Source organism: Enterococcus sp. B2E4 (assembly GCF_030499455.1).
Taxonomy (GTDB): Bacteria; Bacillota; Bacilli; order Lactobacillales; family Enterococcaceae; genus Enterococcus_D; species Enterococcus_D casseliflavus.
This window is the reverse complement of record NZ_JAUKPK010000001.1, coordinates 576,714-692,056: the sequence shown is the minus strand read 5'-3', so window position 1 is coordinate 692,056 and position 115,343 is coordinate 576,714. Positions and strand designations below refer to the sequence as shown.

Below are 115,343 nucleotides of genomic sequence, written 5' to 3'. Positions count from 1 at the left end.
TATTAGCTAAATTTGATGACCAAAACAGATCTTATTATGAAAGAAAAATCGAAATATTGAGAGAAGGTTACGAGTATCATTACGATGATGAAATTTGGAATGAACTCTCTGATCCATTGCCTGAAGAGGATTCTCGATTTGTACTTGATGTATTGAGCATGTATAGAGATATCAATTTTAGCAAGCAAAACCTGAACTGGTCTGACAAACAGAACATTAGACTACATGCTACTTATTTCCGAGGGTTTGATTATAATGATCCCAAAGAAATAAAATTAGCATTTTATGCTAAGTTTTTTATTGAGAAGTTAGATCGATTCCCTGAGTTAGTAGAGGATAAAGAATTTGAAGGTTTCAATAGTCATCAACTAATGGCAAACACTTATAATAAATATTTATCTAATTACAAAGTAGTAAAAACCTTATCAGATTATCAGTTCGGCAATCTTTCTGTAGATCTTATAAATAGAATCTTAGGTGAGTAAATGGATAAAGTAGATACTTTGTTGAATCTTATTGCCGTCATTGCCAGTATCTTTTTTTCTATTGTCAACTATAGATTTAAAGTTGCAAGCAAAAAAAGTGAAGTAAGAGCTGAAAAGAGTAAAGAAGATACTAAAGAAATTGTAGAGAATGCAAAGAAAGAGTTGATAAGATTAAGTCGTGAAAAAGGCTGGATCCAAGAATACTCCTCTATCGAAACTGAATTAAAGAGTATGAGATCTAAACTTGAAGATTTGTTAAAGAACGATGATGAAATTAATTTTAATGGTATCGCTCCAAGAAAAATTATTCCAGAAATTAGAAAAAGCCTACTCAATATTCGTGATAGATCACATTTGCCAGGACTAAAAGGGTTTAATTTTAGCTTATTTGAAAAAGAATTAACGGAAATTGAAACTGCTGACCAAGATAAGAGAATAAATACTGTAAAGAATCTTCAGATTTTGATTTCACAACAGATTTCAACTATAAAAGAGACAACTGATTCTATTAAGTAGAATACATTGTTTTTATTACAATGCCAATGAGACACAAGCAGGTTGTGTCTCATTGGTGAAACGGGCGCTATCCATTGTGGCTCTAAGAGAAATGCACGTTTCTTTTTGAGCCTTTTTCTTTCACTCGTTTTAAATAAGACATATTACATGTTATAATGGGATTAAGTCTTATTAGAAGGAAGAGAGAAAATGAAGACAGTTGAACCTATTCGAGACAAAAAAAAGATCGATGCCATGAAAGCAATTTTGGCTTCAGGAAAATATGGCCAACGAAATTTGGTTCTTTTTTCAATCGGGATCAATACGGCGTATCGAATTTCTGATTTGCGTCAATTAAAACTGGCCGATGTGTTAGAAATTACTCGTGGCCGAGTAGTGGTAAAAGATCGACTATCAATGAAGGAACAAAAAACGGCGAAACACAATTCGGTGTACATTTCCAATAAATTGCGAAAAACGATTTTAGAATATGTGCAGCAAGAATTTCCGGAGCAGCTCCTTCAGCAGGAATTTGATCACTACTTGTTTCCAAGTCGCAAAGGAACAAACGAACCGCTCAATCGCCAAAGTCTTTGGCGAATCATTCATGATGCTGGAACTGCAATCGGGTTAAAAGATATTGGGCCGCATTCGATGCGGAAAACGTTTGGCTACTTTCTCTACAAGCAAGGAACCAAAACAGAAATCATTCAATCGCTGCTTAACCATTCCTCCCAGCGTGAAACGTTACGTTATATAGGGATCACGCAAGAAGATAAAGATACCGCAGTGAAAAGTTTAGATCTATAATTCGAGTTAACAATGGAAAGTGGAGAAATGTAATGGAATTTTTGAAAAAAAATAAAAAATTTGTAGCGTGGGCTTTGTTGGTTACACTTGTCCTAATCCCTTTATTTATTCAAGTACTTATTAATTGGGACACCATGAATAATGGATCAGATGATGGATGGTTAGGTTTTTGGGGTGGATATCTTGGATCTATTATTGGAGTCGTAGGAGCCTTAATCGTGATCCAAATCCAGTTGTCCAATGATAAGGAGCGTTTTGACAAGGAGACAAAAGCTAAAAATAAAGAGTTAGCAGAAGATAAGAAGCGCTTTGAATTACAAATTTTAGCTAGAGATAAAGAGCTAGAAGAAGAGAGAAAGGCTAGAAAATCAGAGCAAGTAGATAATACCTTCTTTAACTTGTTATTGCTTTTTAATGATCAAAAGAACACACTCTTGAAAGATAATAACCATTTTGAAGAATTAAGAGAAAGTATTTTTGATAATAGTGTTTTGGAATTAAGAAGAATGGGAATCGATAAATTATATGAGTCTAGTGATGAATTAATTTCAATTTTGGAGAACATGATTAAAGAATTCGATATTGATTTTAATTCCAGAAAAACACAATATTCTCAGAATGTTCTAGATTGTTTAAGTGCTATCAGGAAAGATTACATAAACCAGACAGCATATCTTCATAAATTTCATGTAGGTGAGGAAGACTATGAAAGTATCAAACCAGAAATCGATATGCTACAAGTAGTTTTTATGATTGAGGATGATTTAATTCAAAATATTAAAAATAAAAGGTTTGCAGAAAGACCACAAACGCTTAATTACAATTTAAATAAGCTAATTAATGAATTACAAGCTGTTTCCAGAGTCGATTTCCTTGATTCAAAATCAAAAAAGAATTTGGAAAAATTTATAGGAAAACTATGAAGGCAGTGCTGTTTTTAAAAATAGCTACAATCCCGCAAAAGGAAGTGCGGTTCTAGAAGCAAGTAAAGAATTGACTGGCAAAGCACTAAGTGCAGATGAATTTCAATTCCAGCTGTTGGACGAACAAGGGGAAGTGATTCAAACCAAGAGCAATGATGCCAACGGAAAAATTTACTTCGATGCAATCGACTATGACCAAGCAGGCACATACAAGTATACGATCCGAGAAGTCGCAGGGACAGATAGCACGATCACTTATGACCAAACAGAATACCATGTAACCGTAAATGTGGAAGACCAATCTGGACAATTAGTGGCAAGTCCAGCGTACCAAGAATCGATTATTTTCAAGAATACTTATGTATCACCAAAACTTGGGAAAGTAACTCTGAAAAAAGTAGACAGCGAAACAGGAAAACTACTGGCAAATGCAGAGTTTGAGCTGCAAGATTCGAAAGGAAATATTGTACAAAAAAACATAGTTACGAGCAAAGATGGAAAGGTTGAGATAAGTAATTTAGAAGTAGGAGAGTATCAGTTGATTGAAACCAAAGCACCGAGTGGTTATCAAATTGATAAAACACCGATCAAATTTTCAATAAATGATCGCTCCACTAATATATCGAAGCCAAAAGTGTTAGAAAAAGAAAATAAAAGGATAAAAAAATCAGACAGTGCTGCTCTGCCTAAGACAGGAGAAACTGCAGATCAACGATATGTTCTCGTTGGATTGTTTTGTATTATTGGTTTCATCTTGTTAATGATATTTAAAATTTTAAAGGTCAAGAAACAATCTTAATCTTGCATACTATGAATGAGAAAAAGAGCTATCAAATAAGATTAGTCATATCAACAAAAAGAGCTGGATTCCCCAGCTCCTTTTATAATTGCTTTATACAGCTCAAAAAGTGGTGATAGTCACTATTTTGCAGGATTGCTTGTTGAATATCTTCACGATCCATCAACTCTAATAAAAGACTATAGATTTCTTCGGTATCTTCATATTCGTCTTTTTGAATCGCAAAGAGAAAGACGAATTTAACCAAATCACCATTTCCCCAATCAACGCCGTCAGGAATGATCGCCACTGAAACGGCTGAGCGTTTTGCCATCAAGGTCATGGGATGGGGGATAGCAAGCCACTCGTTAATATTGGTCTGATTGATTGCTTCTCGTTTTTTCACACTGTCATAAAAATCTTGAGGCACAAAATCTTTTTGGTACAGTTGCTGCGCCATTTTCTTTAGTAAGGTTTCTTTATCTGCATGATTTTCATGAAGAAAAAATGCTTTTTGAAACAATGAATAGATACCATCTTTTGATTCACTGAGCGTTTCAATGAACGGTTCGATTTTGCCAATTTCTTTATCTAGCTTGGCCATGTTGATGTAAATAGAAGGAACCGAGAACTGTTCTAATGGAACGGTTGTGATCACAAAATCAATGGCAGAAAGATCACATTGTTGTAGCTCGACGTAAGAAAAGCGATCAACGACTTCGATCGTTTCTTGATAGTGCTTGATAATTTTTGCTTCAATAATACGACTCATGGCTCGACCGGTTCCGCAAACAAGGATGACGCGATGTTTATGATGATTTCTGATGGAACTCCTTTCCATAGCACCTGCGATGTGCAAAGCGATATAGCCGATCTCATCAGGAGAAAAATAAAAACCGTGTTTCAGGCTTACCGTTTCTAAATGAGTCAAACATAAATCATAAGCCTGTGGAAAAGATTTTCTGATCGTTGCCAGCAATGGATTGCTACGGCGTGCATCCATTAGATTCATGTTGATAAAGCCCTCAATATGAGATGTCAAATCGTCTATTAGCATCTTGTCTGTCTCTAACGCATAGTTTGACGTCTGTTTGATCGCAGTTAATAATTCTTCCACAATGGCTTTCGCAGTTTTCGTGGAAGAATCGCTTGCATCGCCTGTTTCAACTAAACGTGGTGCATTCATCGCAAGATAGTAAATGAAGTATTGTTTTTCTCCAGCAGTCAATTGTATATCAAATGCATGATCGATTTCTTCTAAGAAGTGACCAACAACTTTCTGGGCGTCTTCTTTGAGCGCGGGCACGTGCAAGGGAAATTCGTTGATCTGATGGCCAGCTATAAAGCGACTGATTGCTAAAGCAAAATGAGAAAGAATGTTTTTATGATAGTAGTCAGAGTCTAACAAGTCTAAGGGCGCCAGATGATTTAATGACAATTCTTGCAAGCGGGTCAGATCAATCGTATCAAACAACTCAAGTTCCATTTCCGTAAAACCCACCAAATACTCTTGGAGATCTTTTTCAATCAAAAGATCACTGATTGCTTGTCGCTTGGCGAATTCGTTACCCAAGACTTCAAAGCCAATATTTGGACGATTTACTATTTTTAATTGATAGGTCGCTAAATTGTCTCGAGCCGTTTTTAAGTATGAGTAAAAGGTGTTTTTACTAATAAATAATCGATCAAGAAAATCATCTAAGGATAAAGGGTTTTCATTCTTAAATAAAAGGAAAAGTAGATAGGCTTGTCGTTCTTCACTCGTAGTTAGAAAGGACTCGGTAGTCGACATACTTTCAGTCCACCAGTCATGAAATCGTTCTTTTGAACCAATAGACAACAAATAGCCTTGCCCTCGAATCAACTTGATGGAGGCACCCACATTTGTTAACAAATCATTCAAATTTGCAATGTCGGTCCGAACCGTTCGCTCAGAAATCGAGAAGCTTTTTGTTAACTCCTTCATTGGTAGCGGCGCCGTTTGTCTAGTTAATACTTCCATTAGATCATCTAATCGTTGATAAGCAAGTTTTGACACTTGTTTCACCTCCGTGCTCTTTCTCATCATACAATAGAAAGAATAAGAATGAAATGCTTCACCAGTACCGAAAATTTCCAGAAGAGTTGGCAATCATTTTGGAAAACGCTTTACTAATGATTGCCACTTGAATTGGAAATTTGTTGTGTTTACATCGTGAATTAGAAACCGTAAATTAAACGTGTACAGAAAATAAACCACACGAATTACGCTAATGGTTTCATAATAAAGGAAAGGAGCAGATGAGATGGATTTTCAGAAAAAAAATATTCTCTTGAATGTGGCTGTTACATCAAAAGAAGAACTGTTTCACGTAATTGCGCATCATGCCTATGAATCAGGGATCGTTACCAATGCAGCAGATACATGTGCGGCATTCATTGAACGGGAAGCACAATATTCAACCGGCTTACAAGAAGGCTTTGCTATTCCACATGCAAAAGCTGAACCCGTTTTGGAACCGACCGTTTTGTTTATTCGTTTAGAGCAAGCCATCGAATGGGAAACCTTCGATGATTCAGCAGTCAAAAATGTGTTTGCTTTGATGGTTCCTAAAAAAGATGAAGGAACGGTGCATCTGCAAATGTTGAGTCGCCTAGCAACCGCATTGCTTGAAGAGACATTCATCCAGCAGATTCAACAATCAGAAGACAAAGCTTATTTAGCAGAATTGATCAAAAAGGAAATGATGGGAGAGAAAATTGTATGAAAATAGTAGGAATTTCCGCCTGTCCAGCTGGATTGGCACATACACCGATGGCGGCAAAAGCTTTAGAAAAAGCTGGTGTGAAACTTGGCTATGAGGTCAAGATCGAACAGCAAGGCTCATTAGGGCAAGTCAATGAGATCACTGCAGCCGAAGCAAAAGAAGCGGATTTCTTGCTTTTAGCGACTGACCAAAAAGTTGTTGGGATGGAACGGTTTGAAGGAAAACCGCAAATTCGAGTAAATATCAATACGTGTATCAAGGCACCGGAAGCGGTGCTGAAGAAATGTGTAGCTGCTGTTGAACAAAGAAACGCAAACTAAAGGAAAGAGGCAAGGATGATGAAAAGAGTTCTAGCAGATTTAAAAGGCCACTTGATGAGTGGAATTAGTTTTGTACTGCCATTGATTATTGGTGCTTCACTGGTTGTTGCCATTCCGAAAATGATTGCTCTTGGTATGGGGATCACAAGCTTAGATCCTTATGCTGACACGGAAGGCTTTAAACATGCGCTTTATTTGATTGAACAAGTAGGGTGGGCAGGAATCGGCTTGATCAATACTGTCTTGGCTGGTTTTATCGCGTATTCTGTTGGAGATAAGGCTGCGCTAGGTGCCGGCTTTATCGGTGGTGCAGTCGCTTCTAGCACCAATGCTGGGTTTTTAGGGGCAGTTATTGCTGGGTTCTTAGCAGGATACTTAGTGAAGTGGGCGAAAGAACATATCAAATTACCGGAGTCGTTTGCTGGGGTGATGCCGTTGGTAATTTTACCTTTGATTGCTACATTGTCCGTAGCAATCGTCATGGGCGCCTTACTCTCTGAGCCCTTGGCGTGGATCAATACTAGTTTGGTTGAATGGATCCGAACCATGATTGAAAATGACGTTAACAAAATTTTACTGGCATTCATCATGGGGGCAATGATTGGCTCTGACTTAGGGGGACCTGTAAACAAAGCTGCTTGGATGGCAGGAAATGTGTTACTAGCGGAAGGAGTCTATTTACCAGCCATCATCGTGAACGTTGCGATTTGTGCGGTACCATTTGGATATGCCTTAGCAACTTTGTTCCACAAAAATCGATTCAACAAAGAGCTACTGGATGCTGGGCGTAATAACTTTATTATGGGGTTCATCGGAATCACAGAAGGAGCAATTCCTTTTACATTAGTCAATCCATTACGGCTTGTGCCGATCAACATGTTGGGAGGTGCAATTGCTTCTGGTTTGGGGATCGCATTAGGAATGTATGACAAAATGCCACCAGTTGGGGGAATCTACGGCTTCTTCACTGTTGGAAACGGTTGGGCGTATTTGATTGGACTATTTGCAGGAGCAGCCTTCATCGGTTTTGTCGCGCCTTTATTCGTGAATTTCAATAAGCAAGAAGAACAAACAGAAGATATTGCCCTCGATGATATTGAAGTGAGCTTTGAAAACTAAGTAACAAGGCTGATTAGCTAAATAGTAGCAAAAGAAAAGGCACGAGCAGGTGATTTTTCAAGAACGCTTTAAGGTATCTGACAAGGACAAGACTTGGGGAAGAAAACAAGAGTATTTGAAGAGAAACGATTTTCAAAATTCGAAGCATTTATGTAAGGATCAAATGATGCGTACCAGATGGTAAAAAAATTGAGAAAAATTAATAGGCACGAACGACACCCATCGTTACGTGCCTTTTTTAATCACGGGAGAGGAATGATTGAATGAAAAAAACAGTACATGTCGTACCCCACAGTCATTGGGATCGCGAATGGTATTTTACGACGAGTCGCTCGAAAATCTATTTGATGCACGATCTAAAAAACGTCATTGAACAACTAGAAAAGGATGATCCTTATGAAAGTTTCATTTTAGATGGACAGGCTTCTCTGTTAGATGATTACTTGAAATGGCGCCCACAGGACAAAGAAAGGATTCAACAACTTGTTCAACAAGGAAAATTGATCATTGGCCCATGGTACACACAAACCGATCAATTAGTGATCTCGGGAGAAAGCATTGTTCGTAATATGTTATATGGCATGAAAATTTGTGAAGCATTCGGAACCTACATGAATGTCGGCTATGTGCCAGATTCTTTCGGACAAGCAGCTAGTATGCCACAAATCTATCGTGAGTTTGGTATCACAGACACAATGTTTTGGCGCGGTGTCAGTGATGACGATGTTAAACACACAGAGTACAAATGGCGTGGAGAAGATGGTTCTGTGGTCAATGTTTACCAGATCCCAAGTGGGTACTACATTGGCGGTGCCATTCCTGAACGAGAAGCAGAATTAGCAGAGTTCTTACATCAAGAACCGTTTAAAACGACTTGGGGGCGCAGTGCAACGGATCAAGTGTATTTTCCAAATGGTTTCGACCAAGCACCAGTTAGAGAAAATCTTCCAGAATTGGTTGATCGAATGAATCAACTGTATCAGGATGAGTATGAGTTACAATTTTCAACGATCGAAAAATACATTGCTGCGGTCAAAGTACGCCATCCTGAGTTGGAAGAAATCGCTGGTGAACTGATCAACGGCAAATTGATGCGAATTCACAAAACGATTTTTTCTTCACGTCCTGATTTGAAGGCGATGAACACACAGATCCAACATTACTTAGTCAATGTCATGGAGCCTATCTTAACCATGGCTATGCAATTAGGATTTGAGTACCCCGTAGAAACAGTCATAGAGATTTGGAAGTTAATGTTTGAAAATGCGGCGCATGATTCGATCGGTTCTTGTGTTTCTGATACGACCAACGAAGATATCTATATGCGCTATAAGCAAGCGCGAGATATTTCTATGAATCTTGTCGAATTGATGTTACGACAGATTTCTACTGCAATCAACAACCCACAAGCAAAAGAAATTACTTTTACGCTTTTCAATACCTATGACACAAAACGTAATGGGGTGATCGAAGCAGAGGTTTATTTGCCGCAAAAAGATTTTGCGATCCTTGACCAGTCAGGTCAGGCGTTACCTTATACGATTTTAGAGCTTACCGACCAAACGGAGTATGTGTTGAATCAGGGGAACATATTAGATCCAGTCAAGGAGATCTATTTGCCGGAGAAAGTCTATAAAGCAAAGATTGCCATAGAAACGACTGATGTGCCGAGTATGGGGTATACCCAGCTGACAATTGATTTAAAAGGTGATACAAGCGCACCATTGCAGGAGATTACAACCAATACGATCGAAAATGAATACTATCAGATCACTGTCAATAGCAATGGCTCGTTAGATATTCTAGATAAAACCAATCAGGTGCTTTATCAAAATCAAGGGATCATTGAAGAAAATGGCGACGATGGTGATTCATTCAATTATTCACCACCTGTGAAAGATTTTGTGATTTCATCAATTGATGCGCAACCAACGATCTCGATTCAGCAATCAGCAATCTACCAAAAGATTGATGTGGTATTCACGCTGAGGGTTCCGAAGGATTTAGCTGAACGTGCAGAAAAGAAGGTCTCGGCTTCACTACCGATCCAATTGACGATCGTGTTGAAAAAACAATCGCAACAAATTGATTTCAACTTAACGGTTGAAAACCAACAAGTGGATAGTCATCGGGTATGTGTGCTATTTGATACCGGAATTGCCTCGAAATTTTCGCTGGCTGACCAACAGTTTGGCACGTTGCAGCGCCCTGTTGTGTTTGAAAAAGAAATGGCTCTTTGGGAAGCTAATAAAGAGCAATGGAATGAGCAGCCGATCGCCATAGAAACTTGTCAATCGTTTGTCGGTTTATTCGATGCATCCCATGGCGTAGCAGTCATGCCCAAGGGTGTACGTGAATATGAGATCGTGGGGAAAGCGTTTGATACGATTCGCTTAACGATTTTCCGAACCTATGGCTTCATGGGGAAAGAGAATCTACTGTATCGACCAGGGCGTGCTTCAGGAGAATCAGTGATTGCGACACCAGCTGCGCAGTGCCACAAAACGATGCATTTTGATTTCTCTGTTGCTTACTTTGCTAAAGGATTTGATCAAGCAAATGTTGCACAGAGTGCCAAACAAGCAGTAACACCGATCACTCTTTATCAATCCGCAGAATTCCTGAATTCCCGCTTGATATTTACTTTAGGACCGGTTGAACCAACCTTACCGGCAAACTTTAGTCTTTTTGAGATCAATGGCAATTTGACCCTGAGTGTATTGAAAAAAGCCGAAGATCGTCTAGGTTATATTTTGCGTCTATACAATGGGCTTTTAGATGAAGGTGGACAAGCAACGATCACATTCAACCATCCAGTGAAGTTAGTAGAAACAGTCGATTTAAAAGAAGCTACAAAAGAAGCACTGGTTGTGGAAAAGAATGTAGTCACTCTTGAAAAGATAGGCCACGCAAAATTTGTGACATTGTATGTAGAGTAATTGCTACTGAGAAAAAGTCACGCGAAGCGGCGAGTCCGCTTGTGCCATAGAAAAGTGAAAAAGGTTCGTAAGTCTTATCAAAGTATTTACGAGCCTTTTTTAATACTAATGCGAAACAGACGAGAATCTTTGTAGGTTGAATGCCAATAGCGAATGTATACCTAAGCCATCCTTTCCAAGGTATGCAAAAATCTCTCCTCTGTACGAGTTGCACGAAAGGAGGAAAGTCAGAAGGCAGCTTGTCGGTTTTCTTTTAATTCTTATTTCAATCTCAGTTTATGTAGTTTTTGGTATTTCACATCAGCGGCGCAGAACGGGCTTTCTTGACAAATAAGCATTCTAAAAATATAGTTGAGTCAAAAGCTGCAAGACAGGAGAATATCATGAAAATTAGAGCCGCAGCATTGTCTGATCATAAAGAACTAACTCATTTGTCGAAAGTACTAGGCTATCCAATCGAAGAAGAAGTATTGATCGAAGGCCTAAAGAGAATTTTAGCTGAGGAGGATCATCTCTTGCTTGTTGCCGAAATAAAGGGTAAAGCAGTTGGGATGATTGAAGCACAGCCGTATTCAACAGTTTATTCTGCTGGGCAATTTTTTAATGTCCTAGGTTTGGTAGTGGATGATCAAGTGCAAAAGCAAGGCGTTGGCGGGAAACTACTGTCGGCAATTGAAGAAGAAGCCCGACAGCGAGGAATGCAAGGCATTCGATTAAATTCGAATGTTAAACGCCATGCTGCTCACAGGTTTTATGAAAATCATGGCTACCACAGCAGTCATGAACAGAAACGGTTTATCAAGGAATTATAAAAATACAAAGACGCTGGAGGAGTGACAAACGACACTCCAGCGTCTTTTTTTGTATTCACTTTAATTGGTTCAAAAGACTAATATTTATGGAATCAATGCTAACAACAGCCGTTTAATCTCCTCATAAACCTCTCCGGTTTCCGGCGTCACACGTTGACGATTCTGAATGATAAAAAGATCACGATAGCGGTACTCTGGATCAAGTTCCTGCCAAGGCAACTCTTCTGGTAATGAAAGTTTCGAAATGATCGATTTGCCGATGTTTTGTTTTAGTAGGGACAAAATCACTTCGCTATTATTGGCTTTGATGATTTGCGGATTTAGGTGCTGTGCGTAAAGATAGGTTTCGTTAATGTAATACATCCCCGAGTCGTTTTCTCGCAAGACCCAAAAATCAGAAGCGAGGTTGCCTGCTAACACCAATTCATCGCGATAAACGAATTCTTTTTGGATCAATGGCGAAACGATTGATTTTTCGATCAGGCCGATATGGGCTTTGTTTGATTCGACGGCATCGATCACTTCTTGCGAATTCATGATTTTGATTTCAAAGGCAAATGTTGGAAATTCTGCAATCAGCTGTGCCATGATGCTAGGCAGTAAGTAAACGGCGGTGGTATTCGAACAAGCGAGCACACACGCTGTTTTAAAATTTTTGGTGTCTTTGGCTTGCGAAAAAATAGTGGACAATGAGCGGAGGGACTCGACCACACGAGGATACAAAAACTCCGCTTGGCTAGTGGGTAAAATCAATTGTTTTCCTTTACGTTCAAAAAGTTTGAAGCCAAGTTCCGCCTCTAATCGTTGGATTTGCAAGGAGATCGTTGGCTGAGTTTTATAGAGCTGTTTTGCGGCAAGACTAAAGTTTCTCGTTTCATAAACAACAATGAAGGTTTTGAGCAATTCAATCATTTTGCGGACTCCTTTATTATTAATAATATTTATAATTAGTATTTAAAAGTACAATTTTACAAATAGTTATCAGGTGATTATAGTATAAGTGTAGAGAAAAAAGAAAGCAAATTTAATTGAAATTTTCATACGTTAAGAAAGGATGAGTTGATGAAAACATCGATCCAGCATTTTTTACATTCATTGCCAATCCCGATTTGCGGCTTGATTTTAGGCACTGTGTCTTTGGGGAATTTATTGTATTCAGAAGGAATGGAGACGGTTGGAAATGCGTTTTGCACCCTTGGTATTTTCATCATGGGGCTCTTCCTTCTGAAAGTATGCTTTACATTTAAGCACACGATGTCAGAGTTGCAAAACCCAATCGTTGCTTCGGTGGCGCCGACCTTTACGATGGCGCTGATGGTGATCTCCACTGTTTTTGAACGGGTCATTCCCAATGCAGTGGTGAATGATCTGCTCTGGTGGGGGGCTATCGGCTTACATTTTGCTCTAATGATCTATTTTGTTGTCGTGCATATTTTGCCTGTCGACCTTTCGCTGGAATACATTTATCCAAGCTGGTTTATTACCTTCGTCGGGATTGGCGTAATTCCCAATACTTCTGCTGTCTTTTTTAAAGAGCTAGGGGAAGTGATCGTCTGGATCGCATTGGTATTGTATTTTGCGCTTTTGCCGATTATTTTAAAGCGAGTCGTCCATCAAAAGCTGACGGAACGTGCGGCAGTTCCTTTGATCACGATTTTAACAGCACCAGGTTCTCTTTGCTTAGCAGGTTACCTTTCCGTATTTGAACAAGGCTCTGCTTGGTTTGTCGCCTTTATGCTGTTATTGTCACAAACGATTTATTTCTGTGTTGTCGCTTATATGAAAAACATGCTGGCAGTCGGGTTTTACCCAAGCTATGCGGCATTTACGTTTCCTCTTGTGATCTCGGCGACTGCAATGTTCAAATCAGCACTGTTTTTTGCGAATCACCCACTGATATTTGGGTTTCTACAAGCCTTAACGATTATTGAAACCAGCTTTGCCGTGATTGTCGTCTGCTATGTGTTAGGAAAATATGCTGTTCATTTGTATCAGCAAACCAAAGCCCTGATTGCCGATCATAGTTACTAAGAAAGTACAAAAAATCATCCATTTTTTAAGAAAATGCGTACTCTACGCAAAACAATAGTACAAGTATTTGAAAAGAAAGGGAAGGGATCGCACATGAAAAGTACAAGCAGAAAAGTTGTCGTTGTCGGAACAGGTTTCGTTGGAACGAGCATTGCGTATTCCATGATCAATCAAGGACTGATCAATGAATTGGTCTTGATCGATGTCAATAGAGACAAAGCAGAAGGAGAAGCCCTCGATTTGTTAGACGGAATGTCATGGGGGCAAGAAAACATCAAAGTTTGGGCGGGAGAGTACTCGGAATGTAAAGATGCTGATATCGTCGTTATTACTGCAGGGGTCAACCAAAAGCCAGGACAAACACGGCTTGAATTGATCGATGTCAACGCCGAAATTATGGCAAGCGTCACAAAACAAGTGATGACTTCAGGCTTTGATGGCGTGCTTGTCATCGCTTCAAACCCAGTCGATGTCTTAACTTATCAAGCATGGCGTGTGTCCGGGTTGCCCGCCAATCGTGTCGTTGGTACGGGAACGACCCTCGATACCACAAGACTTCGAAAAGAAGTGGCGGCAAAATTAGCCATCGATCCACGAAATATTCATGGGTATATCATTGGGGAACACGGTGATTCGGAAGTCGCTGTCTGGTCCCATACAACGATCGGTGGGCAACCGATCGTAGAATTGATCAAGCAAAAGGATCGTTTGACCGTTGCCGATCTAGCGGTTCTTTCTGAACGAGTAAAAAATGCCGCCTATGAAATCATTGATCGAAAACAAGCAACTTTTTACGGAATAGGGATGAGTGTCGCAAGAATCGTTCGAGCGATCTTAAATGATGAGCAAGCGATTCTGCCGGTGTCTTCCTACCTTGATGGGGAATATGGCATCAACGATTTATTCACAGGTGTTCCTGCAGTCGTGGACCAAAACGGCGTCCGCGAAATTATTGAATTGACGCTTACCCCTGAGGAAAAACGGCAGTTTGATACTTCGTGTCATCAGTTACGAGCAGTAATTTCCACAATTGGACAAAGCAAGGTCAGCTGATCTTTAGAATACGATTAATGAATCCTCGTGTTCGTTTTTGCCAAAGCATGGTTCGACTATTTACGGTCGGCCATGCTTTTTTTCCATCTAGCCAAGAATGTTAAAAGGAAATGGCGTATTTTACTCGAAACGGCCACTATTCAACTCTCTTTTTTCTCACTCCTTTAAAAAAAACATCCTCAGTGAATGACAGAAAAAGAATGATCGATCAACCTTGCAAACATTTCGAGTTGTAAAAAGTGACAAAGTGTCACTTTGTGTGGTATTCTTCAAAAAGTGACACTTTGTCAACATTTGGAAAACAGGAGGAAAGAGCAATGTTTCTGGCTATAAAAGAAATGCGTTATTCAAAATTAAGATATGGGCTGATCGTAGGAATCATGTTTTTGATCGCCTATGTTGTTTTTATATTGTCTGGCTTAGCTACCGGACTTAACTGGGATTTTAAAAAGGCCATCGTCGATTGGGATTCATCCGCGATCGTTTTATCAGAAGATGCGAATGACACATTTGCGGCTTCGCAATTGACGAGAGGGGATCTAGACCGTGTAGAAGGAACCCAAAAAGCCCCGATTGGTTTATATAGCAGTGTCATCACGGTCAACGATGAACAAGTCAATGTGACTGTTTTTGGTACACAAGACGATGCGTTCTTGTTACCAGAAGTCTTAGAGGGCAAGCTGTTTTCAAAAGAAAATGAGATCACGATTTCAGAAAACTTAGCAGAAGAAGGTATCAAGGTCGGAGACCAAGTGAAAATCGGGCGTTCAGATGAAACCTTCAAAGTCGTTGGGATCACCCCAGAAACGTCTTATACGGTCTCACCAGTGATTTATACTTCCCTGGATACTTGGACGAAAATGAAGTTTGCTAATCAACCATTCGCATCTGATAAGGAGCAGCCAATCAATATCATTGTGACCAAATCAAGTGATCCGAAAGTCGATAACCAAGAAGGAACCCAGCTCAAAGTGTTGGCAACGGAAGACTTTATTGAAAAGCTTCCTGGATTTTCTGCCCAAAACTTGACCTTAAATGCCATGATCTACTTCTTATTTGTCGTTGCAACGGCAATCGTGGGGATTTTCATGTATGTGATCACCCTACAAAAAACGGCGATTTTTGGTGTGATGAAAGCCCAAGGCATTCGGACCAGCTTTATTGCCAAATCAATTATTGCGCAAGCATTTATGGTCGGTGTGATCGGGGTAGCCCTAGCCTTTGCGGCGGCATACGGCACCAGCTTGTTTTTACCAGATGCCATGCCATTTTTCTTTGAATTCAAGCAATGGCTGCTTTATAGCGGCATCTTGATTCTCGTGGCAGTTCTAGGCGGTTTATTCTCCATTCGGACGGTCACAAAAGTCGATCCAATCACGGCAATAGGAGGGTAACAAAGATGAAAGACATTTTAGTAATGAAGGATATTGTAAAAAAATTTGGCAAGCAGCATACCGAAGTAACGGCATTAAAAGGACTGAATTTTCACGTTCAAGAAGGGGAGTTTGTCAGTATCATCGGCCCTTCTGGTTCAGGAAAAAGTACCTTTTTGACCATCGCTGGCGGCTTACAAAGTCCAACATCGGGAGAGATCATCATCAACCAGGTGAACTTTTCCCAATTAAATGAAAAGCAACGAGGGAAGTTGCGTTTTAAAGAGATTGGGTTTATCTTGCAAAGCTCGAATTTGATTCCTTTTCTAACGGTAAAGGAACAATTTTATTTGGTCGACAAAGTTACAGGAAAAGCCAAGGAAAAGGAACGGATTGATGAATTGCTTGCTTCATTAGATATTCTCGACCTTCAAGACAAGTTTCCCCGCGATTTATCTGGTGGGGAACGTCAACGAGTGGCGATCGGCAGGGCGTTGTTTAATGACCCAAGCTTGATTTTGGCGGATGAACCAACTGCCAGCTTAGACACCGATCATGCGTATGAAGTGGTGAAGTTATTGGTGAAAGAAGCGCATGAGAAAAAGAAAGCGACAGTCATGGTCACTCACGACGAGCGAATGATCCAATGGAGTGATCGCATTTTCCGAATGGAAGATGGCAATCTGATCGAACAAAACGCCCCGTCAAGAGAAACTGCACAAGTCTGAGTGGAAAAGTAGAGGGATTTGTTTATAATAGAGGGAGTAGATTGCGAATGATGGAGGAGAATCCCTTGCCAAGTACAACATTTTTTCATTTAAAACAAGCGAAAAAAGAAAAAATCGATGCCGTGCTTTTAGAAGAATTCTTCAGCAAGCACATCAGTCAAGTCAAGGTCTCTGCCATCGTCGAAAAGTCGCACATTTCTAGAGGGGCGTTTTACAAGTACTTTCAAAACTTAGAAGATGCCTATGACTATGCGATCGCCGACTATTCAAACCAAATCCATTCCGCGATTTTTACGTTTATCAATCGCAACAAAAATGATTTTTTCAAAGGGATCGAAGAATACTTGGCTTGGTGCAGTCAATGGTCACCTGAAGATGATCATTGGAAAATGATCCATTTATGTACCCAAAGCAATGCCTGGACGAAGCGCGATGCGATCCCTGACGATTCGCCCATGATTCGTCAGTGGTTGGAGCTGTTGGAAGAAAATCGCTTCACGATCCATGATACGCAAGAAGCTGTCAGTTTCCTTTATTTTATTATGGCGGTTGTGATGGATAGTCTGACAGATTTTATTTCGAATGAATGGACCGCAAAAGAGCTGATCAAAGATTTTCGCTATAAGGTGCAATGGATCAAGTATGGAATCAAAGAGGATAACAAAGAGGACAATGAAGAAGAATGAACGCTTCGGCAAGAGGATGGACCAAATGCCTCGCACGGCGGAAAAGTCATATATAAGGAAAGAGGTGCCCGACAACCGAAATAGTTGTCGGACACCTCTTTTTTGAGGGAATGATTATTTTTTATTTACACGTTTCGCAATGATCGGCAAGATCAAGCCAATCAAAAGAAAGGCGATTGGCGTAATGATATTTAAGGCCAATTGGAAGAACCAAGCTTGCGGATCTGCCCCATAATCAAGTTTAGGAACCATCCCTAAAATGCAGGCAAAGGCCGTGAACAAGAAGCACCATAAGCCGATCCCAAAGCCAACCTTGTTGTTTTTCACGAATTTATAATCGGAAGTAAAGCGATTGGCGTGTTTGTTGACTAGCATAAAGGCTAAGAAGACCCATAAGTAACGCAATGGCATGACAACTGAATTCAAGTTCAGCAACCAACGATACAGTTCGGTCATATTGCCGATTCCTAGTGCTGGAATAATGATCAAAATGCTGACTAGGATACCAGTCATAATATACCCATTTACTGGTGTTCCTTTTTTGTTTAGTTTTGCTAAGCCATTTGGTACAAATTCTGAATCAGCATCAGACAATAATATTTTCAATGGGGCATCAATTGAAAATGCCAAAGCAGAGATTTGCGCTAACGCATTGGCGATGGAATAAAGAATGACAAAGAAATTGCCGATTCCGTAGAAGTTTCCTAGTCGTTGAAAGGCTTCATAAGCGCCGTTGACCATCAAATCTTCTGGAATATGGTTGGCATCAAAAAGCATCCCCATAGCAATCGAGCCGAGCAAGGCACATAACGCCACCATACCGGCTAAAAAGATCATGCCTTTTGGAAATTCTTTGGCAGGATTTTTTGTGTTATTTACGTAAGGCGAGATTTTTTCACAGCCACCTACCGCAAATACCAGCATCGAGATCGTGGTTAAATAGGTAAAGTCAAATTTAGGGATATAGGTTGAAACAGATGACATGTTTGGTGTAGCAATTTCAGCACCAGTCATTGCTGGAGCAGTGACTGCTAAAAGAATAAAAAGAATCGACATCACGAACATGGCTGTTCCGGCGATGTTCCCAATCATTTTTAAGGTCGTCAATCCTTTAGAGGCAATCCATAAAAAGAATAGAAAAATAGCTAAACAAATCAATGAGACTTCCATGGAGCCCATCGTTGATACAAATGTACCATTTCCTTTAAATAACCAACTCAATGACACTAAGATTCCTTGGGGTTTTTGTGCCAAATAAGGCACGTGAACGACCCAATAAGTCCAAGCAGCAAAAAAAGCCAACCGCTTTGTTGAGGTTTCTTTGATCCATGAGGAAACCCCACCACTTGACTCTTTGAAGGTCGATCCTAACTGACCAACACTTAATGCATAGGGTACAAAATAAAGAGCCATAATTAATAGCCACGAAACAACAACAGTCAATCCTTGTTGAGCGTAGTTGTTTACAACATTTCCCAGTCCCCAAACAGAGACGAACGCCATCAGCGCAATATTATACCAGCGTAATTGTTTCTCATTCATCGCTTTCTCCTTCTTAAAATGATTTTTCTGACTGGTTAAAATAGAGCGTTTTTTGAAATTTAGTGAGAAAAAAATTTCTTTCCATAAGCGCTTGATCACTATCAAGTTTCTTATGCATTTTTTCACAAATGTCAAAGGTCAAATTGAATAAAAAAATTTCATTTGCTTCTTTTTATCCAGTCGTTGATTTTCCATAGTTAGGATAAACCTCTGAATTCTTTTGGTCAAGAAAAATTAAATTGTTATTTAAAAAAAATAATAAATTTCTTATGATAGCAAAAGCAAACATCATCATTCATTAATAATCTGAAAGAAATCCAACTACATTCGGTCAAGGGCATGGATGAAAGAGGGATCATTTCATTTAAATGAATGGACGTATAAAGATGGAAGAAACCCTTTCGAAAGGCTTTCACTGGTGCTTTTTGGATAGATTTTTAAGCAAAGGAAACAGGAGAGTAGTCGTAGTTTTTTTGTTTTTTTTTAAAAATTTTATGCGAACATTCTTTCAAAGAAACACGAAAACAAAGTTAGCCGAATGCTTCGTTCCATCGAAATCACTCGTTTTTTTTCGCCAATTTATAGGAGGTGGGTGTTATTCGCTCAAATACTGGCCATAAAAGCAGATAAAAGACGAAGTTTCCGCTGGCATGGAAGAAATCGAACAGTAGTCCTTGAAGGTAATAGGCAAGAAACGAAGGAAACTGATAAAGCCAAACTTCCATCAACGAAACGATCAAGCCATAAAGAAGTCCGCAAAGAAAGGCAAAGAAAGCTTGCAAGAAGCGGTTTTTCTTGATGATCGGTATTTTTCCAATCTGATGAAAAAGAACGATGGTGACAGTAAGTGCAGCAAATTGACTGATCGTCCAGGGACCCATGCCTAGATAGATATTTGTTCCGAGCAAACTTAATAAGGCAATCATCAACGCATCAGATAAACGATAAGAAAAAGCCACTAAAAATAAAAGGGCACTCATAGGCTGAATGTTAGGGATAAAGACAAAAACTAACCGTCCAACGATACAAGCCGCAGTGATCAGTGCTAAATGAGAAATTCTTTGGATGGAAAATATCTTGGTTTGGGGAGGAAGCATGAGAATCGCCGTCTTTCTAATTGATAATCATTCTCATTATACATGGAAAATAATAAAATTCAAGATTGAAATACACATTATATAGTACAATAATAAAAAACGAGCACAATATGTTGTGTTTTAGAAGGCGAGGGAAAGAAATGGAATACAAAAAACAAACGATTGAGAAATTGAACGAGGATATCAAGTTGTTCCAAGAAGTTTCGGCGATCACACCAGAAATGACCCAAACATTTGAGGGAATCGCTCGTTTGATTATGCTGGATCGTTATTCATACAAAGATCAAACCCATCAAACATTGCGTAAGGATGATTTGGTGATTTTGACAACGAAAGCTGATCCTAAATATCCTGCGCGAGGAATCGGTGTTGTGAAAGCAATCGATGGGGAACTAGTCTCTATCGAAGTGGAAGAGGCCTATCGCTCAGCGTTAGAAGATATTGATGAACAAGCGAGTGGACTTGTTAAAAGAAGAAAAAGTGACATTGAAAAACCGTTAGAACTCTTTTTTGAGCAAGTGGCGCATCGTGTAGCCAAAGGGATTTCTGCCAACGAGTCCCATGACCAGGAGCGCTTCTTTGAGGCGTTTTACCAACAAATCGTGGCGCAAAACCTAATTCCCGCAGGCAGAGTACTTTATGGAGCAGGAACAAATTCTCAAGTTACCTACTTCAATTGCTTTGTGATGCCTTTCATCCATGATTCCCGAAAAGGGATTGCTGTTCATCGACAAGAAGTTATGGAGATCATGAGTCGAGGTGGCGGGGTTGGAACCAATGGGTCGACCTTGCGACCAAAATCAAGTGTGGTCCACGGTGTCAGTGGTCGGTCTTCTGGGGCAGTTTCTTGGTTGAATGATTTGGCAAACTTGACGAACCTTGTCGAACAAGGAGGTAGCCGCCGTGGAGCGCAGATGATTATGATGGCAGATTGGCATCCAGATATTTTTGCGTTTATTCTTTCTAAAATTCAAAATCCTGCTGTATTGCTTCACCTAAAAAAAACAATCACAAATGCGACGATCAAACAACTGATCAATGAAAAACTGCAATTTGACCCTCTGACAAAAATGGAAGAAAGAATGTTCACTTATCTAGCACAACTGCCTGAATCGTCAGATAAGGAACATAATGACATGATCCAAAAGGTAAAAGAAAAATTGCGCATAGGTGGCAGCTATACGGTGAAAGAAAGTGATTTCTTAACTGGCGCGAATATCTCAGTCTGCTTGACAGAAGAATTCATGGAAGCAGTGAAGACAGATGGGTGGTATGAGCTACGCTTTCCAGATATCGACAATTATTCAGAAGCAGAGATGGCACAATATGATGCAAAATGGGCTGAAGTCGGGGATGTGCGAGAATGGGCAGCTGATGGCCATAAAGTCAAAACCTATCAAAGGATCAAAGCTCGTGAGTTATGGGAGTTGATTACTTTTTGTGCAACATATTCTGCTGAGCCTGGTATTTTCTTTATCGATAATGCCAACAAGATGACGAATGCTACAGCATACGGACAAAAAGTCGTGGCAACCAATCCGTGCGGTGAACAGCCCCTAACCCCTTATGCGGTCTGTAACTTGGCAGCCATCAATCTCGCAAACATGGCGGATCGCCAAAAGGGCACCGTTGATTTTGCCAAACTAAAAGAAACCGTGAAAACAGCGGTTCGTTTCCAAGACAATGTTATTGACGTAACGCCTTACTTTTTTGACAAAAATGAGCAGCAGGCGAAAGGGGAAAGACGTGTTGGATTAGGGATCATGGGCTTGGCAGATTTATTGATCTACGGCGGGAAAAAATACGGATCGGCAGAAGGAAATCAATTCGTTGATCAAATTTTCGAGGCAATGGCAGTCACTGCCTATGAGGCATCCATTGAATTGGCGAAAGAAAAAGGCAGTTTTCCCTTCCTGATTGGAAAAAATGACCAAGAGACGCAAGCGTTGCGGAAGAAATTTATAGATACAGGATACATGAAAAAAATGCCAGCGCACATCCGCGAAGGCGTGCTGCGATTCGGTATTCGCAACTCTCATCTTTTGACTGTTGCGCCAACAGGATCGACAGGCACGATGACGGGAGTTTCAACTGGTTTAGAACCTTACTACTCCTTTTCTTATTTTAGAAGCGGTCGACTAGGTAAGTTTATTGAAATCAATGCGGAAATCGTTGACGAATACCTGATGGATCATCCTGAAAGAACCAAAGCGCAGTTGCCGGCATGGTTCATTTCCGCTATGGAGTTGACGCCCGAAGAACATGTCGGTGTGCAATGCACCATTCAACGTTGGGTGGATAGCTCCATTTCAAAAACGGTCAATGCACCAAAAGGATATACAGTAAGCCAAGTAGCCAAGGTTTATCGAGATCTTTATGAAGGAGGAGCCAAAGGAGGGACCGTCTATGTAGATGGCAGCCGAGATTCACAAGTACTTACCTTAGAAGCGGTAGAAAATGAGCTGACCGCACAAGTTGAACCGCTGCCTGTCGTTCAAGTAGATGAACCCGTCGTCTCTGGTGAAATCTGCCCCATCTGCCATGAAGGAACCATTGAGGAAATCGGCGGCTGTAGTACCTGCACAAACTGTAAAATCCAATTAAAATGCGGGCTCTAAGAAAAAACGGGATTGATAAAATAACTCTTATCCGCATATTGGATAGAAAAACGATTAGTATTTTGACTATTGGAGAGGAAGAAATAGATGAAAAAAGTATTTGTCGTATTTATGCTAGTGAGCACATTACTCGTCGCTACAGGATGTCAACAGGCAAGTGTAACGCGAGAAAGCACGCAGCAAAGTTCCTTGAAGCAAGAACAAGGAACAGCTACGATCGTCATCCAAAATCAAGAAGCTGTGACCTCAAAAGAAGTAACGTTCCGAGAAAATGAGTCGCTGCTGGAAGTAATGAAAGAAAACTTTGCGATCAAAGAAAAAGATGGCTTTATCACCTCTATCGACGGCATCAGTCAAGATCAAAAAGCCAATCTATTTTGGGTCTATACCGTCAATGACGAAATGACCGATAAAGGGGCACAAGCGTTGTTTTTAAAGAACAATGACACTATCACATTTGATTTGAAAGCATTCTGATTTGTTTGATTCTAAGGATCTTTATTGGTGCAAAAGAACTTGCCATAAAGATCTTTATCTATACAGATAGACTCTTGCGTTGATTTTGGAGGTAGTTTTGCATTCAAGTTCTATTCAAGAGTCTATTCTTGTTTTTCTATCATAGTTTGGAGTGGTGGCTTATTTTATTTTAAAATTGGACTAATAGAAATAAAGATACCATTACATACATAAGTTTTAGCCATGATGTTTCTTTCGTATTTTGGCTTTCGTTCCTATTTTTGTAGAAAATAATTTTTTTATAGTAGAGTGGAAATGGACAAAAATTTGATTTATCCGTTAGCTTAAGTGGCTAACGCTTCTATTCTCTAATATATGGTTTTACTTCCTATTTTTCTTGCGATTGTTTCCCAATCTGCTTGTTGTTCATAAAAACAATGTTATCATTGTATCATCAGATGTGGGTGGCGAACAGTGGTCTAAAACACGAGCGTTGATTACAAATAAGGTTTTTTCGTTCTCTTTGTTTATTGATCGGAAAAGGTAGGAGGAGAATAATGGTTGAGGTACTTTTGATGTGTGGCGTTAGTGGTGCAGGCAAAACCACTTACTCAAAACAAAAAGAGCAAGAAGGCTATGTAAGATTAGCAATAGATGAATTGATTTGGGAAGACTATGGCGTTTATGGTGTTGATTACCCTTCGGAGAAATATGCAAAAGTTTCTTCATTATCTTCAGTTAAATTGAAAGAGCTTACAGTGAAGGCTGTTCAAGAAGGAAAAAACGTAGTTGTCGATTCTAGTTTTTGGGCTAAAAGTCACCGAGACGCTTATAGAGAACTACTGGCAGCATATGATGTGACGATTAAAGTAATCTATCTAAAAGCTGATTATGATACTTTACGAAAACGATTAGCGATCAGAAATAAAGTCCAGACAGCAAATTCCGCTTTTCCTATTACAGAAGAAATCCTTCAACGGTTTTTTTCAGGATTCGAAGAACCGGTAAATGAAGATGTGGTAGTGATCGAGCAAAAGAATATATGAAGTAGCATCAAAACGTTTTTTACTCTTTTTCAATACAGTTAGTCTTATTCCTGTGCAGGACACGAAGGACAGTCATGCTAGAAGCAAAATAGTGATTGGCAATTTCTTTTCTTGTTGCATTCTTCGATTAATAAACGAATCAAAAAGCAAGCCGCTGAAGACAAAATGACTATGACAGCTGTTAAAGACCAAGAATCAATACAAGAAACCGCCCATTGGATAAATAGGACGGCAAACAGTAAGCACCTTGAGCAATCGAAACCACAAGTTAAGTCTCAAAAAACGATTACTACAAGATATGAAGAATTGTAAGAAAAATTAAGTATATTCACTCTCTTTGTTAACGTACGTTATAATATGCTTAAGATATTTAAAGAAAAGGAGGAGAAAACATGGAAGTAATTACACCAACAAATGCAAGAAAAAACCTTTATGGAATCATTAAGCATGTTGTGGCTGACAGTCAACCTGTAGAAATTGCGAATACAAAAGAGCAAGAAAGCGTCATTATGATTAGTAAGAGCGATTGGAACTCCTTACAAGAAACACTCAACTTACAAAATGTGGGTGTACTTGATCGGATCAAACACTTTGAGAATGAAGAGAGTGAAGATTTAGGTGAAATAGATTGGGATACAAAGTAAAGATCAAAAAGAATGCTCGCAAAGATTTGTCTAAATTGAAGAGTATCAATCTAACTAGTAAGTTTGATGAACTGATCAAAGTTAAGGAAAATCCTTTTCAAACACCGCCACCTTACGAAAAATTAACAGGATTACCTTACTGTTCAAGGTGTCTCAATATCAACCACAGGTTGGTATACAGCGTGGAGGAAGAGAGTAAAACGATCACGATTCTCTCTGTTTGGTCACATTATGAACGTGGACTATGATATGATAAACTATTTCGACTCTTTGTCAATAAGTCTAATGGTAATAAGTCAAGTTGAAGATTGAGAATATTTTTATTGTGTAACCTGTTTTGAAGCGCACTTAACTAGCCCCGGCCAAAATCAATTTTTTTCAGGGGATTTCAAAGGTTTGCGTCAATAACAGAATGTTATTTATCTATCACGCTCCTTGGTGGCGTGTATAGTTGATGGTTACGTAGTAGCGTATCCACCAGACGCAAAAATATTTGAGAAACTCTGGCAGTTAGCTTCAAGTGAACAAAGAGTAAGATCTGACAATCTGTTGTCCTCCTCCCATACTGGTGACTGGACCTATAAGGAAAAGAAATGCCTGCTTTGGCTGTGCTAATTAGATATGGATACTTTTGAAACGTTTGAAGTGATCCTTCACTCGGTTCGCTTGTTTTGCTATATATTGGTTGTCTCAGAGCCATTCTAAGATCATTTGAAAAAATACCACTGGATAAATCCCCTTAGGTACTGCTTCAGAATGCTTTGGTGTACATATTGCCAATGTTTGAGGTACGGAATCAACGGTGCGAGAAGTTCCCCTTTTCCTAAAGCGGAACAAACAGGTTAGTAATTTTCGTTATAACCTGTTATAATGAAATGGGTGCAACAGTAGAAAAGGAGCGTGAAATGTATGCGATCAATTAAAGTCCGTAAGATTGGAAACAGCGTAGGAATTATTTTGCCTAAGGAACTTGGTTTGAAAAATGGAGATACTCTTCAAGCAGAAAAGGAAGGGAACTTATTTATTTTGGATACAACTCAAACAGCTAAGAATCATGATAAAAAGCTGATCGAGGAAAGTTTTAAAGACTTTGAAGAAGGTTTGATCGTAACTGAAACCGAAATGAGAGAGAGTTTCGGAAAGTATGGTTGGAGTTAAATGAAAGAATACACACTAGTTTATTCCCAGAGTTTTCAGCAAAGTTTATCAAATTTAATAACTGAATGGGAAAATGAGTTGCTGCTTTCACAAACTAGCATCAAAAGATTTGTAGGTGCGATCCAGAAGGCGCTAGAACTCACTAAGACGTTCCCGAAAATGTATGAGGAAGTTTCAAAAATATACGGTATGAAGACTACAACTTATCGAATTGTTATCGGCAAAAGTTATGCTCTTTTTTATCGGATTGATGACGAGAAAAAAGAGATTCTTGTAGGCCGTATTTTCCAGTTTAAACAGATGAGACTAGACTTTTGAGCGTCTTAGTCGTTTTGAATATATTCGATTATTTCAATTACCTTCTGACTCGATTGTCCAAAGTAGATAGAATTGTTTCTTAATGTTTGGATCAATTTCTCCACCGGAGTTTTGGAGTACGGCAGTGATTTAAATCTTCAAAGAGTTTTTAGCTTGGGGTATTTGGGGAGTATGTCCAGATAAAAAGGTGTCAGAAACTTAATAGTTTTTGACCCTGTTTTTTTTCCCCGTTTTATGGCTCCTTCAGTAGCTCAGTTAGTTAGGATCAGTTAGATATAAAAATAGGGGATATCAGAGAGTAACATAATACCCCCTTTTTTTATGCTTGACTATAGTAAAATAAGGAGTAACTTTATATGACTAGAAATCCATATTTACCTTTAACTGAAACAACTTTTTATATTCTTTTAGTTTTAGCTACGCCCGCTCATGGATATGCTATTATTCAAGAAATTGATAAGCTAAGTGAAGGGTCAGTTAATGTAGCGGCAGGAACTATACCCAGAAATAACACCAAAAGCAGTTGAGAACTTTTTGCAGCTAGCCGAAAACCATTATTATGATAATTCAGATTTTCATCGTGTGATTGAAGATTTTGTTATACAGGGAGGGGATCCTACTTCAACTGGCATGGGTGGCGAAAGCATATGGAATGAAGAATTTGCACCAGAAATTAGTGATCGACTATATCATATTAATGGAGCCCTTTATATGGCAAGATTTGAAGGAGATGTAAGTGAGAAAACTCAAGGAAGTCAATTTTACATTGTGTCTAATGATATTGATCAAACTGATACCATAAAGGAACATGAACAATTGAAGAAAATGATTCCCTATCTGTTAACTGAAGAAGACCATCCTCCTGAAATTTTAGAAGACTATAAAAATGGAGGGGCACCATTTTTAGATACTCAATATACAGTATTCGGGCAAATGATTGATGGGATCGATATCGTAAAAGAAATTTCAAAGGTAGAAGCTGATCATGATGGATTGCCCAAAGAAAAAGTCACAATATATTCAATTAAAACCCAGTAAAAAACTGAGAGGGGAAAAGGTATGCTTAAGAAAAAATATCTAGTTTTGTATATACATTAATTATTTTGCTAACCGGTTGCAACAATAGTAGTACTGTCGAAAAGCTTCAATCTTCAATAAATCCTAAAAATGTGGTTACAGTAGAACATAAGGATAATATGATAAAAAATATCACTATTGACGTAGAGATACCTAATTCGATTTTATCTGATAATAAAGATGAGACTCCTGAACTATTTATGGAGCCAATTACCTCAGATTATAATGCTGCAGAAGGCGTAACAGTCATTACGAAATATAATGATGATAGTGTCAGTCAAAATATCACTATTGATGCTTCTCAAATAGATGGTACTAGCGATCCGAATAAGTTGCTAGAAAGCATTGATTTTGACGATTTTGAACAATTTAAAAAATCGCTTACCGCTGATGATAGATATCTAGAGATTGAGCAAAACAAGGTTTTAGAGTACATCGTATACGAAGTATATACAATAAAAAAGGCTATGTAGGACAGCCATAATTCGGCTCTTTGTCAATAAGAACTGATGAGTCGTACAAACTAAAATCTGGGTCAGAATGAATAGCATTCTGGCTCAGATTTTTTGTTATCTTACTTTGATTAATTGATTGATCAAAAAGATTTTAATTCTCGTATTCTCAAATGATTTAAATCCGTAGAATGCTCGTTTCGTGATCGGTAAATGAGTCATCGTTTGAGTAAGGAAGACCGTCGTATTGAGATGCCTTCTTCATCGCTCAAAAGTTTTTGAAGTTTTACACAGACCTCTTCGAATAATAAATCCTCTTATCAAAAAAAATTCCTTTATTCGCATAATGATAATTATAAACAAAAAAATGGAACAGCATAAATGTTTTCGAAATGCTTTCGCACCAACATTTACCTGTTCCGTGGGTTTGGCACCCAATGGGCCGTGAGGGGCTCGAACCCGCGACCCGCTGATTAAGAGTCAGCTGCTCTACCAACTGAGCTAACGGCCCGTACCAAAAGTACTTCATTATCTTAGCACTCCATTGTTGAAAAATCAATCATTCTTTTGAAAAAAATGTGTGCTTTTTCAGTTGGAAAACAGAGGTTATCTTAAAAAAATACCATTCATTCCCCAATTTCAAATGATAGGAAATTCTTAAAAGATTGATCAGATTGCTTTAAAAACTAAGAAAACCGTGATAAAATGTATCTAGTTATCGAAACTAGATGATTAGTTTGTGATAATCTAACCTTCTGTTCGTCAAAATGGAGGATGACATGGAAAAATTACAAGCAGACATGAAAAATTGGGGCAATTCATTGCTGAACTTCCACCTGCCGAGATGGGAAGAATTGCCAACGCTGGAACTGTATATGGATCAGGTGATCACATTGATCGATCAATATTTATCGCCGGTGATCCAAACGGAAAAGCATCCGCTATTGACCTCTTCCATGGTCAATAATTATGTCAAAAAAGGGATGATTCCATCACCAGAGAAGAAACGTTACAATCAAAAGCATCTCGCATTTTTGATTGCGATCACGATGCTCAAGCAAGTGCTGACGATTCCTGAAATAAAGACGGGGATCCTTTTTCAAGGGAAAGCTGTCGGAATCAGAAATGCCTATAATGTATTTTGTGAAGAACAAGAAAAAGTGATCCACCTTGTCGGCAAAGAAGCAATGGGAGAACCCGAACAAATGACGTCGGAACCGATCCCAATTGAATTAGTAGCCATGAAAGGTGCGACGCGTTCCTTTGCCAATAAACTATTGGCAGAAAAAACGATTGAATTAGAAGTCATTTATTTAGAAACACATAAAGGAGAAGCCCATGAATAAAGAGAAAATTGCCCTATTAGTTGATTCAGGTACCGATGTTCCCGCACAGATCATGGAGCAATACGGCATGTATATGCTGCCATTGCAAATTATCTACAAGGATCGGACCTATACCGATAAAGTTGATATTACTGCCGAAGAAATTTACGAGCGCTTGCCACAAGAGATCCCTAGTACCTCGTTACCTGACGGTGCTGCGATCGGAGAAATCTTTGATCGGATCAAAGCCGATGGGTATGAGAAAGTCTTTGCCGTAACCATCTCCAGCGGATTGAGCGGAACGTTTAACGTCGTTCGCCTGTTAGGTGAACAACGGACGGATCTTGAGGTTTTCGTGCTTGATACGAAAAATATCGGAATCGGTGCAGGGCTGCAAGCGATTCGTGCAGCAGAACTGTTAGAAAAAGGCGTGACTTGGGAAGAACTGCGGGCACAATTAACGAATGAAGTGCCGAAAAACAAAGTCTTTTTCAACGTAGCTACCTTAGAGTATTTACAAAAAGGCGGCCGCATCGGTCTGGTTGCATCCATCTTAGGCAATGCCTTGAAATTGAACCCAATTATCTCTTGTAATGAAGAAGGGATCTACTATACGGTCGCAAAATCTCGTGGACGGAAAAAAAGCTTGGACAAAACCGTTGACTTGATCAAGCAATTCATCGGTGATCATCGCCATGTGCGTTTAGCCGTGGCGCAAGGTGATGCCCTGCAAGAAGCCAAAGAGATGAAAGCACGATTAGAAGCCGAATTTCCTAAGGTCAAAGAAATCTTATTTGGACAAATTTCTCCCGCATTAGTCGTCCACACGGGTCCTGGGTTGTTAGGGATCGGTATCCAGCTTTTAGAAGAGTAAAAAAGAAAGGCCCCGTGCCTTTCTTTTTTTGTGCTTTCCTTAAGAATGAGGCTGCGGTTTTTGGGAAAGATGAAAAGCCAGTTTAAATAATGTATAATAAGTAAGAAACCAAAAAAAATTGAGGTGACATTTTTGAAAAAGATCCTAGTCGTGGACGATGAGAAACCAATTTCTGATATCGTCAAATTTAATTTAACCAAAGAAGGATATGAAGTATATACCGCCTATGATGGAGAAGAGGCATTAGAAAAAGTAGCCGAGGTCGATCCTGATCTGATTTTGCTTGATTTGATGCTGCCAAAAATGGATGGGTTGGAAGTTGCACGGGAAGTGCGTAAAACCCATGACATGCCGATCATCATGGTCACAGCCAAAGATTCTGAAATCGATAAAGTACTAGGCCTCGAGCTTGGTGCGGACGATTATGTAACCAAACCATTTTCAAACCGGGAATTGGTGGCCCGCGTCAAAGCCAACCTGCGTCGCGGCTCGGCAGCTGCGAAGGAAGCAGACGATAACGCCAACAGCGAATTAACGATTGGTGATTTAACCATTCATCCTGATGCGTACATGGTCACTAAAAATGGTGCAGCCATCGAATTAACGCACCGAGAGTTTGAATTGATGCACTACTTGGCAAAACATCTTGGTCAAGTGATGACCCGGGAGCATTTATTGCAAACGGTTTGGGGTTATGACTACTTTGGTGATGTTCGGACCGTTGACGTGACGGTGCGTCGTTTACGTGAAAAAATCGAAGACAGCCCGAGCCATCCAAATTATTTGGTTACTCGTCGCGGAGTGGGCTATTACTTGCGGAACCCAGAACAGGAATAAGCTATGAAAAATAAAGTTCGCTTTTTTCAATCGGTGAACTTCAAAATCGCCCTGACTTTTATCTTGATCTTATTGATTGCGATCCAGATTATCGGGGCGTATTTTATTCGCGAATTGGAAAGAACAACGGTTGATGCCTTCAAACGCGACATGGAGGCACGTGCCAGCACGTTAGTGGTAACATTAGGCTCTGAATTGAGTCGAATGGATAATGATGACGGTTTAGATTGGGATTCCATGAATGCTTCCTTGAATCGAATCTTAACGAGTACCAACTCATCGGAAATTTTGGAGATGCGGGTGGTGGATGAGCAAGGGATCATTCGTGCAACCACCAATATCAATGATCGTGGCTCGGTGGGAGAAAAAAATGATTACCGTGATTACGATACGAACCGCAGTGAAGTCCTCTATGATGAATCCAGCGGCCAGCGGGTGTTCAATATCGTGCAGTCGATCCAATCACCGACAGGGGATACCGTTTTAGGAACCCTTTATTTACGGAGCAATCTTGAGTCAAAATACAATGAAGTCAGTACGACTGCGGTCATTTTTGTGACAGCCTCACTGATTGCGGCAGTGATTTCGATCATTGTGGCACTATTGGTCTCTCGTTCCATCACCCAACCGATCGGAGAGATGCGCGAACAAGCGATTCGCATCGCCAAAGGAGATTATAGCCGCAAGGTCGCGATTCATGGAAAAGATGAATTGGGGCAACTGGCGGAGACCTTTAATCAACTAGGAGAACGAATCGAAGAGACTCAAGAGGCGATGGAATCTGAGCGAAACCGCTTGGACAGCGTCTTGTCTCACATGACAGACGGCGTTGTTGCCACCGACCGACGAGGCAAAGTCATTACCATCAATGAGATGGCGATGTCCTTGTTAAATGTCAGCAACGAAGAAGCGATCGGGCAGTCGATTTTGACGTTATTGGAAATCGATGAAGAATACACGTTACGAAAGCTTTTGGAAAATCCTGAAGACATGCTGTTGGAGCGTCCTAGCAATGATTTGACGGGAACAAATCTGATTTTGCGCATCGATTTCTCCATGATTCGTCGGGAGTCTGGCTTTATTTCTGGGTTAGTTGCGGTGATGCACGATGTTACAGAGCAAGAAAAAAATGAACAGGAACGGCGAGAGTTCGTTTCCAACGTTTCTCATGAGTTACGGACACCATTAACGAGTATGCGCAGCTACATCGAAGCGTTGAGTGAGGGTGCTTGGAAAGACCCAGAAATTGCGCCGAACTTTTTGAAAGTGACGTTGGATGAAACGGATCGAATGATTCGGATGATCAATGACTTGCTGAGTCTGTCGCGGATGGATAGTGGCAATTCGCAACTGCAGTTGGAATACATCAACTTCAATGAAATGGTCAATTTCGTGTTGGATCGTTTTGACATGATGGTGACGAATGAAAGCAAAAAATACTTGATTCGTCGGGAGTTCACTAAACGAGAATTGTGGGTGGAAGTCGACACCGATAAAATGATCCAAGTGATCGATAACATCATGAATAATGCCATCAAATATTCGCCAGATGGCGGGATCATTACGGTGAAATTGATGGAGACCCATAACAACATCGTACTTAGCATCAATGACCAAGGACTAGGGATTCCGAAAAAAGATCTCACGAAGATCTTTGATCGTTTTTACCGAGTCGACAAAGCTCGTGCCCGTCAGCAAGGAGGTACTGGCTTAGGATTGGCGATCTCACGAGAAGTCATCAAAGCTCATGGCGGTGCGATTTGGGCGGAAAGTCGAGAAAATCGCGGGTCAACATTTTACATCATGTTGCCGTATGAACCGTATGAGGAGGATTGGTGGGTATGAGAATCTCAGAAAAAATCATTCGTGTAGGCTTGATCGTAATGATCGCCTTGAGTTTTTATTTCTCCTATATGATTTGGCTGAATCCGACTGGGTTCAACAATGCCAGCACGGAAACAGATACCGGCGTCAATCCTTCGGTTCAAACCTACAAACAAAAAAGCGATTTGTTTTTGCCCCTGTATTTGACTTGGAATGACGAGGACGCGATCAAAGAAACTAACTCTGAAGCGGTGATTCGAGAGATCCAAGAGGCGATCAATGAGGCAACGATCAGTGATTTGACACTGCGAACCTATGGCGAGGAACAAGCTTTTTCAAAAGCCCAAGAAGTCAATCAAGGGGTGTCCTTAAACTACTATACAACGTTTTACTTGAAAGATTATGAGAAAACCTTTGAAAAAGAGCTGTCCTTAGAGGACGAAAGTGAAACAGAGGATTTTCCGTTTTCCCGCATCCAGTTTGACCTTGAAGAAAACACGATCCAATTTGTTGATTTTACCCATCAACGAGTGGTGCGAGGCAAAATCGACTGGGACAAAAGCCAAGTAAAACACTTACTAGCAGACAACCCTCGGGAATGGACGACAATGGCGGCAGATGAAGAACGATCCAGCAAGCAATATTATACGCAGGATTCGATCAAGCTGAAAAAATACAGCTACTATTCTTCGACCCAATCTCAGAGCTTGTTTCGAGAAGCCTTTTTCAGCAATCCTAAAAACGTCAAGATCAATGATGAAAGTGTCGATACCTACTATTATGAAGGTGGGCAAAACATGACGGTCTTGCAAGATCAGCAGCAAGTCAAGTTTGAAACTACCACAGATGGTTCCGATGAAACGGATCTGGCGATGTTGAGTGCGGATTATATTATTCGTTTAGGCAACAATTTTGGGACGATCCGCTATTTTGATCAACAAGACAAGCACTTGGATTATCGGGTCTTCGTTGAAGGCTATCCAGTCTTTAGTACTGGTGGTCAAGGGGTGATCAGTGTGGCTTTTTCAGAAAGTGGTCAGACCGGCAGTCGGGAAATGACGATTTCTGCCAGTTTGAACGCGATTCAAGTGCCGATTCCTTCTGAAACCGAGATTGAATTGCCCTCTAGTTTGTCGGTCAAAAATGAGCTGATTGCGGCAGGGGCTGATCCTGAATTATTGCAACAGATCATCGTTGGCTATCAATGGGGGGAGATCAAAGATGCACCACTCGTTGATTTGACGCCTGCTTGGTATGTCAATTATGACTCGTCTTGGATCAGTTATGATGCATTAATGACAAAATTAGCAGAAACGGAGGAGAATTAATTGGATTTTAAACGAATCGAATGGATTTTTTTCCTCGCTTTTCTTGGTCTGAACGTCTTTTTATTCAATGTTTACAGTGAGGCTCGCAGCGAGCATCAGATGGTTTCACAATCAAACCAAACGATTCCTATCGAACAACGCCTCGAGTCTGAGGACATTCGGTATTCTGGCGAATTATCAGATGAGGTCTTGAGTGGCTATTATTTGAGCGGTGAACAGACGGATTTTGATGTGGAGCTACGAAATCCGCAACTCAATACGCAGTTCAAAAGAGGGTCGACGGTCAAAGGGCAGCAGTTGATCCATGTCTCAACCAATGGCTTTTACATCAGTGATGATTCCCAAACGGAAGAAACCGTCAATGGTTTTTTGCAACGAAAAGATCAAGTCCTGTTTGGGGATGAATATGACTATTTGGAAAACCTCTCTGTCTTGAACGCCAATCATCCGACCGTGGTGGCGGTTCAATCCTATGAAGGCATTCCTTTCAATGACAGCTCAAGTCGAATCGATATCACCTTAGAACAAACGGATGATCTATTGCAGATTGCCCATTACACGCAAACACATATCTCCAATATTACGCCTCTAAGGGAAAAGATGACGGTCTATTCAGAAAAAGAAGCAGTAAATACGCTTTATCTAAACAACAAGCTGCCGAGTCACTCGAAAATTCTCTGGACGGAATTAGCCTATACGATGATTTTGAAGGTTAGGGAAAAAAATGTGTACATTCCTGCATGGTTTATTGCGTTCCAATTAGATGGCGATGACACCATCCAAATCGAAACGGTCAATGCCTTTAGCAATCGGATCATCACGAATAATGCCGTTCAAAAGGTAGAAAATCCATAAAAAAGCGGGTATAATGGAACTCGTTGAAACAACCAGAGAGGAAGTCACGTAAACCATGATGAAGGAAAATGCCTTTCAAGTAAGTATTCTAGCCAGCGGAAGCTCAGGAAATTCGCTCTATATCGAAAGCAATAAAAAGCGGATCTTAGTGGATGCCGGTTTGAGCGGCAAGAAGATCACTTCATTATTGGATGAAGTAGGGCGTAAACCAGAAGATTTGGACGCCATTCTTGTGACCCACGAACATCGAGATCATATCCACGGTGTCGGAGTACTGGCGCGAAAATACAAACTTGATGTCTATGCGAATACAAAAACATGGCAAGCGATGGATCCAATGATCGGTAACGTCGCTGTCGAACAAAAACATATCTTTGAAATGGGAAAAGTGCTGACCTTGGGTGACTTGGACATTGAAAGCTTTGGCGTCTCTCACGATGCTGCAGCGCCGCAATTTTATCGTTTCCATAAAGACGGCAAATCATTCGTGATGTTGACGGATACCGGTTATTGCAGCGATCATGTACGAGGCATTATCAAAGGCGCCGATGCGTACCTTGTGGAAAGCAACCATGACCTAGAAATGCTGCGAATGGGCCCTTACCCATGGAGCCTCAAACAGCGAATTCTTGGAGATCGTGGTCACTTATCGAATGAAGATGGCGCTCTGGTCATGACGGATATCTTGACCGACAATACCAAACGGGTCTATCTTGGTCATTTAAGTAAAGAAAACAACTTGAAAGAGTTGGCGCACTTAACGATGGTCAACACCATGAAAGAACATGATCTAGGTGTTGGAGAAACATTTGAAGTCTATGATACCGATCCTGACAAAGCGACGGAGTTATTTGCAATCTAATCGATCAACAAAGGATAAAATTGTCGGGTGGAGGCAGCAGGTATGTTTGATGAAGAAAAAATCAAGCGTCTGAACGAGCTTGAAATGGCTGTTTATAAGTACATTGTCCAGCATTTTGAAGAGATCGATCAACTGACGATCCGCGAATTGTCAGCTGCATGCCATGTCTCGACCTCGACGATTTTACGATGTATCACGAAATTAGGCTATCGCGGGTATTCAGAGTTAAAGTATGCGATCTGTCAAAAAAAGGAACAAGATGCACGAGCGTTTGATCTTTTCTATGATGCAACGATCCAAGTCAATACATTCTTAAAAAAAGTCAATAATGAAGATTACCGTAAGTTTATCCAGCCAGCGGTAGAACTGATTCTTTCCGCACGCCATGTGGCGTTTTCAGGTATCGGCACAAGTGGCATTCTTGGCACCTATGGCAGCCGCTATTTTGCTAATTTAGGCATCAATGCCTATAGCATCGTCGATCCCTTTTTGCCAGTACCGCCTCGTGGGATGGAAAATACGTTAGCGATCATTTTATCAGTTTCGGGGGAAACCATTCAAATGATCAAGCAAACGGAGGACTTCAAACGGTATGGGGCAAAAGTACTCAGTATCACCAATGATGAAAAATCGACGATCGCCCAAATGGCAGATTACAATATTTCCTATTATATGCCCGTCGTCAGTGGGGGAAAAGAAGTCGATTTGAACCTGACGACGCAAGTCCCGGTGATTACACTGATCGAACTTTTAGCCCATCAAGTCTACAAGCAAATCTAAGTGATCGTAAAAAAACAGCTTCGGCTGTTTTTTTTGTTGGAACATGTTTCATAACTTAGAAAAGCTATAGGCAAGGGGAATATTATCCATTAAGATTTATTTGTAAGCGAATTCACTGGCCAGTGGATAGAATTTTATTTTAGGAGTGATGTGAGATGAACGAATGGATCAATGAGAAATTATTACCCCCAATATTAAAATTTGTCAATACGAAAGCAATCACTGCATTAAGAAACGGTATGCTATATACGATGCCCTTTTCAATCGTAGGATCGATTTTCCTACTATTAGCAAACTTTCCCGTCCAGTCGATTGCGGATTGGGTAACGAATAGCGGCTTAGGTGAATACTTCAACCAAGCCTATGGCGCCTCTTTTGCAATTATGGCCTTTTTCGCCGTAATGGGCATCGCCTATTCATATGTAAAAGCAGAAGGTTACGAAGGACTCCCTGCAGGAATGATTGGTTTAGTTATTTTCTTATTAACTATGGAGTCAAGTGTGACGGATGCTGAAGCAAATGTGACCATCGCAAATGTCATTGATAAGACGTGGACCGGTGGACAAGGCATGATCAGTGCCATCTTAGTGGGACTTTTTGTGGGTTGGGGCTATACATGGTTCTTGAAACGCGACATCCGAATCAAACTGCCAGAGCAAGTACCCACCAATGTCGCAAACTCATTTACAGCATTGATTCCAGCCGCTGTTTTGACGACCATCGCATTAGGCATTTATATTTTCTTTGATAAAGTTTTTCAAACAACCGTGGTCGAATGGATCTACACCGTGATTCAAAGTCCGATGCAAGGGGTGACGGATTCCCTTGGTGGTGCAATGATGCTAGGCTTCTTAGTGCCATTCTTGTGGTTCTTTGGGGTTCATGGTTCGACGATCGTGGGCGGGATCATGGGACCAATTTTACAAGCCAATTCATTAGCCAATACGGCTATTCTTGAATCTGGTAAAGCATTGACATTAGAAAATGGCGGACACATCGTGACCCAGCAGTTTTTGGATCAATTTATGACGGTAACTGGCGCAGGAATGACGATTGGGATCGTGCTATACATGGTGGCTTTTGCCCGTTCGGCGCAGTTCAAACAATTAGGACGTCTTTCCTTGATTCCGGCATTCTTTAATATCAATGAACCAATTATTTTTGCGACACCGATCGTCATGAACCCAATCATGGTATTACCATTTATTTTGACACCGATGGTTTCAGGCGTGATCACGTATTTTGCACTTTATACCGGTATCGTACCGCTATTTACTGCTGTGCAAGTTCCCTGGACGACCCCGCCGATCATTTCAGGTTTTCTAGTAGGTGGCATTCGGACCGCTATCTTACAATTTGTTGTTTTAGCAATCGGCTTCTTTATTTACTATCCTTTCATTCGCAAGGTCGATAGTTTGAACTATAAACAAGAAACAGAGATCGTTTAATACCAAGGAAGCAGGTTGAATAGAAATGAATAAACTAAGAAGCGATTTTTTATGGGGTGGCGCAGTCGCTGCTCACCAATTGGAAGGCGGCTATCGTACGGGTGGAAAAGGCGTGAGTGTCGCTGATGTCATGACTGTCGGAGGCAACGGAATTCCTCGCCGAATCACGGAAGGGATCCAACCGGGCGAAAGCTATCCCAATCATGAAGCGATCGATTTTTATCATCGGTATCCTGAAGACATCAAGCTTTTTGCCGAATTAGGGTTGAAGTGCTTCCGAACATCGATTGCCTGGACCCGTATTTTTCCAAAGGGGGATGAGCGCGAGCCGAATGAGGAAGGCCTGGCCTTTTATGATCAATTATTCGATGAGTGTTTACGCTATGGCATTGAGCCAGTCATTACCCTGTCTCACTTTGAAATGCCTTATCATTTAGTGACCGAATACGGAGGTTGGCGTAACCGTAAGTTGATCGATTTGTTTGTCCGCTTTGCAGAAGTTTGTTTTACGCGCTATCAAAAGAAAGTGAAGTATTGGATGACCTTCAATGAAATCAATAATCAAGCAAACTATAAAGAAGATTTTGCGCCATTTACCAATTCTGGTCTGTTCTTTACGGAAGGAGAAGACCGAGAAAAAGTCATGTACCAAGCAGCTCATTACGAGCTCGTTGCCAGTGCAAAAGCGGTGGCGCTAGGACATGCGATCAATCCTGCGTTTCAAATCGGATCGATGATCGCGATGTGCCCAATCTATCCGTATTCTTGCGATCCCAAAGACATGATGGCAGCCACGGTGGCCATGCAACGTCGCTATTGGTTTTCAGATGTTCATGCCCGTGGGCACTATCCGAGCTATATGCGCAGCTATTTTGAAAGAAAACAATTTGATTTAGATATCACCCCTGAAGATGAAGTAGCTTTGGCAAAAGGTTGTGTTGACTACATTGGTTTTAGCTACTATATGTCTTTTGCGATCAAAGGCAAGGAGAATGATCCAACCTATGACTATGATGAGAGCCAAGATCTGGTGGACAATCCTTATGTCGATGCTTCTGAATGGGGCTGGCAGATTGATCCCGTAGGCTTGCGCTATGCCATGAACTGGTTTAACGAACGCTACGAATTGCCGCTTTTCATTGTAGAAAATGGCTTTGGTGCGGTGGATACGGTGGAAGAGGATGGACAGATCCACGATGACTACCGTATTGACTACCTAAAAGCCCATATCGAAATGATGAAAGAAGCAGTAGCTTATGATGGCGTCGACTTATTAGGTTATACACCGTGGGGCATCATTGACTTGGTTTCTGCGGGAACAGGGGAAATGAAGAAACGCTATGGTGTGATCTATGTGGACAAAGACAATGAAGGAAATGGAACCCTTGCTCGTCAGAAGAAAGATTCATTTGCATGGTATCAGCAAGTGATTGCGTCCAATGGCACGAAGGTCTAAAGAAAAAAACGTTACGCAAAATTTCTGCGTAGCGTTTTTTCTTTAGGGCATTTGGATATAGCCGTAATGAAGCAATAACTGAATAATAATAACTAAAGTGTTCATTCCCACATGGGTGATCATGGAAGTCCAAATACTGCCGGTCAAAGCATAAAGCCCAGAAAAGAACAGTCCTAAGAAAATATAGACTAAGAGATGATTGTCATTGTGGGCAAAGGCAAAGGCTACGGCGCTGACCACTACACCGACCCATACATTGCTGTATTTCCCAATGATGCCAACTAAGGCTCTGCGGAAGACAAATTCCTCCATAATTGGCCCACCGACCATTGCTGCGAGAGCAAAGAGTGGGTTTTGCACCACGATGGCAATAATGTTTTCGGTATTTTGAGAAGCGCTGACTTCTCCGAAAAAGGATTCGATAAAGATGGCTAGATTTTGCAACAAAATCGCTGCGACAATGCCTGTTAGCCCGTAAATAAGAATCGCTGAGACTTTGGTTTTTTTGTGTTCAAACGATAGCGGTTCTGTTTGTTTGAAATACAAGAAAAACATGATCGCTGCACCAGCTAAGTAACCGATCGTTGTTGCTGCCACTTGATGTCCGCTAGGGATGAATGCGATCGGTAGAAAAAAGACGATGCCGTAAGTAAGAATCGTGGACAAAGAATATTTTGATAAAGACATAGTTGTTTCCTCACACTCCTTTGCTTCATTATAGACTAGGTTGCTTCTAGAAACAAAAAATCCTACTATATTTATCAATCAATTAGAAATGCAAAAAAAATTTAGCAAAAGGCTTGCAAAAATTTGGGAAAATGAGTAATATTGAAACTGTAAGTTAGCACTCGATACAAGAGAGTGCTAATGCTAAATTCTATAACATTCATTGGAGGGATTTATCGTGTTAAGACCATTAGGTGATCGTGTGATTATCGAAGTCGCAAAAGAAGAAGAAAAAACTGTAGGCGGAATCGTGCTTGCATCAGCAGCAAAAGAAAAACCACAAACGGGTACCGTTATTGCAGTCGGCGAAGGACGCACGCTCGAAAACGGTGAAAAAGCTCCTGTTGCTGTCAACGTTGGCGAACAAGTAATGTTCGAAAAATACGCTGGCACGGAAGTGAAATATGAAGGAACAGAATATTTGATCGTTGCTGCAAAAGATATCATTGCAGTAGTAGAATAAGAAAAATAAAAAATACTTGAGGTGATGAAATCATGGCAAAAGAAATCAAATTTGCAGAAGACGCACGCGCAGCAATGCTTCGTGGGGTAGATAAATTAGCAGATACAGTAAAAGTAACCTTAGGCCCTAAAGGTCGTAACGTGGTTTTAGAAAAATCTTACGGTTCACCATTGATCACAAATGACGGTGTAACGATCGCTAAAGAAATCGAATTAGAAGATCATTTTGAAAACATGGGCGCAAAACTTGTTTCTGAAGTCGCTTCAAAAACAAACGATATCGCTGGTGACGGAACAACGACTGCTACGTTATTGACACAAGCAATCGTTCGTGAAGGATTGAAAAATGTCACCGCTGGTGCGAACCCATTAGGTATTCGTCGTGGGATCGAAATGGCAACAAAAGTGGCTGTAGAAGAGCTACACAACATTTCATCAATCGTTGATTCAAAAGAAGCAATCGCACAAGTTGGTGCTGTTTCTTCTGGTAGTGAAAAAGTTGGTCAATACATCGCTGATGCAATGGAAAAAGTCGGCAATGACGGTGTTATCACTATTGAAGAATCAAAAGGGATCGAAACAGAATTAGATGTTGTGGAAGGAATGCAATTTGATCGTGGTTACTTATCACAATACATGGTAACTGACAACGATAAAATGGAAGCAGCGTTAGAAAATCCATACATCTTGATCACTGACAAAAAAATCTCTAACATCCAAGATATCTTGCCATTGTTAGAACAAATCTTACAACAATCAAAACCATTATTGATCATCGCTGATGACGTTGATGGCGAAGCATTACCAACACTTGTATTGAACAAAATCCGTGGAACATTCAATGTTGTTGCAGTGAAAGCACCAGGATTTGGTGACCGTCGTAAAGCAATGCTAGAAGACATTGCGATCTTAACTGGTGGTACAGTGATCACTGAAGACTTAGGTCTTGAGCTGAAAGATGCAACCATCGATAACTTAGGTCAAGCAAGCAAAGTGGTTGTGGATAAAGACAACACAACAATCGTTGAAGGTGCTGGTGAAAAAGAAGCAATTGACGCACGCGTTCAATTGATCAAAAACCAAATCGCTGATACAACTTCTGACTTTGACCGTGAAAAACTACAAGAACGCTTAGCAAAACTTGCTGGTGGGGTTGCAGTGATCAAAGTTGGGGCACCAACTGAAACTGAATTGAAAGAATTGAAATTACGTATTGAAGATGCATTGAATGCAACACGTGCCGCGGTTGAAGAAGGCATGGTCTCAGGTGGGGGAACTGCCTTAGTGAATGTCATCAACAAAGTTGCAGAAATCGAAACAGATGGCGATGCAGCAACAGGTGTCAAAATCGTTTTACGTGCCTTAGAAGAACCAGTTCGTCAAATTGCTGAAAATGCAGGCTACGAAGGTTCAGTCATCATCGACAAATTGAAAAACGCTGACTTAGGCGTTGGTTTCAATGCAGCAACTGGCGAATGGGTAAACATGCTAGAAGCTGGGATCGTTGACCCAACAAAAGTGACGCGTTCTGCATTACAAAACGCAGCTTCTGTTGCCGCATTATTGTTAACGACTGAAGCAGTCGTTGCCGACAAACCAGAACCAGCAGCGCCAGCAGCTCCTGCAATGGACCCATCAATGGGTATGGGCGGCATGATGTAAGCAAGCCTTGAGAACTCCTCTTTTGAGGGGTTCTTTTTTTGTGCGATCTAAAAATACTTCAACACAGAAAAAGACAAAAAACCTTTCTTCTTAGTATTCTAAGCACCAAAGAATTGGTTCATTGCTTGAATAAAAGGAGAAAGGATTGGTAGATATAAGCTATCTATTTGTCTTGTAAAGGCAGCGTGTTTTCTAAGGAACGTCAATTACAACCGTTCCCAAAGTCCCTGCGCAAAACCAGTAATAAATTCGTAGAGAGCCGGCAGTATCACCGAAATACATAAAACGACAAAGACCATTTTCTGAACAGCAGTTAATTGTTTGAGGAAATGGTTTTTTGTGAACAATAAATACGCGATACAGATAACGGCAAGCAGCTGCAATAGATCAAATAAAATGGACAAGAAAATCACCTTTTCTGATTAGATTGAATGGACGATAGAATGATGGATTCTCTCAACATAGAGCAAAGAGTTGAATGATATGGTTCTGAGAAAACGTGAAGATCAACGTTTATAAAGAAACGGTATTTCGACGCCAAAGAATGCGAAGATCCCGCTTAAAAGAAAGTAAGTCAATAAGCCTAGATAAAAAAGGATTTTCCAATTCAATTTCTTTTTCATTCGATCCACTCCTTTTGTGTATCATAGCATAAAAAAACGATAATATAAATAAATAATCTAAAGATGCAAATTTGCATTTTTTCAGCAAGTGTAAGCTCTCTCAAGCTACATTTTCGCTATCTTGAAAAACCTGAGCTAAAATAGAAAGAGGAACAAAATCATGGCTCACTTTGATTTTTAGATAAACAACGAGTCGAAAGAAGGAGACATTTCTTTGAAAAAACCATGGATAAAACGCAAAAAGAAGCAACACGAAAATGAATTATTAACGGAACAGTCCGTTCAAGTCGAGCAAAGTCAAATGGGAGAAGAGTTGCAAGAAGAAGCGGAGTTTACTTCTTTTTTTGCGGATGTCATGAAGCGAATGCCGAAAAAATCGGCTGCCCTGGTGATGAAAGGCTATGACGGATCAAAAGCCCAGGCGGAAAAAGTGTTAGCGAAAAGCAAGGATCAATTTGATCAGGTGTTTGAGGAGTTTTTGGTTGGCGTAGATGATGAAACGCGGAAAAAAGCCCACCGTACGATCCATGCGGCTTCTTTGACGGCGGCGATCATCGGCTGTTCACCGATTCCCTTTTCAGATGCAGTGTTACTTGTGCCAGTTCAAATGACGATGATGGCACGTTTGTATCGTATTTTTGGGCGAACATGGCGTGAAGGGTTAGCGAAAAGTATTTCGAAAGAGCTAGTCGTTGTGAGTTTTGGTCGCAGTGCCGTTGGCAATATCTTGAAATTTGTTCCAGCAGTTGGCACCGTTGCTGGAGCTGCAATCAATGCCAGTGTGGCTAGTGGTATCACCGAAGCATTAGGCTGGGTGACTGTCAAGATGCTGAATGATGGGGAAGATGTGTTTGAGCAAGTGATGTCCTTTAAAGGCCAATTTCACACGCTGTTCAATGCGTTGAAAGTTGGCAAGAAATCTAAGTGAGACAAACAGAAGAAGAACGAAGCAGGTCCAGACGACTTGCTTTTGTTGCTTCTTTTTCTTCACAGCAAATAAAAAATATTTTTTAAGGAGTGAGTAAAATGAAACATCGAGTGACACGGGAAGAAGTCAAAGAACGGTTGGTCACCGATGCGTATTTTCAAAAAGGTCGTTCCGCTTTAAAGACCCGCCAAACGATTTTGACGATTCTTGCTTGGCTGATGGTCTTGGTTCCCTTTGTCTGGCTGGCCATTCCATTGACGCTGCCGAATCTGGCGGATCGGATCGCCTTTCGGACCTATTTAGAAGAAGCAGTCACTTTCGAATTTCTAGCGTTATTTTTAGGCATTTCTTTTTTGGTTTTAGTTCTTACGTTTACTTTATTAACTTTGAGGAACAATCGCCGCTTCAAACGATTGCTGCAAAAGCAATCGATGCATGATGAAGCTGCCTTGGAAAAGCGCAAAGAGTTGCTAGAAGCATTTTACGAAGAACGCTTCGGGACGAAAGAAGAACGCCACGGGGCAAAATACTAAGCGGTTGCACCAGAGCAAAACATCGGAGAAACGGAGATCCAAGAACTTTTCCGTAGAAACGGGGTGGGCTGATGGTTGTCAATTTTGATACTGGGTTCCCGTGGTTGGACACATTTTTAACAGTCGTTTTGATGATTCTCTTCACGTATCCAATTTTAGGTGGCTTTGCTTGGTTCATCGGGGTGATCTGCAATCGATTTTTTGTTCCGTTATCGACAATTAGAGTGGATACCGATCCCCGCAGAGATCGAGCCGATGATCACGATTATGGTACCAGCTCACAATGAAGAAATCGTTATTGAAGACACGATTCATTATTTAATGAACAATCTGAACTACAGCAATTATGAGGTGTTGGTGACTGATGATGGCTCAACGGATCAAACCCTGTGATACTAGACCGATTGATGGAACAGTACCCAAATCTAAGAGTGTTGCGCATCGAAAAAAACCAAGGAAAAGCCTATGCCTTTAATATTGGGGTAGGGTTTGCCAAAGGGGAATTGATCTTGAGCAACAATGCAGATACGGTTCCTGAACCTGATGCGTTATGGAAATATGTCAATTATTTCATCCGCCAAGACTCCATCAATATCTCTGCCATTACGGCGAATATGGATGTTCAAAATCGCACAACGATCGTAGGGAAATCACAAACCGTTGAATTTTCAAATATCGTAGGAATTATCAAACGGACCCAGCAAGCCGTTTTCGGCGTCATCTATGCCTATAGCGGTGCCAATACGATGTATCGCCGCGCGGCATTGATGGACGTGGGTCTGTTTCGACAAAATCGAGCAACAGAAGACATCAGTATTGCCTGGGACCACCAATTCCGAGGTTGGCTGTCTTTATTTGCTTCACGAGTGATGTTTTTCATGGAGGTGCCAGAAACACTCAAGATGCTCTACCGACAACGGAAACGCTGGGCGAAGGGCGGTACAGAAGTATGGCTGACCAACTTTAAAAAGGTCTTTTTGCATCCTTTTGAAAACATTGGTCGAACCGCTATGTTTGTCGATCAAACATTAAGTATCATTTGGTCATTCTTTTTCTGGCTTTCATCTGCCTTGTTTGTCTTCTATCTGATCTATTATGGTGCAACTGGGAATTACGAACGGATCTATCATATGTTTACGATGGCCTTTCTCTTCGTTTGTTTCGAGATGATTGCGGGGGTGATGCAGCTATTTACCAGCCTCCTGGCGGATGATAACCGCAGCAAGCTGAAGTATTTCCGTTTTGCCCCTTTTTACATGCTGTTTTACTGGATGATCAATGCCATAACGATCGTCACTACCTTTATTCCAGCCGTCAAAACCATCCTTGGCTACGGCAGCGGCGTTTGGGTCAGCCCTGAGCGAACGGCGAAAAAAACCGAAGAATCTTAATGAATTCACCTTCCCTGGACAATAAAAACAAGTCTGAGTTTTCTTCAGACTTGTTTTTTTGCCATTAAGGTTCAGAAAGATAGTAAATCTCACGATTTTGGTAAGGATAACGAGTTTGCGAAAATTCGAAGGGTCGTCCGTCGGAGAGACGAGCAACTTGTTCTAATTCTAAGATCGGATCATTGGGATCGACTTCTAAATATTTGATATCATAGGAATCTGCTTTGTCGGCACGGATTTTACGTATGGCGGGACCTATTTTGAGATGTAAGGAATCAGTGATATATCGATAGATCGAGTGTTCAAGGATCGCCATATCAATATCGGGAATGGTTTTGATGGGCATGATCGTGTACTCCAATTCAAAGGGTTCGTTATCAACATAGCGCAGTCGTACGATATCATAAACAGGTTCGTTTTCTCGCAAAGACAAGTAATCCATTTCGTTGGCTTCTGGAAAACGTACATTGAAACTAATGATTTTACTTTGCACTTTATGCCGTCCGCCATATCGGTTGACTAAACCGATATACTCATTGATCTGTCCTTGGTAGGTCGCTGAATTGACATAGGTGCCATGACCTCTTTTGGTGGAAATCAGGCCTTCTTGCTTCAGTTGATTTAGCGCTTTTTGGATCGTCATTCGCGAGGTTTGAAATCGTTTGGCTAACGCCGTTTGTTCCGGTAGTTTTGATAAAGCTGGAAAAACACCTTCATAAATATTCGTCCGCAACTGATCAACGATCTCTTTGTATTTTGTCATAGTCATCACTCCTTATGTAAAGAAATTCATGGACTTGAGTTTTGTTTGAAGGGGATAAAAACAAGGTCTATCACTAAAGAATCCGCTGAAATTCACATGTATAGAAAAAGCTTTACATGAGTTTTTGAAAAATTTACATGCCTATTTCACCTAATTATAATAGGTTTTGTAAGCGAATACAAATGATGGAGGAATCAATATGACAAAATTTTATTGGGGGAACAGTGTCAGCAGTATGCAGACAGAAGGTGGTTGGAATGAAGGCGGTAAAAGCTTATCCGTTTATGATATACGGGAAGCATCGGAACAGGCTAGCGATTGGCATGTAGCAAATGATAACTATCATGCGTATACAGAAGACTTTGATTATATGCAAGATTTGGGGATGAACATGTATCGTTTCCAAATTTCTTGGTCAAGGGTCGTTCACGATGGAGATGGTGCCTTTAATGAAGAAGGGATCGCCTATTACGATCGTTTTATTGATGATCTGCTAGCTCGAGGGATCGAGCCTATGATTTGTTTGTACCATTTTGATATGCCTCTGCATCTGGCGAAAACCTATAACGGGTTCATCAGCAAAGAAGTGAAGGACGCATTCATTCGTTTCGGAAAAGAAATGGTGGATCGTTTTGCGGATAAAGTCCATTATTGGTTAACCTTTAACGAACAAAATCTTTTCCACCAAGACCATGGTTTTAAGATCAGCGGTTATTTAGAAGGGGAAGAAACGACAGAAGAATTGTATCAGATTTTCCACAATGTCATGGTTTGCCATGCAGAAATCTGTAATTATCTTCATGAAACAACAAATGCGAAGATCGGCGGCATGCTGGCGTATTCTGAGGCGTATCCAGCGACTTGTCGTCCACAAGACATCAAAGCAGCAAGAGAGTTTGATGAATTTGCGAATTTTACTTTATTAGATTGCTATGCGCACGGCAAGTATTCGGCAGCACAAGACCGATACGTGAAAAATCATCAACTCAATATGAATATTTTACCTGGGGAATTAGAAGCGATCGCAGCCCAGAAAAATGATTACATTGCCTTTAGCTATTATGCTTCTTCTACCTTGAACGCTGAAAAAATTCCTGAAGGAACGCCGCCAAATCGGTACATGACTTTTGGAAAACAAGACAATCCGTATATCGAAACGACGGAATGGAATTGGCAAATTGATCCGCTCGGCTTCCGTGATGTCTTAAATAAAGTCTATCAGCGGTACCGGTTGCCAGTGTTTCCGATTGAAAACGGGATTGGGGTCAGAGAGCATTGGAATGGCAAAGAACCGATTCAAGATGATTACCGTATTGCCTATCATCAAGACCATATTCGAGCGATGTTTGAAGCGATGGTGGAAGATGGAGTGGTCTGTCTTGGGTATCTTGGTTGGGGGCTGATCGACATTTTGAGCTCGCAAGGTGATATGGAGAAACGATACGGACTCGTGTATGTCAATCGTGGCAACCATGAGTTGCGAGATATGAAACGTGTACCGAAAAAATCGTATGAATGGTTCAAAGAAGTGATCAAAACGAATGGTAGTACGATCTATACAAACCCATATACAGAATAGGAGGAACAAAAATGGCAGCAGAAAAGCGCACGTTTTTAGATAAATTTACAGAGTTTTCGGTCCGTCTCGGCAATCAGGTTCATCTCAAAAGTCTTCGTGATGCGTTTGCGACCTTAATGCCTGCCTTTATTATCGCAGGGATCGCTGTGTTGTTTAATAATGTCTTCTTTCCATGGTTTTTAGAAGGGGCTGCCTTGGCTCGAATGCAAGTGTTTGGCAATTCCATCACCAATGGAACATTGAATATCGCCGGTCTGCTGATCGCCCCGATGATCGCTTATTTTCTTTGCCGCAACAAAAACAATCCGAGCGCCATCAATGCAACCTTTGTGGCAACGACTTGCTTAGTGGTCATGTTGGCGATGGCTCATGCCGTGTTGCCAGAAGGCGCTCAAGCAGAAGTGACCATCAGTGGTGTGATGCTATTTGACGATGTCGGGACCAAAGGAATGTTTTCTGGAATCATTTGTGGGTTAGTTGCCACGGAATTATTTATTCGACTGTCAGAAAACAAGCACTTAAAAATCAATTTAGGGGATCAAGTTCCTCCTGCCGTTAGCAAATCCTTCAGCACGTTGATCCCTGCTATTTTGGTGATTTCCTTCTTTGCCGTAGTTGCGACCGTGCTAGCAGCCTTTGATACCGACCTGATTCAAATCATTTCAACAGTGATCCAAGAACCACTGCGTTTATTGAACACATCGATTTTTGGGTTCTTGATCATCTATTCAACGGGCAATTTTCTGTTTACTTTAGGCATTCACCAAACCGTCATCAATGGCACCTTGTTAGATCCATTGCTGTTAGTCAATATGAATGAAAACATGCAAGCCGTGCAAGAAGGCGCTACGCCACCCAATATCTTAAATTCAGCATTCGTGACGGTTTTCGCACAACTAGGCGGGACTGGATTTACGATCAGCTTGATCATTGCAGTGCTCTTATTCGTCCGCAATTACCAACCTTTTCGGGATGTCGTCAATCTATCCCTAGCTCCGGGTATTTTTAATATCAACGAGCCAATCATCTTTGGTTTACCGATCGTCTTCAATTTACCCATGATCATTCCCTTCGTTGCAAGTCCAATTGTGGCAACGTTGATTGGCTACTTTGCTACCGCAGTAGGATTCATTGAGCCGCTTTCTGTGATGGTTCCTTGGACGACACCACCAATTCTTAGTGCATTGTTGGCATCAAAAGGGGATTTTAAAGTTGTTTTGGTTCAAGTGATCATCATCGTCGTCTGTGTAGCAATCTATTTTCCATTTTTAAAAATCGCTCAACGGGTTGCAATCAAATCTGCTGAATTGGAGCGGGCAGAATAAACAAAACAGGATGAATCCTATACTAGAGTGACCTACAAAAGTTAGAACAAAATTCTAACGTTTTGGGGGTCACTATTTTTTGAGGTGATTTTTTTACTAAGTTTCTATTTTGAACTTTAATTAAATGGTATACTATCCCAAAAGGAGCGACTATGAAACTTTCAGAAATGCAAAAAGCGATTTATCAAAACAAAATCGATCACCAATTCAATGTCACAAATATTGAAAAAGAGTTTTTAGCTTTATATGGTGAAGTAGGGGAAGCCTTTGACGCGTATCGGAAGCAACAAGAGGTAGGAGAAGAATTGGCGGATGTGGCGATTTATCTTCTTGGGTTAGCAGAAATCCTTTCCATCGATCTTGAAGCTGAGATTCATAAAAAAATGGCCGTCAACCAAAAGCGTCGTTATACGAGTTATGGCAATGGCTATGCAAAACGAATCGATAATTGATACACGCACAAAAACTAGTAGATTCCTCGAGTATAGGCCCTTACCGAAATAGAGATGGAAGCAGGAGATAGGATGGAAAAGAATGTAAGCATGCGTGAATTAACCACGGCGGATTTAGCAGAAGTCGTGGACCACTATATTGCCGTATTTTCAGCAGAACCATGGAATGACCAATTGACAGTGCCGCAAATCACCGACTATTTATCTTCAATGATGGCAATGAATACTTTTATTGGTTATCGACTAACAGACCGAGCATCGAATGAATTGATTGGTCTTTCATTAGGCTTTATCAAGCCCTGGTATCAAGGAAAAGAGTATGTGATCGATACCTTTTTAATTACTGGCACGCATCAAGGAAAAGGCCTTGGTTCCACTTTTTTAGAAAGGATCAAAGAGGATCTGCTCAAGAAAGAGATTCCAACGATTTTGTTAGATACCGAAGAAAGTATGCCAGCAGCGGATTTTTATAAAAAGAATGGCTTTAAACCACTACCAGATAATGTGAGCTATTATTTATCTCTAGAATAATAATAGCTTGTCAATAAATAAAAAAGTCTGCGAAAAAATCGCAGGCTTTTTAGTTATGCACAGTTTCAACAGGTTTATCCACAATATGTTGTAGGAACATGTTTTCGCCTACTAAATATTGGGTGTATGGTTTTTAGAAAAGGATTTCAAAGAGATTCTTATGGACCAATGAGCGTAAAAGTGAAAAAAGTACTGAAACGCTTATAGAATATAGCAAAATTTATCTAGATGAGAGGCTCTGTTGGTACCGATCAGCTAATTTCTATCATCTTCGCGATAGGTTTTACGATACTGTAGCGGCGTTAAACCAAATTTACGCTGAAATCTTTTGCTAAAGTAGCTCAAGTGATTGAAGCCAACGTGGTAGCAGATGGTTGAGATCGGCTCATCCGTTTCGATCAATAGGTTTTTGGCTTGAGACAATCGATAATCAATCAGATAGTTGATTGGGGTCAATGTCGTGTATTGCCGAAAAAGGGCGGTACAAGTACGTGTATTGATGGCAGCAGCTTTAGCGATCGCAGGAACCGTTAATGGTTCTTGATAATGCTCATGGACAAATGCCAGCATTAAGTAGATAGTTTCTTTCTTTGGTGAAGCAGGTCTTGCAGCCATTAGCTGTGAAAGGGCAGCTAAAAACAATTCATAGAGAGTAAATCGTTGTTCAATAAGCAGAGGCAGACGCACGGTTTGAACAAATGCTTGATGTTGGGCGGTTAAGGTTAAGCGCCGATAGCTGCGGGTGCGATCGTGGACTAATTGTTCGATCGCTTCTTTAAAAGCAGGGTCAGCAATAAAGCCTGAAGAAAAATCAAAGCAGCAATATCGGACGTTTTCTGAAGCTAAAACAGCACCATGGAGTACACGGCTATTAATAATGATCGCCTCATTCTTGCTTAGCAAAATTTGCTCGTCATCTATCGTATACACGAAGCTACCTTCTTCGACCCATACAATTTGCAGCTCGTCGTGCCAATGCAGAGGCAATTGGTCGCCACGCTTTTGTTGCAAGCAACGTTGATAAATTGCGAAGGAGCGATTTGTAGTTGTATGTTTGGTCGTTTCTTCGTTTTCTTCTGTGCGTTCAAAGTACATACCGCACCACCTTTTTACAGAATAGTGTTAAAAACAATCAGGATATTGACAAAAGTTCACTATATGATTCGGTATAATACTAACAAAGTAAAGTGAAAGACAAAAGGTGTTTTTATGAAAAAAACAGTTGGGATTGTTTATGCTTGTTCAGCAGCAGCTTTGTGGGCAGTTTCTGGCATCGCTGGACAAATTTTATTTACGAAATATAGTATTTCAGCAAATTGGCTCGTTTCAACACGATTGGTTCTTTCAGGGTGTTTGTTGCTAAGCATTGGGTTAAAGGATCGCGCTCGATTGATTTCCCCATTTCGGGAGAAAAAGGACTTCATTCAGCTGCTCTTGTTTTCTTTCTTAGGCATGTTTCTCGTTCAATTTACCTACTTTAAAACGATTGAGCAAAGCAATGCTTCGTTTGCAACGATTATTCAATATACAGGACCTTTCTTTGTTTTACTCTATGCCGCGATAGCCAAAAGGCAGCTCCCCTCTTTAAAGACATGTTTCTGGTTATTGGTAACCTTACTTGGCGTGACGGCTGTGGCATCAAAAGGACAGATTGAGCAATTAGCAACTTCCCAATCTGCGCTAGGCTGGGGGTTAGCATCAGCGATATCACTAGCTTTTTATTCTATACAGCCGCGTAAACTCTTGCAAAAATATGGGAGTTTACCAATTGTCGGCTGGGGGATGTTGATTGGTGGAGGCTTGGGGAATGTGGTTCATCCAATGTGGCAGATCGATAGTCAACTGAACGTTCAAGTGATTCTTTATTTGCTGGTGGTCATTTTATTTGGAACAGCATTAGCGTATTTGATTTTTTTAACAAGTTTACGCTATTTATCCTCAACACTTGCAACAGTTTTAACAGCAGTTGAGCCACTGCTGGCTGCTTTCTTATCGATCATTGTTTTTCATGATCACTTCACAGTGGTGGAGATACTAGGATTTATGGCAGTCATTGGGAGCATCATGTGTTTACAAAAAAAATTGTGAAAAAGACGAGATTCGCCAAAATCGGTGAAGTCTCGTCTTTTTTATAAATCAACAGAAAAAGAAAACGCAGGAGTCTACGCTTTCTTTTTCTGTTCTTCTTTTTTCTTGTCTGTGGTCGGTACGGAATCTAGGGCTTTTTTGAAAATCTCTTCTTTTTTCGTTTTATAGTTATGTTGTCGTTCAGCATAAACTTTTTCTTTCGTCTTTGTTTTCATACTCGGTCACCTCTTCCTTTTTTTTAAGTATAGCATGATTTCACAAACTTATGCAAATCCTTGGTTTTCTCCTTGGTGTTATAATCTTTCTCGTAATATACATTGTGAAAATGTTTCTTTTGGCAGAGATGAGGGACTTCTCTATCAAGAAATTCGCATCCGGTTGGAAGCGATGTAACAGGATCTCATCTTAGCGTCGACCACACAGCTGGAAGCAGCGTTCTTTTTGAAACAACTTTTTCACAGAATCTCTCGTGTAAAAAAGGAATGATAAATGGGTGGTTTTAGTATCGATTTTTAAAAAAGGGGATCAGGAAAGAAATGTTGTTCAAATAACAGTCTTGTTTTTCAAAAAGTGGGTTTGTTTGCAAAAAAAAAATCCTGTTTTTATTCGCGAATTAAAATAACGTTTAATGAAATAGCGTTTTTCTGTCGTTTATAGAAATCTTTGTAAATAGAGTGCCATTGAGCAACACCAAAGAGAAAGTGATCAAAAAGAATAACGCAGGAAAATAAATGACACGTTTTATTAAACGTAAATTAAAAAAATACAAAACGAAAACAATATCAAAAAATATTAATTTTTGTTAAAATGGGGTACAGGGGGTGTTTTATTGGAATCTCGGAAAAACAAACGTAAGCGTTTAGTGAAACAAAAACGGTCCCTTTTCGTACAAAAAGGATTGGGTATCACAGCAGCGTTAGCATCGACTTCAGGTGTCTTTACGTCTCTTGCTCATGCGACCGAAACGACAAACGCTTCGTCATCAACCAACACAACTGCTACTCTTGCCAGATCGTCAGCTGAAACGGCGATCAATCGACAATTTAAAACAACAGCTTCACTGAATGTTCGTTCAAATGCTTCAACAAGTGCCTCTATCGTAAGTGGCGTAGGAGCAAATACAACAATCACTGCGGTGGCTCAAAAGAACGGTACCTCAGTGAATGGCAATACAACATGGTATAAGCTATCAACAGGCGGCTGGATCTCAGGTGCTTATGTGAAAAGCACCTCAGGATCTTCTTCTGCCAATACTGGCTCGTCCAATTCGTCGTCGTCTTCATCGGAAAAAGCAATTTCGAAATCAGTGAAAACGACTACTGCATTGAACGTCCGTTCAAATGCAACGACTAGTTCTAGTGTCGTACGTGGACTAGGCAGCAATGCGACGGTGAAAGTCGTTGCACAAAAGAGTGGAACGTCGGTGAATGGCACGACCACTTGGTACAAATTGTCCACAGGCGGTTGGATCACGGCGGCCTATGTCAAAGATGTTTCCAGTAGCTCGACAGGCAATAGTTCTTCTGGCGGCAACACAAGTGTTTCTGCAGAAACGGCTATCAACAAGAACGTGAAAACAACAGCGGCATTGAATGTCCGTTCGAGTGCCTCAACAAGCGGGAGTGTCGTTGGCAGCCTAAGCAACAGCACGACGGTGAAGGTCGTTGCCCAGAAAAATGGCACATCCGTTGGCGGCACCAATGTTTGGTACAAAGTATCGACTGGTGGCTGGATCACAGCGGCATATGTGCGTGACGTCACGTCTAGTTCTGGAAATACAAGTAATAACAATAATTCAAACACAGGTTCAAGCAACACTGGTTCATCAAACGGCTCAAACAATGCGAGTGAGCAAGCCATCAATAAAACGTTCCAAACAACCACTGGTATGAATGTCCGCTCAAATGCATCGACTTCTGCAAGTGTAGTCAGCAGTTTGGGCAGCAATGCTACCTTCAAAGCAGTTGCTCAAAAACAAGGTACGTCAGTCAATGGCAATGCCACTTGGTATAAGTTATCAACGGGTGGCTGGGTATCTGCAGCGTATGTGAAGGAAGTCAGTGCAACGACTCCTGGCAACAATAACAACGCAGGCAATTCCAATGTTCCTATGAGCGTGAACGGAGCAGCGATCGTTGCAGAAGCTAGAAAACATATTGGCACTCCTTATCAATGGGGAGGCAAAGGACCAGATGTCTTCGACTGTTCTGGGTTTACACGTTATGTCTTCTTAAAAGTGACGGGCAAAAACATCGGTGATTGGACAGTCCCACAAGAAAGCGCAGGGACGATCATTCCTGTCTCGCAAGCACAAGCTGGCGACTTGCTGTTCTGGGGTCAAAAAGGGAATACCTACCACGTAGCGATCGCTACCAGTAATACAAGCTATATCCATGCGCCAAGCACGGGTTATACAGTCACCGAAGCACAATCAGGCTTTTCGACTGCTAGCTTCGCTCTACGAGTGAAATAAATGTTTCATTGAATAGGCAAAGGGTTTGTCCTTTGTTAGAAACGCCCCTAAGAAAGCTGCCATCAGTTTTCTTAGGGGCGCTTTTTGGGTTGGGCGCAGATCTTTTTAAAAGGTGGGGCTTTGCCCTGTTTTTTTGACAAAAAGGCCGATTTGTCAAAATCGCTTGTTTTTACTAGTACAAATTTTTGTCAAAAAAAATAGTTACTGATACCATAAAAACGTACCAATATTAGGAGGGATCTACATGAGATATACGAACGGAAATTACGAAGCTTTTGCAAGAAGCAGAAAACCGAAAGATGTCGAAAAGAAAGAAGCCTATATTGTTGGTGGGGGATTAGCAGGACTTGCTGCGGCAGTCTTCTTGATCCGTGACGGCCATATGGCGGGTGAGAAAATCCACGTCCTTGAAGAACTTTCTTTATCAGGCGGTTCATTGGACGGAAAATTCATTCCCCATGATGGATTTGTGACCCGCGGCGGTCGAGAAATGGAAAATCATTTTGAGTGTCTGTGGGATCTATTTCGCTCGATTCCATCTTTGGAGGTGGAAGATGCTTCGGTGTTAGATGAGTTTTACTGGTTGGACCACGATGATCCAAATTCGTCTAACTGTCGGATCATTCACAATCGCGGCCAACGAGCAGCAGATGATGGAGAATTTACCTTGTCTGCGACAGCACAAAAAGAATTAACCCAATTATTTATGACTTCAGAAGATCAATTGATCGGGAAAAAAATCGAAGATGTTTTTGGCGATGAATTCTTTGAATCCAATTTTTGGCTATACTGGTGTACGATGTTCGCCTTTGAAAAATGGCATTCGGCGATTGAAATGCGCCGCTATGTGTTGCGTTTTGTGCACCATATCGATGGCTTGCCTGATTTTACTGCGTTAAAATTTACCCGTTACAACCAATATGAGTCATTGGTCAAACCACTACTTGCTTATTTGGAAGAACAAGGAGTTGACTTCCAATATGAATGCACCGTCAGCAATATCGATGTTCGGATCGTGGGCGAGGAAAAAGTTGCTCAAAAACTTGTGCTAGAAAAAGCGGGGGCAATCGAAGAAATTCCTTTATCAGAAGATGACTTGGTCTTTGTTACCAACGGATCGATCACTGAAAGTTCCACGCAAGGGGACCATTATACTCCAGCGCGTATCTCAAAAGCACCTGGTGGCAGCTGGCGTTTATGGAAAAACTTGGCGGCGCAATCGCCTGAGTTTGGTCATCCAGAAGTCTTTTATGAAAACTTGCCTGAAGAAAGCTGGTTTGTTTCGGCAACCGTGACTTGGCAGAATTTTGATGTGGAACCTTATTTAGAAAAATTGACCCATCGCAAGTTACGAACAGGCAGAATCGTCACTGGCGGGATCATCACCATCAAAGATTCCAATTGGATGATGAGCTTTGCGACCCATCGCCAACCGCACTTTAAAGAACAAAAAGACCAACAAACGATCACATGGGTGTATGGCTTGTTGTCAAATACACCAGGGAACTACATCAAAAAACCAATTGAACAATGTTCTGGACAAGAAATCGTGCAAGAACTGCTTTACCATTTAGGCGTGCCGGAAGCAGAAATCCAACGCATTTCAAAAGAATCAAGTGTGGCAGTTCCAGTCTACATGCCGTTTATCACTTCTTACTTCATGCTGCGTGAACCAGGGGATCGGCCATTGGTTATTCCAAATGGCTCCAAAAACTTAGCTTTTATCGGTAATTTCGCAGAGACTGAACGAGACACTGTTTTTACAACAGAATATTCCGTTCGGACTGCAATGGAGGCTGTTTATCAGCTATTAGATGTGGAACGTGGGGTACCAGAAGTGTTTGCTTCCGCTTATGATCTACGTACTTTGGCCAAAGCTGTCTATTATCTGACCGATAAGAAAAAAATTACGGAAATGGAGCTGCCGTTTATCGAACGGAAACTCTTGGAAGGCTTCGTTAAGAAAACCGAACATACCTACATTGGCGATCTGTTGAAAGAAAACCATTTGATTTAAATAAAACGCAACGACAACGAGGCGAAAGAAGCTGCTCGTTGTCGTTGCGTTTTTTATTTACTTTTTAGCGCAGTTTGAACGAATCATTATTCCTCAGATAAAATCCGAACTTGGATCTCTGTCAAATAAGCTTGCTCGTTGCTAAGGGTCGTTTCGTGGATCGATCGTTCATAGAAGTAGTCATCGATTTGCCATTGGTGCGTCGCAATCAGCTGCTTGAGTTTTTGATAGAACTGCTTCAATCCTTCGTCATCCCCCTGATAAATGGCGGTTAAATAGCATCCTGCTGGTTTCACGAAGGAAGTCCCTTGCGGCTCTTCTTGCCGCACGTAAACGTAGTCGATGTCTTGCGTATCGTCTTTGTTCGTCCGAATCATAAAACCGTACTCGTTATTCGAAAAAAGATACGGCTGTGCCATCAAAAGGTCGTAGGCTTGGGTGATCATCTCTGGGATGGAGCTGCCGTTTAATCTAGGACTGAGGGAGAAATATTCCTCTGGCTGTTCCTTCAAGGAGAAGGGGGAAGTTTTTTCTGCAGCCAGGCGCAAATCCGCAGCTTTTCGTTCGATGATTTTTTTGATGTTAGTCAACTGCTGAATTTTTTCATCGATGGTTTGCCGCTTGGCTTCCAATAAGTTTCTCATGGTCTCGGCATCCCCCTGCAGCGCTGTTTGGATCTCTTTTAAGGGCATCGATAATTCTTTCAATGACAGGATCAATCCGAGATCCAAAAGTTGATCAAGGGAATAATACCGATACCCGTTCTCGTCTTTGCTGTTTGGTTGAAATAGCCCAATCTCGTCATAATAGTGGAGTGTCCGAGGATTGATCCGCGCGAAGCGTGCCATTTCCGATACTTTTAATTTGGTTTTCATGAAGATCCTCCTTGACATTACAGTTACTGTAAACTTTATACTAAGGATAGTCAACTACTGGGAGGAAGATAGAATGAATAAAAAAGTAACGTATCGACCATTTAAACGAGAAGATCTGCCTGCGCTTGTGCAAGTGATTATTGATAGCTGGAACTACGACAAGCAATTTGACAAGAAGACCGCCAAGCACTTTGCTCATGTCTTTTTGTGTTATGAACTTGCCCGTGCGACCTATTCGCGGGTGGCTCTTTTAAATGGTGAAGCTGTCGGCATCTTATTAGCAGACAGTAAAAGAGGAAAGAAGCTTCATCCAATGCGCTATTGGGGGAAAACGATTTGGCATGCTGGCTGCTTACTGCTTACGAAAGAAGGGAGAAATACGCTGTTGCATTATGCCAAAGAGGTGGCTGAGTTAAATCAAGCGATGTTGAAAGATTTACAAACTCCTTTTCAGACCGAAGTTGGTTTGTTTGCCGTTAGTCCCAAAACACAAGGATTGGGTGTAGGCAAGCAGCTCTTTACTTCCTTTTTAGCGATGGTCCAGCAGGAAAAAACGGCTCCGTTTTTCCTTTATACCGATACCACCTGTAATTACGGTTTTTATGAGCATATGGGCTTGAAGCGGGCAGCTGCTGTGAAACGCTGGATCAAAAAACCGATCAAGAAGGAAATCGAGTTTTATATCTATACTTCCTAAGAGTGCAGCGATGCACTCTTTTTTCATTGGCTAGTATGGTAAACTGGAAGCAAAGAAGGTCAAGGAAGCTGTTTTCGTTTTATGGAAACGGCGCTTGTTTTGGTCGAAAGCGATGGCTCAATCCGCTTTCGTAAAAAGGATGGGGAATGGGAAAGGATGGTTTATTTGGAAAAAAAGCAGATAGGGTTTATTTTAAGTGATATTGATGGGACGATCTTGGATCATAAGCATCAAATCGATCTGGATTTGATTGAAGAAATCAAACGATTGAAGCAGCAAGCGATTCCTTTTGTTTTGGCTTCCGCTCGCTCCCCGAAAGGAATGCTACCGATAGCTCAAGAATTAGGGATAGAAGACTGGCCCTTGGCTTGTTACAACGGTGCCCTGATTGGAGGGTACGATCAAAAGGGCACGCTGGTACCGATTTTCAGTCATGAGGTCAAAAAAGCAGAAGCAAAAACTTTGGTTGCGCGCATCAAAGCTGATTTTCCTGGTGTTTCTATCAATGTCTACTCTGGTGATCAGTGGTATTGCGAAAGAGTGGACCAATGGGCACGAGCAGAAGCGGCGATCACCAAAGAGACTCCTGTAGAAACTTCATTAGAACAACTGTTGGCACAAGAAGCTTTTGAGGTTCATAAGTTTCTTATGATCGGCACAACGGCAGAAATCCAAGCGCTTCATGCTGCCTGCCAGAACGCTGGATTTTTAGAAAGCGCCTTTTACTTATCCAAAGAGAATTATTTGGAAGTCACTCATCAAGCTGTGGGAAAAGATAAGGCGCTAAATGAATTGGCGGCCTATTTTCAAGTGCCGCTGGCGCAAACCTTAGCGATCGGCGATAATTTTAACGACCTGCCAATGATTGCTTCAGCTGGTATTGGTGTTGCGATGGAGAATGCGCCCGAATTGGTCAAAGCAAAAGCTGATTTTGTGACGACTAGCAATAAAGACCATGGGGTTGCTGATGCGTTGCGGCGATTTGTCACAGAATAGATAAAAAAACTAGGTTTTTTGAACAAATTGATTGACTTTCATTTCTACTCTCCTTAAACTTTTAGCTATACCTAAAAAGGTAAGTGTTTGTTGGAAAGAAGGAGAAAAATGAATAAGAAGATCGAGAAGACATTGACCAAATTTGCCGAGCCGTTGGGGCTCTCCGTTGATACTTCCACTGGGGTGATTTATGGAACGTATCATAGTTATAAACTTTTTTTAGTTCAAGAGAATAACAATAGTTATTCTCTAGTGGCTCATTTTTCACTTAGCAAAGATGGCGAACTTCCCAACCAAGAAGAAGTCAAAGAAGTTTTAAGTGAGTCAAAAGAGATCATCGACTGTGTGATCCAAGGATATCAAGTTGCCTATACTTTACGCGGAGCGATGACTGCAGGGAAAACTGTGGACAAGTTGCGTACTGCGTTGGACCAGTTGACGAATTTTTTGAAGACCAAAGGCTTCCAAAATGCTTGTACCTTCTGCGGCGCGGTTACTGAGCCGGTTTCGCTGTACGCTATTGGCGGCGCTCCCGTCATTGCCTGTGAAGCTTGCTTTAAGAAACAACAAGAAGCAGTCCTTGCGCAAGAACGGGAAAAAGGGCAGAAAAAAGAAAATTGGTTAGCTGGAACCGTGGGTGCGTTTCTTGGCTCACTGATTGGTGCCGGCGCAATTATTTTATTAGGACAACTGGGGTATGTTGCTGCATTGTCTGGGATCGCGATGGCGATCTGTGCCATCAAAGGGTATGAATTATTAGGTGGAAAACTCAGCACAAAAGGTATTATTAGTAGTATTATCGTCATGATCATCATGGTCTATGTCGGGAATCGTATCGACTGGTCGATCAGTGTAGCGAATTATTACACGGACGTTGATGTCTTCTATGCCTTTCGTATTTTACCTGATTTGATTCGTGAAGGATATTTGGAAGCGAGTCAGTATTACGGGAACTTAGGTCTGGTCTATCTCTTTACGGCGATTGGGGCTGTGCCAACTATTATCGCTACGGTACGAGAGGGGAAAGTGACACGTCAAAGCTATAAAATGGAGTAATCCACGTTTCTATCCAAAGATAAAAAAACACAAAGCGAGATCTTGTTCGCTTTGTGTTTTTTGTTTTTGTGTCATAAATAATAACATGCAGTGTTAACATAAAAAATAAATAATAATAAAATGAGAAAAATAGCTTGCTTTTATAATTAATATTTATTAAAATCTTATTTACATTCAGAGTTTTGTAATAATTCTGAAAATTTTGGATTTTCATAAGGGGTAGGTAAGATGAAGAAAAAATGGGGATATGGTGTCGTCGCTGTTTGTGGAATCGTATTAGCAGGTTGTTCAACAGGAGGGACATCAAGTACAGGTGAAAGTTCAAGTGGTAGTGGGACAGCAGCTGCCGATCAAATTTTTAATGTTGTGGTTCAACAAGAAATGCCGAGTGCCGATCTATCCTTAGCCACCGATACGATCAGTTTCAGTGCTTTAAATAATGTGTATGAAGGGTTGTACCGCTTAGATGCTGATAGTAAGCCCGAACCAGCAGGTGCCGCCAAATTAGCGGAAGTCAGTGAAGATGGTCTGACCTATAAATTGAAATTACGAGAAGATGCTAAATGGTCAAATGGAGAACCAGTAACAGCAGCGGATTATGTCTATGGCTGGCAACGCACTGTAAGTGCGGAAACAGGTTCTGAGTATGCGTACTTATTTGCGCCCGTAACCAATGCCGAAGCGATAACAGCAGGTGAAAAAGATGCCTCAGAATTAGGGATTAAAGCAGTCAGTGACTATGAATTAGAAATCACGCTGACGACGCCTACGCCATACTTCCAATACTTATTGGCGTTTCCATCCTTCTTCCCACAAAGCCAAGCAGTTGTAGAAGACAACGGCGATCAATATGCTTCAACAAGCGACAATGCCGTTTACAATGGACCCTTTGTGTTAGCTGGCTTTGATGGGCCAGGAACCGATACAGAATGGTCATATGAAAAGAATGACCAATATTGGGACAAAGAGACGGTGAAACTTGATACCATCAATGTTAGTGTCGTAAAAGAATCATCAACTTCCTTGAATCTATTCCAAGATGGGCAAGCAGACGACGTCATCTTAACAGGAGAATTGGCGCAGCAGATGGCCAATGATGAAGCGTTTGTTTCAGAACCATTAGCCCGTACTTCCTATATCGAGTTGAATCAGCGAGAAGAAGATTCGCCATTCCGCAATGAGGATCTGCGTAAAGCAATCTCTTATGCCATCGATCGTGATGCATTAGTGACATCGATTTTAGGGGACGGTTCATTGGCTTCCACAGGATTGATACCAAAAGGAATGACCTTTAACCCAACTGATAATACTGATTTTGTCGATGAAGCGGAAAGTGTCATTGAATACGATCAAGAAAAGGCCAAAGAACATTGGGAAAAAGCCAAAGAGGCGTTAGGAATCGATTCCTTGAGCTTTGAAATTTTGGCTTCTGATACAGATTCAACCAAAAAGGCCATTGAGTATATTCAAAGTGCGATTCAAGACACGCTGGATGGGGTGAAAGTTAGCCTAAGTCCTGTTCCTTTCTCCGTTCGTTTAGATCGTTCGAACTCAGGTGACTTTGATGTCGTCATGGGTGGTTGGGGAGCTGACTATGCGGATGCTAGTAGCTTTACTGATTTGTTTGTTACCGACAATTCCTACAACCGCGGTCGTTGGACAAGTGAGGAGTACGATGCAGCAGTGAAATCGTCTGCCACGACAAACGCTGGCAATCCAGATGCTCGCTGGCAAGACTTGTTAGATGCAGAGAAAATCATTATGGATCAACAAGGGGTCATCCCTGTGTACCAAAACGTTGAAGCTCATTTACGTGCACCAAAAGTAAAAGGGGTCGTATCACACGGTGCTGGTGCGCAATATGACTACAAGTGGGCAGTTATTGAAGAATAAGCGCCTAAAGAAGAAACTGGTTTTGCGTAAGCAAGCCAGTTTTTTTTTCTAGGGCTTTGTTCTTACTTACACAATGTTAGTAATGAGAGCGGATGCAATTGTTTATAAAAAAACAAAAAAAGTTGGCAAGGGATCAACGATCGACTTGCCAACCTCGTTTTTTGTTCATCTATTTCACAGAAATCCAGTGAAAGATTATTCGCTAACTGTTACGTCACCTGTTACAGAAGCGCCATCTTCGTCAAGTGTTGCTGAATCTTGGAATTCTTTTGAAGTGAATTTTACGTTACCTTCAACTTTTGCACCGTTCAATACAAAGCCATTAGCATTCACTTCAACGTCACCTTTGATTACACCGTGAACGATGTTGAAGTTTTCTGAGTTAACGATCAATTTAGGAACAGTTACTGTGTATTCAGCTGTTACGTTGCGGTCTTCATCTTGTGAGTACAATGCAAATTTACGGTAGATATCAGCAGAGTCGTCACCTTTATCGTGGAATTCGCCATCAACGGTTACATCGTTATCAAATGTCATGTCGCCAGTTACAGCAACGATCCAGTTACCATCTGCGCTCAATGCTTTTTCGATCACTGAAGTTTGGTCACTGATAGAAGCAGTTGAAACAACGTCATCTGATGATTCAGTTGATGCAGCAGTTGAAGCTGCTGTTGATGATGAGCTTGCAGCTGTATCGTTATCTGAACTACATGCAGCTAAAAGAGTGCCTCCCATAAGCAATGATGCAGCGATTAAAGTGATTTTAGTTTTTTTCATGTTTCCTTCTCCTTTGTATTCCCATAGTTTTCTTAAAAACAAAATGATTATACCATACCGAGGTGAAGTTTGTGAAACAAAAAACATAAATGAGGAGAAATTTAATAAATAGCAGCCTAGGATTAAAAAAATTTCAAATTCACAGATGGGAGAGGTAGGAAAATTTCTGTAGGTTAAAAAAATCGTAGGTGGTTTATTGACAAAGATTAATGCTAAAATTTGAAGGAAGCTACAGTCTGAAAAGGGGAGGAGGAAAAAAGAATGAGTAAAGCTGAGTTTATTGTGGAGGATTTATTAAGCAAAATCTATCAAAAGAAAAGCAAACCCTCCCAAAAATTTCTTTCAGAAAGAAATCTCGCGGAAAAATATGAAGTATCGCGAAATACTGTTAGAAAAGCGTTAAAAAAATTGATCGATATAGGTGTTTTGGAAGCTGTCCCTAAAAAAGGTTATCTAATCAAGAAGACAAAAGTAAACCCAAGCTTGATCTACAGCTCGGTAACTGAAAAAAAATCGAATCAAATAGAATCAAAAGTCCTTTTATTAAAAGAACGAGAAATGACAAAAAGAGAAGCGAATATCTTTGATGCCCAATTGATTGGATCTGTTTGGGAATTGAAGCGTTTACGCATTCTTGATCAAAAGGTAACGGAGATTCAAGAGTCGATTTTTCCTAAAAAAGTATTTCCTTATTTTGATGAAGAGATGGGGAAAGGTTCGATTCAGAAACTATTGATTGATGCTGGTTATTATATCTCTCATAGTTTGACGAGTTTTGAAGCTGTAAATCTCTCGGAGCAAGATGCGCAAGTCTTTCATCTTAAAAAAAACAGTGCTGCAATGAAAGTCACCAGCCGAACGATTACTACTGAGGGACTGATCGTTGAGTTAACTTCAAGAATTGCTGTAGATTATAAAGGGACTTTCCGTTTGCCATTTAATAAAGAAACCTTCGATTTTCGACATCAACAAGATAAACTTCATGATTTTTGATTTTTCTGGTACTTTTTATAGATGGATTTCTATCTTTAAAAGGTACCAGATTTATTGTGAAACCTTTTCAAATCAAAAATTGTAAGCCTTTTTATAAAATTGTGCTTTTCTTTTTCTATGATAAATTTTAGCTATCAAGAAAGAGGAGTGATAGTTATGAGCAAAGGATTTCCCGACAAGTTTTTATTTGGCGGAGCCATTGCAGCAAACCAAGCGGAAGGAGCCTACCAAGAGGGGCTCAAGGGATTGGGAATCTGCGACATTTTACCGGTGGGGAAAGAACGATTACTGACGATTGATCCTCAGTTAAAAAAAGATCACTATTATCCTTCCCACAAGGCAATTGATTTTTATCATCATGTTGAAGAAGACATTGCTTTGTTAAAAGAAATGGGTCTACAATGCTTTCGTTTTTCAATCAACTGGGCACGACTTTTTCCACGTGGCGATGAGAAAGAAGCGAACCAAGAAGGAATAGACTTTTACCATCGCTTGATTGATGGACTAATAGCTGCCAAGATCGAACCAATCGTGACCATCTCTCATTATGAAACACCATTATTCTTGGCGACAGAATACGGTGGCTGGAAAAATCGGCAACTGATTTCTTTTTTTCTCAATTATTGTGAGGTGATTTTTTCAGAATATGGTAAAAAGGTCACTTATTGGATGAGCTTTAATGAAATCAATAATATTGTAAAAATTCCGTGGTTTGCGGGCGCTTTAAGAACGGAGGAAGACGAAAATCCTGCACAAGCGCAATATCAAGCAGCTCATCATATGTTCGTTGCCCATTCTTTAGCAAACAAATCATTGAAGAAGATAAATCCTAAAGCAAAAATGGGCTGTATGCTTTCACTTAGTGGTGTGTACCCTGATACACCCAATCCGAAAGATATATTTGGTAGTTATGAGTTTCGCAGAAAATCTTTGTTTTTTTCAGACGTGATGATCCGAGGTGCCTATCCAGCATATTCTAAACGATTATTTGAAGAGTTATCTATCAATCTTGAAATAGAAAAAGGCGATTTAGAAACGATTCAATCCTATACGAGTGACTATTTAGCATTCAGTTACTACTTAACGACAGTCTACTCTCATGATTTAAAGATGAAGACGGGAACTGGCGGTCCACAAGGGAAAAAAAATCCCTATTTAGAAACTTCGCCTTGGGGCTGGCAAATTGATCCTTTTGGATTGCGGTATGTTTGTAACGAATTGTATGATCGCTATCAAATTCCATTAATGATTGCTGAAAATGGCCTCGGCATGGAAGATCACATAGATGCTAATGGCAAGATTATTGATAAAGAACGCCAAAACTATTTAAGAGATCATTTGCTTGCCTTATCTGAAGCCATCCATGATGGCTGTGAAATCCTTGCTTATACGTGGTGGGGAATCATAGATATTGTAAGTGCAGGCACAGGAGAAATGAATAAAAGATACGGTTTTATCCACGTAGATGTTGATAATGAAGGAAACGGAACATTTGAGCGTCGCAAGAAAGACAGCTTTGCGTATTACAAAAAAATAATCGAACAAAATAAAAATCTAGCTGATATGTAGGAGGGGAAATCATGTCTTTTTTTGATTCTTTTGCGAATAAAATCGGCCACACTGCCGAAGCGATCAATCAGAATAAATATCTTTACAGTATTAAAACAGCCTTTACCGTTTATATGCCATTTATTATTGTTGGCTCGTTCGCAACTTTATTTAACACCATTCTTTGTTCTGAAGAAGTCGGTCTTGCGCAATTTGCAGCTTTTTCTTTTTTAAGCGCTATCGGTCCAGCTTTTACAGCAATTAATTATGCAACTATGTCGACGATGAGTATTGCCATTGCCTTTTTGATTGGGAAAATTATTGGGCAAAGAAATGGTGTGGATGAAAACTATAGTGCGTTAGTAGCAGTCGTTTCATTTTTGACGATCGTGCCACAAACGATCGTAACAGTGGTGGAAGGAATGGAGGACATTTTAACCAGTGGTATTGCAACAACAAGTATCAATGCACAAGGCTTGTTTGTAGCGATGCTAATTGCTATTCTTTCAGTGGAACTTTTTTCTTGGTTAATGAAAAAAGAAAAATTGAAAATCCGAATGCCAGAAAGTGTACCAAGCGGAATTGCTCGGTCTTTTAATTCTTTGATACCAGTACTACTCGTTCTTCTAGTATTTTCAATTATTAGTACCGTTATTTTCAATTGGACGGGCAATTATTTAAGTGACATTATCTATAATACATTGCAAGTACCGATGCAAAAAGTGATGCAAAACGGTCCTGTTGGAATCATTTTATTGGCTTTTGCTTCAGCCATTTTTTGGGTCTTTGGTCTGCATGGCAATATGGTGATCATGCCTATCTTAAGTCCATTGGCGTTAGCAGGTCTTGCAGACAATATTGCGCAAGTTCAAGCAGGAGAAGCTGCTACAAATCCATTGACCATGACATTCTTTCGAGTATATGTGGTAATGGGTGGGGCTGGAGTGACGATTGCCTTGATTCTCTCTTTACTGGTTTTTTCAAAAAGGGAAGATCAAAAACTCATTTCAAAACTAGCTTTGATTCCAGGGATTTTCGGTATAAATGAACCGTTAGTCTATGGATTACCGATCGTTATGAATCCAATTTTTGCGATTCCATTTATCCTTTCGCAATTGATGGCTACCGTTGTTGCTTACATTGCTACAGTGACCCAGATTATTCCAGCAGCTAGTGTGGAAGTGCCGTTTGGATTGCCCTTATTTGTCAATGCTTTTGTAGGTTATCAAAGTTTAGCGGCCATTTTGGTTCAAGTAGTTATTTTGGTGCTAGCCTTTTTGATCTATACTCCATTTGTTTTAGCTTCGAACCGTATGAGAGGTAGCGAAACGGACAATAAATAAGCAGATTTTGCCTATAAAAAACAAACACACGTCCAGTCATGTGAGCGGAGGCTTCTTTCCGATATCGGCTGTGCGTGTGTTTTTTGTGCTACATGCGCTTTCGATCCGTCAACTGCTTGAACTTCGATACGATCAAATCCATGATGAACTGATACATAAAAGCATGGGTTTGAAAATGGGTTTGGTGAGGGAAGATGATTGCTTCTTGGACAAAGGGCAGTTCCGAGATCTGTGGATTAGCGGTGATCACGATGACTTTGGCTTTGGTTCGATCGAAGAAATCTTTCCGTGGTGTTCCATTTCGAATTTGCTGTTTCGTTAGGTAGTCACCGGAGTTGGTAAAAATGATAAACAGCGATTCTTCATCAGCGGTCTTGATGATTTCTTCCTGTACAAGATCGTCTTGGAAGGTCCGAATGAACTTGCCGTTGTATGCTAGTTTGATCTGGAAATCAATAGCAGCCGATTCTGAGAATAAAATTCCAAAAGCAAAGACATTTTTATGCGTCACAATGGCTTTTGCGACCCGTTCGATGGCTGGCAGATCAAGATGATGACGCAGATAATCGATGTCTTGTACAACTGCGTCAAAATAGGAGTCTACGCCCTCTTGCTCTAAGGCAGACAAAATATTCGAACGATAATTCAGGGGATTGTTGAAGCGATTCTCGATGAAGGCAGCGTTGTCTTTTAGATCGCCATAATCATCAAAGCCCAAGGTGCGAGCGAATTTTGAAACGGTTGACTTTGACACATGGCAAAGAGCAGCGAATTCACCAATGCTTAGAGTTTGGATCTGATCATAATGGTTGATCATGGTCAAACCGATATAGTAGTTGGTGGAATCAGTGGGTGCATTATTTAAAAGATTCAATAAACGAATGATTAAGAGGCCCATTTTCTTTCCTTTCTTGTAAGCAGTTTCCAAATTGCGAACTTTCGCAGGTGAGAGAAAAAAATCTGCTATAGTAACGCCATAAAGCGCTTTATAAATCAAACACGGGAGTGAGTCATTTGGCAAAAGATTATTCAAAACTTGCTAGTGAAATTATAGCACAGGTCGGTGGGGAACAAAATATCGTTAGCCTGTATCATTGCATCACTAGATTGCGTTTTAAGTTGAAAGATGTCGAGTTGGCACGAAAAAATAAGGATAAGATTCAGCAGCTTGATGGGGTATTGTCTGTCATTGAAGGAAATGGCCAGTTTCAAGTCGTGATCGGTAATCATGTAGCGGATGTTTTTCAAACGATCATGAGTAAGTATTCGATCCAAAATGCTTTGGAAAGTGATGGGGATGCCGAAGAATCAACAGAAAAACAAGGCAATGTATTTATCCGATTCTTCAATGTATTGTCTGCGATCTTTAATCCAATCATTGTTGCTCTTGCAGGGGCAGGAATGTTGAAAGCTTTGCTAGTTGTTTTTACAACCTATCATTTGATGGATGCGGAAGGAAGCACCTATAAAATATTAGCTGCTGCTGGCAATAGTGTCTTTTATTTCTTGCCTTTATTTTTAGCGATCAGTGCAGCGCGGATTTTCAAAGTCAATATGTTTATTGCTTTAGCAATCGTTGGGGCGTTGCTGGAGCCGAATTTTACAGCAATGGTGACGGAAAACGGTGTGACGGTCGATTTCTTTGGCATCCCAGCTGTGTTGATGGGGTATTCGGGTACCGTGATTCCAGCGATCGTTTCGATCTATATCTACTCGTACTTGGAACGACTACTCAAACGGATCATTCCTAAGAGTATCGAGATTTTTGCTCTATCACTAGTAGCTCTTTTGATCATGGTGCCTTTGACCGTTTTGATCATTGGACCGGTCGGTGTAATGCTTGGGGACGGTTTAGGTAATGCCATGAACTTTATCAGCGACAAGAGCGGGCTGTTGGCGGGCTTGTTGATCGGTGGCGGTTGGACATTCTTAGTAATGATCGGGATCCATTGGGGAGTTGTACCGATTATGGTCAATAACCTAGCGGTATATGGCTATGATACGCTGCGCCCGATGATCGCAGCAGCAACATTTGCGAGTGCTGGGGTTGCTTTAGGTGTGTTTTTACGCTCTCGCAGAAAAGAAACCAAAGGTCTGGCGCTATCTTCTTTGCTTCCAGCATTGCTTGGAGGAATTACAGAGCCAATCGTCTATGGACTTTCGGTAAAATTTAAAAAGCCGTTGATTGCTCAAACCATCGTTGGTGCCCTTGCTGGTGCGTTTATGGGAATGATGCAAACCAAGGCCATCGTCTATGTTTTCCCAGCATTGACGACATTGCCAGCTTTCTTTGGGGACACCTTTGTGTACTATTTGATCGGCATTGCCTTTGCGTTCTTCGGTACTGCTGTTTTGACCTATGTATTAGGATTTGAAGAAACGGTAGAACCTGTTTTAGAAGAAGGTGCAGGGCTGCAAGTGATGACACCAGTTGCTGGTGAAGCGATCACGCTTGATGATGTCAAAGATGAAGTATTTTCTTCTCGAGCAATGGGGGATGGATTAGCCGTTTATCCATCAGCCGGCGATATTTATGCGCCACTTACTGGTACGGTTGTGACAGTTTTTCCAACTGGACATGCTTTTGGGATCCAATCAGCTGCTGGGACGGAAGTGTTGGTTCATATCGGCTTAGACACGGTTGATTTAGCAAAAGGCGTGTTTGAGATTTCGGTGAAACAAGGGGATCAAGTCGTGAAGGGGCAAAAAATTGGCACCTTTGACTTAGCAAAAATTATTGAAAAAGGATATGATCCGACAACCATGCTGGTCTTTACCAGTGTGATCAAAGAAGATGCATTGACAGTTGTGGATCAAGCGAAAAAAGACGTTACCGCTTTGGTAGCAAATGATTTATTAAAAGGAGCGATTTCATGAGTGTATTTCCAAAAAATTTCCTATGGGGCGGCGCGATCGCCGCAAATCAAGCCGAAGGAGCTTATTTGGAAGGAGGAAAAGGATTAAGTGTAGCAGATATTTTACCAGTTGGTGAAAAACGTATTGAGCAAGTTTCACTGCAGCTTGAAGAGGATAACTTTTATCCGAGCCATGAAGCCATCGACTTTTATCATCGGTACCCAGAAGACATTGAACTGTTTGCGGAAATGGGCTTGAAGTGTTTGCGTACCTCAATTGCTTGGAGTCGCATTTTTCCGAATGGGTATGAGACGGAACCCAATGAAGCAGGTTTACAATTTTATGATGATTTATTTGATGCCTTGAATGAAAAAGGGATCCAACCAGTTGTTACATTAGCTCATTTTGAGACGCCACTGCATTTGGTGACGAAATATGGTGGTTGGCAAAATCGTGCACTGATCGATTTTTTTGATCGGTATACAAAAGTGGTTTTTGCACGCTACAAAGGGAAAGTGAAATATTGGATGACTTTCAATGAAATCAACCATACCCATACGATCCCGTTACTCGCAGCAGGTATCGATGTGTTTTCTTTCGAGACTGAAGAAGAAAAATTACAGGCACTTTATCAAGCAAGTCATAATATGTTTGTTGCAAGTGCCAAAGCAGTTCTGAATGGGAAGGCAGTAGATGAAAACAATCAGATTGGCTGTATGCTGTCACTGAGTCCGATTTACCCTGCAACGTGCAACCCGCAAGATGTTTTTGAATCGTATCAACTGCGCCGTCGTTCCTTGTTCTATAGTGATGTGCAATTGCGAGGAGCATATCCGGAATACTTCGACCGCATCGTGAAGGATAATCATCTGTTGCTGGACATTACAGATGAAGATCTAGCGATCATTAAAGCGGGGACCTGCGATTATTTAGGCTTTAGTTTTTACCGCAGCTCATTGCATGAAGCAGGCATGAAAATTTTAGGCAATACTGGCGGATTACTAGGGAAAAAGAATCCTTACCTAAAAGAAACTGCTTGGGGATGGCCGATCGATCCGCTGGCATTACGCTATGTTTGCAGCGAATTGACTGATCGCTATCAAAAACCATTATTTATCGTTGAAAATGGAATTGGTTTAAAGGATGTTGTCAATGAAGATGGATCGATCGTCGATGAAGAACGGATGGCCTATTTGAAAGACCATGTAGAAGCAATGGCGGAATCGATCAAAGATGGCGCAGCGATTCTAGGCTATACATGGTGGGGACCGATCGATATCGTTTCTGCGGGGACAGGAGAGATGGAAAAACGATACGGCTTTATCTATGTTGATAAGCAAAATGATGGTAGCGGAGATCTTTCCCGCAAGAAAAAAGCTAGTTTTGCGTATTATCAGCAAGTGATCGCCACGAATGGGGAAGCGTTGGCGTACGAATCATTTTTGAAAGGCGGCAAGTAAAATGAAAAGTTATTTTCCAAAAGATTTCCTCTGGGGAGGAGCAACAGCTGCCAACCAAGTTGAAGGAGGTTCTGGAATCGATGGAAAAGGATTGTCGGTTTCTGATGTCTATCTATTCGATTCCTCAATGCCGAAAGAACGATGGACTGACCAATGGCATATGATGACTCATCAGCAAGTTGCAGAAGCACAGGATCCAAACAGCACGAAATACTATCCGAAAAGACAGGGAATCGATTTTTATCATCACTTTAAAGAAGACATTCGTTTATTTGCTGAGATGGGCTTCAAAGCCTATCGGATGTCAATTGCCTGGACACGGATCTTTCCAAAGGGGGATGAGGTAGAGCCAAACGAAGCTGGATTGGCATTTTACGACGCAGTCTTTGATGAGTGTTTGAAGTATGGGATCGAACCAGTGGTATCACTATCCCATTATGAGATGCCTTTGTATTTAGTGACTGAGTATGGAGGATGGCCAAACCGGCAAGTGATCGACTTTTATGTCCGTTTTGCCAAGACGGTGATTGAGCGATACCAAAAGAAAGTCAAATACTGGGTAACTTTTAATGAAATCAACTGTGTCAAACACCATCCATATGTTAGTGTCGGGATCATTGAAGAAGGTCATCCTAATATTGAACAAGACAAGTACCAAGGGGCGCACCATCAATTTGTCGCCAGCGCAATCGTGACTGACTATTGCCATCGATTGATTCCCGATGCCAAGGTCGGCTGTATGATCAGCTATCAATTATTAACGCCGTACAGCTGTGATCCGGACGATGTCCAAAAAACAGTCGAAAGTCAACGAACCTCACTCTTTTTCAGTGATGTGCAGGCAAGAGGCTATTATCCAGCATATGCCAACCGCATGTTTGAAGAAAAAGGAGTGGAATTGGTGATCGAACCAGGAGACTTAGAAATCATCCGAGAAAACCCTGTTGATTTTGTTTCCTTTAGTTACTATATGTCCAGCGCAGTCAGCGCGCATCCAGAACGCTTGGAAAGTGCTGTCGGGAATCTGATCACTGGTGGGATTAAAAATCCCTATTTGCCAAGCAGCAAATGGGGCTGGCAGATCGATCCCAAAGGGTTGCGAACAGCATTGAATCAACTCTATGACCGCTACCAAAAACCTTTGTTTATTGCCGAAAACGGTTTGGGAGCAGAAGATGTCGTAAACGAAGATAGCACCATCGATGATTTTTATCGAATCGACTATCTGCGTCAGCATATTGAACAAATCAATGAAGCGTTGCATGATGGCGTCGAGGTCTTTGGCTATACGGCATGGGGCTGCATCGATATCATTAGTGCCTCAACCTCACAAATGTCGAAACGCTATGGTTTTATCTATGTCGACCAAGACGATGAAGGCAATGGCACAAAGAAACGCATCAAGAAAGCGTCATTTGATTGGTACAAAAAAGTAATTGCTTCAAACGGCGCAACTCTTTGATTTTTGATTCTTCCAGATAAAGCAATTGCTGGGCTTAATCATAAGGTTTCTTAACAATTTACCTTTTTATCAAGAAAAAAAGCCAACTTTATTTGCTATTTTATTTTAACCATGCTATGATGAATAGGTAAAGTTCTGATATGTTAATACTTGTTTATCTTTTCTATTGATACACACTTCAATTACACATCATTTTCTATTACAAACAAATAAACACAGTCGATGTGTAATATGGAGGTATACGTTTATGAATAACGGTACAGTAAAATGGTTTAATGCAGATAAAGGTTTTGGATTTATTACAGGTGAAGACGGCAATGATGTATTTGCTCACTTCTCAGCTATCCAAGGCGACGGCTTCAAAACTTTAGAAGAAGGTCAAGCAGTGACTTTCGACGTTGAAGAAGGCCAACGTGGCTTACAAGCAACAAACATCGTTAAAGGTTAATTGACGTTAACAAGCGAGAATCCATTGGGTTCTCGCTTTTTTTTGCTTTAATTTACATAATTATTGAAATGGATCGGGTTTTGATGATCTGCTACATGAGAATAGTTGCAGGCTTTGAGGACCTAACATGGTAAATAGTACATCTTTGATTTCACTATTCAACTAGCCCTAAGCGTCGCGGTTTACTTACCCATGATTTCTCATTCGATGATAAGCGTATAAAAAGAAAGAGGGGCTGTATACCGTATTCAATAAATTAATAAAGTGGTTGAATAGGTTTAGTAGCGTTGCTACCATTAAAAGCAATGGTTACTAGTGATTCAAATGGCATGACTCTTGTGAATGGAATAAAGAAACAGGTAAGCGGAACATGCCACGATTCAGATACCACGTACTTATACAAGAGTAATCGATGTGAAAGATCGATCATTCTTATTCGTTTCATCGATATTGTCTTGAATGAATTGTAAAAGTAGAATATATTGATACAAATTAGCTGCTTTTTTTATTGCAGTTGGGAACAAAGATGATTACCTATCGAGGGGGGAATTTATATGAAGCCAAAAGAAATACTTTGCCAATGGGTTGATGCGTTTAATCAGGCAGATGTAGAAAGTATTTCAGAATTATATGATGACAATGCAATCAATCATCAGGTTGCCAATGAGCCAGTTATTGGGAAAGAAGCGATCAAGCAGATGTTTGAGCAAGATTTTTCTAACGCAAAAATGGTTTGTATCGTTGAGAACATTTTCGAAGATGGACAATGGGCAATTTTAGAGTGGCGTGACCCCTTAGGTTTGAGAGGCTGCGGTTTTTTTCAAATAATAAATGATAAAATTTTATTTCAAAGAGGCTACTGGGATAAATTATCTTTCTTAAAACAGCACGACTTGCCTATTGAATAAAAGGAATTCCTTTATACGAATGGTTAGCAGATATGCATGACAGGAAGGTTAATCGCTTCACGTAAAATTCTTAAAGGAGCAACACTCTATGTAAACAAAGCCTTTTGTTTAAGTAATGATTAAGAATAAGCTAGTTTACTTCCGTCGGCGCCTAGTTGCGTGGTATAGTTATTGATAAGCGACAAATATTTTTGTACCACACGTTACTTGTTTTGAAGAAATTTATTCAAACCTGGCGTAACTTCAGAGTTACAAGGATACAATAGAGGTTAGGGATTGTATCGTTTAAATGAGAAATAAATAATAGTAGTAATAGTATGCTGCACTTTCAAAGAATAAATATTGACTCGTCAGATAGCCTTCTCGTTTACCCAAACGAGAGGGCTATCGTTCATTAGAAAAGAAAAAGTGTCTTTTTCCTAAGAGAAAGGAAGAAGACACTTTTTGGCTTTATTCTGCTGTGAGGGGGATCGTCAGCTTGCGATCATCGGTTTGATCGTCCAGCATTGAATCGACATATTGCTTCAAAAAGTAAGAATAGGTCGCTAACCACTGATACTCCTCGGAGTCTTTGATGGCAGCTTTTTCTTCGGCTGAGTAAGTATCATTGCCAGTAAAAAGGGCAGTGTTCAGCCTCGTGACAAACGTGCAAAGTTTTGTCATCTGGGCATCTGACAGTTCAGACACTGCGGACAATTGGTCACGGACCAGTTGGTCGGTGTCTTTTTCAAAAATACTTTTCTGGTAGTTTTGATAGTTCAGCAACTGTTCATCTGTTTGCTTCGTTTCAGCCGCCCAAGCATCGAGATTAATCTGGCGTGCTTCGTAGTTGATTTCCTTGTCAGAAAGAGAAAGGACACCGTAGCCTAATTCTGCCGTTGAATAAGACCCAGTGACTGCTTCATAAAGCGAATCATTCCCTTCGTTAATGTCTTGAATGTGGATATGACCAGAGAAAACGGCTGGCACGTTGAAGCGTTCCAACAAAGCGACAGTCTCAGAGGCGTTGTCGAGAACATAACCGTCTTGTAAGAGTTCATTATGACTGAACAAGTTATGGTGCAAAAAGACCAGTGGTACTTGCTCCGCTTCTTTCGTCAGGGTTAATTGCTCCTCCAACCAAGTTAGAGTAGCCGGTTTCAACTCACCATTCGTAGTAGGATCATCCCAATTAACCTCAGAATCGTAGATACATGAATCGAGCAAAAAGAGACGATACTTGTCGTTTAACTGAATGCTGTAGCTAAGGGAAGACTTGTCGATACTGTTGGCTTTTTCGTAACCTTCAGCAAAAATCGTTTGAAAATCCTCAGGACTGATTTGATCTGCGTAGTATTCCTTTTCACCTTTAAATGCTCGCGCCCAACCATTGTAAATCTCGTGGTTGCCAGGTAATGCTAAAACCATAATGTCAGCTTCTTGCAATGGTTCAAGCAATCTTGCCAACTCTTGAGCACTTGCTTTCTCGCCATTGAGCGTCATATCACCGGTCAAAATAATTCCCGTGGGTTTCTCTTTTAAGGCTTGAGCGGTGAAGGCCTCGATCGATTGTTCTTGATACGTCATCTCTTTGCCAGCAGCTCCCTTTGTGAAGGTCTGAAAGGCTGCGCCGTTATCATGGAGCGTGGAGGAAAGAAAATGAATATCACTTAAGAGCCAAAACTCACTGTTGCTCGCCTGTTGCAATGGAGTATCGGCTTCATGCACCTTACGAAATTGAAAGAATAACAGGAAACAGGTGACAAAAAGTGTAAGTAGTGCCAATGGCCAAAACCATTTTTTGTGTGTACGAATCGCGATTCCCTCCTCGCTTGTTTTATTTATTATAGAAAGGAATAGGGATCTTGTCACATAAATGGTCTTTTTTTTGAATGATTTCTTGTTTTCATAGTTTTTCTTATTAAAAAAAGTGTGATCAAGCTTTAAACCCTGACGAATTAGCTTTATTTTCGATAAAGATAACATGAATTGATTTTAGTTTTGATGATGAAAATGAAAAGAAAACGCGGTAATTTATTCAGAAACGTTGATTTAACGGTCTTTAATTGTCCTGTTATTTATCGTTGAGATAAAGGGAGTGTTAGATTGAAACATTTTTGTAACATTTCCTTTATCTGTGTGTCATATCATTATGGTAGAATTCATTTGTCGTTAAATCGAACATTAAACTTTCTTAGACAAAATTAAGTTTTTATAAAGGCAGTTCATCTGTCAAATCAACCAGCTAGTCGGAGGAAAAACGAGTGAAGAATAGTTTGTTATCAGCATTAATGGTGTGTTCACTAACATTAACAGCAGTTGCAGCACCTGCATTAGTATTTGCAGATTCCATTGATGATCAAATCGAGCAGCAAGACCAAAAAATCAATTCTCTTAAAGGTCAGCAAGCTGACGCCCAATCACAAATCGATTCTCTAGAAGCAGAAATTGAAACAGTGAGTGCAAAAGTTGCTTCATTAGAAGCGAAACAAGTTGAGTTAGGTCAAGAAGCTGAGAAATTGCAAGACAAAATCGCAACATTGAAATTGCGTATTGCCAAACGTGAAGAAGCAATCCAAAAGCAAGCCCGTGATGTACAAGTTAACGGTCAAAGCACCAATTTCATTGATGCTGTTTTAGAAGCAGATTCTTTAACGGATGTTATCGGTCGCGTACAAGCGATGACAACGATCGTCAATGCAAACAATGATTTAGTTGAACAACAAAAACAAGACAAACAAGATGTTGAAGACAAAGTCAAAGAAAACGAAAGCAAAATCCAAGAAGTTGCTGCGAACCAAGCAGAACTTAGCCAACAAAGAGATGCCATTGCAGCAAAACAAGCTGATTTAAATGTCTTGAAAGCAAACTTAGCAGCAGAACAAGCGACTGCTGAAAAAGACAAAGATGCATTGAATAAGAAAAAACAAGAAGCAGAAGCTGAAAAAGCACGTATCTTGAAAGAACAACAAGAAGCTGCTGCTGCTCAAAAAGCAGAAGAAGAAAGACAAGCTGCTGCTTTGAAAGAAGCACAACAAGAAGCTGCTGCTCAATCAACTGAAAGCACGACAGAGAATACAACAGCATCTACTGAAACAGCAACAAGTAGTTCTTCAAGCAACACAAGCTCAAGCAATACCAGCAGTTCTAACAGCTCAAGTTCATCGAACGCAGGCTCTTCAAACACTGGTTCAAGCAATTCAAGCTCAAGTAACTCAGATTCAAACTCTTCATCAAACAATAATTCTACCGGAAGTATTTCTACTGGCGGCGGAAAAGATCATTCAAGCTCAGGTAACATGTATGCTTGGGGTCAATGTACTTGGTACGTGAAAAACCGCGCTCCTTGGGTAGGTACTTACTGGGGTAATGGTGCACAATGGGGTGCGTCAGCTGCAGCTGATGGGTACACTGTCAATGGTACACCAGCAGCCGGAGCCGTTGTAGTCTTTGCCGCTGGTCAATCAGTTGGTGGTCAGTGGAATGCTGATCCATCCTATGGACACGTTGCCTATGTTGAATCATACAACGCATCAAACAATACCATCACGATCTCTCAGGGCGGAATGAACTTTGGCAGTCCTGGTGGTCCAAACCTTGAAACATTTAGCGCATCTGGATATACTTACATCCATCGCTAATCAATTCAAAAGCAAAGCATCAACGCAATCGCGTTGATGCTTTTTTATTTGATCGATAGCTTTCTAAATCAGTCAGATAAGAGAACTACTCAGAGAGGCAAGACAGGGTTCTCTCAAATCTTGTAAAGATTCTATAGAAAATAGGAGGTTTTTCGTTCTACTAGCAAGGAGGGAGAAACGGCGAAAAGGTTCCTTTTGAAGTTACCACCAGTTCTTCCATTGCACGAGAAATCGCCGTGTAGAGAATTCGCCGGTCTTGATCGGTATGATAATTTTCTTCTGAGACATCATATAAGAGGACCTGCTTAAATTCCAATCCTTTGGCAAGATGAATCGGTAAAACCGTTCCATGAAATGACACGGCCTGTTTATCGAAGAACTGTTTGAGCTCCTCACTGGATCGACTATCTTTGGTGATAATCGTTACTGGTTGCTTAAGTTCCTTTATTATGTCTACTAACGCAACGTCAGGCAGATTGGCATAAAACTGTGGCAACTTTCCTTCTGGTCGAACGGCAGAGATGTTTAAATTGGTTTCTTTTGGTAGCATTTGGGCAAATAACCGCGTGATTGCACCGCTAGAACGATAACTCGTAGTCAGCTGATACGTTTCGAGGAATTTCGCCTGTTGTTGAAATAACGTTTGTATTTCTGATACGGTGATGGCACTTGTAAAGATCGCCTGTTGCTGATCCCCCACGAGGGTAAAAGCGGTCATAGGAAAAAGACATAATAGAAACTGAATTTGTGCTGGCGTATAATCTTGGACTTCATCGATAAACAGATAGCGTAACGCAGGGACAGGTTGTTTTTCGGCGAGCAAATGACGAATCAGCAATAGACAAACGGTATAATCCAAACTATCTGTTGTTTGCGTCAAAGTGATCTGTCCGTGAGTAAAATAGTCGGCACTGTCTGCTAACAATCGTTTTGTATCAAACCAAGTAAGGTCGTTGATTTGTTTGGAAACCGTTGCGTATTTTTTCTTCAGGAGGCGAATGGCTGCTTTCTGAATTGTTTTTTCTGAATCATCCTTTAAAACTGTCCCTAATAGGGAGCGCTGTTCGTCTTCAGTCAAAGAACGAACTTGGTCGTGAACATTTGCTGCTAAGGCATTTTTTTGCAGTCGTTCCTCCCAAGCGTAAGCCAATTTCTTTTTGACTGCTTGGATGCGATCGCGCAAGGATGCCTGTTTCGGTGTCTCTTGGAAGAAAGTGTCGATCGTTTCTTCAGAAAAAAGGATGACGTTTTTTCTTTTGATTGGTTTAAACTGAAGCACAAGTTCTTCTGGCAGCTGTTTGCTCAAGGATTGAAGAAAGCGGCTGAAGTCCGCACTGCGCAAAAGGTCGATCGCTTCACTGGGTGTTTGCTGGATGCGGTCAAAATACGCCTCTTCCGATTCTAAGTCAACACTAGGAAATGCTTGGCAAAACTGCCGCATGGTCAACGTCAATGGATTTTTTTCACCGAGGGAAGGCAGCACTTGCGAAATATAATCAATAAACCGAGAGTTCGGGGAGAGGATCAAGACATTCTCTGCGGTCATCTCTTCACGAAAATGGTACAGCAAAAAGGCGATCCGTTGCATGACAGCAGACGTTTTTCCGCTTCCAGCAACACCGTTGACCAGTAGGTTTTTATGCGCTAAGTCACGGATGATGACGTTTTGTTCGTGTTGGATCGAAGCAGTGATATCTTGCATTTTTTGACTATTATTGGCTTCAAGGGCTGCCAGTAACACTTCATCTTGAATCGCGACTGAGGTATCAAAGGCTTGCTTCATGTGATCTTTTTCGATAATAAATTGTCGGCGATGTTCAAGAGCGGCAGAAATCGTCTGATTGTTCACTTGATAAGAGACCGGGCCCAAGCGTTTGGCATAGAACAATTCGGCAATAGGGGAGCGCCAATCATAGATCAACCCTTCCTTATTTTCATTAACAAAACCATTGATCCCAATGTAAAAATCTTCTATCATTTCCTCATCTTCAAATTGTAGGGAGATTTTACCAAAGTAGGGACTATCCAGTAGACGGTCGATGGCAGCTAATTCACATTCAGCAGATTGAAGAGCGGCGTTCATTTGGTCGATCTCACGGTTCTTACTTTCGATGGCAGCAAAAGTATCTAAACGGTCAGCAAAATTATCAAAGTTTAAGCGAATCTCTTCGCCGATGCTTTGCATCGCAAGGCGATCTTTTTTTCTGCCTTCAGTCAAGAAGCTGCTCAGCATTGTCTTTCGTGTCAGCAATTGCTGGTACGTGTCTGCGAGATGCTTCTTTTCAGCCTTTAGGTCGTTCATTCAGACTCACATCCATTCTCCAAAGTATCTCAATTATACGAGCATCCACCAAAAATACTAGTCTATTTTTTTGACTCTGGATGCGGTATAATAATAGTGGGAAGAGGCAGCTGATTGTTCCAATGTCATGGGAGCAAGCAGAATGCGTCTATTTTTTTGTTTGAAAAATGAGAAAAAGGGTCATTGCTTGTGTTTTTGAAGGGGCTGTTTATACTGAATATAGAGAAAAATACAAAGCGAAAAATCGTTGAGGGAGTGTCAGCATGTCCAAATTATTGTCACCAGTGAAGCTAGCGAATTTAGCATTGGCCAACCGCGTCGTTATGTCGCCGATGTGTATGTATGAAGTAAAAAAAGAAGACGGTGTTGCGGAGCCTTTTCATTTTGTTCACTACGGGGCACGAGCATTGAGCAAAGTCGGCTTGATCATTATTGAAGCGACTGCCGTTGAACCAGACGGACGAATCACAAACAATGATCTAGGGTTATGGAATGAAGAGCAGCAAACAGAGCTGACGAAATTGGTGGAACTGCTGCATGGGTTCGATGCGCAAGTAGGCATCCAACTAAGCCATGCAGGACGAAAAGCAGTTGATGCCAGCAATCCTTTGGCACCAAGTGCCGTTGCCTTTAACGAACGCTACCCGTCACCGTCAGAAATGACCCTGTCGGAAATCAAACGGGTGCAAGATAGTTTTGTTCAGGCTGCCCAACGAGCAGCCAAAGCGGGTGTTACGATGATCGAACTTCATGGGGCTCATGGCTACTTGATGGATCAATTTCTTTCGCCTCTCGTCAATCAACGCACCGACCTGTATGGTGGTTCCTTAGAGAATCGGTATCGCTTTGTAAAAGAAACGGTACAAGCAGTTCGAGCAGTCTTTTCTGGGTCCTTGTGGATGCGCTTGTCACTGACGGACTATGAAGAACCAGGACGCCAAAATTCGTTGGAAGATTGGCAGCAAGTAGCCCAATGGCTTCAAGCGGATGGCATTGATTGTCTTGACTGTTCCACAGGTGGTGTGGTGGATAAAAAGCCTAATATTCCGATCTATGATGGCTATCAAGTGCCCTTTGCTGCAGCTATCAAGCAAGTGGTCGATATTCCCGTAGCAGCAGTCGGTTTATTGGATAATCCTGATCTTTGCGAATATCTTTTGCAAACCAATCAAGTGGATTTGGTCCTACAAGGCCGCGCATTGATCAGAAATGTCAACTGGTTGGCAGATGCAGCGGCGAAACTTCACGATAAGTCCTTTCAAGCGTACAATGATTCCTATCAACGCGGGGTGAAGCGTTGATTCATGTTTTATTACATGAGCGTTGATTCGAAAGAATGACTTGTAAGTGTAGATATCGGAAATGGAAGAAAAGTAGAGATTTACTTACGATTCTTCTTTTAAAAAATTTTTTAGTATAGGTTAGGTATTAATCGAAATAAGAGAGCAATGGACGATGATTTGTCGTTCTTTGTTCTTTTTTTTGACTTTTATAGATCATTTTTATGAACTTATCCCACTTTTTTTCGTCTATTTGCATTAAATAGCTCATAGCATTGAACTGTTTAGTTCACGATGGTATAGTTTAGGCAAGTTTTCGAAAACGATTACAAAAAAATGGAGGTGTTGAAATTGGATATCGGTCAACTGATTGATGAACGATTCATTTTATTTGATGAACAAATTCGGACAAAAGAAGAATTGTTTACTCAAGCATCTGTTTTATTCGAGTCCTCAGGAGTTATCAGTAATATAAAGAAGTACAAAAACGATTTATTTCGTCGCGAGAAACAAACCTCTACTGGGATTGAGGATCATTTTGGTATTCCTCATGCAAAAAGTAAGGCAGTGCTAAGACCCGCAATCGCCTTCGTAAAGTCGAGTCCAATTACTGATTATCAAGCAATTGACGGAACGGCAGTCATCTATTCTTTTGTCATCGCAGTACCTGAAAAGAGTACTGACGATCATTTAATCATCTTAAGCAATCTCGCACGATTGTTGATGCACGAAGGATTTCGAAATGCAGTAAAAAAGGCAGAAGACGCCTCAGATATTATTAACAATATTCAATCAAATCAATCAGAAAAGAGGGAACCTGTATGAAAATTGTCGGTATTTCTGCTTGTCCGACTGGAATTGCGCATACGTATATGGCTGCTGAAAAACTGGATAAAACGGCAAAATCATTGGGATATACAATCAAAATCGAGACACAAGGTGTAAAAGTCGAAAACATTTTGAGTACAGAAGAAATTCAACAGGCAGAGGTTGTCATTTTAGCGGTTGACAAAGAAGTGCAGACCGACCGATTTGCTGGAAAAAAAGTTAAAAGAGTGTCAACCGCAAGAGCAATCAGAGAACCAGAAAAAGTAATTCAAGAGGCAATAGATGGGGTAGAAGTGACCACGATTGCCCAAGCCGAGTATGCTTCAAACGAATCTGGAAAGAAAGCTGGCATTTATAATCATTTCATGAATGGCGTTAATTACATGTTGCCTTTGGTTATTGCCGGTGGAATTTTAATTGCGTTTAGTTTTGCTTTTGGGATCAATGCAGCTGATCCTAGCGATCCTTCATACAATCAAATTGCCGAAGTTTTAAGCACGATTGGTGGGAATACGGCTTTTGCATTGATGGTTCCTGCACTTGCAGCAGGAATTGCCACTTCCGTTGCAGGTAGACCGGGCTTTGCCGCTGGTTTGGTTGCGGGAACGATGGCGGCAAGTGGAGGATCTGGTTTTTTAGGTGGGATGGTTGGTGGTTTACTCGCTGGGTATGCTACGGATTATTTAGCGAATAAAGTAACAGTAGCAAAATCATTTGCCGCACTCTATCAGTTGATTATTGTTCCTTTGATCTCAGTTGCTGTGACTGGCTTTGCCATGTTTTATTTCATTGATAAACCAATCTCTTATGTATTGGATGCTTTGACGAATTGGCTTAATGGACTTGGTTCTACGAGTGGTGTGGTATTCGGCTTACTGATAGGCATTATGATGGCAGCTGATATGGGCGGTCCCATCAATAAATCGATTTCAACCTTTAGTATTGGTTTGATGTCGGCAGGAGTTAATGCACCAATTGCGGCTTGTATGGCTGCCGGAATGACACCGCCTCTAGGCATTGCCTTAGCTTCTATCTTGTTTAAGCAAAAATTTACTCAAGAAGAACGAACTTCCGCTCAGTCTTGCTGGGTTTTGGGATTATCTTATATTACTGAAGGTGCGATTCCATTTGCTGTCGCTGACCCATTACGAGTAATACCTAGTTTGATGGCAGGTTCAGCAACCGCTGCTGCAATATCAATGGGCGCCGGCGTAACTTCATTAGCTCCACATGGGGGTATCTGGATCTTACCGATTCCCAATGTATTGAACAATCCGTTGATGTATGTCGTGGCAATCGTTTCTGGAACGGTGGTTACAGCATTGATGTTAGGATTTCTGAAAAAATCTAGAACTGAAATGGAACGCCAACCAACCGATGAAGGAAAACTGATTTAGAAACTATTTATAGGTTGAAGCGAAACGAATCAAAAGAAAAGAGGAATGTCACAATGTTAATGACAATGAAAGAATTACTTGCTGTAGCAAAAGAACATAAATTTGCTGTTCCAGCATTTAATATTTGCAGTTTTGATATGTTAAAAGCAATCATGGAAGAAGTTGAGGCACAGGATGCACCAGTCATTTTAGAAATTCATCCTGATGAGATCGAATACTTAGGAGATTGTTTCATAGCGACAGTGCGGGAGTACGCATTAAAAAGTAAGGTACCAGTCGTTATTCATTTGGATCACGGTGGATCAATCTACGATGTCATGCGGGCGATCCGTAATGGCTATACCTCGGTGATGATCGATGCATCATTAGCCGATTACGAAGAAAATAAAAAAATCACGAAAGAAGTTGTTGAACTGGCACATACGGTTGGTGTCAGCGTTGAAGCAGAAATTGGTACGATTGGGAACAACGGCTCCGCAGAAGGGGGAGCTGCAGAAATTATTTACACAGATGTCGACCAAGCCGAAGACTTTGTACGTGCTACCGGCATTGACACCCTTGCCATTGCGATCGGAACGGCTCATGGGTTGTATCCAAAAAATATCACCCCTAAACTGAACATCGATTTGTTGAAAAAGTTGAACGATCGTATTGCTTTACCATTTGTATTGCATGGTGGGTCAGGAAACCCAGATCATGAAGTGCGAGAGTCTGTAAAATATGGCGTATGCAAAGTAAATCTTAGTTCTGATTTGAAATCCGTATTTTTTGATTCAGTCAGAAAAGTATTGACGGAAACCCCTGCTATGTATGAACCAAATCAAGTATATGTACAACCAATAGAAGATGTGAAAACTGTTGTACGCCATAAATTGACACTGCTGAATACGGTTGACAAAGCAAGTTTTTATCAGAGATAATAGAGGAAATGATTGATTGGCACAGGATTAAATTGGTGGGAATTTCTTTTTTAAAAGGAGTTTATGTATGGGGAAAGCAAAAGATGAGCGTAAGCAGAAAATCATGATGTATTTAAATGAAACGAAATTTGCTTCTCTGGGGGAATTAGTTGAATTCTTACATTATAGTGATGCTACGGTCAAACGCGATCTGATTGAACTGGAAAACGAAGAACAAATCAGACGTACCCGAGGTGGTGCTATGCTGATCGATTCAGAGAAGGTCGATGCGGCTTATCTGACAAAAGTGGGGAATTATGTCAATGATGAAGAAAAACGCAGAATTGCAGAACGTGCAGTGACGTATATTGAGGACGATATGACCATTTTCGTAGACAGTTCTAGCACAGCTTTGCACCTGATCCCTTACCTGAAAAAAATTCATGGGTTACGAGTGGTAACCAATAGTGTGCTAACTGCCGCACTACTATCGGAACATACTGCTGCTGAGGTGACCATCGTTGGCGGGACGGTAACGAACAAAAAGTTTACCGTTAATTCAGTTACAGCAGTCAACCAGCTCAGGACCTATCATTTTGATCTTGCGCTTCTCTCTTGTAGGGGATACGATGAAGAAAAAGGAGCCACTGAGAATACTGAAGGGGAAGCAGTATTTAAACAGGTATTGAAAGACTGCACCGAAAAAATTATTCTAATGGTTTTAGAATCAAAGCGGAATAAAGTATATTTTTACAAGAGCCTCTTACCCGAGGATATCGATATTGTCATCTAGAAAAAAAGCATCGAGTTTGTCAAAAACGGTCTTATTTAAAAGGCCGTTTTTATTTTCACTACTAGTATGCTTTACAAACTAGTGACAAACACGTATACTAGGTACAACACTAGTTTGTATAACAAACTAGATAAAGGGAACCAAAGGAGGGAAATCGTGAAAGAGACGCAATTGCTAAAAGGGGTTTTGGAAGGGTGTGTTTTGCAAGTGATTGCTCAAAAAGAGATTTATGGTTATGAACTGGTACAGGAACTGAAGCAAAGAGGATTTGAAACGATCGTTGGCGGCACGATCTATCCTTTGCTGCAGAAGTTGGAAAAACAAGAACTTATTACCTCTGAGATGAAAAAATCACCTGAAGGACCTGATCGCAAGTATTTCTCGATCACCCCGAAAGGCATAGACTATTTGGCACAATTTAGAGAACAATGGACGAACCTAATGAAGAAAGTCGAAGGATTATTTAAGGAGTGAGGAAACATGGCAGATAAACAAGAGACGACCTATTGGCGAGAGCAAACCAATCTGATCGAGCAACAATTCAATGAGAAAAATCGCCAATTTTTTGATGATTTTCGAAGTTACCTCTTACTTTCCAGCCTTTTTTACGATGAGCATAAAGTAACAGAGCAGGTATACGCGATTGCAATGGATTTATTAGAAGCACAAACTCATGGAGAAGAGGCGCAACACTATTTTGGCAATGATCCGAAAGGGGTGGCAGATGAACTGTTGGCAAACACGCCAAAGAGCAATCTCAAAGAGCGTCTCAAATTGGCATATCTAGCGGTTGGTATCAGTTGGGGGATCAAGTTTATAGCTGATTTTACAAATCAAGGACCACTGGTTCTTAACCTGCTGGATTATCTTTTAACAGGATTGGGAACTGTGGTAGCGGTCATCGGGATTTTTGCGATCATCAGTAAAACTATCTATCAAAAGAAGGGCACAAGCAAGGTGATTCGTTTCGGCTCCCTTTGGCTCGTTGTGAGTGGCTGGATTGGTCTTTCACTGCTGATCAATCTGATGACCCCAAGCTGGTGGCTCCTGACGATCGCATTTCCTTTTGATGTAGTATTGGTTGGCAGTTTGCTGGTAGCGGCGATCGTTTTTGTTGTATCACGCAAAGAAAAAGCTTTTTATCCGATCGTTTTTCTACTGGGGGTATTTGTGTTGCTTGGTTGCCTGCAAAAAGCCATGGCATTTTATCACATTGGGGATCCATCGTGGATGACCGGCGGACTTTTGACACTGCTCGTTGTAGGGTTTCTTATTTTTCTCTGGTGGACCCGTCGAGTGATGAAAAAGCAATAAGCAAAGCCCGAAACAAGTGTGTTGCTTGTTTCTGGCTTTTTTACATGGACAAAAGCATTATCCTGAGGAATCTTTCTGCTTCATGCTACACTTAAAAAAGAAACGGAGGGAAATCAAGATGTTGACAACAGATCGGTTCTTTCACGGCCACGACAAGCAGACCGCTTTTTTTGAAGGCTGGTACCATAAGCACCAAATTGGTGAAGAAGTCTATGCTTTTATTCCTGGTCTTTCGATTCAAGAAGACGGTACCAAAGAAGTGTTCATTCAAGTGATCAATCATGAGGGCGCGCATTACTTCTCCTTTCCAGAAACTGATTTTCAGGTTTCAGAAGAGGAGCGAAAAGTAACGATTGGTGACAATATCTTTAGTGAAGCAGGTATTCAAGTTTCTTTAAAAAATAACGATCTCCAAGTACAAGGAGCAGTAAAATACAACGACCACAAACCGATTCAGCGGACACGTTATGCGCCGAGTATCATGGGGCCTTTTTCGTATCTGTCATTTATGGAATGCTACCACGGTGTCTTGAGCATGAGTCATACCTTAGAAGGTACACTGTACTGGAACGAAGAACCAATCGATTTTACGAACGGGATCGGTTATTTGGAAAAAGACTGGGGTACCTCCTTTCCAGCAGCTTATATTTGGGTTCAGTGCAATAGCTTTGATGCGCCAGATGTTCGGTTCTTTTTCTCCGCAGCCGACATTCCCTTTGCTGGTTTTGCTTTTTTGGGAACGATTTGTGTTATGCAAGTCGGCAGCCAAGAATATCGTTTTGCTACTTATCATGGTGCAAAGATTCATGATGTCAAACGTACGGAAGACCGTTTAGTGATCCATCTCAAACAAAAACAGTGGCTGCTGACGATCGAAGTGTTGACGAAAGAAGGCCATTCGTTGTTAGCACCTTCTATTGGGCAAATGAATCGGATCATTCGCGAAAGCGCCAGTACGGAAATTGCCTTGACCCTTTTAGAAAATGGGCAGGAGATCTTGCGGCAGACGGGGACGTCGGCTGGTTTTGAAGAAGTAGCGAATCTGCGAGGATTTCACTATTAAAAAAAGGCGGGAAAAAAGCAGAAAAATTCGTTTCTTTTGATATACTAGTAGATAGTTACTGCGAAAACACGTATCTTTGGAGGGAAACGGATGGAAAAAATAACGAATGAGACACTGTTTGAACTGAAAACGATTGCGCAGCCTGCAGTGGGGCAAAATCAAGTTTTTTACTTGGAAACGGCAGTCAACCAAGAGACCAATACGTATGATTCAGCGATTTATAGTATTGACCCAAAGACCAACGAACGGCGTGAGTGGGGCACCGAAGCGTCGACCCACAACAACCTAAAGGTCTCGCCAGATGAGCAAAGGCTCAGTTTTGTGACGACCGATCCAAAGAAAGGTGAAAGTACGTTATGGACGATGCCAGTGTCCGGAGGCAAGCCCCAAGCACTTGTCACTGAGAAGGGTCTGGGGGACTATTTTTGGAAGCAAGACGCAACTGCGGTCTATTATAAGCTGGCACAAGAAGAGCCGGTCTCAGAGAATCAAGACGACACAGAAAAGACGGACAAGCAAAAGGAATTTCCAGAAGTAAAAGCTACTACGAAAGTCAATTATTTGGCGGATGGCGTCGGATTTTTAAAAGAAAAAAAACATTCGATCATCAAAAAAACGATCGCGACACAAGAAACGGAACGGATTTTTGAGCATGATTCTCCCTTTGTTTTTTCTGGCATCGCGGATGATCAGAAGACGTTGTTCCTCACCTTTGACAAAGAGGAAGAAGATGAATGGGACTATGGCTCGAAGGTTTGTCTCCTTGATAGCCAGACGAAAAAGACAGAAAGTTTAGAAAACATCCTGCCAGAAGGAACCTACACTTTTGCTGCTGCGCGCAATGATCAGCTGTTACTATTAGGCAATGATCTCTCTTACGGATTTGTGACCTTGGATGATTTGTTTTTGATCGACTTAAAAACGAAAGCAGTCAAAAATCTTTCCAAGGAGTTAGATGTTGCCTTTGGCAATGCGATCATCAGTGATTTTCAACAAAAAAATCGTGGCGTAGCGATCACCTGGTTGACGGATGACACATTCCTTGTACCCGTAACAGAACATGGCAAGCTACAATTGTACCGTGCCACGACCCAAGGAGAATGGACCAAACTACTTGATGAAAAAATGGATATCCTCGATGCGGCGATCTATTCAGAAGCCAAACTTGCTGTTGCTTATGCGACGCCAACGATCCCTAGTCGCTTAGCGTTGATTGACTTAACAAGTGGCGAAGTAACCGATCTCTATGATCCCAACCAAGCAGTTATGTCACGATTAACGATCAGTAAACCTGAAGCGTTTTGGTACGAAGGAGCAGATGGCTGGCAAATTCAAGGCTGGTATTTGCCTCCGACCGAAACAAAAGAGAATCATCCAGCGATTTTGTACATTCATGGCGGTCCGCAGGTCTGTTATGGGGAAACATTTTTCCATGAGATGCAAGTCCATGCCGCTAATGGCTATGGGGTCATCTTGTTGAACCCTCGTGGCGGGCAAGGATACGGTCAAACATTTGTCAAATCGATTTTAGGTGATTATGGCAATAAAGATTATCAAGACTTGCTGTTGGGGATGGATGCCGTGGTGGCAAACCATCCAGAAATCGATACGAACACCATCCATGTGGCTGGCGGCAGTTATGGTGGCTTTATGACCAACTGGATCGTTGGCCATACCGATCGTTTTTGTGCGGCCGTTACGCAACGCTCGATCTCAAATTGGATCAGCTTTTATGGGACGAGTGACATTGGACCTGCCTTTGTCAAATTTCAATTGTTGCGGGAACTTGATCAGACCGAAGGACTTTGGAAGATGTCGCCTTTGGCCTATGCCAGCCAAGTCAAGACACCCACGCTAGTCCTCCATGGGGAAAATGATTTGCGATGTCCGCAAGAACAAGGTCAGCAGTTTTACATGGCATTGCAACGTCAAGGCGTCGATACGAAGCTGATGCTGTTTCCTCAATCCTCTCATGGTTTATCACGCAATGGCTTGCCGAACCTGCGGATAGAACGCTTGCAGGCGATCAGTGAATGGCTTGCATCACATGAGAACCAATCAGTAAATTAACCGAATGAAATCACCTGACAAAGAATCACGACTTGGGCTGCTTGAAAAGACCGACCAGTGATTCCTTAAAGATCAGGTGATTTTTTTGCGCGATCAAAAGCTATAGGGTCCTGATATCTTGCCGTCAATGACAGTGACGGTTGAAAACAAATTCATATGACGTTTTCTTCACGTGTTAAATAACAAAAAAGAAGAAATAGTTTTGCTTGCTTCCTGTGTTTTAGTGTGATATGATACAAAACGTAATCGTTACACTTTAAGTGTTCTTTTGGTGTGACGCAAGAGAAAGGAGCTGGTTATTATGAGAAACAATATTATTTTGGCATGTGTGGAGACAGGGGAAAGACTTTATTTGACCAATAAGAACCAGCGCAATACGCCGGAACGTTTAGAATTAAAAAAATATTCACCAAAGTTGCGGCGCAGAGCGATTTTTCGTGAAATCAAGAAATAGGAAGGAAAATAACTGAATGGCAAAAAAATCAAAAATTGCAAAATACAACAAACAAGTACAACTCATCGAACAATACCGAGCAGTACGTCAAGAACTAAAAGCACAAGGAGATACCCAAGCATTGGCCAAACTACCGAAGGATTCGAATCCGACTCGTTTGAAGAAACGGGATATGATCGATGGTCGTCCGCGCGGCTACATGAATAAATTCGGCATGTCACGGATCAATTTCCGTAAGCATGCACATCTCGGAGAAATTCCCGGCGTTACAAAAGCAAGCTGGTAACAGAAAGGAGTCAATATGGAAAAAACGGACTTGTCTAGTGCGTATCGACGTTTAAAGAGCCCGAACATCAAAACAAGGAAACGCGCATTAAAGATCATTCATGAATTTAAGCGAAATAAACGAAAAAATGCATTGCAGCTGCATGCATAATGAGAAAGTGAAAGAAAGTTGGAAATGACATGGCAGTACCTGCAAGAAAAACATCAAAAGCAAAAAAGAATAAGCGCCGGACCCACTATGGCGTCAAAGCACCAGCGATTTCGTTTGATGGGACAACAGGAACCTTCAAGCGCAGCCACCATGTATCATTAGCAGAATATAAAGCGCAGCACCCGATCGAAAAGAATTAACGGCGTCTTATGACGCCGTCCAGAAAGCAGGGGGAAAATGGAGATCATCTATCCGTCATTGATTGAAGAAGCCTATCGTCACAGTAAAAAATTTCATCCAGAGATCACCAAAGAGGCAATCTATCGCCATTTTTACGAAGCGGGCTTGATCAAAGAAAACGGCGATCCGACGGAAAAAGCCTTGTCAGAAGGGGTCGTTAAAGATTATACTGAGGACTGGGATCTTACCTTTGAAGAATTTTTGATGATCTACCCCGTGTTTCGTTCCTTTGACTCAAAGCATTTCAAGAAGATCGAGCATTTTTGGGAAATGGATTTGGCTTTGCAAGAACAAATTCTTGCCCAATGGGAGCAAGGAACCTTCACAGAGGAAGAGATCATCGACCTAACTGCTTTTTTTGAAGAGCGATTACCTTCTAAAAAGCAACAGTGAATGAACCGTGAAAGGCGTACATGTGATGAAAAAGACGATCCAGCCATTTTTAAAACTTTTAAAGCCCTATGATTATCTGCTGTTTGTTCTGTTAGTTGTCGGCTCTTTTTTACCGCTTTTTCTATTTGAAGCACAAGCTCAAAGTGATACCGGCGATCGGTATGCAATCGTGCGGATCAATGGAGAAGAGGTTGACCGTTTTAACTTAGAAGAAATCGATGCGATGGAAAAAACCTACTATCCAGCAGAAGGTCAGTACAATATCGTCGAGATCAAAGATGGCGCGATCCGAGTTCGTGAAGACAATAGTCCCGACCAGATTGCTGTCAAAACCAGCTGGATCTATCGCAATGGGCAGACGAGCATTTGCCTGCCTCATAAGCTGGTGATCGAGATCAAGCAAGCCGGTGCCTCTGACTATTTAATTTATTAACAGAAAAAGGAAGCCAGCTGAACAATTCCTGTTCAGCTGGCTTTTTTATGAGGATGAGCAGAAGAAGCTGTCAAAAACGCCAATCGACCAACGTGTAAGTCAGCCAGAAACAGCGTTTTTGATACAAGAAAAGCGCAGAATTCCAACCGTCAGAAGAAAGAGGAACTATGGGTGGAAATAGCAATCTCTGTCCAATCGTTCACAAAAAATTCTGCCCAATCATCTAAAATAGTTGGGGAACTGCGGCTCTATTTGGTATACTTAGGCAAGTCAGTTCCTTTGAAGCTTCTTTTTCTAAGGACTATGAACGAGCGATGATACGAATATGACCAATTTTCGGAAGTGATAACTTTACTAGATGGGGGCTTAACGAAGATGGGAAATGAAACAATTTGGGAAAACACAGACAATTTTTATCTGTTATGTCAACCAATCATGCAGGTAGAATCGCTAAGTCAGCAAGAGGTGAACGGCTATGAGGTCTTGCTGCGCAGCGAGAAAAACAACCGCTTTCCGCAACAAGAATTCAGCGCAATGATTCAATCTGAAAGTGGCAATCAGCAGTTGATGGGGTGGTATGCCCAGGAGCTGCAACGGTTGTGCCAAAAAAAGCCGAAAACCCGCTTTAGTGTCAATATTCATCCACAACAGCTGCTGTGGCAGTCAACGTGGACCTTTTTTGAGGGGATGACTGCCCACAAAGAGCAGTTGCAGATCGAATTAACAGAGCATCCTGTAAAAGGTCAGCATGATTCTTTTGATTTGTCTACTGCCCTTGCAAAAATCAAAGCCTATGGCTATGTGATCGCTGTCGATGACATCGGCTGTGGCCAAAATACCCTGTCATTGGTCTTTGCCAATCTTGAAAATGTGGATTGTTTGAAATTTTCACTACTGCCGTTTATTCAGCTCGATGAGGAGACCGGGTTTAGTTTCTTGACCTGTTGGTTGAAGGTCGCCAAAAAGTATCAGCTTGAGTTGATCGTTGAAGGCATCGAGACCCGCGATAAGATGGCGCAGCTGCTTGAGATGGGGGTTCATTTACAACAAGGATATTTATGGTCTAAAGGAGAGCGATTGTGATGGAATGTTAGAACGAGGCGTGCTCTTGGCGTTTGGTTTGCCGCTGATGATTGCCAGTTTACTGGTGACCGCAGATGTTTTTGTACGAAGTGTGCAAAAAATATCGGTTTCTCGTCCATTTAAGTATTTTATTATTGGTATTCTGACGTTTACGCATTTGTATTTTATTCTTTCTTTTTCAATGAATTCAGTTGGGTTTATCTGTTATCAATACACAACTGCTTTTATTGCGAGTCATTTTTTCTATGGTGATCGTGGCAAGATCTTGATTTTGATAACGCCGTGTATGGTCGTTTTCTATTTACTGTTTGTCGGTTTTTCTGACATTGGCAAAGCCTTTTATTTACCGCTATTAGGTGTCGGCGTCTTTGTCCTTGATTTTCTCTTATCAAAAATCAAGCCGCTGCGTCCGCAACAGCAATTTTATTTGATGTATTTTTTGACCTGTCTGATCTCACCGCGTTTTTCGATGTTGGTCCATCATACGACGACCTATGACTGGGAAGCGATGTTGGCAGTACTTGTTGGTTCTTTTGTGCTGTTGGGCGGCTTTATGTGGCTGCATCGGTTGATTGAAGGCGAAGAGTACCAAGTACTGGCAGAGTTGGCGAATAGTAAGATCGATGCATTGACCGGCTGCTTCAACTATGGGACCTATAACCACGATCTGCTTCAAGCCGTTTCACAGAAAAAGACTGTGACGATCGCCATGATCGATCTCGACCACTTCAAAAAGGTCAACGACCGTTATGGTCATATCGCTGGAAATGAGCTGTTGAGAACCTTTGCCACACGGACGACTACTTTTTTAGAGGCGCATTTTGCCGAGACCTTTTCCTTTTATCGTTATGGCGGCGAAGAGTTCTGTGTCGTGATCGAAGGGGATGTCAAAGAAAAGACCGTAGCTGCGATGACGACGCTGTGTCAAACCATTTCCAGCAGTATGTTTCCTGTCGCCAATTTTGAAAAAGGGACTATGTCTTTGTCTTGCGGCGTTGAAGCGAGCACCGTTTGTCATGGCGATATCTTGGCAGCTGTCGAAAGAGCCGATCAAGCACTCTATCTCGCAAAACAAAGTGGTCGAAATCGGGTGTGCACCTTACCTGAGACGTAAAAAAATAATGAAAAAATGATTTGCACAAATTCACAAAGAATTAAATCTTTATGCACAAAAAGTTAGTAATAATAAAGAAATAATGTTATTTATTTAAAAAATATACATTTTGCTTTTTTTGTTTATCTTGAGAATCTTCGCATATCAACAAAAAGATTGAAACTATGTATAATTTCTGGTAAATTATTCTAAATCAAGAGTGATAAAAACTGTCAATAATAAATAGTGATTCTTACTTGATGCTTTGTCCGCTTTTCCAATGAAATGTTTCTGGAATTGTCCCGTCGAATCAGCAAGTAAGGGTTCTTTTTTTTAGAAAGGAAGCACAGGAAATGGCAAATACGCTGGTTGTCAATACACTCGCAAATTTAGGCGCAATTATCATCAATATTTATTTGTTATTCAAAATCAGTGACGGATTCGTTGGCCAAGGGACGTTCAAAGCGAAACAGATCGCAGCTGCGATTGCTTGTGAAACCGTGGTGGGGATGCTGATGATGAATTTCTCTTACGTCGTATATGAAACGCGATTTGACCTGCGCTTTTTGCTTTACGCTTTTTCCATGAAATATCTGGGGTGGAAGGTGACCGTACCGACGATGGTCAATCTAGCGTTAGGGCGTTTCTTGTTTGAAGTATCAAAATCGTCTTGGTTGAACTTATATCTTACGTTTTTTTTGATAGTGACACTGACATTTCTGCATGCCTGGGCCAAACGGCGATTTACTGACAAACAAGAGTTATTCCTATCAATTACCTACTTGATCGCTATCTCCTTTCTTTTTGGTTTTTATCTGACGGGTGATATTCAAAAAACGACCCTAATTTATATAGTTTATGGCATTCTCGCCTATACATTGGCGTTTTTCCTTTACTCGATAGTAAATGATATGCAGCGCATTTTGGCATTGGTCAAAATCGATGATCTTACGCAGTTGAACAACTTCCGTAAATTTCAAGATGACCGCCAACGCCTAGACACGACCGAGGTGGACTTATCGATCGCTTTGATCGATATCGATCATTTCAAAAATTACAATGACCGTTACGGACACCGTGCTGGGGATGTGATTTTGCAAGAAATCGCTCGTATTTTTTCGACCTACTGTACGGCGAGCAATCCTGTCTATCGCATCGGTGGGGAAGAGTTTGCGATCTTGATCCAAGGAGACGCACAGGCTGCTGCTTATCTCCTCGAAAAAATCCAAAAGCGCATCCGTTATCAAGAGATCATCTTGGATGCAGGCGATTCGGTCAGCATCACGTTGTCGATTGGGATCGCACAACGGCAAAAGGGCGAGTTGCTACAGCAAACACAAGAACGAGCCGATCAAGCATTGTATCGAGCCAAGCGCAGCGGTCGCGACCAACTCTGTCTTTACTGATGGAGTTGGCTTCTTTTCTTTTTTATTTTCAAAAATACTACCTTAAATGAGGAGCGCATATGGAAAATAGTTTAATCATGATTCCTTCGCTAGAACCTGACCACAAACTGCTGGCTCTGGTGGAGAAAATTCGTTTGCATAACCAGCACCTGCCGATTTTGGTCGTGGATGATGGCAGTGGGGCAGCTTATCAGCCTGTCTTTTCGGCATTGGCACAGCAGTTTGGTTGTCAGGTTTTGACCCATCCAAAGAATCTTGGAAAAGGCGCAGCCATCAAAACCGCCCTCACCGAAGTGCTGACAAACCAGCCAGCTGTTGAATTTATGGTGACCATTGATTCGGATGGGCAGCATGAGTATACCGATATGATGGCTTGCTTAGCAAAGGCCCAAGCCCATCCCGACAGTATTATTTTAGGGACCCGATCCTTTGGCAAAGAAATGCCCTTGCGGAGTAAGTTCGGCAACATATTGACCCGAAATATCCTACGTTTAGCGACTGGTCTTGCCATCGAGGATTCGCAGACGGGCTTAAGGGTTTTCCCTCGGAAATTCATGACAGATTTGTTGGCGATCTCAGGTGAGCGCTTTGAATATGAAACGCGGATGCTGATCGAAGCCCAGAAACGGGGGTGGCCGATTCTCTCGCAACCGATCGCCACCATCTATATTGAAGAAAATGCCTCTTCCCATTTTCGGGTCTTGGCAGATTCCGTCGCTATCTATAGCGTCTTTTTGAAGTATTTGTTTTCATCTGTGGTCTCCTTTTTTGTCGATGTGATCGCCTATGCGTTATTGATCCATTTCTTGTCTGTCATCGATCTGTCCTCCATCGTGATCGCTTCGTTGGGTGCCCGCTTGATTTCGGCGATCGTCAATTACTACATCAATCGCGAGCTTGTTTTTGGTCAACGGACAAAGAACAGTATGCTGCAGTATTTTTTATTAGTCATCGTACAGATTTTGCTGTCCTCTTTCCTCGTCTACCTGATCTATTTGATCCTGCCAATCGGGGATTCTGTGTTGTTAAAAATAGGCGTTGATTGCCTGCTCTTTTTCTTTAGTTACCATGTGCAAAAAAATGTCATCTTTAAGGAGTGATTGAGGTGGAACAAAAACGTTTGCCTTGGGCGAAAAAAGTCGTTTACTTTCTGGCGTTTGTCTTTTCGCTGATCTATTTATCATGGCGGGGGCTGTATACATTGCCATGGCACGAGTCTTGGTTTGCCTTACTGTTTGGTTTGCTGCTTTGGGGCAGTGAGATCGTATCGAACTTTACGGGCTTGCTGTTGATTTGGAACAAAAACAAAGCAAAGCCTTTTGAAAAACCGATCGTGCCAGAAGCCGACTATCCAGCGATCGATGTGTTGATTGCTACCCATAATGAAGAAGTGCCGCTTTTATTAAAAACGGTCAATGCGGCAGTTCATATGAAATACCCCGATCCCAAAAAAGTTCACATCTACTTGTCAGATGACACCAACCGTCCAGAGGTCAAAGCACTGGCAGATAAATTTGGTATCGGCTATATCGGATTGACAGGCAATCAGCATGCCAAGTCAGGCAATCTCAATCATGCATTGTCAAAAACCAATTCGCCGCTAGTGGCAACCTTTGATGCAGATATGATCCCTTACTCAGATTTTTTGCTGGAAACAGTGCCATATTTTGTGGCAAATCAGCAGGAACGCCGCAAAGATCAGACCATCAAACCGTTGGGCTTTGTCCAAACACCGCAAAGTTTTTACAATGCGGATCTTTTTCAGTACAATCTTTTTTCAGAAGCGGCGATCCCTAACGAGCAGGACTTCTTTTCCAAAGAAGTCAATGTTTTGAACAACGCCCATGATACAGCTATTTATACAGGTTCCAATACGGTGATCGCACGAGAAGCGATCGAAGCCGCTGGCGGATTTCCGACGGACACGATCACAGAAGATTTTGAATTAGGTGCCTTGATCAATTGCCAAGGTTATCGCAGTTTATCAACACTGCAGCCCATGGCCAGCGGTCTGTCTCCCATTGATATCCCAAGTGCCTTAAAGCAGCGGATTCGCTGGGGAAGAGGAGTGGTCCAAAGTGTCCACAATCTCCATCTTTTTAAGAACAAGACGTTGTCTTTGGCGCAAAAAATGGTTTTCTTAAACAGTTATTTGTATTGGTGGTCGTTTTTGCGTCGGTTGCTGTTTATTTTCGCGCCGATTTTGTACACCGTCTTTAATGTAAGGGTCGTAGAGACCAACTTTTGGGTCTTGCTGCTGTTTTGGCTGCCAAGCTATACGTTCTTGCATTTGGCGATGCAGGATTTGAGCAGTGATATTCGAACGCAGCGCTGGGGCGAGATCCAGGAAACGATTTTTGCACCTTACCTAGTGATTCCTGTCTTTTTACAAGCCATTGGCATCAAAGAGACCCGTTTCAAAGTGACCAATAAAGCAGCAACTCAGTCTAAAAAAGACTTGTTGTTTGTGGTGCCGCATTTTTTGCTGTTGATTTTGACGATTATCGGCTTAGTGAAGTTTAATTACGGCAAATTCGGTTCAGAGATTTTCTATGGCAGCGTGTTGACCTTCTGGCTGCTGACCCATTTCTTTAACTTAACCTTTGCGGTCTTATTTTATCTCGGTCGCCCGATTTACCGAACGACGGAACGGTTCAGAGCCCATTATCCTGTTGAAGTTTCCGACCAAGACGCCAGCTATTCTTTGATGACAGAAAATATCTCAGAAAACGGCTTGTCCTTCGTTTCTGACGTTCCTCTTTATTTTCCGCCAGATGCGCAGCTGACGTTTAAAATCACCCGTAATGGCTACCAAGCAGAGATGACGGGAAACGTCGTCCGCGTCTTTTCAGGCAAGGATCGCTGGGTCTATGGGGTTGCTTTACACCAATTATCAGAAAAAGACTACTTAGCTTATTTGCAGATCATTTATGATGGCTTCAATCAAAGCCTGCCAGTTCTGCGTGACCCGTGGATGACCTTCTTTGACAGTCTTTTTGAAAATCTCGGTAAGCATCTGCTGCAAGCCAAACAAAAGCCATTGCCGCCTCAACGAGTGCCCATACTGACCATTGATCAAAAATGGAACTTTGATGAAGGAACCTTTGCGGTCACAACGTTTGGTTTTGACCAGCTCACGTTGGTAAAAACAGAAGAAGTCGAGATGCCTGCCCATCTAACCTTACCGATCAGTAATCTTGTGCTTCACGCTGAAAAAGCAACGCTTCAACCAAAAGAAAATCAAGTGATTTATCAAGTAAGCAATCTTTCCGAGCTGCGTTTTACAGCAGCCTTTCAAGAATGGGTAGACAGCTTGCTGAGAAAGGAGGAAGATGATGATCGAGATCCTGCTGCGATTTAGTCTCTTTGGTTTATCATTAGCTGGCTATGCCTATCTTTTTGTACGAGTTTGCCATTTTCCCAAACACATCAGCTGGATCGCTGCTTGCTGTTTGCCGATCCTCGTTCTTTCCTTTGTCGCATATGGTCCCAAAGGATGGTTGATCTGGGGGGCATGGGTTTTATTTGGTCTTGGCTTACTATTATGCGTTTGGCGTTTTTGGCAGGAGCGCTATCAGGTACGGTGGGGCTTACAAGAGCCCATCATGCTGTGGTTTTACGGCTATTTTGCTTTGTTCGTTTTAACATTGCTTCACAGTCATTTGACCCACTATGACAACTTCTCCCATTGGGCGACGATCGTTAAATTCCTTTATACGCAGGGACAATTGCCAACGGCAGCCGATGCCATCATCAGTTTTACTTCCTATCCTTTAGGCAGCTCGCTATTTGTTACTTATACAGCGATCATCGTTGGCTATCATGAGAATGTCTTGCTGATTGGTCAATTGATTTTGATTTTCTGTAGTCTGTATAGTTTCTTTGCGATTATTCGTGATCCGAAAAGAAAGCTGGCTTTTGCCCTGATCTTCACCAGTATGGCGGTTTTCAATTATTTTAATATTGCGATTCGAATGAATAATTTGTTAGTAGACTTTATCCTGCCAGTGTTGACTTTAGCTGGCATCGCTGGCTTATTCGCTTTAAAAGGCAACGTACTACCGTCGATCGGTTTCTTTCTTTTGATTGGCGCCTCTCTTGATTTGGTCAAAAATAGTGCGGTCTTTTTTCTGCTGATTTTAGGCGGCTATTTACTAGTCTGCTTGTGGCAGGCATCAGTTCGTTGGCGGCAACGGCTGGGCATGATGATTGTAGGATTAGCTGCCATTGGGCTATCTGTCCTGCCAGCGATTCTTTGGAACCTGCATGTCAAAGCGAATTTTCCTAAATCGAAGCATGAAGTCAGCGTGACCGCTTATAAACAGATTTTTGGCGAAAAGGATTCTCAGATACTGCAGCAGATTACGGATGTGTTTGTCAAAACGATCACGGATGTTGCGACGATCTCCACGCAAGGGATTCTCTTGATCCAGGTCATCCTGTTGGGCAGTTGGCTATTTGTCCGATTTATCATGAAAAAACGCAATCCATTTTTAAAAGAACTGCTGTTGATCGATGGTATCATTGGGGGGTATTATTTAGGAATCTATGCCATGTTCTTGTTCTCGATGCCCACTGATGAAGCATTGTCTTTGGCAGGGTTCGATCGCTATGCCTCAAGTATCGTGATTTTAGCACTTGGCTTAATGACCTTTTTCATGGTCAGAGGCATTGATCATTTGTATCATGAACAAGCGATCGATCGGCGAAACTACCGTAGTTTTGCCAGCTTGACCACGAAAAAAATCTATCAATACAGTACCTTGATTCTGTTATTTTTTGCGACATTGCTGATCCTTTCAGAAAATAATGGCATGCGTTATACCAATCGTGAATATGCTGCTTCGATTCCAGCACAAGTTTCAGCCGTTACTGGCGATCACTTTGACCTTAACGAGAAAAAATATTTGGTGGTCAGTACTAACAAAGAAGCAGTAGATAGCTACTTAGTTGGCTATGTCGGAAAATATTACTTGTTTTCACCTAATGTCGATGGCCGAGAGAATTTCCTCTTATCCGATGCAGATTTTCGCACGCTTTTAAAGCAATACGATGAAGTCGTCGTCTTAGAAGAGCACTATACCTTTAATGCCATGACGAAGAAGCTAACAGGCAAGACCTTTGCCCCAGGCGTATATTCGGTGGCGGAGGTGTTGGGGCGTTAGAAAATGACGAATAAAAAGAAGCCGAGAAGGAACATTTCTCGGCTTCTTTTTTCTACGCAAGTGGCGAAATAGGATCATTTCTTCTTTTTCGGTGTATGCCCATAATAAATTTTGTATTTTTTATAGAAAAAAGTGATATTGGTGAATCCTGCTTCAGCCGCGCATTGGGTGATTGGTTTGGTGGAGGAAGCAATTAAGTTGTGGGCGAGATTCAATTTCTTTTCGATAATCAATTCGGTCAAGTTTTTACTAGTTTCTCGTTTGATCAATGCACTTAGATAGGAAGGAGAATAGTTAAAAAGGGTGGCGAGTTTTGGTAAGGTAACGGTTTGAAAATTCTCTTCGATATAGGTCAAGATTGCTAGAATATGCTGGTTTTTTGCCGCTTCTTGCTTGTTGGTCTGATAGTCGAACTCGCGCACGAGAAAAGTGAAAAGAATGGCGATAAGATTGCTGATGATTCGTTTACTGCCAATGGCTTTTTCATAAGTTTCTTTCAGTATTTCTTGAATCACAGCATGGATCCGATCATCTTTATTGTTCTTAAAGACAATATATTGGTCATGCGCGTGTTTGTCTGACAATGCAGTCAGAACGAAATCAAGCACGACCCCTTCATTAAACTGTTCTCGACTGATCAATTGAGCGAAATAATCCCGCTTGATCAAAAGATTGATCAAGACATCTTTTTCACCGGTCATTTCAATCGAATGAGGAATTCCAGTATCAATCAGACAGATTTGTCCTTTTGTCAGCGTAACTTTCTGATCATCGATCAATTGGGTGCATGTTCCTGAGTAAATATAATTTAATTCGATAAAACTGTGGTTATGAAAAGGAACTGGGCTGAAACGGCTTTGCTTTACCAGAGTAAAGTTTTCTTGTTCTTCCATCAGATTATCGAATAAGTAAACTTGTCGACCATTGATCGTCACTTTTTCCAGCTGTTGATAATAGTCAGAAAGGTGGTTTGGGTGGTCTCTGTGATAGCATTCTCGTTCAGATAGCTGAAAAAGTTTTGCTTCCATTTCTTCGGTTGTCATTACGATCTCCTCCTTTCATAAATCTAAAAATATGATAATTATCTACAAAGCGTATGACATTGTTTCAAGCTGCAGAATTGCTTATGATACATTTGAAAGCGTATTTATTATGATTTTAAATGAAGTTGAATGAGAAAGAAAGAGGAATTTGTATGAAAAAGATAACGAATTTATTGAACGAAAAATATGATAATCATATTTTTCCGTTTTTATGGATGCATGGAGAAGATAAGGAAACGATTCAAACTTACATCAGTAAAATTTATGAAGCAGGCATCCGATCTGTCTGCATCGAATCACGCCCCCATGAAGAATTTTTGAAAGCGCAATGGTGGGATGAGTTGGCGATCATCATTGAAGAGTGTGAAAAAAGACAGATGACACTTTGGATTTTGGATGACAAACACTTTCCAACAGGCTACGCCGCAGGGGAAATTGAGAAGAATCATCGACATTTGCAGAAAGAATTTTTGAATTTCCGACAATTTGATTTTGTAGGTCCCAAAAAGAATGCTGGAATTATGCTGGATTGGTGTTTCAATGCAGAACGACCGAATATTTTGAATTCAGAAGGTGAAACGGTTAAGGAGAGTGGCAAATCATTTTTTTCAGCTGAAATCATCAGCGCCGTTGCGGTCAAGAAAACTGGATTTAAGCAGATAAGCGAGGAGAACTGGATCGACCTTACAGACTCAATTATTGATGAGACATTGTATTGGTCTATTCCTGAAGGAGAGTGGAGTATCTTTGTCTTTTACACGACACAAGAAGGAGGGGAAGCTTCGACACAAGGGTACTTGAATCCTTTGGTACCAGAAGCAACAGATATTTTGCTGGAAACGGTTTATCAAAGTCATTATCAACACTTTGGAGAGAAATTTGGCACAACGATCCAAGGATTTTTCTCAGATGAACCGCGGTTTGGGAATATCAAGGGTCCTGATGCAGTCCTTGGAAAATTAGATATGCCATTGCCGTGGCGGTATGATTTGTTGACGTTGTTAGCAAACCAGCTAGCAATATCTGAAACTGAGCTGCGAGGGCTGTTGCCGGCTCTCTATCGTGGTGAATCAAAACAGGCGGCGAAGATTCGTTACAATTATATGTCGTTGGTTTCTGAGCTATATAGTCAACACTTTTCTCAGCGGATCGGACGCTGGTGTCGGGAACATAAGGTCGACTATATCGGACATGTGATTGAGGATAACAATGCCCATGCACGTTTAGGCTATGGGGCAGGTCACTTCTTTCAATCGATGAAAGGTCAATCGATGGCAGGGATCGATGTCGTTTTGCATCAATTGATGCCGCAACAAAATGACGGATACTTTGAAGCCATGACATCTACTGGCTGGGATGGCGAATTTTTCCATTACGCATTAGGGAAAATGGGGGCGTCTTTAGGAAACTTAGACCCTGTGAAACAAGGTCGAACGATGTGCGAAGTATTCGGCGCATATGGTTGGTCAGAAGGAACCAAACTGATGAAATGGCTAACCGATCACATGCTGGTGCGAGGGGTCAATCATTTTGTCCCTCATGCCTTTTCAATGAATGACTTTCCTGATGCCGATTGTCCGCCGCATTTTTATGCGCACGGCCATAATCCACAATTTGAGGGCTTCAAACAGCTGATGACATATATGAATCGTTTGAGTTATCTATTTAGTGACGGGAAACATCAAGCGGACATTGCTGTGCTGTACCATGCTGAAGCGGAGTGGGCAGGCGCTTATATGCCGATTCAAAAAGTTGCTCGTGAACTGATGGAACATCAATACGAATTTGAAATCGTTTCGGTTGAGATGATGCTTGATGCGCAATATACGAATCAAACGTTTGTCATCAATGAGCATGTCTTTCAAACACTAGTCATTCCATATGCTGAGCGAATGCCTGATTCATTGATCAAAAAGCTGACAGCTCTCGCAGAATCTGGTATTCAAATTATTTTTATTGAGGAGATGGTGAAAGAATCCCTTGAACCAACTCTGCTTACCCATGAGCTGCGGCTTCTCGCTCGTCTGACAGAAGTAACGCCGCTCACAGCACTTACTGATAATGCTGGCTTGAAGGTACGGGATCGTTTAGACACGTCAAAAGCTCTGCCGTATTTGCGGTACTATCATTATCAGCAGCAAACAGATGAGGTGTTCATGCTTTTCAATGAAAATGACAATGAATCGCTGCAGTTTCAGGCTGTTTTTCCTGCTGAGAAGCCATTAGCTCAATACGATCCAGTAGAAAATAAACTGAAACCTGTGTCATATAAAAATGGCAGCTATGAGATTCATTTAGCACCAGCAGAGAGTATGATTCTTTTTGAAGCTACCTCGAAACAACCATTGCGTATTGAAAGAAGCAAACCAATGAAAGAAGTTCATCTAAACGATCAGCCATGGCAAGTCACTTTCGAAGGAATCGGGAAAGTGCAAGCAGCAGTTGCCTGTCAAAAACAATATTCGTCACTGCCTTTACTGGGTGTCGGTGATGATTTCAGTCGGTTTAGCGGGAAAATCACTTATACCGTGGACTTCCCTAAAGCAGTAGGAGAGGTTTTATTAAGTATTGAAGATGCTTCAGAAGTTGTGACTGTTTCAGTGAACGGTCATTGTGTAGGCACAAGAATCAGTACACCGTATACATTTGAGTTGACGGACCTGCTTCAAGAAACGAACAATTCGATCCAGATTGAAGTGATCAATAATTTAGGTCGCAGTATGAGGGATTATCTTTCGCAGTTTGTCCTGTTCGAACCTTTGGGAATCACTGGCGAAATCAAACTTTTTATTGAGGAGGAGCAAAAATGAACAACCAGCAGTTGGCAGCAGATATTTTGAAGGAAATTGGTGGAAAAGCCAATATCGAATCGGTGACCCATTGCGTCACACGTCTGCGTTTTGTATTGCATGATACCGATATCCCAAATAAGGAGACGATTGCTAGTCTTGACGGAGTGATTTCAGTCGTTGAACAGGGCGGACAGTACCAGATCGTCTTAGGAAATCGAGTGAACGATGTCTATGATACGGTCTTGCAACAAGTTGGCGAACTAAAAGAGGACAATACTCGTGAAAAAACAAAAAAGTCTCTTTTTGATCAATTTACCACCACAATTTCAGGGATTTTCACGCCAGCTTTAGGCGCGATGGCTGCGTCAGGAACGATCAAAGGAATCTTGACGATTTTATCAGTAGCAGGTATTTTGTCAGAAACATCTGGAACCTATATCGTTTTGTACGCATTGTCGAATGCTTTCTTTTATTTCATGCCAATCTTATTAGGTGCTTCGGCGGCAAATTATTTTAAATTAAACAGCTATGTCGGAATGTTGATCGGGGCATCGTTGATCTATCCTACTTTGCTCCCGTATGCGACAGAAGGTAGTTTGACTTTTTTGTCGATTCCCGTGAATATGATGGACTATACTTCTTCCGTTTTTCCGGCAATCATTGCTGTCTGGGTGGCAGCCAAAATCAATGGTTTCGTTCAGAAATGGCCGTTGAAGGATTTGCGATTCATGGTACAGCCTCTTATCGTGTTGCTAGTTTCTGTCCCCCTTGCCTTGCTGGTCGTTGGTCCAATTATATCCAACTTATCCAGTCTACTGGCAACGCTTGTAAATAATGTTTATCAATTCAGTCCGGTTTTGGGTGGGCTGGTGATTGGGGGACCATGGATCTTGATGGTCATGTTCGGATTGCATTGGGCATTCATTCCGATTTTTCTTAACAACATGGCGATGCAAGGATTCGATCCTGTGATGGGTCTGCTCCTAGCGAACCAAATGGCAATGGCTGGAGCTGTCGTGGCGGTTGGTCTACGAACGAAAAATGATAAAACGAAAGCACTCGCATACTCAACAGGTCTGACAACCTTGATCGGTGTCAGCGAACCAGCATTGTACGGAGTATTACTTCCTTATAAGCGTCCGCTGATCGCTGCTGTTATCGGTGGAAGTTTAGGTGGTGTTATTGCAGGATTTATGCAGACAGTGCAGTATTCTTTTGGTGGTTCGGGATTATTGGGTATTCCTTTGATCATCAATCCAGCAGGAATCGATGGTGGGTTTTATGGTGGGATCGCTTCGCAAGTAGTAGGGCTTGTTACGGCATTTCTAATCACTTATTTTTGGGGGATTGTAGAACCTGAAAAAAGTAAAACAGTCAAATCAAAAGAAGCAGTGAATACAAAAATCAGTTTTCAAGAAGTCGTTCAAGGAGAAGTCGTTCCCTTAACTGAGGTTCCTGACAAAGTTTTTTCAGAAGGCTTGATGGGGCAAGGTAAAGCTGTCAAACCGGAATCAAATACCTTTTATGCTCCTTTTGGTGGCGTGGTCACTGCTTTATTTCCGACAAAGCATGCGATCGGCTTGACCAGTGATCAAGGTGTCGAACTTTTGATCCATATCGGTGTTGACACCGTAGAGCTAGAGGGAAGGCACTTTACGCCCCTTGTTGAAGCAAATCAAACAATCAAAAAGGGACAGCCGCTGATAAAAGCTGATCTCGCAGCTATCCAAGCAGAGGGATATGCGACCATTACGCCAGTTGTGGTAACGAATGCGTCAGCATTTGAGAAGATCACGAATGAAAAAGAGTCTATTATTGTTGCCAACTAAAACGTTAGATTCAATGAAAAGAAACATGAAATCAGTGAATGATTTCATGTTTCTTTTTTACCGTCCATTCTCCGTCTGGCGATAATCACTAGGTGAAATGCCGACTTTTTTCTTGAATAAACGGCTGAAATAGGCGGTGTTTTCGATGCCGATCGCCAATGAGATCTCTTTGATGGAAAGCCGAGAATAGCGCAAAAGGTCTTTCGAATAAGAGATGCGTTTGCTGATCTGGTACTCGATGGGGGGCAAGCCCATATATTTGGAAAACTCCTTGACGATTTGATACTTATTGATATGATACCTTTCCTCCAAAGATTCCAAGGTGATCCCTTGACGGAAATCTTCTTCTAGCTGGTCACGAATCTGCAAAATATAAGGCGGGATTTCACTCTCCGAAAAGTCGAGATGATATTTTTGCAGGAGCAGCTCATTGAGCAGCTGATGGATCAAAACAGAGCTTTGGAAGGCAGTTTTCGCATTTGGTTCTGGCTGTAACATCAATAAATCTTGTAAGACCAAATGGATCGGATTTTGACGACTGCTGGCAAGATTGGTGTGAAAAACTGGACTGCCATTTTTGAGGAATTCCTCATAAAACGCTGCGACGTTGGCGCCATATAGATGGATCCAGTCCATTTCCCAGGGCTCTTGACTAACGGTGCGGTAGTACTGATAGTCTAGACAGTCGATAAAAAACACATCACCTGCTTTCAATTGATAGCTTTTTCCTTTGTAGCGCAATTCACCGCAGCCGGACAATGTATATTTGATCAAATAAGAAGGCAGGTTCTCTCGTTCTGTAAAGTAAGGTTTGCTGGCTTTGAAATAGCCGATTTCTTGAATGTAATAGAAAAGTTCACGCTGCTTTTGGGTTGAAGTATTGATGTAACGCAGTGAATCGGTTGACCATGAGTGGTTGGCTTTTTCCCAGTAATCCATCGGATCCTCCTTTTTACCAAGATTGTGCAAGTCTTTATCAAAATTGTGTGATGAAACTCGTTGATTGTCAAGCTAAAATTGAGGCAACAAGAATGAATCAGTGAATTGTAATCGATTTATTTTTAAACAAGATAATGAAAGGTGGAGACCAGTGAACACATTTATCGCAATCGATATCGGTGCATCAAGCGGTCGTCTGATGCTGAGCCGTTGGGAAAATGAGCGGATCACTTTAGAAGAGATCCATCGCTTTAAAAACGGCTTTCGTCCTCATGAAGGCTTTGACCGTTGGGCGATCGATTATTTGATCCAAGAGATTTTAGTAGGACTCCAAAAAGTGAAACAAGCAGGTATCAATAACTGCTTCGTCGGAATCGACACCTGGGCAGTGGATTACTGTTTGATCGATCAAGCAGGCGAACGTTTAGGCGACCCAGTCGCTTATCGAGATAGTCGCACCAATGATGCGATCGCAACTTTTGGTCAGCGCTATTCTTTGCAAAAACTGTATGAGAAAACAGGTATTCAGCTGCAGCCCTTCAACACGATTTTTCAGTTAGCCGCAGAAGAAGCACAACTGCTGCAAAAAGCCGACAAGCTGCTGTTGATTCCAGACTACTTGGGCTACGTTTTTACTGGTAAGATGGTCACGGAAAAAACCAATGCTTCGACGATGCAGCTTCTAAATGCCAACACCCAAACATGGGATGCAGAATTGTTAGCTGAGATCGGTGTAACAGAAGGACTATTCCCACCATTGGTTGATGCAGGAACGGTTTTAGGCGCACTGCAAACACAGAAGTTTCCAGCCTATGATTTGCCACAAGCGACCTTTGTCACTGTCGCTAGTCATGATACGGCATCAGCGATCATCGGTACACCTGGAGAGGGGGCAGATTGGGGCTACATCAGCAGCGGGACTTGGTCATTGCTGGGGATCGAAACCAAAGTACCCAATGTTTCCCTTGCCGCCTTCGATGAAAATTATACGAACGAATGGGGTGCCCACAACACGATTCGCTTTTTAAAAAATATTATGGGCATGTGGCTGATCCAAGAAGTGGCTCGGCAGCAAGACTATCAGTATTCCTATGCAGAATTGGCGGAATTGGCGCAAGCAATGCCTGCTTTTCAACAGTTTGTCGATGTCAATGATCCTCGTTTTTTGAATCCAGAAAACATGATTACTGAACTGCAAGCGTATTGTCGAGAAACCCAGCAGAAAGTTCCAGAAACCGCAGGGGAACTGGCTCGCTGTGTGTATGATAACTTAGCGCTTTGTTATGCCAGTGAATTACAAAAACTGGAACAGCTGACAGGTACGACGAGCAAGCTGCAAAAACTGCATATCGTGGGGGGCGGTTCCAACAATCGCTTTTTAAATCAACTGACGGCTGATGCTGCGCAGCTGACGATCGAAGCTGGCCCAAGTGAAGCAACGGCGATCGGTAATCTTTTAATGCAGATGATGAGTGCTGGCATCTTCACGTCGCTGGCTGAAGCACGCCGCGCGGTCAAACACTCATTTCCTTGCAGTGTTCATGAACCACAGCCTTTTGATCACAAGATTTTAAGCAACTATCAACGTTTTATAAAAGGAGTAGGAAAAAATGACAACGATTCAACAGCGTTATGAAGAAGCTAAGACAGCATATGCCAAATTAGGTGTCGACACGGATGCGGTTTTGAAAAAATTAGCCGATGTGAAAATCTCGATGCATGTTTGGCAAGGGGACGATGTCCAAGGATTTTTGAGTGATGAAGCATTATCTGGTGGGATCTCTGTAACGGGGAATTATCCTGGTGCTGCCCATACCCCAGAGGAGTTGCGCCAAGATTTAGAAAAAGCCTACTCTTTGATTCCTGGAAAACACAAATTGAACCTTCACGCCATCTATTTAGACACCGAGGAAGCAGTGGATCTAAATGAATTGGAGCCGAAGCATTTTGAAAAATGGGTTGCTTGGGCGAAAGAACAAGGCTTAGGTTTAGACTTCAATCCAACCTTTTTCTCACATCCCATGTTCAAAGATGGCTTTACCCTTGCTTCACCAGATGAAGAAGTTCGTCAGTTCTGGATCGAACACGGCAAACGTTCTCGTCAAATCGCTGCTTATATGGGGAAAGAAACTGGGCAAGTCTGTGTCAATAATTTCTGGGTGCCAGATGGCTACAAAGACAACCCGATCGATCGTTTTACACCACGGGAACGCTTGATGACAGCATTAGATGAGATTTTTGCTGAAGAATTGCCAGCGGAATACACGGTAGATGCCGTGGAAAGCAAGTTGTTTGGTCTTGGTGCCGAAGCCTACACCGTTGGCTCTCATGAATTTTATATGGGCTATGGATTGACACGCGATAAATTGATTTGTTTGGATGCTGGACATTTCCATCCAACCGAAGTGATCTCCAATAAACTGTCTTCATTGGCACTATTTAGCAAAGGCATTTTGCTGCATGTCAGCCGTCCTGTACGCTGGGATAGTGATCATGTCGTGATCATGGACGATGAATTGCAAGAGATTGGTCGCGAATTGGTTCGCAATGACTTATTGCCAAAAACCAACATTGGGTTAGATTTCTTTGATGCGACGATCAATCGGGTCGCTGCGTGGGTGATCGGGACGCGCAATACTCAAAAAGCGTTGCTAAAAGCGATGCTAGAACCGATCGAAGAACTAAAAGCAATCGAATTGTCAGGTGATTTCACCACTCGTTTAGCCATGACGGAAGAATTAAAAGACTATCCGTATGCAGATGTTTGGAATTACTTCTGTGAAAGCCAAGGGGTACCAGCAGGTCTGGATTGGCTATCAGAAGTGAAAGCCTATGAAGAAACCGTCTTAAAAGCCAGAAAGTAGGAGAACGATGAAAAAGATTGATATTTTACAAGCGAATTTTGTACAAGAAATGATGGAAACGACAGCAAACCTTTACCGTTTAGGGTGGGATGAGCGCAACGGCGGCAATATTTCTTACTTATTAACAGAAGAAGAGATCTTGCCTTTCATCGATCCGCAAAGCGTCTTGCGGGAAATTCCCATGATTTTTGATGCCACGGCACTAGCTGGCAAGTACTTTATCGTGACAGGTTCAGAAAAATACTTTAAAAATGTAGCGGCACATCCAGCGGAAAACCTTGGTGTGATTCGAGTCAAAGAAGATGGGCAAACATTGGAATTGCTTTGGGGCTTGGAAAATGGTGCGGTGCCAACGAGTGAACTGCCAAGTCATTTCATGAGTCATATTGCTCGCTTGTCGGTCGATCCAGAAAACCGAATCATCATGCATAACCACGCATCGCATCTTTTAGCCATGAGTTTTACCCATGAGTTGGATGAACGCAGTTTCACGCGGACCTTGTGGCAAATGTGTACGGAGTGCTTGGTGGTCTTCCCAGAAGGCGTCTCCATCATTCCTTGGATGGTCCCAGGAACGAATGAGATCGGCGAAGCAACGGCTGCTAAAATGAAAGAGACCCGTTTGGTTCTTTGGCCGCAACATGGGATCTATGGTGCTGGCAAAGATATGGACGAAGTCTTTGGCTTGATTGAAACGGCAGAGAAAGCTGCGGAAGTGTACACCTATGTCAAAGCGCAAGGCCCAATTTTACAAACCATTACAGATGAAAATCTGAAAAAATTGGCTGACGCTTTCAAAGTCACTCCCCGAGCAGGCTATCTTGAGGTATAATCAATGGTAGAAGAATAGAAAAGGCTTTCAGTCTTTTCTATTTAAAATATATTGTGAATAAACAAACAAATGGAGGTAGGAAGAATGGCAAATAGAATGATTTTGAATGAAACATCGTATTTTGGAAAAGGAGCGATCGAGAACGTACCGACCGAATTCAAGGCACGAGGGTTTAAAAAAGCGGCAGTGATCACCGACAAAGATTTGGTGAAATTTGAAGTTGCGACCAAAGTGACTAAATTATTGGATGAAGCAGGTGTCGATTATGCGTTATATGATGGGATTGTGCCGAACCCAACGATCCAAAATGTCAAAGACGGCTTAGCGTTTGTCAAAGAAGCCCAAGCCGATTGTATCATTGCGATTGGCGGTGGTTCACCGATCGATACGGCAAAAGCGATCGCGATCATTGCTACGAATCCTGAATTTTCCGATGTGATTAGTTTGGAAGGCGTGGCAGACACGAAACATCCATGCTTGCCGATTTTAGCGGTACCGACAACTTCTGGGACTGCAGCCGAAGTAACGATCAACTATGTGATTACAGATGAAGACAATCATCGGAAATTTGTTTGTGTAGATCCTCACGATATTCCTCTGGTAGCCTTTGTGGACAGCGATATGATGATGGGGATGCCTAAGAGCTTGGCAGCCGCAACGGGAATGGATGCCATGACCCACGCCATCGAAGGCTTCATCACCAAAGGCGCTTGGGAAATGACTGATATGCTGCACATCAAAGCAATTGAGATCATCGGCCGCTCATTGAGAGATTCCGTGAATGGCGATCAAGCAGGACGAGAAGCGATGGCGTTAGGACAATACATTGCCGGTATGGGCTTTTCAAACGTCGGCTTGGGCTTAGTCCACGGCATGGCCCATCCATTGTCCGCTTGGTACAACATTCCTCACGGAGTAGCGTGCGCGTCCTTGTTGCCAACCATCATGAAATACAACAAAGACTTTACGGGTGAAAAATACCGTGAGATCGCGATCGTTTTAGGCATTGAAGGGGCAGAAACGATGTCACTTGAAGACGTCCGCGATGCTGCTTGCCAAGCAATCGATCAGTTAAGCAAAGATGTGGGCATTCCAGCGACCATTTCTGAATTAGGCGTCAAAGAAGAAGATATCCCAGCCATCGCCAAAGATGCCTTGAACGATGTCTGCACACCAGGCAACCCGCGGGATACGACTTTAGAAGAAATTATTGAGCTTTATCGTTCGTTGATGTAATCTTGTTAAAGGTACGAAATTCGAAGAAATGAAAGATACTTCTGCAAGTTTCCCTTAACAACGATCTGCTGATCAGTTGCTGTTTTATTCTGAAGACTTCAGTAAAATTGCGAGGCAAAGCGTTTGATTTTTGAAGAAATCGTTGTGCCCATATACTAGTAATCAAATCAAAAAAAGTGATCATTAGAGTCGGTTCTCTAATGATCACTTTTTTGCTGTACGCAAGATCACAGCGTACCGATCGCTTCAAAATCATCACCTATCAAGAGCTGAGAGTTTCAGAATTGGTTAGTCAGCCACCCAATCATCTCTCGATAGCACTCATCAGCGATCGCATTTGGCGTCCGATCAAAGTCATGCTGATCTAAGTCGAGCCAAAGTGTTTTGGCATGGGGGACTTGTGCAGCGAAAGCATCGGATGCGCTGAAGGGAACATCTGGATCTTTTTTGCAATGAACGACAAAGCAAGGAGGAAAGTCTTGGTAAGCGGCAGCAGGGATCGCCAAGGCTGCTAGCTGTTCCCGATTCCCTAAATAACGCTGCCAGTTGCCATATTGACGGGCGGAAAGGTACAAAGGGAATCGTTTTTCTAACGTGCCGAGGGTGATTGGTTGGCTTTCGATCATAGTTTCGGCGTCGAGTGGTGGGACTTTCGGAAATTGTGTGTAAAAGCGTGCCGGCTGCAAAAATTCTTTACAAAACAACTCTTGGTAACCGTAAAATCGGATCAAGCCCTTTTGCTCCGAGTGCTTTGTGCTTGCGGTCAGTAAGGTCGCTAAAAAACCGCCGGCGGAGCGACCGAACAAAATGTACTCATTTGTACCAACGCCGCTGAACTGCCAGCCTTCGGCCAAAAACCACTCCACTGCCTTTTTTGCATGAAGGTAGATATCGTGTAGCGCTACTTCGGGAGCCAGTGGATAATCGAACAGGTAAAGGCTAACACCGGCAGCCAGCAATTGGTGGACATAATCCTGCGGAAGGTCTTCTCGCTGACCATAGAGGAAGCCACCACCATGAAAATACAAAAGGCTGATCCGAGGCTGCGCTGCTTTTAGGATCGTCACTTCTAACGGCAAAGTGCCGTAGGTGTCAAATTGGATTTTTTCTGTTTGCGCAAAGGCATTTTTAGGATAAACCATTGTTTTCTTCCTTTCTCTTCTTCGATAGTATAAGGAAGAGTATAGGAGAAGGAAGCGGTTTAAAAAACAGCGTTATGACTAAAAATAGAAACGGTTTTGTCGAAAGTGAACAATGATGTCCTTCAGTAACACGCTTACAATAACCGTATAAATCAAAGGAGGCAGAACAATGGAGTTGAAAAAAGAAGTAGCGGCAATGATCGATGCACTATCTCAGATTGGGAGTGATCCCACTGGAGGAATGACTAGACTGCTTTATACCGATTCATGGAAAGAAGCGCAATCATTTGTAGAAAAACAATTAAAAGAAACTGGCTTAACGACGTCCTATGATGCAGTCGGCAATCTCTTCGGCAGATTGGAAGGCAGCCAGTATCCAGAAGAAACGATTCTTTCAGGGTCACATATCGATACCGTCGTCAACGGTGGCACATTAGACGGTCAATACGGGGTCGTTGCTGCTGCTTTAGCGATCAAGTATTTAAAAGAGACCTATGGGCAACCTTTACGCTCCTTGGAAGTCATCTCAATGGCAGAAGAAGAAGGCAGTCGTTTTCCAACCGTTTTTTGGGGAAGTAAAAACTTTGTCGGAGAGGCCAAAAAAGCCGATGTTGAAGCGATCGCAGATTTTGAAGGCAATCGCTTCGTGGCAGAGATGCAACGCCAAGGCTTTGATTTTCGCGACCCACAAGAACCGGTTCGATCAGACATCAAAGCCTTCGTGGAAATCCATATCGAACAAGGCAGTGTTTTAGAAAAAGAAAATTTGCAGATCGGTGTCGTCAATAGTATCGCTGGTCAAAAGCGCTACACCTTTGTTTTAAAAGGACAAGCCAATCATGCAGGAACCACACCGATGGGCTATCGCCAAGATGCTGTGTATGGTTTTGCCAAAATGTGTGCCGCAGTGATCGACCGTGGCTTAGAGCTTGGGGATCCATTAGTAGTGACATTCGGTAAAGTTGAGCCAAAACCGAATACGGTCAACGTGGTTCCTGGTGAAGTGTTGTTTACGATGGATTGTCGCCATACCGATGGGCAGCTATTGGATGCCTTTACTGCTGAAGCAGAACAGATCATTCAAGCGATCGCCAAAGAGCACGACCTGACAGTGGAGATGGATCTATGGATGGATGAACGCCCTGTGCCGATGGACGATACGATCGTTGCCATGGTGGAACAAGCAGTGAAGCAAACCGGCAAACGCTACAAAGTCATGCATAGTGGGGCGGGGCATGATTCCCAAATCATTGCACCACATTTTCCAACTGCGATGCTGTTTGTACCAAGTATTGATGGGATTAGCCACAACCCAGCCGAAGCAACGACTATCGAAGATTTAGTAGCTGGGGTTGAAGTTTTAGCAGCTTCCCTTTACGAGCTAGCATACAAAGAATAGAAAGCAGGGACACACATGGGATATAAAAATAATAATACGGGCTATTTAGATGGATTGCTGCAATCACGAGCAGTCATTAGAAAAAATAATTTTGCGATCTTGCCGCATGATGGGCTAGTGAATAATGTCATTCCAGGCTTCGAAAACTGTGAATGTTCGATACTCGGCACACCAAAATTAGGGGCGTCTTTTGTCGATTACATCATTTCATTCAAAAAAGATGGCGCCAACCAATTGGGCTTCGGCGGTCCAGAGATCGAGAGTTTCTTGTATGTCATCTCGGGCAAACTGGAAGTAAGTGATGGTAAAGAAACCCATACATTGACGGACGGAGGCTATATCTATCTGCCTGCTGGAGAAAAACTGTATATGAAAAATCTCCAAGAAGAAGCGACAGAAGTGTTCTTGTATAAGAAGCGTTACCAACCGTTAGAAAATCACCAAGCCTACAAAGTAGTGGGGAATCTTTCAGAGTTGACACCGATCCAATACGAAGGGATGGCAGACGTCCTACTTTGGGATTTCTTGCCAAAAGAGCTGGGCTTTGACATGAATATCCATATCCTTTCCTTTGAACCAGGGGCAAGTCATGGCTACATTGAGACCCACTACCAAGAACATGGAGCGTACTTACTGTCAGGTAAAGGGATGTATAACTTAGATAATGAGTGGTTCCCAGTGGAAAAAGGCGACTACATTTTCATGAGTGCCTATGTACAGCAAGCGGCCTATGGTGTTGGTCGTGACGAACCATTGACCTATATTTATTCCAAAGATTGCAACCGCGATCCGGAAATTTAAAGGAGTTTAGAAGATGGAAGAAACGGTTATTGTACA

Annotated in this window: 104 protein-coding genes, 1 tRNA gene and 5 pseudogenes (2 of these 110 cut by a window edge); 91 read left to right on the top strand and 19 right to left on the bottom strand. The window is 41.5% G+C overall.

The window, feature by feature from the left end; translation table 11 throughout:
- The 6 genes and pseudogenes from Q1X33_RS03290 to Q1X33_RS03265 all read left to right on the top strand — a co-directional run.
- A protein-coding gene (locus Q1X33_RS03290) for a YfbU family protein (RefSeq protein ID WP_301969549.1) crosses the window boundary here: on the top strand, positions 1-485 show its 3' portion. The gene continues 43 nt to the left of window position 1, outside the view; 485 of the gene's 528 nt are visible here — the last part of the coding sequence; its start codon lies off the left edge, out of view; it ends in the stop codon at positions 483-485.
- Positions 486-1,001, top strand: coding sequence for a (4Fe-4S)-binding protein (locus Q1X33_RS03285; RefSeq protein ID WP_219645375.1), 516 nt, complete (start codon positions 486-488; stop codon positions 999-1,001).
- A 189-nt stretch (positions 1,002-1,190) separates the two neighbouring features.
- A complete protein-coding gene (locus Q1X33_RS03280; protein WP_005225257.1) occupies positions 1,191-1,790 on the top strand; it encodes a tyrosine-type recombinase/integrase in 600 nt (199 codons plus the stop codon).
- Between the two features lie 32 nt (positions 1,791-1,822).
- Positions 1,823-2,713 (top strand): hypothetical protein, encoded by an 891-nt coding sequence (locus Q1X33_RS03275; protein ID WP_005231129.1) that lies wholly within the window; start codon positions 1,823-1,825, stop codon positions 2,711-2,713.
- A gap of 67 nt (positions 2,714-2,780) precedes the next feature.
- A pseudogene (locus Q1X33_RS03270) lies at positions 2,781-3,062 on the top strand (FctA domain-containing protein); the annotation flags it as partial.
- Positions 3,054-3,512, top strand: a complete 459-nt coding sequence (locus Q1X33_RS03265; RefSeq protein WP_260619099.1) for a collagen binding domain-containing protein — start codon at positions 3,054-3,056, stop codon at positions 3,510-3,512. The pseudogene Q1X33_RS03270 and the gene Q1X33_RS03265, both read left to right, overlap by 9 nt.
- An 82-nt stretch (positions 3,513-3,594) precedes the next feature.
- Here the strand turns inward: Q1X33_RS03265 and Q1X33_RS03260 are convergent, their stop codons facing one another.
- Positions 3,595-5,529 carry a BglG family transcription antiterminator gene (locus tag Q1X33_RS03260; RefSeq protein ID WP_060792678.1) on the bottom strand — a complete coding sequence of 645 codons (1,935 nt, stop codon included), beginning with the start codon at positions 5,527-5,529 and terminating at the stop codon, positions 3,595-3,597.
- 247 nt (positions 5,530-5,776) lie between these two features.
- Here Q1X33_RS03260 and Q1X33_RS03255 point away from each other — a divergent pair, with 247 nt between their 5' ends.
- The 5 genes from Q1X33_RS03255 (at position 5,777) to Q1X33_RS03235 (ending at position 11,428) form a co-directional block, all read left to right on the top strand.
- Positions 5,777-6,238, top strand: coding sequence for a PTS sugar transporter subunit IIA (locus tag Q1X33_RS03255; protein ID WP_005225261.1), 462 nt, complete (start codon positions 5,777-5,779; stop codon positions 6,236-6,238).
- Positions 6,235-6,558 (top strand): PTS fructose transporter subunit IIB, encoded by a 324-nt coding sequence (locus Q1X33_RS03250; RefSeq protein WP_005225262.1) that lies wholly within the window; start codon positions 6,235-6,237, stop codon positions 6,556-6,558. The genes Q1X33_RS03255 and Q1X33_RS03250 overlap by 4 nt, the downstream gene beginning before the upstream one ends.
- Positions 6,559-6,576: 18 nt before the next feature.
- Positions 6,577-7,677, top strand: a complete 1,101-nt coding sequence (locus tag Q1X33_RS03245; protein ID WP_060792679.1) for a PTS fructose transporter subunit IIC — start codon at positions 6,577-6,579, stop codon at positions 7,675-7,677.
- Between the two features lie 263 nt (positions 7,678-7,940).
- Positions 7,941-10,616: a mannosylglycerate hydrolase gene (gene mngB / locus Q1X33_RS03240; RefSeq protein WP_301969548.1), complete on the top strand. Its 2,676-nt coding sequence runs from the start codon at positions 7,941-7,943 to the stop codon at positions 10,614-10,616.
- A 383-nt stretch (positions 10,617-10,999) separates the two neighbouring features.
- On the top strand, positions 11,000-11,428 hold the full coding sequence (locus tag Q1X33_RS03235) for a GNAT family N-acetyltransferase (RefSeq protein ID WP_005225265.1): 429 nt from the start codon (positions 11,000-11,002) through the stop codon (positions 11,426-11,428).
- Between the two features lie 84 nt (positions 11,429-11,512).
- Here the strand turns inward: Q1X33_RS03235 and Q1X33_RS03230 are convergent, their stop codons facing one another.
- Positions 11,513-12,340: a LysR family transcriptional regulator gene (locus Q1X33_RS03230; protein ID WP_081117234.1), complete on the bottom strand. Its 828-nt coding sequence runs from the start codon at positions 12,338-12,340 to the stop codon at positions 11,513-11,515.
- 150 nt (positions 12,341-12,490) lie between these two features.
- On the opposite strand from Q1X33_RS03230, the gene Q1X33_RS03225 reads away from it, so the two are divergent.
- The 5 genes from Q1X33_RS03225 (at position 12,491) to Q1X33_RS03205 (ending at position 17,299) form a co-directional block, all read left to right on the top strand.
- Complete coding sequence (locus tag Q1X33_RS03225; protein WP_221693369.1) at positions 12,491-13,459, top strand: TDT family transporter; 969 nt, start codon at positions 12,491-12,493, stop codon at positions 13,457-13,459.
- A 93-nt stretch (positions 13,460-13,552) separates the two neighbouring features.
- Positions 13,553-14,512, top strand: coding sequence for an L-lactate dehydrogenase (locus Q1X33_RS03220; protein ID WP_194195598.1), 960 nt, complete (start codon positions 13,553-13,555; stop codon positions 14,510-14,512).
- 317 nt (positions 14,513-14,829) lie between these two features.
- Entirely contained in the window at positions 14,830-15,906 is a 1,077-nt protein-coding gene (locus Q1X33_RS03215) for an ABC transporter permease (protein WP_270788312.1), read from the top strand.
- A gap of 5 nt (positions 15,907-15,911) precedes the next feature.
- Entirely contained in the window at positions 15,912-16,613 is a 702-nt protein-coding gene (locus Q1X33_RS03210) for an ABC transporter ATP-binding protein (RefSeq protein ID WP_151195685.1), read from the top strand.
- Between the two features lie 47 nt (positions 16,614-16,660).
- Positions 16,661-17,299: a TetR family transcriptional regulator gene (locus Q1X33_RS03205; protein ID WP_270788316.1), complete on the top strand. Its 639-nt coding sequence runs from the start codon at positions 16,661-16,663 to the stop codon at positions 17,297-17,299.
- Positions 17,300-17,413: 114 nt separating this feature from the next.
- On the opposite strand, the gene Q1X33_RS03200 is transcribed toward Q1X33_RS03205, so the two are convergent.
- Both Q1X33_RS03200 and Q1X33_RS03195 read right to left on the bottom strand, forming a co-directional pair.
- Positions 17,414-18,841, bottom strand: coding sequence for an APC family permease (locus Q1X33_RS03200; protein WP_270788317.1), 1,428 nt, complete (start codon positions 18,839-18,841; stop codon positions 17,414-17,416).
- A 557-nt stretch (positions 18,842-19,398) separates the two neighbouring features.
- Positions 19,399-19,938, bottom strand: coding sequence for a hypothetical protein (locus tag Q1X33_RS03195; protein WP_301969547.1), 540 nt, complete (start codon positions 19,936-19,938; stop codon positions 19,399-19,401).
- Between the two features lie 140 nt (positions 19,939-20,078).
- Between Q1X33_RS03195 and Q1X33_RS03190 the strand changes: the two genes are divergently transcribed.
- From Q1X33_RS03190 to Q1X33_RS03145, 10 genes and pseudogenes are all read left to right on the top strand, one after another.
- On the top strand, positions 20,079-22,556 hold the full coding sequence (locus tag Q1X33_RS03190) for a vitamin B12-dependent ribonucleotide reductase (protein WP_301969546.1): 2,478 nt from the start codon (positions 20,079-20,081) through the stop codon (positions 22,554-22,556).
- 87 nt (positions 22,557-22,643) lie between these two features.
- Positions 22,644-23,033, top strand: coding sequence for a DUF4430 domain-containing protein (locus Q1X33_RS03185; protein ID WP_270788323.1), 390 nt, complete (start codon positions 22,644-22,646; stop codon positions 23,031-23,033).
- 536 nt (positions 23,034-23,569) lie between these two features.
- Positions 23,570-24,058: an ATP-binding protein gene (locus tag Q1X33_RS03180; RefSeq protein ID WP_196044135.1), complete on the top strand. Its 489-nt coding sequence runs from the start codon at positions 23,570-23,572 to the stop codon at positions 24,056-24,058.
- 392 nt (positions 24,059-24,450) lie between these two features.
- Complete coding sequence (locus Q1X33_RS03175; RefSeq protein WP_270788325.1) at positions 24,451-24,702, top strand: type II toxin-antitoxin system Phd/YefM family antitoxin; 252 nt, start codon at positions 24,451-24,453, stop codon at positions 24,700-24,702.
- Entirely contained in the window at positions 24,687-24,950 is a 264-nt protein-coding gene (locus Q1X33_RS03170; RefSeq protein ID WP_333558708.1) for a Txe/YoeB family addiction module toxin, read from the top strand. Before Q1X33_RS03175 ends, Q1X33_RS03170 begins: the two co-directional genes overlap by 16 nt.
- 661 nt (positions 24,951-25,611) lie before the next feature.
- Entirely contained in the window at positions 25,612-25,860 is a 249-nt protein-coding gene (locus tag Q1X33_RS03165) for an AbrB family transcriptional regulator (RefSeq protein WP_270788326.1), read from the top strand.
- The gene (locus Q1X33_RS03160; protein WP_270788327.1) at positions 25,861-26,178 is read left to right on the top strand and encodes a type II toxin-antitoxin system RelE/ParE family toxin; all 318 of its coding nucleotides are present in this window, start codon (positions 25,861-25,863) and stop codon (positions 26,176-26,178) included.
- A gap of 356 nt (positions 26,179-26,534) precedes the next feature.
- A pseudogene (locus Q1X33_RS03155) lies at positions 26,535-26,678 on the top strand (PadR family transcriptional regulator); the annotation flags it as partial.
- A gap of 34 nt (positions 26,679-26,712) precedes the next feature.
- Positions 26,713-27,216, top strand: a complete 504-nt coding sequence (locus Q1X33_RS03150; protein WP_270788328.1) for a peptidylprolyl isomerase — start codon at positions 26,713-26,715, stop codon at positions 27,214-27,216.
- Between the two features lie 131 nt (positions 27,217-27,347).
- Positions 27,348-27,728: a DUF1307 domain-containing protein gene (locus Q1X33_RS03145; RefSeq protein WP_270788329.1), complete on the top strand. Its 381-nt coding sequence runs from the start codon at positions 27,348-27,350 to the stop codon at positions 27,726-27,728.
- 96 nt (positions 27,729-27,824) lie between these two features.
- On the opposite strand, the pseudogene Q1X33_RS03140 reads toward Q1X33_RS03145, so the two are convergent.
- Both Q1X33_RS03140 and Q1X33_RS03135 read right to left on the bottom strand, forming a co-directional pair.
- A pseudogene (locus Q1X33_RS03140) lies at positions 27,825-27,994 on the bottom strand (ISL3 family transposase); the annotation flags it as partial.
- 151 nt (positions 27,995-28,145) lie between these two features.
- Positions 28,146-28,218, bottom strand: a tRNA-Lys gene (locus Q1X33_RS03135).
- A gap of 268 nt (positions 28,219-28,486) precedes the next feature.
- On the opposite strand from Q1X33_RS03135, the gene Q1X33_RS03130 reads away from it, so the two are divergent.
- The 10 genes from Q1X33_RS03130 to Q1X33_RS03085 all read left to right on the top strand — a co-directional run bounded on the left by Q1X33_RS03130 (position 28,487) and on the right by Q1X33_RS03085 (position 39,296).
- Positions 28,487-29,053, top strand: coding sequence for a DUF1836 domain-containing protein (locus Q1X33_RS03130; protein WP_301969545.1), 567 nt, complete (start codon positions 28,487-28,489; stop codon positions 29,051-29,053).
- Entirely contained in the window at positions 29,046-29,906 is an 861-nt protein-coding gene (locus Q1X33_RS03125; protein ID WP_005225280.1) for a DegV family protein, read from the top strand. The genes Q1X33_RS03130 and Q1X33_RS03125 overlap by 8 nt, the downstream gene beginning before the upstream one ends.
- A gap of 132 nt (positions 29,907-30,038) precedes the next feature.
- Positions 30,039-30,743 carry a response regulator YycF gene (gene yycF / locus Q1X33_RS03120; protein WP_010747607.1) on the top strand — a complete coding sequence of 235 codons (705 nt, stop codon included), beginning with the start codon at positions 30,039-30,041 and terminating at the stop codon, positions 30,741-30,743.
- A 3-nt stretch (positions 30,744-30,746) separates the two neighbouring features.
- Positions 30,747-32,588: a cell wall metabolism sensor histidine kinase WalK gene (gene walK / locus Q1X33_RS03115; protein WP_086293178.1), complete on the top strand. Its 1,842-nt coding sequence runs from the start codon at positions 30,747-30,749 to the stop codon at positions 32,586-32,588.
- The gene (gene yycH, locus Q1X33_RS03110) at positions 32,585-33,895 is read left to right on the top strand and encodes a YycH family regulatory protein (protein ID WP_086294636.1); all 1,311 of its coding nucleotides are present in this window, start codon (positions 32,585-32,587) and stop codon (positions 33,893-33,895) included. The genes walK and yycH overlap by 4 nt, the downstream gene beginning before the upstream one ends.
- Positions 33,896-34,750: a two-component system regulatory protein YycI gene (locus tag Q1X33_RS03105; RefSeq protein ID WP_301969544.1), complete on the top strand. Its 855-nt coding sequence runs from the start codon at positions 33,896-33,898 to the stop codon at positions 34,748-34,750.
- A 55-nt stretch (positions 34,751-34,805) separates the two neighbouring features.
- Complete coding sequence (locus tag Q1X33_RS03100) at positions 34,806-35,612, top strand: MBL fold metallo-hydrolase (protein WP_005231151.1); 807 nt, start codon at positions 34,806-34,808, stop codon at positions 35,610-35,612.
- 42 nt (positions 35,613-35,654) lie between these two features.
- On the top strand, positions 35,655-36,392 hold the full coding sequence (locus Q1X33_RS03095) for a MurR/RpiR family transcriptional regulator (protein WP_010747610.1): 738 nt from the start codon (positions 35,655-35,657) through the stop codon (positions 36,390-36,392).
- Between the two features lie 155 nt (positions 36,393-36,547).
- Positions 36,548-37,840, top strand: coding sequence for a PTS sugar transporter subunit IIC (locus Q1X33_RS03090; RefSeq protein WP_005225288.1), 1,293 nt, complete (start codon positions 36,548-36,550; stop codon positions 37,838-37,840).
- A 25-nt stretch (positions 37,841-37,865) separates the two neighbouring features.
- Positions 37,866-39,296 (top strand): 6-phospho-beta-glucosidase, encoded by a 1,431-nt coding sequence (locus Q1X33_RS03085; protein WP_301969543.1) that lies wholly within the window; start codon positions 37,866-37,868, stop codon positions 39,294-39,296.
- Positions 39,297-39,338: 42 nt separating this feature from the next.
- Here the strand turns inward: Q1X33_RS03085 and Q1X33_RS03080 are convergent, their stop codons facing one another.
- A complete protein-coding gene (locus tag Q1X33_RS03080; RefSeq protein ID WP_301969542.1) occupies positions 39,339-39,983 on the bottom strand; it encodes a CPBP family intramembrane glutamic endopeptidase in 645 nt (214 codons plus the stop codon).
- A 217-nt stretch (positions 39,984-40,200) separates the two neighbouring features.
- Between Q1X33_RS03080 and groES the strand changes: the two genes are divergently transcribed.
- Both groES and groL read left to right on the top strand, forming a co-directional pair.
- Positions 40,201-40,485, top strand: coding sequence for a co-chaperone GroES (gene groES, locus Q1X33_RS03075; protein WP_005225291.1), 285 nt, complete (start codon positions 40,201-40,203; stop codon positions 40,483-40,485).
- A 32-nt stretch (positions 40,486-40,517) separates the two neighbouring features.
- On the top strand, positions 40,518-42,146 hold the full coding sequence (gene groL, locus Q1X33_RS03070; protein ID WP_005237384.1) for a chaperonin GroEL: 1,629 nt from the start codon (positions 40,518-40,520) through the stop codon (positions 42,144-42,146).
- Between the two features lie 206 nt (positions 42,147-42,352).
- Here groL and Q1X33_RS03065 read toward each other — a convergent pair whose 3' ends face one another.
- Entirely contained in the window at positions 42,353-42,559 is a 207-nt protein-coding gene (locus Q1X33_RS03065; protein WP_301969541.1) for a hypothetical protein, read from the bottom strand.
- A gap of 391 nt (positions 42,560-42,950) precedes the next feature.
- Between Q1X33_RS03065 and Q1X33_RS03060 the strand changes: the two genes are divergently transcribed.
- The 3 genes and pseudogenes from Q1X33_RS03060 to Q1X33_RS03050 all read left to right on the top strand — a co-directional run bounded on the left by Q1X33_RS03060 (position 42,951) and on the right by Q1X33_RS03050 (position 45,621).
- Positions 42,951-43,697, top strand: a complete 747-nt coding sequence (locus tag Q1X33_RS03060) for a YcjF family protein (protein ID WP_195961477.1) — start codon at positions 42,951-42,953, stop codon at positions 43,695-43,697.
- 98 nt (positions 43,698-43,795) lie between these two features.
- Positions 43,796-44,302, top strand: a pseudogene (locus Q1X33_RS03055) (hypothetical protein).
- Positions 44,302-45,621: pseudogene (locus Q1X33_RS03050) on the top strand (glycosyltransferase). Before Q1X33_RS03055 ends, Q1X33_RS03050 begins: the two co-directional pseudogenes overlap by 1 nt.
- 64 nt (positions 45,622-45,685) lie before the next feature.
- Here the strand turns inward: Q1X33_RS03050 and Q1X33_RS03045 are convergent.
- Positions 45,686-46,384, bottom strand: coding sequence for a GntR family transcriptional regulator (locus Q1X33_RS03045; protein WP_034868333.1), 699 nt, complete (start codon positions 46,382-46,384; stop codon positions 45,686-45,688).
- Between the two features lie 199 nt (positions 46,385-46,583).
- On the opposite strand from Q1X33_RS03045, the gene Q1X33_RS03040 reads away from it, so the two are divergent.
- The 4 genes from Q1X33_RS03040 to Q1X33_RS03025 all read left to right on the top strand — a co-directional run bounded on the left by Q1X33_RS03040 (position 46,584) and on the right by Q1X33_RS03025 (position 50,271).
- Complete coding sequence (locus Q1X33_RS03040; protein WP_218212906.1) at positions 46,584-47,963, top strand: glycoside hydrolase family 1 protein; 1,380 nt, start codon at positions 46,584-46,586, stop codon at positions 47,961-47,963.
- An 11-nt stretch (positions 47,964-47,974) separates the two neighbouring features.
- Positions 47,975-49,288, top strand: a complete 1,314-nt coding sequence (locus Q1X33_RS03035; RefSeq protein WP_194195587.1) for a PTS sugar transporter subunit IIC — start codon at positions 47,975-47,977, stop codon at positions 49,286-49,288.
- Positions 49,289-49,440: 152 nt separating this feature from the next.
- Complete coding sequence (locus tag Q1X33_RS03030; protein ID WP_016610558.1) at positions 49,441-49,740, top strand: MazG-like family protein; 300 nt, start codon at positions 49,441-49,443, stop codon at positions 49,738-49,740.
- Between the two features lie 72 nt (positions 49,741-49,812).
- On the top strand, positions 49,813-50,271 hold the full coding sequence (locus tag Q1X33_RS03025; protein WP_301969540.1) for a GNAT family N-acetyltransferase: 459 nt from the start codon (positions 49,813-49,815) through the stop codon (positions 50,269-50,271).
- A gap of 255 nt (positions 50,272-50,526) precedes the next feature.
- On the opposite strand, the gene Q1X33_RS03020 is transcribed toward Q1X33_RS03025, so the two are convergent.
- Entirely contained in the window at positions 50,527-51,366 is an 840-nt protein-coding gene (locus Q1X33_RS03020) for an AraC family transcriptional regulator (RefSeq protein WP_074536538.1), read from the bottom strand.
- A gap of 114 nt (positions 51,367-51,480) precedes the next feature.
- Here Q1X33_RS03020 and Q1X33_RS03015 point away from each other — a divergent pair, with 114 nt between their 5' ends.
- A complete protein-coding gene (locus Q1X33_RS03015) occupies positions 51,481-52,359 on the top strand; it encodes a DMT family transporter (protein WP_218212905.1) in 879 nt (292 codons plus the stop codon).
- Positions 52,360-52,433: 74 nt separating this feature from the next.
- On the opposite strand, the gene Q1X33_RS03010 is transcribed toward Q1X33_RS03015, so the two are convergent.
- A complete protein-coding gene (locus Q1X33_RS03010; RefSeq protein ID WP_005237363.1) occupies positions 52,434-52,574 on the bottom strand; it encodes a hypothetical protein in 141 nt (46 codons plus the stop codon).
- 614 nt (positions 52,575-53,188) lie between these two features.
- Here Q1X33_RS03010 and Q1X33_RS03005 point away from each other — a divergent pair.
- Both Q1X33_RS03005 and Q1X33_RS03000 read left to right on the top strand, forming a co-directional pair.
- A complete protein-coding gene (locus tag Q1X33_RS03005) occupies positions 53,189-54,832 on the top strand; it encodes an SH3 domain-containing protein (protein WP_218212904.1) in 1,644 nt (547 codons plus the stop codon).
- 244 nt (positions 54,833-55,076) lie between these two features.
- Positions 55,077-56,849, top strand: coding sequence for an oleate hydratase (locus Q1X33_RS03000; protein ID WP_218212903.1), 1,773 nt, complete (start codon positions 55,077-55,079; stop codon positions 56,847-56,849).
- Positions 56,850-56,935: 86 nt separating this feature from the next.
- Here the strand turns inward: Q1X33_RS03000 and Q1X33_RS02995 are convergent, their stop codons facing one another.
- Positions 56,936-57,724 carry a MerR family transcriptional regulator gene (locus Q1X33_RS02995; RefSeq protein WP_195961476.1) on the bottom strand — a complete coding sequence of 263 codons (789 nt, stop codon included), beginning with the start codon at positions 57,722-57,724 and terminating at the stop codon, positions 56,936-56,938.
- Positions 57,725-57,797: 73 nt separating this feature from the next.
- On the opposite strand from Q1X33_RS02995, the gene Q1X33_RS02990 reads away from it, so the two are divergent.
- The 4 genes from Q1X33_RS02990 (at position 57,798) to Q1X33_RS02975 (ending at position 62,366) form a co-directional block, all read left to right on the top strand.
- Entirely contained in the window at positions 57,798-58,421 is a 624-nt protein-coding gene (locus Q1X33_RS02990; protein WP_005225322.1) for a GNAT family N-acetyltransferase, read from the top strand.
- Positions 58,422-58,577: 156 nt separating this feature from the next.
- Entirely contained in the window at positions 58,578-59,417 is an 840-nt protein-coding gene (locus Q1X33_RS02985) for a Cof-type HAD-IIB family hydrolase (protein WP_218212947.1), read from the top strand.
- A 108-nt stretch (positions 59,418-59,525) separates the two neighbouring features.
- Entirely contained in the window at positions 59,526-60,473 is a 948-nt protein-coding gene (locus tag Q1X33_RS02980; protein ID WP_060792887.1) for a hypothetical protein, read from the top strand.
- 228 nt (positions 60,474-60,701) lie between these two features.
- The gene (locus Q1X33_RS02975; RefSeq protein ID WP_218212902.1) at positions 60,702-62,366 is read left to right on the top strand and encodes a peptide ABC transporter substrate-binding protein; all 1,665 of its coding nucleotides are present in this window, start codon (positions 60,702-60,704) and stop codon (positions 62,364-62,366) included.
- Between the two features lie 195 nt (positions 62,367-62,561).
- Here Q1X33_RS02975 and Q1X33_RS02970 read toward each other — a convergent pair whose 3' ends face one another.
- Positions 62,562-63,143 carry a polymer-forming cytoskeletal protein gene (locus Q1X33_RS02970; protein ID WP_301969539.1) on the bottom strand — a complete coding sequence of 194 codons (582 nt, stop codon included), beginning with the start codon at positions 63,141-63,143 and terminating at the stop codon, positions 62,562-62,564.
- 261 nt (positions 63,144-63,404) lie between these two features.
- On the opposite strand from Q1X33_RS02970, the gene Q1X33_RS02965 reads away from it, so the two are divergent.
- From Q1X33_RS02965 to Q1X33_RS02955, 3 genes are all read left to right on the top strand, one after another.
- Positions 63,405-64,136 (top strand): GntR family transcriptional regulator, encoded by a 732-nt coding sequence (locus tag Q1X33_RS02965; RefSeq protein WP_301969538.1) that lies wholly within the window; start codon positions 63,405-63,407, stop codon positions 64,134-64,136.
- A 156-nt stretch (positions 64,137-64,292) separates the two neighbouring features.
- Positions 64,293-65,705 (top strand): glycoside hydrolase family 1 protein, encoded by a 1,413-nt coding sequence (locus Q1X33_RS02960; protein WP_218212901.1) that lies wholly within the window; start codon positions 64,293-64,295, stop codon positions 65,703-65,705.
- A gap of 11 nt (positions 65,706-65,716) precedes the next feature.
- Entirely contained in the window at positions 65,717-67,027 is a 1,311-nt protein-coding gene (locus Q1X33_RS02955; RefSeq protein WP_218212900.1) for a PTS sugar transporter subunit IIC, read from the top strand.
- A gap of 88 nt (positions 67,028-67,115) precedes the next feature.
- On the opposite strand, the gene Q1X33_RS02950 is transcribed toward Q1X33_RS02955, so the two are convergent.
- A complete protein-coding gene (locus tag Q1X33_RS02950) occupies positions 67,116-67,925 on the bottom strand; it encodes a MurR/RpiR family transcriptional regulator (protein ID WP_015509153.1) in 810 nt (269 codons plus the stop codon).
- Positions 67,926-68,032: 107 nt separating this feature from the next.
- On the opposite strand from Q1X33_RS02950, the gene Q1X33_RS02945 reads away from it, so the two are divergent.
- The 5 genes from Q1X33_RS02945 (at position 68,033) to Q1X33_RS02925 (ending at position 74,161) form a co-directional block, all read left to right on the top strand.
- Entirely contained in the window at positions 68,033-69,904 is a 1,872-nt protein-coding gene (locus Q1X33_RS02945) for a beta-glucoside-specific PTS transporter subunit IIABC (RefSeq protein ID WP_218212899.1), read from the top strand.
- The gene (locus tag Q1X33_RS02940; protein ID WP_218212898.1) at positions 69,901-71,343 is read left to right on the top strand and encodes a glycoside hydrolase family 1 protein; all 1,443 of its coding nucleotides are present in this window, start codon (positions 69,901-69,903) and stop codon (positions 71,341-71,343) included. Before Q1X33_RS02945 ends, Q1X33_RS02940 begins: the two co-directional genes overlap by 4 nt.
- Position 71,344: 1 nt before the next feature.
- Complete coding sequence (locus Q1X33_RS02935) at positions 71,345-72,805, top strand: glycoside hydrolase family 1 protein (protein WP_010747634.1); 1,461 nt, start codon at positions 71,345-71,347, stop codon at positions 72,803-72,805.
- Positions 72,806-73,052: 247 nt separating this feature from the next.
- Positions 73,053-73,253, top strand: coding sequence for a cold-shock protein (locus Q1X33_RS02930; RefSeq protein ID WP_005225331.1), 201 nt, complete (start codon positions 73,053-73,055; stop codon positions 73,251-73,253).
- A 554-nt stretch (positions 73,254-73,807) separates the two neighbouring features.
- Positions 73,808-74,161, top strand: a complete 354-nt coding sequence (locus Q1X33_RS02925) for a nuclear transport factor 2 family protein (RefSeq protein WP_086293129.1) — start codon at positions 73,808-73,810, stop codon at positions 74,159-74,161.
- A 450-nt stretch (positions 74,162-74,611) separates the two neighbouring features.
- On the opposite strand, the gene Q1X33_RS02920 is transcribed toward Q1X33_RS02925, so the two are convergent.
- On the bottom strand, positions 74,612-76,012 hold the full coding sequence (locus Q1X33_RS02920) for a metallophosphoesterase (protein ID WP_271811749.1): 1,401 nt from the start codon (positions 76,010-76,012) through the stop codon (positions 74,612-74,614).
- A gap of 392 nt (positions 76,013-76,404) precedes the next feature.
- Here Q1X33_RS02920 and Q1X33_RS02915 point away from each other — a divergent pair, with 392 nt between their 5' ends.
- The gene (locus Q1X33_RS02915; protein WP_271292449.1) at positions 76,405-77,781 is read left to right on the top strand and encodes a CHAP domain-containing protein; all 1,377 of its coding nucleotides are present in this window, start codon (positions 76,405-76,407) and stop codon (positions 77,779-77,781) included.
- A gap of 160 nt (positions 77,782-77,941) precedes the next feature.
- Here Q1X33_RS02915 and Q1X33_RS02910 read toward each other — a convergent pair whose 3' ends face one another.
- On the bottom strand, positions 77,942-80,083 hold the full coding sequence (locus tag Q1X33_RS02910) for a UvrD-helicase domain-containing protein (RefSeq protein WP_271811745.1): 2,142 nt from the start codon (positions 80,081-80,083) through the stop codon (positions 77,942-77,944).
- A gap of 263 nt (positions 80,084-80,346) precedes the next feature.
- On the opposite strand from Q1X33_RS02910, the gene Q1X33_RS02905 reads away from it, so the two are divergent.
- The 21 genes from Q1X33_RS02905 (at position 80,347) to Q1X33_RS02805 (ending at position 100,430) form a co-directional block, all read left to right on the top strand.
- Positions 80,347-81,384: an NADH:flavin oxidoreductase/NADH oxidase gene (locus Q1X33_RS02905; RefSeq protein WP_218212896.1), complete on the top strand. Its 1,038-nt coding sequence runs from the start codon at positions 80,347-80,349 to the stop codon at positions 81,382-81,384.
- Positions 81,385-81,705: 321 nt separating this feature from the next.
- A complete protein-coding gene (locus Q1X33_RS02900; protein ID WP_271292706.1) occupies positions 81,706-82,188 on the top strand; it encodes a PTS sugar transporter subunit IIA in 483 nt (160 codons plus the stop codon).
- Entirely contained in the window at positions 82,185-83,588 is a 1,404-nt protein-coding gene (locus tag Q1X33_RS02895; protein WP_301969537.1) for a PTS fructose transporter subunit IIC, read from the top strand. The genes Q1X33_RS02900 and Q1X33_RS02895 overlap by 4 nt, the downstream gene beginning before the upstream one ends.
- 53 nt (positions 83,589-83,641) lie before the next feature.
- Positions 83,642-84,508 carry a ketose-bisphosphate aldolase gene (locus Q1X33_RS02890; RefSeq protein WP_074932417.1) on the top strand — a complete coding sequence of 289 codons (867 nt, stop codon included), beginning with the start codon at positions 83,642-83,644 and terminating at the stop codon, positions 84,506-84,508.
- A 67-nt stretch (positions 84,509-84,575) separates the two neighbouring features.
- On the top strand, positions 84,576-85,280 hold the full coding sequence (locus tag Q1X33_RS02885) for a DeoR/GlpR family DNA-binding transcription regulator (protein ID WP_016610590.1): 705 nt from the start codon (positions 84,576-84,578) through the stop codon (positions 85,278-85,280).
- A gap of 156 nt (positions 85,281-85,436) precedes the next feature.
- Positions 85,437-85,754: a PadR family transcriptional regulator gene (locus Q1X33_RS02880; protein ID WP_008377296.1), complete on the top strand. Its 318-nt coding sequence runs from the start codon at positions 85,437-85,439 to the stop codon at positions 85,752-85,754.
- A gap of 6 nt (positions 85,755-85,760) precedes the next feature.
- Positions 85,761-86,594: a hypothetical protein gene (locus tag Q1X33_RS02875; protein ID WP_218212893.1), complete on the top strand. Its 834-nt coding sequence runs from the start codon at positions 85,761-85,763 to the stop codon at positions 86,592-86,594.
- Positions 86,595-86,712: 118 nt separating this feature from the next.
- A complete protein-coding gene (locus tag Q1X33_RS02870) occupies positions 86,713-87,657 on the top strand; it encodes a tocopherol cyclase family protein (protein ID WP_301969536.1) in 945 nt (314 codons plus the stop codon).
- Between the two features lie 90 nt (positions 87,658-87,747).
- The gene (locus Q1X33_RS02865; RefSeq protein ID WP_271811738.1) at positions 87,748-89,727 is read left to right on the top strand and encodes a S9 family peptidase; all 1,980 of its coding nucleotides are present in this window, start codon (positions 87,748-87,750) and stop codon (positions 89,725-89,727) included.
- Positions 89,728-90,028: 301 nt separating this feature from the next.
- Positions 90,029-90,181: a 50S ribosomal protein L33 gene (gene rpmG, locus Q1X33_RS02860; protein WP_005225339.1), complete on the top strand. Its 153-nt coding sequence runs from the start codon at positions 90,029-90,031 to the stop codon at positions 90,179-90,181.
- Positions 90,182-90,197: 16 nt separating this feature from the next.
- The gene (gene rpsN / locus Q1X33_RS02855) at positions 90,198-90,467 is read left to right on the top strand and encodes a 30S ribosomal protein S14 (protein WP_005225340.1); all 270 of its coding nucleotides are present in this window, start codon (positions 90,198-90,200) and stop codon (positions 90,465-90,467) included.
- A gap of 15 nt (positions 90,468-90,482) precedes the next feature.
- Positions 90,483-90,617 carry a putative metal homeostasis protein gene (locus Q1X33_RS02850; RefSeq protein ID WP_218212891.1) on the top strand — a complete coding sequence of 45 codons (135 nt, stop codon included), beginning with the start codon at positions 90,483-90,485 and terminating at the stop codon, positions 90,615-90,617.
- A gap of 29 nt (positions 90,618-90,646) precedes the next feature.
- Positions 90,647-90,817 carry a 50S ribosomal protein L32 gene (rpmF, locus tag Q1X33_RS02845; RefSeq protein ID WP_005225341.1) on the top strand — a complete coding sequence of 57 codons (171 nt, stop codon included), beginning with the start codon at positions 90,647-90,649 and terminating at the stop codon, positions 90,815-90,817.
- 37 nt (positions 90,818-90,854) lie between these two features.
- Positions 90,855-91,250: a hypothetical protein gene (locus Q1X33_RS02840; protein ID WP_271811734.1), complete on the top strand. Its 396-nt coding sequence runs from the start codon at positions 90,855-90,857 to the stop codon at positions 91,248-91,250.
- A 25-nt stretch (positions 91,251-91,275) separates the two neighbouring features.
- Positions 91,276-91,683, top strand: a complete 408-nt coding sequence (locus Q1X33_RS02835; RefSeq protein WP_005237322.1) for a NusG domain II-containing protein — start codon at positions 91,276-91,278, stop codon at positions 91,681-91,683.
- Positions 91,684-92,058: 375 nt separating this feature from the next.
- A complete protein-coding gene (locus Q1X33_RS02830; protein ID WP_218212890.1) occupies positions 92,059-92,766 on the top strand; it encodes an EAL domain-containing protein in 708 nt (235 codons plus the stop codon).
- Between the two features lie 4 nt (positions 92,767-92,770).
- Positions 92,771-93,880, top strand: a complete 1,110-nt coding sequence (locus tag Q1X33_RS02825) for a GGDEF domain-containing protein (protein WP_218212889.1) — start codon at positions 92,771-92,773, stop codon at positions 93,878-93,880.
- A 332-nt stretch (positions 93,881-94,212) separates the two neighbouring features.
- A complete protein-coding gene (locus tag Q1X33_RS02820; RefSeq protein ID WP_005225346.1) occupies positions 94,213-95,265 on the top strand; it encodes a GGDEF domain-containing protein in 1,053 nt (350 codons plus the stop codon).
- 59 nt (positions 95,266-95,324) lie between these two features.
- On the top strand, positions 95,325-96,365 hold the full coding sequence (locus Q1X33_RS02815) for a bifunctional glycosyltransferase family 2/GtrA family protein (protein ID WP_218212888.1): 1,041 nt from the start codon (positions 95,325-95,327) through the stop codon (positions 96,363-96,365).
- Entirely contained in the window at positions 96,362-98,626 is a 2,265-nt protein-coding gene (locus Q1X33_RS02810) for a glycosyltransferase family 2 protein (protein ID WP_301969535.1), read from the top strand. The genes Q1X33_RS02815 and Q1X33_RS02810 overlap by 4 nt, the downstream gene beginning before the upstream one ends.
- Positions 98,601-100,430 carry a lantibiotic ABC transporter permease gene (locus tag Q1X33_RS02805; protein ID WP_271811970.1) on the top strand — a complete coding sequence of 610 codons (1,830 nt, stop codon included), beginning with the start codon at positions 98,601-98,603 and terminating at the stop codon, positions 100,428-100,430. The genes Q1X33_RS02810 and Q1X33_RS02805 overlap by 26 nt, the downstream gene beginning before the upstream one ends.
- A 74-nt stretch (positions 100,431-100,504) precedes the next feature.
- Here the strand turns inward: Q1X33_RS02805 and Q1X33_RS02800 are convergent, their stop codons facing one another.
- On the bottom strand, positions 100,505-101,473 hold the full coding sequence (locus Q1X33_RS02800; protein WP_218212885.1) for an AraC family transcriptional regulator: 969 nt from the start codon (positions 101,471-101,473) through the stop codon (positions 100,505-100,507).
- Positions 101,474-101,625: 152 nt separating this feature from the next.
- On the opposite strand from Q1X33_RS02800, the gene Q1X33_RS02795 reads away from it, so the two are divergent.
- Both Q1X33_RS02795 and Q1X33_RS02790 read left to right on the top strand, forming a co-directional pair.
- Positions 101,626-104,283: a cadherin-like beta sandwich domain-containing protein gene (locus Q1X33_RS02795; protein ID WP_255321248.1), complete on the top strand. Its 2,658-nt coding sequence runs from the start codon at positions 101,626-101,628 to the stop codon at positions 104,281-104,283.
- A complete protein-coding gene (locus tag Q1X33_RS02790; RefSeq protein ID WP_218212883.1) occupies positions 104,280-106,094 on the top strand; it encodes a beta-glucoside-specific PTS transporter subunit IIABC in 1,815 nt (604 codons plus the stop codon). Before Q1X33_RS02795 ends, Q1X33_RS02790 begins: the two co-directional genes overlap by 4 nt.
- Before the next feature lie 57 nt (positions 106,095-106,151).
- On the opposite strand, the gene Q1X33_RS02785 is transcribed toward Q1X33_RS02790, so the two are convergent.
- Positions 106,152-107,033, bottom strand: a complete 882-nt coding sequence (locus Q1X33_RS02785) for an AraC family transcriptional regulator (protein ID WP_218212882.1) — start codon at positions 107,031-107,033, stop codon at positions 106,152-106,154.
- A gap of 151 nt (positions 107,034-107,184) precedes the next feature.
- Between Q1X33_RS02785 and rhaB the strand changes: the two genes are divergently transcribed.
- From rhaB to fucO, 4 genes are all read left to right on the top strand, one after another.
- Complete coding sequence (rhaB, locus tag Q1X33_RS02780; RefSeq protein ID WP_218212881.1) at positions 107,185-108,669, top strand: rhamnulokinase; 1,485 nt, start codon at positions 107,185-107,187, stop codon at positions 108,667-108,669.
- Positions 108,644-109,897, top strand: coding sequence for an L-rhamnose isomerase (rhaA, locus tag Q1X33_RS02775; RefSeq protein WP_016612607.1), 1,254 nt, complete (start codon positions 108,644-108,646; stop codon positions 109,895-109,897). The genes rhaB and rhaA overlap by 26 nt, the downstream gene beginning before the upstream one ends.
- Positions 109,898-109,904: 7 nt before the next feature.
- Positions 109,905-110,729: a rhamnulose-1-phosphate aldolase gene (gene rhaD / locus Q1X33_RS02770; protein WP_301969534.1), complete on the top strand. Its 825-nt coding sequence runs from the start codon at positions 109,905-109,907 to the stop codon at positions 110,727-110,729.
- Between the two features lie 84 nt (positions 110,730-110,813).
- Positions 110,814-111,965 carry a lactaldehyde reductase gene (fucO, locus tag Q1X33_RS02765; protein ID WP_159161253.1) on the top strand — a complete coding sequence of 384 codons (1,152 nt, stop codon included), beginning with the start codon at positions 110,814-110,816 and terminating at the stop codon, positions 111,963-111,965.
- A 278-nt stretch (positions 111,966-112,243) separates the two neighbouring features.
- On the opposite strand, the gene Q1X33_RS02760 is transcribed toward fucO, so the two are convergent.
- Complete coding sequence (locus Q1X33_RS02760; RefSeq protein WP_301969533.1) at positions 112,244-113,107, bottom strand: alpha/beta hydrolase; 864 nt, start codon at positions 113,105-113,107, stop codon at positions 112,244-112,246.
- 169 nt (positions 113,108-113,276) lie between these two features.
- Here Q1X33_RS02760 and allC point away from each other — a divergent pair, with 169 nt between their 5' ends.
- The 3 genes in view from allC to allD are tightly spaced (at most 15 nt apart) and all read left to right on the top strand, a layout consistent with a single transcriptional unit that may run on beyond the window.
- A complete protein-coding gene (gene allC / locus Q1X33_RS02755) occupies positions 113,277-114,506 on the top strand; it encodes an allantoate deiminase (protein WP_086338598.1) in 1,230 nt (409 codons plus the stop codon).
- Between the two features lie 15 nt (positions 114,507-114,521).
- Complete coding sequence (allE, locus tag Q1X33_RS02750) at positions 114,522-115,307, top strand: (S)-ureidoglycine aminohydrolase (RefSeq protein ID WP_005225360.1); 786 nt, start codon at positions 114,522-114,524, stop codon at positions 115,305-115,307.
- A 13-nt stretch (positions 115,308-115,320) separates the two neighbouring features.
- Positions 115,321-115,343: the start of an ureidoglycolate dehydrogenase gene (allD, locus tag Q1X33_RS02745; protein ID WP_118214765.1), read on the top strand. Its footprint extends 1,054 nt past the window's final position; 23 of the gene's 1,077 nt are visible here — the first part of the coding sequence; the start codon lies at positions 115,321-115,323; its stop codon lies off the right edge, out of view.

Excerpts from the sequence above, each read along its gene's own strand:
- Q1X33_RS03285 (WP_219645375.1), top strand. The coding sequence starts at position 486 with ATGGATAAAGTAGATACTTTGTTGAATCTTATTGCCGTCATTGCCAGT.
- Q1X33_RS03280 (WP_005225257.1), top strand. The coding sequence starts at position 1,191 with ATGAAGACAGTTGAACCTATTCGAGACAAAAAAAAGATCGATGCCATG.
- Q1X33_RS03275 (WP_005231129.1), top strand. The coding sequence starts at position 1,823 with ATGGAATTTTTGAAAAAAAATAAAAAATTTGTAGCGTGGGCTTTGTTG.
- Q1X33_RS03255 (WP_005225261.1), top strand. The coding sequence starts at position 5,777 with ATGGATTTTCAGAAAAAAAATATTCTCTTGAATGTGGCTGTTACATCA.
- Q1X33_RS03250 (WP_005225262.1), top strand. The coding sequence starts at position 6,235 with ATGAAAATAGTAGGAATTTCCGCCTGTCCAGCTGGATTGGCACATACA.
- Q1X33_RS03245 (WP_060792679.1), top strand. The coding sequence starts at position 6,577 with ATGAAAAGAGTTCTAGCAGATTTAAAAGGCCACTTGATGAGTGGAATT.
- mngB (WP_301969548.1), top strand. The coding sequence starts at position 7,941 with ATGAAAAAAACAGTACATGTCGTACCCCACAGTCATTGGGATCGCGAA.
- Q1X33_RS03235 (WP_005225265.1), top strand. The coding sequence starts at position 11,000 with ATGAAAATTAGAGCCGCAGCATTGTCTGATCATAAAGAACTAACTCAT.
- Q1X33_RS03230 (WP_081117234.1), bottom strand. The coding sequence starts at position 12,340 with ATGATTGAATTGCTCAAAACCTTCATTGTTGTTTATGAAACGAGAAAC.
- Q1X33_RS03225 (WP_221693369.1), top strand. The coding sequence starts at position 12,491 with ATGAAAACATCGATCCAGCATTTTTTACATTCATTGCCAATCCCGATT.
- Q1X33_RS03220 (WP_194195598.1), top strand. The coding sequence starts at position 13,553 with ATGAAAAGTACAAGCAGAAAAGTTGTCGTTGTCGGAACAGGTTTCGTT.
- Q1X33_RS03215 (WP_270788312.1), top strand. The coding sequence starts at position 14,830 with ATGTTTCTGGCTATAAAAGAAATGCGTTATTCAAAATTAAGATATGGG.
- Q1X33_RS03210 (WP_151195685.1), top strand. The coding sequence starts at position 15,912 with ATGAAAGACATTTTAGTAATGAAGGATATTGTAAAAAAATTTGGCAAG.
- Q1X33_RS03205 (WP_270788316.1), top strand. The coding sequence starts at position 16,661 with ATGATGGAGGAGAATCCCTTGCCAAGTACAACATTTTTTCATTTAAAA.
- Q1X33_RS03200 (WP_270788317.1), bottom strand. The coding sequence starts at position 18,841 with ATGAATGAGAAACAATTACGCTGGTATAATATTGCGCTGATGGCGTTC.
- Q1X33_RS03195 (WP_301969547.1), bottom strand. The coding sequence starts at position 19,938 with ATGCTTCCTCCCCAAACCAAGATATTTTCCATCCAAAGAATTTCTCAT.
- Q1X33_RS03190 (WP_301969546.1), top strand. The coding sequence starts at position 20,079 with ATGGAATACAAAAAACAAACGATTGAGAAATTGAACGAGGATATCAAG.
- Q1X33_RS03185 (WP_270788323.1), top strand. The coding sequence starts at position 22,644 with ATGAAAAAAGTATTTGTCGTATTTATGCTAGTGAGCACATTACTCGTC.
- Q1X33_RS03180 (WP_196044135.1), top strand. The coding sequence starts at position 23,570 with ATGGTTGAGGTACTTTTGATGTGTGGCGTTAGTGGTGCAGGCAAAACC.
- Q1X33_RS03175 (WP_270788325.1), top strand. The coding sequence starts at position 24,451 with ATGGAAGTAATTACACCAACAAATGCAAGAAAAAACCTTTATGGAATC.
- Q1X33_RS03165 (WP_270788326.1), top strand. The coding sequence starts at position 25,612 with ATGCGATCAATTAAAGTCCGTAAGATTGGAAACAGCGTAGGAATTATT.
- Q1X33_RS03160 (WP_270788327.1), top strand. The coding sequence starts at position 25,861 with ATGAAAGAATACACACTAGTTTATTCCCAGAGTTTTCAGCAAAGTTTA.
- Q1X33_RS03130 (WP_301969545.1), top strand. The coding sequence starts at position 28,487 with ATGGAAAAATTACAAGCAGACATGAAAAATTGGGGCAATTCATTGCTG.
- Q1X33_RS03125 (WP_005225280.1), top strand. The coding sequence starts at position 29,046 with ATGAATAAAGAGAAAATTGCCCTATTAGTTGATTCAGGTACCGATGTT.
- walK (WP_086293178.1), top strand. The coding sequence starts at position 30,747 with ATGAAAAATAAAGTTCGCTTTTTTCAATCGGTGAACTTCAAAATCGCC.
- yycH (WP_086294636.1), top strand. The coding sequence starts at position 32,585 with ATGAGAATCTCAGAAAAAATCATTCGTGTAGGCTTGATCGTAATGATC.
- Q1X33_RS03100 (WP_005231151.1), top strand. The coding sequence starts at position 34,806 with ATGATGAAGGAAAATGCCTTTCAAGTAAGTATTCTAGCCAGCGGAAGC.
- Q1X33_RS03095 (WP_010747610.1), top strand. The coding sequence starts at position 35,655 with ATGTTTGATGAAGAAAAAATCAAGCGTCTGAACGAGCTTGAAATGGCT.
- Q1X33_RS03090 (WP_005225288.1), top strand. The coding sequence starts at position 36,548 with ATGAACGAATGGATCAATGAGAAATTATTACCCCCAATATTAAAATTT.
- Q1X33_RS03085 (WP_301969543.1), top strand. The coding sequence starts at position 37,866 with ATGAATAAACTAAGAAGCGATTTTTTATGGGGTGGCGCAGTCGCTGCT.
- Q1X33_RS03080 (WP_301969542.1), bottom strand. The coding sequence starts at position 39,983 with ATGTCTTTATCAAAATATTCTTTGTCCACGATTCTTACTTACGGCATC.
- groL (WP_005237384.1), top strand. The coding sequence starts at position 40,518 with ATGGCAAAAGAAATCAAATTTGCAGAAGACGCACGCGCAGCAATGCTT.
- Q1X33_RS03045 (WP_034868333.1), bottom strand. The coding sequence starts at position 46,384 with ATGACAAAATACAAAGAGATCGTTGATCAGTTGCGGACGAATATTTAT.
- Q1X33_RS03040 (WP_218212906.1), top strand. The coding sequence starts at position 46,584 with ATGACAAAATTTTATTGGGGGAACAGTGTCAGCAGTATGCAGACAGAA.
- Q1X33_RS03035 (WP_194195587.1), top strand. The coding sequence starts at position 47,975 with ATGGCAGCAGAAAAGCGCACGTTTTTAGATAAATTTACAGAGTTTTCG.
- Q1X33_RS03030 (WP_016610558.1), top strand. The coding sequence starts at position 49,441 with ATGAAACTTTCAGAAATGCAAAAAGCGATTTATCAAAACAAAATCGAT.
- Q1X33_RS03025 (WP_301969540.1), top strand. The coding sequence starts at position 49,813 with ATGGAAAAGAATGTAAGCATGCGTGAATTAACCACGGCGGATTTAGCA.
- Q1X33_RS03020 (WP_074536538.1), bottom strand. The coding sequence starts at position 51,366 with ATGTACTTTGAACGCACAGAAGAAAACGAAGAAACGACCAAACATACA.
- Q1X33_RS03015 (WP_218212905.1), top strand. The coding sequence starts at position 51,481 with ATGAAAAAAACAGTTGGGATTGTTTATGCTTGTTCAGCAGCAGCTTTG.
- Q1X33_RS03010 (WP_005237363.1), bottom strand. The coding sequence starts at position 52,574 with ATGAAAACAAAGACGAAAGAAAAAGTTTATGCTGAACGACAACATAAC.
- Q1X33_RS03000 (WP_218212903.1), top strand. The coding sequence starts at position 55,077 with ATGAGATATACGAACGGAAATTACGAAGCTTTTGCAAGAAGCAGAAAA.
- Q1X33_RS02995 (WP_195961476.1), bottom strand. The coding sequence starts at position 57,724 with ATGAAAACCAAATTAAAAGTATCGGAAATGGCACGCTTCGCGCGGATC.
- Q1X33_RS02990 (WP_005225322.1), top strand. The coding sequence starts at position 57,798 with ATGAATAAAAAAGTAACGTATCGACCATTTAAACGAGAAGATCTGCCT.
- Q1X33_RS02985 (WP_218212947.1), top strand. The coding sequence starts at position 58,578 with ATGGTTTATTTGGAAAAAAAGCAGATAGGGTTTATTTTAAGTGATATT.
- Q1X33_RS02980 (WP_060792887.1), top strand. The coding sequence starts at position 59,526 with ATGAATAAGAAGATCGAGAAGACATTGACCAAATTTGCCGAGCCGTTG.
- Q1X33_RS02975 (WP_218212902.1), top strand. The coding sequence starts at position 60,702 with ATGAAGAAAAAATGGGGATATGGTGTCGTCGCTGTTTGTGGAATCGTA.
- Q1X33_RS02970 (WP_301969539.1), bottom strand. The coding sequence starts at position 63,143 with ATGAAAAAAACTAAAATCACTTTAATCGCTGCATCATTGCTTATGGGA.
- Q1X33_RS02965 (WP_301969538.1), top strand. The coding sequence starts at position 63,405 with ATGAGTAAAGCTGAGTTTATTGTGGAGGATTTATTAAGCAAAATCTAT.
- Q1X33_RS02960 (WP_218212901.1), top strand. The coding sequence starts at position 64,293 with ATGAGCAAAGGATTTCCCGACAAGTTTTTATTTGGCGGAGCCATTGCA.
- Q1X33_RS02955 (WP_218212900.1), top strand. The coding sequence starts at position 65,717 with ATGTCTTTTTTTGATTCTTTTGCGAATAAAATCGGCCACACTGCCGAA.
- Q1X33_RS02950 (WP_015509153.1), bottom strand. The coding sequence starts at position 67,925 with ATGGGCCTCTTAATCATTCGTTTATTGAATCTTTTAAATAATGCACCC.
- Q1X33_RS02940 (WP_218212898.1), top strand. The coding sequence starts at position 69,901 with ATGAGTGTATTTCCAAAAAATTTCCTATGGGGCGGCGCGATCGCCGCA.
- Q1X33_RS02935 (WP_010747634.1), top strand. The coding sequence starts at position 71,345 with ATGAAAAGTTATTTTCCAAAAGATTTCCTCTGGGGAGGAGCAACAGCT.
- Q1X33_RS02930 (WP_005225331.1), top strand. The coding sequence starts at position 73,053 with ATGAATAACGGTACAGTAAAATGGTTTAATGCAGATAAAGGTTTTGGA.
- Q1X33_RS02925 (WP_086293129.1), top strand. The coding sequence starts at position 73,808 with ATGAAGCCAAAAGAAATACTTTGCCAATGGGTTGATGCGTTTAATCAG.
- Q1X33_RS02910 (WP_271811745.1), bottom strand. The coding sequence starts at position 80,083 with ATGAACGACCTAAAGGCTGAAAAGAAGCATCTCGCAGACACGTACCAG.
- Q1X33_RS02905 (WP_218212896.1), top strand. The coding sequence starts at position 80,347 with ATGTCCAAATTATTGTCACCAGTGAAGCTAGCGAATTTAGCATTGGCC.
- Q1X33_RS02895 (WP_301969537.1), top strand. The coding sequence starts at position 82,185 with ATGAAAATTGTCGGTATTTCTGCTTGTCCGACTGGAATTGCGCATACG.
- Q1X33_RS02890 (WP_074932417.1), top strand. The coding sequence starts at position 83,642 with ATGTTAATGACAATGAAAGAATTACTTGCTGTAGCAAAAGAACATAAA.
- Q1X33_RS02885 (WP_016610590.1), top strand. The coding sequence starts at position 84,576 with ATGGGGAAAGCAAAAGATGAGCGTAAGCAGAAAATCATGATGTATTTA.
- Q1X33_RS02875 (WP_218212893.1), top strand. The coding sequence starts at position 85,761 with ATGGCAGATAAACAAGAGACGACCTATTGGCGAGAGCAAACCAATCTG.
- Q1X33_RS02870 (WP_301969536.1), top strand. The coding sequence starts at position 86,713 with ATGTTGACAACAGATCGGTTCTTTCACGGCCACGACAAGCAGACCGCT.
- Q1X33_RS02865 (WP_271811738.1), top strand. The coding sequence starts at position 87,748 with ATGGAAAAAATAACGAATGAGACACTGTTTGAACTGAAAACGATTGCG.
- rpmG (WP_005225339.1), top strand. The coding sequence starts at position 90,029 with ATGAGAAACAATATTATTTTGGCATGTGTGGAGACAGGGGAAAGACTT.
- rpsN (WP_005225340.1), top strand. The coding sequence starts at position 90,198 with ATGGCAAAAAAATCAAAAATTGCAAAATACAACAAACAAGTACAACTC.
- Q1X33_RS02850 (WP_218212891.1), top strand. The coding sequence starts at position 90,483 with ATGGAAAAAACGGACTTGTCTAGTGCGTATCGACGTTTAAAGAGCCCG.
- rpmF (WP_005225341.1), top strand. The coding sequence starts at position 90,647 with ATGGCAGTACCTGCAAGAAAAACATCAAAAGCAAAAAAGAATAAGCGC.
- Q1X33_RS02840 (WP_271811734.1), top strand. The coding sequence starts at position 90,855 with ATGGAGATCATCTATCCGTCATTGATTGAAGAAGCCTATCGTCACAGT.
- Q1X33_RS02835 (WP_005237322.1), top strand. The coding sequence starts at position 91,276 with ATGAAAAAGACGATCCAGCCATTTTTAAAACTTTTAAAGCCCTATGAT.
- Q1X33_RS02830 (WP_218212890.1), top strand. The coding sequence starts at position 92,059 with ATGGGAAATGAAACAATTTGGGAAAACACAGACAATTTTTATCTGTTA.
- Q1X33_RS02825 (WP_218212889.1), top strand. The coding sequence starts at position 92,771 with ATGTTAGAACGAGGCGTGCTCTTGGCGTTTGGTTTGCCGCTGATGATT.
- Q1X33_RS02820 (WP_005225346.1), top strand. The coding sequence starts at position 94,213 with ATGGCAAATACGCTGGTTGTCAATACACTCGCAAATTTAGGCGCAATT.
- Q1X33_RS02815 (WP_218212888.1), top strand. The coding sequence starts at position 95,325 with ATGGAAAATAGTTTAATCATGATTCCTTCGCTAGAACCTGACCACAAA.
- Q1X33_RS02805 (WP_271811970.1), top strand. The coding sequence starts at position 98,601 with ATGATCGAGATCCTGCTGCGATTTAGTCTCTTTGGTTTATCATTAGCT.
- Q1X33_RS02800 (WP_218212885.1), bottom strand. The coding sequence starts at position 101,473 with ATGACAACCGAAGAAATGGAAGCAAAACTTTTTCAGCTATCTGAACGA.
- Q1X33_RS02795 (WP_255321248.1), top strand. The coding sequence starts at position 101,626 with ATGAAAAAGATAACGAATTTATTGAACGAAAAATATGATAATCATATT.
- Q1X33_RS02790 (WP_218212883.1), top strand. The coding sequence starts at position 104,280 with ATGAACAACCAGCAGTTGGCAGCAGATATTTTGAAGGAAATTGGTGGA.
- Q1X33_RS02785 (WP_218212882.1), bottom strand. The coding sequence starts at position 107,033 with ATGGATTACTGGGAAAAAGCCAACCACTCATGGTCAACCGATTCACTG.
- rhaA (WP_016612607.1), top strand. The coding sequence starts at position 108,644 with ATGACAACGATTCAACAGCGTTATGAAGAAGCTAAGACAGCATATGCC.
- rhaD (WP_301969534.1), top strand. The coding sequence starts at position 109,905 with ATGAAAAAGATTGATATTTTACAAGCGAATTTTGTACAAGAAATGATG.
- fucO (WP_159161253.1), top strand. The coding sequence starts at position 110,814 with ATGGCAAATAGAATGATTTTGAATGAAACATCGTATTTTGGAAAAGGA.
- Q1X33_RS02760 (WP_301969533.1), bottom strand. The coding sequence starts at position 113,107 with ATGGTTTATCCTAAAAATGCCTTTGCGCAAACAGAAAAAATCCAATTT.
- allC (WP_086338598.1), top strand. The coding sequence starts at position 113,277 with ATGGAGTTGAAAAAAGAAGTAGCGGCAATGATCGATGCACTATCTCAG.
- allE (WP_005225360.1), top strand. The coding sequence starts at position 114,522 with ATGGGATATAAAAATAATAATACGGGCTATTTAGATGGATTGCTGCAA.